General features: G+C 62.3%; 104 protein-coding genes and 1 other RNA gene (2 of these 105 only partly in view). 68 read left to right on the plus strand and 37 right to left on the minus strand.

Features of this window, described 5'->3' with window-relative positions; translation table 11 throughout:
- The 7 genes from AC1DY9_RS11740 to AC1DY9_RS11770 all read left to right on the plus strand — a co-directional run.
- On the plus strand, positions 1-958 hold the 3' portion of the coding sequence (locus AC1DY9_RS11740) for an ABC transporter ATP-binding protein (RefSeq protein ID WP_477666593.1). The gene continues 113 nt to the left of window position 1, outside the view; 958 of the gene's 1,071 nt are visible here — the last part of the coding sequence; the start codon falls outside the window, past its left edge; the stop codon is at positions 956-958.
- A gap of 23 nt (positions 959-981) precedes the next feature.
- On the plus strand, positions 982-1,845 hold the full coding sequence (locus AC1DY9_RS11745; protein WP_477666765.1) for an ABC transporter permease: 864 nt from the start codon (positions 982-984) through the stop codon (positions 1,843-1,845).
- A gap of 10 nt (positions 1,846-1,855) precedes the next feature.
- Entirely contained in the window at positions 1,856-2,650 is a 795-nt protein-coding gene (locus tag AC1DY9_RS11750; RefSeq protein WP_477666594.1) for an ABC transporter permease, read from the plus strand.
- Positions 2,647-2,979 (plus strand): (2Fe-2S)-binding protein, encoded by a 333-nt coding sequence (locus tag AC1DY9_RS11755; RefSeq protein ID WP_477666595.1) that lies wholly within the window; start codon positions 2,647-2,649, stop codon positions 2,977-2,979. Before AC1DY9_RS11750 ends, AC1DY9_RS11755 begins: the two co-directional genes overlap by 4 nt.
- Entirely contained in the window at positions 2,976-4,358 is a 1,383-nt protein-coding gene (locus AC1DY9_RS11760; protein ID WP_477666596.1) for an FAD/NAD(P)-dependent oxidoreductase, read from the plus strand. The genes AC1DY9_RS11755 and AC1DY9_RS11760 overlap by 4 nt, the downstream gene beginning before the upstream one ends.
- Entirely contained in the window at positions 4,358-5,512 is a 1,155-nt protein-coding gene (locus tag AC1DY9_RS11765) for an NAD(P)/FAD-dependent oxidoreductase (RefSeq protein WP_477666597.1), read from the plus strand. Before AC1DY9_RS11760 ends, AC1DY9_RS11765 begins: the two co-directional genes overlap by 1 nt.
- Before the next feature lie 66 nt (positions 5,513-5,578).
- Positions 5,579-6,646, plus strand: coding sequence for an ABC transporter substrate-binding protein (locus tag AC1DY9_RS11770; RefSeq protein WP_457281158.1), 1,068 nt, complete (start codon positions 5,579-5,581; stop codon positions 6,644-6,646).
- Positions 6,647-6,780: 134 nt separating this feature from the next.
- On the opposite strand, the gene AC1DY9_RS11775 is transcribed toward AC1DY9_RS11770, so the two are convergent.
- Positions 6,781-9,030, minus strand: coding sequence for a heavy metal translocating P-type ATPase (locus AC1DY9_RS11775; protein ID WP_477666598.1), 2,250 nt, complete (start codon positions 9,028-9,030; stop codon positions 6,781-6,783).
- A gap of 92 nt (positions 9,031-9,122) precedes the next feature.
- On the opposite strand from AC1DY9_RS11775, the gene cadR reads away from it, so the two are divergent.
- The 7 genes from cadR to AC1DY9_RS11810 all read left to right on the plus strand — a co-directional run bounded on the left by cadR (position 9,123) and on the right by AC1DY9_RS11810 (position 16,820).
- Positions 9,123-9,659 carry a Cd(II)/Pb(II)-responsive transcriptional regulator gene (gene cadR, locus AC1DY9_RS11780; RefSeq protein WP_477666599.1) on the plus strand — a complete coding sequence of 179 codons (537 nt, stop codon included), beginning with the start codon at positions 9,123-9,125 and terminating at the stop codon, positions 9,657-9,659.
- A 73-nt stretch (positions 9,660-9,732) separates the two neighbouring features.
- Positions 9,733-10,461, plus strand: a complete 729-nt coding sequence (locus tag AC1DY9_RS11785) for a TetR/AcrR family transcriptional regulator (RefSeq protein WP_477666600.1) — start codon at positions 9,733-9,735, stop codon at positions 10,459-10,461.
- Positions 10,458-11,342: an SDR family oxidoreductase gene (locus tag AC1DY9_RS11790; RefSeq protein WP_477666601.1), complete on the plus strand. Its 885-nt coding sequence runs from the start codon at positions 10,458-10,460 to the stop codon at positions 11,340-11,342. The genes AC1DY9_RS11785 and AC1DY9_RS11790 overlap by 4 nt, the downstream gene beginning before the upstream one ends.
- Complete coding sequence (locus AC1DY9_RS11795) at positions 11,339-12,997, plus strand: acyl-CoA carboxylase subunit beta (protein WP_477666602.1); 1,659 nt, start codon at positions 11,339-11,341, stop codon at positions 12,995-12,997. Before AC1DY9_RS11790 ends, AC1DY9_RS11795 begins: the two co-directional genes overlap by 4 nt.
- A 27-nt stretch (positions 12,998-13,024) precedes the next feature.
- Entirely contained in the window at positions 13,025-14,203 is a 1,179-nt protein-coding gene (locus tag AC1DY9_RS11800; RefSeq protein ID WP_477666603.1) for an acyl-CoA dehydrogenase family protein, read from the plus strand.
- Positions 14,204-14,251: 48 nt separating this feature from the next.
- Positions 14,252-16,282 carry an acetyl/propionyl/methylcrotonyl-CoA carboxylase subunit alpha gene (locus AC1DY9_RS11805; RefSeq protein ID WP_477666766.1) on the plus strand — a complete coding sequence of 677 codons (2,031 nt, stop codon included), beginning with the start codon at positions 14,252-14,254 and terminating at the stop codon, positions 16,280-16,282.
- A 46-nt stretch (positions 16,283-16,328) separates the two neighbouring features.
- On the plus strand, positions 16,329-16,820 hold the full coding sequence (locus tag AC1DY9_RS11810; protein ID WP_477666604.1) for a thioesterase family protein: 492 nt from the start codon (positions 16,329-16,331) through the stop codon (positions 16,818-16,820).
- 661 nt (positions 16,821-17,481) lie between these two features.
- Here AC1DY9_RS11810 and otsA read toward each other — a convergent pair.
- The 7 genes from otsA to AC1DY9_RS11845 all read right to left on the minus strand — a co-directional run bounded on the left by otsA (position 17,482) and on the right by AC1DY9_RS11845 (position 25,493).
- Positions 17,482-18,864 carry an alpha,alpha-trehalose-phosphate synthase (UDP-forming) gene (otsA, locus tag AC1DY9_RS11815; protein WP_457281149.1) on the minus strand — a complete coding sequence of 461 codons (1,383 nt, stop codon included), beginning with the start codon at positions 18,862-18,864 and terminating at the stop codon, positions 17,482-17,484.
- A 127-nt stretch (positions 18,865-18,991) separates the two neighbouring features.
- On the minus strand, positions 18,992-20,851 hold the full coding sequence (locus tag AC1DY9_RS11820) for a glycoside hydrolase family 15 protein (protein ID WP_457281148.1): 1,860 nt from the start codon (positions 20,849-20,851) through the stop codon (positions 18,992-18,994).
- A complete protein-coding gene (otsB, locus tag AC1DY9_RS11825; RefSeq protein ID WP_477666605.1) occupies positions 20,848-21,696 on the minus strand; it encodes a trehalose-phosphatase in 849 nt (282 codons plus the stop codon). Before otsB ends, AC1DY9_RS11820 begins: the two co-directional genes overlap by 4 nt.
- A gap of 55 nt (positions 21,697-21,751) precedes the next feature.
- Positions 21,752-23,041 carry a multifunctional CCA addition/repair protein gene (locus tag AC1DY9_RS11830; RefSeq protein ID WP_477666606.1) on the minus strand — a complete coding sequence of 430 codons (1,290 nt, stop codon included), beginning with the start codon at positions 23,039-23,041 and terminating at the stop codon, positions 21,752-21,754.
- A gap of 53 nt (positions 23,042-23,094) precedes the next feature.
- Positions 23,095-23,400 (minus strand): NIPSNAP family protein, encoded by a 306-nt coding sequence (locus tag AC1DY9_RS11835; protein WP_457281145.1) that lies wholly within the window; start codon positions 23,398-23,400, stop codon positions 23,095-23,097.
- Between the two features lie 12 nt (positions 23,401-23,412).
- Entirely contained in the window at positions 23,413-24,096 is a 684-nt protein-coding gene (locus AC1DY9_RS11840; protein ID WP_457281144.1) for a glutathione S-transferase family protein, read from the minus strand.
- A 440-nt stretch (positions 24,097-24,536) separates the two neighbouring features.
- Positions 24,537-25,493 (minus strand): complex I NDUFA9 subunit family protein, encoded by a 957-nt coding sequence (locus AC1DY9_RS11845; RefSeq protein ID WP_477666607.1) that lies wholly within the window; start codon positions 25,491-25,493, stop codon positions 24,537-24,539.
- Positions 25,494-25,673: 180 nt separating this feature from the next.
- Between AC1DY9_RS11845 and AC1DY9_RS11850 the strand changes: the two genes are divergently transcribed.
- Entirely contained in the window at positions 25,674-26,117 is a 444-nt protein-coding gene (locus AC1DY9_RS11850; RefSeq protein WP_477666608.1) for a hemerythrin domain-containing protein, read from the plus strand.
- 25 nt (positions 26,118-26,142) lie between these two features.
- On the opposite strand, the gene AC1DY9_RS11855 is transcribed toward AC1DY9_RS11850, so the two are convergent.
- The 8 genes from AC1DY9_RS11855 to AC1DY9_RS11890 all read right to left on the minus strand — a co-directional run bounded on the left by AC1DY9_RS11855 (position 26,143) and on the right by AC1DY9_RS11890 (position 34,365).
- Positions 26,143-26,691 (minus strand): MgtC/SapB family protein, encoded by a 549-nt coding sequence (locus tag AC1DY9_RS11855; protein WP_477648640.1) that lies wholly within the window; start codon positions 26,689-26,691, stop codon positions 26,143-26,145.
- Positions 26,692-26,805: 114 nt separating this feature from the next.
- A complete protein-coding gene (locus AC1DY9_RS11860; RefSeq protein ID WP_477666609.1) occupies positions 26,806-27,426 on the minus strand; it encodes a YdeI/OmpD-associated family protein in 621 nt (206 codons plus the stop codon).
- Positions 27,427-27,604: 178 nt separating this feature from the next.
- A complete protein-coding gene (locus tag AC1DY9_RS11865) occupies positions 27,605-28,780 on the minus strand; it encodes an ABC transporter substrate-binding protein (RefSeq protein WP_477666610.1) in 1,176 nt (391 codons plus the stop codon).
- Positions 28,781-28,842: 62 nt separating this feature from the next.
- Positions 28,843-30,696 (minus strand): AMP-dependent synthetase/ligase, encoded by a 1,854-nt coding sequence (locus AC1DY9_RS11870; protein ID WP_457281138.1) that lies wholly within the window; start codon positions 30,694-30,696, stop codon positions 28,843-28,845.
- A gap of 4 nt (positions 30,697-30,700) precedes the next feature.
- Complete coding sequence (locus tag AC1DY9_RS11875; RefSeq protein ID WP_457281137.1) at positions 30,701-31,498, minus strand: ABC transporter ATP-binding protein; 798 nt, start codon at positions 31,496-31,498, stop codon at positions 30,701-30,703.
- Positions 31,495-32,292: an ABC transporter ATP-binding protein gene (locus tag AC1DY9_RS11880; protein WP_477666611.1), complete on the minus strand. Its 798-nt coding sequence runs from the start codon at positions 32,290-32,292 to the stop codon at positions 31,495-31,497. The genes AC1DY9_RS11875 and AC1DY9_RS11880 overlap by 4 nt, the downstream gene beginning before the upstream one ends.
- Positions 32,289-33,365, minus strand: a complete 1,077-nt coding sequence (locus AC1DY9_RS11885; RefSeq protein WP_457281135.1) for a branched-chain amino acid ABC transporter permease — start codon at positions 33,363-33,365, stop codon at positions 32,289-32,291. Before AC1DY9_RS11885 ends, AC1DY9_RS11880 begins: the two co-directional genes overlap by 4 nt.
- A 124-nt stretch (positions 33,366-33,489) precedes the next feature.
- Positions 33,490-34,365, minus strand: coding sequence for a branched-chain amino acid ABC transporter permease (locus AC1DY9_RS11890; protein ID WP_477666612.1), 876 nt, complete (start codon positions 34,363-34,365; stop codon positions 33,490-33,492).
- A gap of 108 nt (positions 34,366-34,473) precedes the next feature.
- Here AC1DY9_RS11890 and AC1DY9_RS11895 point away from each other — a divergent pair, with 108 nt between their 5' ends.
- On the plus strand, positions 34,474-35,859 hold the full coding sequence (locus tag AC1DY9_RS11895; protein WP_477666613.1) for an acyclic terpene utilization AtuA family protein: 1,386 nt from the start codon (positions 34,474-34,476) through the stop codon (positions 35,857-35,859).
- On the plus strand, positions 35,856-36,224 hold the full coding sequence (locus AC1DY9_RS11900; protein ID WP_477666614.1) for an AtuA-related protein: 369 nt from the start codon (positions 35,856-35,858) through the stop codon (positions 36,222-36,224). Before AC1DY9_RS11895 ends, AC1DY9_RS11900 begins: the two co-directional genes overlap by 4 nt.
- Before the next feature lie 116 nt (positions 36,225-36,340).
- On the opposite strand, the gene AC1DY9_RS11905 is transcribed toward AC1DY9_RS11900, so the two are convergent.
- Positions 36,341-36,778 carry an acyl-CoA thioesterase gene (locus AC1DY9_RS11905; RefSeq protein WP_457281131.1) on the minus strand — a complete coding sequence of 146 codons (438 nt, stop codon included), beginning with the start codon at positions 36,776-36,778 and terminating at the stop codon, positions 36,341-36,343.
- 48 nt (positions 36,779-36,826) lie between these two features.
- Here AC1DY9_RS11905 and AC1DY9_RS11910 point away from each other — a divergent pair, with 48 nt between their 5' ends.
- From AC1DY9_RS11910 to lepB, 11 genes are all read left to right on the plus strand, one after another.
- Positions 36,827-38,677: an ABCB family ABC transporter ATP-binding protein/permease gene (locus tag AC1DY9_RS11910; protein ID WP_477666615.1), complete on the plus strand. Its 1,851-nt coding sequence runs from the start codon at positions 36,827-36,829 to the stop codon at positions 38,675-38,677.
- Positions 38,678-38,839: 162 nt separating this feature from the next.
- The gene (locus AC1DY9_RS11915; protein WP_457281129.1) at positions 38,840-39,802 is read left to right on the plus strand and encodes a LysR substrate-binding domain-containing protein; all 963 of its coding nucleotides are present in this window, start codon (positions 38,840-38,842) and stop codon (positions 39,800-39,802) included.
- 541 nt (positions 39,803-40,343) lie between these two features.
- Positions 40,344-41,234, plus strand: coding sequence for a transporter substrate-binding domain-containing protein (locus AC1DY9_RS11920; protein WP_457281128.1), 891 nt, complete (start codon positions 40,344-40,346; stop codon positions 41,232-41,234).
- Between the two features lie 106 nt (positions 41,235-41,340).
- A complete protein-coding gene (locus tag AC1DY9_RS11925; protein WP_457281127.1) occupies positions 41,341-42,063 on the plus strand; it encodes an amino acid ABC transporter permease in 723 nt (240 codons plus the stop codon).
- Position 42,064: 1 nt separating this feature from the next.
- Positions 42,065-42,754 carry an amino acid ABC transporter permease gene (locus AC1DY9_RS11930; protein ID WP_457281126.1) on the plus strand — a complete coding sequence of 230 codons (690 nt, stop codon included), beginning with the start codon at positions 42,065-42,067 and terminating at the stop codon, positions 42,752-42,754.
- Positions 42,755-42,809: 55 nt separating this feature from the next.
- Positions 42,810-43,547 carry an amino acid ABC transporter ATP-binding protein gene (locus AC1DY9_RS11935; protein ID WP_457281125.1) on the plus strand — a complete coding sequence of 246 codons (738 nt, stop codon included), beginning with the start codon at positions 42,810-42,812 and terminating at the stop codon, positions 43,545-43,547.
- Positions 43,548-43,644: 97 nt separating this feature from the next.
- Complete coding sequence (gene pyrC / locus AC1DY9_RS11940) at positions 43,645-44,712, plus strand: dihydroorotase (protein WP_477666616.1); 1,068 nt, start codon at positions 43,645-43,647, stop codon at positions 44,710-44,712.
- Positions 44,712-45,494, plus strand: a complete 783-nt coding sequence (locus tag AC1DY9_RS11945) for an NYN domain-containing protein (RefSeq protein ID WP_457281123.1) — start codon at positions 44,712-44,714, stop codon at positions 45,492-45,494. Before pyrC ends, AC1DY9_RS11945 begins: the two co-directional genes overlap by 1 nt.
- A 47-nt stretch (positions 45,495-45,541) precedes the next feature.
- Positions 45,542-46,282 (plus strand): DUF3025 domain-containing protein, encoded by a 741-nt coding sequence (locus AC1DY9_RS11950; RefSeq protein ID WP_477666767.1) that lies wholly within the window; start codon positions 45,542-45,544, stop codon positions 46,280-46,282.
- 97 nt (positions 46,283-46,379) lie between these two features.
- A complete protein-coding gene (gene htpX / locus AC1DY9_RS11955; protein WP_477656648.1) occupies positions 46,380-47,255 on the plus strand; it encodes a protease HtpX in 876 nt (291 codons plus the stop codon).
- Between the two features lie 68 nt (positions 47,256-47,323).
- Positions 47,324-47,992: a signal peptidase I gene (gene lepB / locus AC1DY9_RS11960; protein ID WP_457281121.1), complete on the plus strand. Its 669-nt coding sequence runs from the start codon at positions 47,324-47,326 to the stop codon at positions 47,990-47,992.
- Between the two features lie 40 nt (positions 47,993-48,032).
- On the opposite strand, the gene AC1DY9_RS11965 is transcribed toward lepB, so the two are convergent.
- The 3 genes from AC1DY9_RS11965 to AC1DY9_RS11975 are packed head-to-tail and all read right to left on the minus strand — an operon-like array spanning position 48,033 to position 51,047.
- Positions 48,033-48,713, minus strand: coding sequence for a ProQ/FINO family protein (locus AC1DY9_RS11965; RefSeq protein WP_457281120.1), 681 nt, complete (start codon positions 48,711-48,713; stop codon positions 48,033-48,035).
- 43 nt (positions 48,714-48,756) lie between these two features.
- Positions 48,757-49,377 (minus strand): flavin reductase family protein, encoded by a 621-nt coding sequence (locus tag AC1DY9_RS11970; protein ID WP_457281119.1) that lies wholly within the window; start codon positions 49,375-49,377, stop codon positions 48,757-48,759.
- Positions 49,377-51,047 carry an NAD(P)/FAD-dependent oxidoreductase gene (locus tag AC1DY9_RS11975; RefSeq protein ID WP_457281118.1) on the minus strand — a complete coding sequence of 557 codons (1,671 nt, stop codon included), beginning with the start codon at positions 51,045-51,047 and terminating at the stop codon, positions 49,377-49,379. The genes AC1DY9_RS11970 and AC1DY9_RS11975 overlap by 1 nt, the downstream gene beginning before the upstream one ends.
- A 63-nt stretch (positions 51,048-51,110) precedes the next feature.
- Here AC1DY9_RS11975 and rnpB point away from each other — a divergent pair.
- An RNA gene (gene rnpB, locus AC1DY9_RS11980) (RNase P RNA component class A) lies at positions 51,111-51,451 on the plus strand.
- Positions 51,452-51,522: 71 nt separating this feature from the next.
- Here rnpB and AC1DY9_RS11985 read toward each other — a convergent pair.
- The gene (locus AC1DY9_RS11985; RefSeq protein WP_477666617.1) at positions 51,523-52,401 is read right to left on the minus strand and encodes a basic amino acid ABC transporter substrate-binding protein; all 879 of its coding nucleotides are present in this window, start codon (positions 52,399-52,401) and stop codon (positions 51,523-51,525) included.
- Positions 52,402-52,669: 268 nt separating this feature from the next.
- Positions 52,670-54,316, minus strand: coding sequence for an MBL fold metallo-hydrolase (locus AC1DY9_RS11990; protein ID WP_477666618.1), 1,647 nt, complete (start codon positions 54,314-54,316; stop codon positions 52,670-52,672).
- 183 nt (positions 54,317-54,499) lie between these two features.
- On the opposite strand from AC1DY9_RS11990, the gene dapF reads away from it, so the two are divergent.
- The 3 genes from dapF (at position 54,500) to AC1DY9_RS12005 (ending at position 57,244) form a co-directional block, all read left to right on the plus strand.
- Positions 54,500-55,387 carry a diaminopimelate epimerase gene (gene dapF, locus AC1DY9_RS11995; RefSeq protein ID WP_477666619.1) on the plus strand — a complete coding sequence of 296 codons (888 nt, stop codon included), beginning with the start codon at positions 54,500-54,502 and terminating at the stop codon, positions 55,385-55,387.
- An 81-nt stretch (positions 55,388-55,468) separates the two neighbouring features.
- Positions 55,469-56,164 (plus strand): DUF484 family protein, encoded by a 696-nt coding sequence (locus AC1DY9_RS12000; protein ID WP_457281114.1) that lies wholly within the window; start codon positions 55,469-55,471, stop codon positions 56,162-56,164.
- 24 nt (positions 56,165-56,188) lie between these two features.
- Positions 56,189-57,244, plus strand: coding sequence for a tyrosine recombinase XerC (locus AC1DY9_RS12005; protein ID WP_477666620.1), 1,056 nt, complete (start codon positions 56,189-56,191; stop codon positions 57,242-57,244).
- 26 nt (positions 57,245-57,270) lie between these two features.
- Here AC1DY9_RS12005 and AC1DY9_RS12010 read toward each other — a convergent pair whose 3' ends face one another.
- Positions 57,271-59,046: a sensor domain-containing diguanylate cyclase gene (locus AC1DY9_RS12010; protein ID WP_477666621.1), complete on the minus strand. Its 1,776-nt coding sequence runs from the start codon at positions 59,044-59,046 to the stop codon at positions 57,271-57,273.
- 192 nt (positions 59,047-59,238) lie between these two features.
- Between AC1DY9_RS12010 and AC1DY9_RS12015 the strand changes: the two genes are divergently transcribed.
- The 23 genes from AC1DY9_RS12015 to AC1DY9_RS12125 all read left to right on the plus strand — a co-directional run bounded on the left by AC1DY9_RS12015 (position 59,239) and on the right by AC1DY9_RS12125 (position 86,007).
- Positions 59,239-60,429: a class I SAM-dependent rRNA methyltransferase gene (locus AC1DY9_RS12015; RefSeq protein ID WP_457281111.1), complete on the plus strand. Its 1,191-nt coding sequence runs from the start codon at positions 59,239-59,241 to the stop codon at positions 60,427-60,429.
- A gap of 267 nt (positions 60,430-60,696) precedes the next feature.
- Positions 60,697-61,773 (plus strand): CobW family GTP-binding protein, encoded by a 1,077-nt coding sequence (locus AC1DY9_RS12020; protein ID WP_457281110.1) that lies wholly within the window; start codon positions 60,697-60,699, stop codon positions 61,771-61,773.
- A gap of 341 nt (positions 61,774-62,114) precedes the next feature.
- Positions 62,115-63,164 (plus strand): RNA polymerase-binding protein DksA, encoded by a 1,050-nt coding sequence (gene dksA / locus AC1DY9_RS12025; RefSeq protein WP_457281109.1) that lies wholly within the window; start codon positions 62,115-62,117, stop codon positions 63,162-63,164.
- A 39-nt stretch (positions 63,165-63,203) separates the two neighbouring features.
- Complete coding sequence (locus tag AC1DY9_RS12030; protein ID WP_457281108.1) at positions 63,204-65,048, plus strand: STAS domain-containing protein; 1,845 nt, start codon at positions 63,204-63,206, stop codon at positions 65,046-65,048.
- 491 nt (positions 65,049-65,539) lie between these two features.
- Positions 65,540-65,968 carry a division/cell wall cluster transcriptional repressor MraZ gene (mraZ, locus tag AC1DY9_RS12035; RefSeq protein WP_457281642.1) on the plus strand — a complete coding sequence of 143 codons (429 nt, stop codon included), beginning with the start codon at positions 65,540-65,542 and terminating at the stop codon, positions 65,966-65,968.
- Between the two features lie 9 nt (positions 65,969-65,977).
- Positions 65,978-66,895 (plus strand): 16S rRNA (cytosine(1402)-N(4))-methyltransferase RsmH, encoded by a 918-nt coding sequence (gene rsmH / locus AC1DY9_RS12040; RefSeq protein WP_457281107.1) that lies wholly within the window; start codon positions 65,978-65,980, stop codon positions 66,893-66,895.
- Between the two features lie 160 nt (positions 66,896-67,055).
- Complete coding sequence (gene ftsL, locus AC1DY9_RS12045) at positions 67,056-67,364, plus strand: cell division protein FtsL (RefSeq protein ID WP_457281106.1); 309 nt, start codon at positions 67,056-67,058, stop codon at positions 67,362-67,364.
- Complete coding sequence (locus tag AC1DY9_RS12050; RefSeq protein WP_477666622.1) at positions 67,361-69,094, plus strand: peptidoglycan D,D-transpeptidase FtsI family protein; 1,734 nt, start codon at positions 67,361-67,363, stop codon at positions 69,092-69,094. The genes ftsL and AC1DY9_RS12050 overlap by 4 nt, the downstream gene beginning before the upstream one ends.
- Positions 69,095-69,096: 2 nt before the next feature.
- Positions 69,097-70,584, plus strand: coding sequence for a UDP-N-acetylmuramoyl-L-alanyl-D-glutamate--2,6-diaminopimelate ligase (locus AC1DY9_RS12055; protein WP_457281104.1), 1,488 nt, complete (start codon positions 69,097-69,099; stop codon positions 70,582-70,584).
- Complete coding sequence (locus AC1DY9_RS12060) at positions 70,581-71,990, plus strand: UDP-N-acetylmuramoyl-tripeptide--D-alanyl-D-alanine ligase (protein ID WP_457281103.1); 1,410 nt, start codon at positions 70,581-70,583, stop codon at positions 71,988-71,990. The genes AC1DY9_RS12055 and AC1DY9_RS12060 overlap by 4 nt, the downstream gene beginning before the upstream one ends.
- The gene (gene mraY, locus AC1DY9_RS12065; RefSeq protein WP_457281102.1) at positions 71,980-73,158 is read left to right on the plus strand and encodes a phospho-N-acetylmuramoyl-pentapeptide-transferase; all 1,179 of its coding nucleotides are present in this window, start codon (positions 71,980-71,982) and stop codon (positions 73,156-73,158) included. The genes AC1DY9_RS12060 and mraY overlap by 11 nt, the downstream gene beginning before the upstream one ends.
- Positions 73,159-73,163: 5 nt before the next feature.
- Positions 73,164-74,954, plus strand: coding sequence for a UDP-N-acetylmuramoyl-L-alanine--D-glutamate ligase (gene murD, locus AC1DY9_RS12070; protein WP_477666623.1), 1,791 nt, complete (start codon positions 73,164-73,166; stop codon positions 74,952-74,954).
- Positions 74,951-76,207 carry a putative lipid II flippase FtsW gene (gene ftsW, locus AC1DY9_RS12075; RefSeq protein WP_457281100.1) on the plus strand — a complete coding sequence of 419 codons (1,257 nt, stop codon included), beginning with the start codon at positions 74,951-74,953 and terminating at the stop codon, positions 76,205-76,207. The genes murD and ftsW overlap by 4 nt, the downstream gene beginning before the upstream one ends.
- Positions 76,204-77,286 carry an undecaprenyldiphospho-muramoylpentapeptide beta-N-acetylglucosaminyltransferase gene (gene murG, locus AC1DY9_RS12080; protein WP_477666624.1) on the plus strand — a complete coding sequence of 361 codons (1,083 nt, stop codon included), beginning with the start codon at positions 76,204-76,206 and terminating at the stop codon, positions 77,284-77,286. The genes ftsW and murG overlap by 4 nt, the downstream gene beginning before the upstream one ends.
- Complete coding sequence (murC, locus tag AC1DY9_RS12085) at positions 77,283-78,716, plus strand: UDP-N-acetylmuramate--L-alanine ligase (RefSeq protein WP_477666625.1); 1,434 nt, start codon at positions 77,283-77,285, stop codon at positions 78,714-78,716. The genes murG and murC overlap by 4 nt, the downstream gene beginning before the upstream one ends.
- Positions 78,713-79,690, plus strand: a complete 978-nt coding sequence (locus tag AC1DY9_RS12090; protein WP_457281097.1) for a D-alanine--D-alanine ligase — start codon at positions 78,713-78,715, stop codon at positions 79,688-79,690. Before murC ends, AC1DY9_RS12090 begins: the two co-directional genes overlap by 4 nt.
- Positions 79,687-80,490, plus strand: coding sequence for a cell division protein FtsQ/DivIB (locus tag AC1DY9_RS12095; protein ID WP_457281096.1), 804 nt, complete (start codon positions 79,687-79,689; stop codon positions 80,488-80,490). Before AC1DY9_RS12090 ends, AC1DY9_RS12095 begins: the two co-directional genes overlap by 4 nt.
- Positions 80,491-80,494: 4 nt before the next feature.
- Entirely contained in the window at positions 80,495-81,724 is a 1,230-nt protein-coding gene (gene ftsA / locus AC1DY9_RS12100; protein WP_431098281.1) for a cell division protein FtsA, read from the plus strand.
- A 146-nt stretch (positions 81,725-81,870) separates the two neighbouring features.
- The gene (gene ftsZ / locus AC1DY9_RS12105) at positions 81,871-83,100 is read left to right on the plus strand and encodes a cell division protein FtsZ (RefSeq protein WP_457281095.1); all 1,230 of its coding nucleotides are present in this window, start codon (positions 81,871-81,873) and stop codon (positions 83,098-83,100) included.
- Positions 83,101-83,199: 99 nt separating this feature from the next.
- The gene (locus AC1DY9_RS12110) at positions 83,200-84,177 is read left to right on the plus strand and encodes a dienelactone hydrolase family protein (protein ID WP_477666626.1); all 978 of its coding nucleotides are present in this window, start codon (positions 83,200-83,202) and stop codon (positions 84,175-84,177) included.
- A gap of 86 nt (positions 84,178-84,263) precedes the next feature.
- Positions 84,264-85,187, plus strand: a complete 924-nt coding sequence (lpxC, locus tag AC1DY9_RS12115) for a UDP-3-O-acyl-N-acetylglucosamine deacetylase (RefSeq protein WP_457281093.1) — start codon at positions 84,264-84,266, stop codon at positions 85,185-85,187.
- 17 nt (positions 85,188-85,204) lie between these two features.
- Positions 85,205-85,381: a hypothetical protein gene (locus AC1DY9_RS12120; RefSeq protein ID WP_457281092.1), complete on the plus strand. Its 177-nt coding sequence runs from the start codon at positions 85,205-85,207 to the stop codon at positions 85,379-85,381.
- 197 nt (positions 85,382-85,578) lie between these two features.
- Positions 85,579-86,007, plus strand: a complete 429-nt coding sequence (locus AC1DY9_RS12125; RefSeq protein ID WP_477666627.1) for a hypothetical protein — start codon at positions 85,579-85,581, stop codon at positions 86,005-86,007.
- A gap of 18 nt (positions 86,008-86,025) precedes the next feature.
- Here AC1DY9_RS12125 and ruvC read toward each other — a convergent pair whose 3' ends face one another.
- The 8 genes from ruvC to AC1DY9_RS12165 all read right to left on the minus strand — a co-directional run bounded on the left by ruvC (position 86,026) and on the right by AC1DY9_RS12165 (position 93,540).
- Entirely contained in the window at positions 86,026-86,574 is a 549-nt protein-coding gene (gene ruvC / locus AC1DY9_RS12130; RefSeq protein WP_477666628.1) for a crossover junction endodeoxyribonuclease RuvC, read from the minus strand.
- A 42-nt stretch (positions 86,575-86,616) separates the two neighbouring features.
- Positions 86,617-87,597, minus strand: a complete 981-nt coding sequence (locus AC1DY9_RS12135; protein WP_457281089.1) for a phosphatidate cytidylyltransferase — start codon at positions 87,595-87,597, stop codon at positions 86,617-86,619.
- A gap of 19 nt (positions 87,598-87,616) precedes the next feature.
- Positions 87,617-88,249: a lysophospholipid acyltransferase family protein gene (locus tag AC1DY9_RS12140; RefSeq protein WP_457281088.1), complete on the minus strand. Its 633-nt coding sequence runs from the start codon at positions 88,247-88,249 to the stop codon at positions 87,617-87,619.
- Positions 88,250-88,278: 29 nt separating this feature from the next.
- Positions 88,279-89,028: a transglycosylase domain-containing protein gene (locus AC1DY9_RS12145; RefSeq protein ID WP_457281087.1), complete on the minus strand. Its 750-nt coding sequence runs from the start codon at positions 89,026-89,028 to the stop codon at positions 88,279-88,281.
- A 13-nt stretch (positions 89,029-89,041) separates the two neighbouring features.
- Positions 89,042-89,881 (minus strand): shikimate dehydrogenase, encoded by an 840-nt coding sequence (aroE, locus tag AC1DY9_RS12150; RefSeq protein ID WP_477666629.1) that lies wholly within the window; start codon positions 89,879-89,881, stop codon positions 89,042-89,044.
- A gap of 48 nt (positions 89,882-89,929) precedes the next feature.
- Positions 89,930-90,778 (minus strand): energy transducer TonB, encoded by an 849-nt coding sequence (locus tag AC1DY9_RS12155; protein WP_457281085.1) that lies wholly within the window; start codon positions 90,776-90,778, stop codon positions 89,930-89,932.
- Positions 90,779-90,816: 38 nt separating this feature from the next.
- Positions 90,817-92,877, minus strand: a complete 2,061-nt coding sequence (locus AC1DY9_RS12160) for a ribonuclease catalytic domain-containing protein (RefSeq protein ID WP_457281084.1) — start codon at positions 92,875-92,877, stop codon at positions 90,817-90,819.
- A 66-nt stretch (positions 92,878-92,943) separates the two neighbouring features.
- Positions 92,944-93,540 carry a YqiA/YcfP family alpha/beta fold hydrolase gene (locus tag AC1DY9_RS12165; protein ID WP_477666630.1) on the minus strand — a complete coding sequence of 199 codons (597 nt, stop codon included), beginning with the start codon at positions 93,538-93,540 and terminating at the stop codon, positions 92,944-92,946.
- Between the two features lie 206 nt (positions 93,541-93,746).
- On the opposite strand from AC1DY9_RS12165, the gene rodA reads away from it, so the two are divergent.
- The 6 genes from rodA (at position 93,747) to AC1DY9_RS12195 (ending at position 100,428) form a co-directional block, all read left to right on the plus strand.
- Positions 93,747-94,901: a rod shape-determining protein RodA gene (gene rodA, locus AC1DY9_RS12170; protein ID WP_457281082.1), complete on the plus strand. Its 1,155-nt coding sequence runs from the start codon at positions 93,747-93,749 to the stop codon at positions 94,899-94,901.
- Between the two features lie 13 nt (positions 94,902-94,914).
- Positions 94,915-95,214, plus strand: a complete 300-nt coding sequence (locus tag AC1DY9_RS12175; RefSeq protein WP_457281081.1) for a hypothetical protein — start codon at positions 94,915-94,917, stop codon at positions 95,212-95,214.
- A gap of 21 nt (positions 95,215-95,235) precedes the next feature.
- The gene (locus AC1DY9_RS12180) at positions 95,236-96,993 is read left to right on the plus strand and encodes a tetratricopeptide repeat protein (protein ID WP_477666631.1); all 1,758 of its coding nucleotides are present in this window, start codon (positions 95,236-95,238) and stop codon (positions 96,991-96,993) included.
- 139 nt (positions 96,994-97,132) lie between these two features.
- The gene (gene tldD / locus AC1DY9_RS12185) at positions 97,133-98,656 is read left to right on the plus strand and encodes a metalloprotease TldD (RefSeq protein WP_477666632.1); all 1,524 of its coding nucleotides are present in this window, start codon (positions 97,133-97,135) and stop codon (positions 98,654-98,656) included.
- Between the two features lie 247 nt (positions 98,657-98,903).
- Positions 98,904-100,028, plus strand: coding sequence for a 3-deoxy-7-phosphoheptulonate synthase (locus AC1DY9_RS12190; RefSeq protein WP_457281078.1), 1,125 nt, complete (start codon positions 98,904-98,906; stop codon positions 100,026-100,028).
- Positions 100,029-100,116: 88 nt separating this feature from the next.
- Entirely contained in the window at positions 100,117-100,428 is a 312-nt protein-coding gene (locus AC1DY9_RS12195) for a hypothetical protein (RefSeq protein ID WP_477666633.1), read from the plus strand.
- A 113-nt stretch (positions 100,429-100,541) separates the two neighbouring features.
- Here the strand turns inward: AC1DY9_RS12195 and mpl are convergent, their stop codons facing one another.
- Positions 100,542-101,969 (minus strand): UDP-N-acetylmuramate:L-alanyl-gamma-D-glutamyl-meso-diaminopimelate ligase, encoded by a 1,428-nt coding sequence (gene mpl, locus AC1DY9_RS12200; protein WP_457281076.1) that lies wholly within the window; start codon positions 101,967-101,969, stop codon positions 100,542-100,544.
- A gap of 273 nt (positions 101,970-102,242) precedes the next feature.
- On the opposite strand from mpl, the gene AC1DY9_RS12205 reads away from it, so the two are divergent.
- The 7 genes from AC1DY9_RS12205 (at position 102,243) to AC1DY9_RS12235 (ending at position 108,745) form a co-directional block, all read left to right on the plus strand.
- Positions 102,243-102,854 carry a hypothetical protein gene (locus AC1DY9_RS12205; RefSeq protein ID WP_457281075.1) on the plus strand — a complete coding sequence of 204 codons (612 nt, stop codon included), beginning with the start codon at positions 102,243-102,245 and terminating at the stop codon, positions 102,852-102,854.
- Positions 102,851-103,408 carry a TlpA disulfide reductase family protein gene (locus AC1DY9_RS12210; protein WP_457281074.1) on the plus strand — a complete coding sequence of 186 codons (558 nt, stop codon included), beginning with the start codon at positions 102,851-102,853 and terminating at the stop codon, positions 103,406-103,408. The genes AC1DY9_RS12205 and AC1DY9_RS12210 overlap by 4 nt, the downstream gene beginning before the upstream one ends.
- A 345-nt stretch (positions 103,409-103,753) precedes the next feature.
- Entirely contained in the window at positions 103,754-104,209 is a 456-nt protein-coding gene (gene accB / locus AC1DY9_RS12215) for an acetyl-CoA carboxylase biotin carboxyl carrier protein (RefSeq protein ID WP_457281073.1), read from the plus strand.
- A gap of 41 nt (positions 104,210-104,250) precedes the next feature.
- Entirely contained in the window at positions 104,251-105,600 is a 1,350-nt protein-coding gene (gene accC, locus AC1DY9_RS12220) for an acetyl-CoA carboxylase biotin carboxylase subunit (RefSeq protein ID WP_457281072.1), read from the plus strand.
- 152 nt (positions 105,601-105,752) lie between these two features.
- Positions 105,753-106,643, plus strand: a complete 891-nt coding sequence (gene prmA / locus AC1DY9_RS12225) for a 50S ribosomal protein L11 methyltransferase (RefSeq protein WP_477666634.1) — start codon at positions 105,753-105,755, stop codon at positions 106,641-106,643.
- Between the two features lie 71 nt (positions 106,644-106,714).
- The gene (locus AC1DY9_RS12230) at positions 106,715-107,824 is read left to right on the plus strand and encodes a DUF3426 domain-containing protein (RefSeq protein WP_457281071.1); all 1,110 of its coding nucleotides are present in this window, start codon (positions 106,715-106,717) and stop codon (positions 107,822-107,824) included.
- An 18-nt stretch (positions 107,825-107,842) separates the two neighbouring features.
- Positions 107,843-108,745, plus strand: coding sequence for a carbohydrate kinase family protein (locus AC1DY9_RS12235; protein ID WP_457281070.1), 903 nt, complete (start codon positions 107,843-107,845; stop codon positions 108,743-108,745).
- A gap of 82 nt (positions 108,746-108,827) precedes the next feature.
- On the opposite strand, the gene AC1DY9_RS12240 is transcribed toward AC1DY9_RS12235, so the two are convergent.
- The 5 genes from AC1DY9_RS12240 to AC1DY9_RS12260 all read right to left on the minus strand — a co-directional run.
- Positions 108,828-109,181: a DUF167 domain-containing protein gene (locus tag AC1DY9_RS12240; protein WP_457281069.1), complete on the minus strand. Its 354-nt coding sequence runs from the start codon at positions 109,179-109,181 to the stop codon at positions 108,828-108,830.
- Between the two features lie 130 nt (positions 109,182-109,311).
- Positions 109,312-109,785 (minus strand): histone H1-like DNA-binding protein, encoded by a 474-nt coding sequence (locus AC1DY9_RS12245; RefSeq protein WP_431098248.1) that lies wholly within the window; start codon positions 109,783-109,785, stop codon positions 109,312-109,314.
- 14 nt (positions 109,786-109,799) lie between these two features.
- Entirely contained in the window at positions 109,800-109,934 is a 135-nt protein-coding gene (locus AC1DY9_RS12250; RefSeq protein ID WP_457281068.1) for a hypothetical protein, read from the minus strand.
- Between the two features lie 50 nt (positions 109,935-109,984).
- Complete coding sequence (locus tag AC1DY9_RS12255) at positions 109,985-111,208, minus strand: ribonucleotide-diphosphate reductase subunit beta (protein WP_457281067.1); 1,224 nt, start codon at positions 111,206-111,208, stop codon at positions 109,985-109,987.
- Positions 111,209-111,339: 131 nt separating this feature from the next.
- A protein-coding gene (locus AC1DY9_RS12260; protein ID WP_457281066.1) for a ribonucleoside-diphosphate reductase subunit alpha crosses the window boundary here: on the minus strand, positions 111,340-112,966 show its 3' portion. It continues 1,283 nt past the right edge of the window; the window shows 1,627 of its 2,910 coding nt (coding positions 1,284-2,910); its start codon lies beyond the right edge, outside the window; it ends in the stop codon at positions 111,340-111,342.

Raw genomic sequence — 112,966 nt, forward strand, 5'->3', positions numbered from 1 at the left:
GGGCTGCGGCAAGACCACCACCTTGCAGATGATTGCGGGCTTTTGTGAGGTGACGTCGGGTCAGGTCACGCTGGACGGCCGCGACATCACCCACGCCAAACCCAATTCGCGCGGCCTGGGCATCGTGTTCCAGAGCTATGCGCTCTTCCCCCACATGAGCGTGTATGACAACGTCAGTTTCGGCCTGGAGATGCGCCGTGTGCCCAAAGAAGAACGTGCCGAGCGCGTGAAAGCCGCGCTGGCTCTGGTGCATCTTGAGGCGCACGCCACACGCTACCCGCGTGAGCTGTCGGGCGGCCAGCGCCAGCGCGTGGCCCTGGCGCGTGCGTTGGTCATTTCGCCGCCGGTGCTGCTGCTGGATGAGCCGCTGTCCAATCTCGACGCCAAGTTGCGTGAAGAGATGCAGTTTGAGCTGCGGCAGATCCAGCGCAAGGTCGGCACCACCACCGTGATGGTCACGCACGACCAGACCGAGGCGATGTCTATCAGCGACCGCGTGGTGGTGATGGAAGCCGGCCGCGTGACGCAGATCGACGAGCCGTACCGCCTGTATGAACACCCGCAGACACGCTTTATCTCCAGTTTTGTCGGCAAGGCCAATTTGCTGGAAGGCCGTGTGATGGCCACCGGCCCTTGGGCCACCGTGCATGTGGGCAGCAACGTGCCGCTGGAGCTTCAGGCCCCTGGCGTGTCAGAGGGCGACGCCGTGGTGCTGAGTCTGCGTCCCGAAAAAATCCGCCTGGTGCCTGAAGCCCAGGGCCGTATAGGCGGCACGGTGCATGAACGTTTTTTCCTCGGCAGCCAATGGCTCTACCAGGTGTCGACCGCCGCTGGCAAGCTCGCAGTGGTCAGCCCCAATGACGGCACGGCGCCCGCCGAAGAAGGCGCCAACGTGGGCCTGGACTGGGCCGCCCAGCAGGTGCGCCTGCTGCCCGGCGCACAAGGGGTGCCGGCGTGAACAGTACGGCCGTGGCTGCACCGATGACATCGGCCCGGGCCAGTGCATCGCGCACGCCCTGGCTGCTGTCAGCGCCGGCCTTCACGCTGTTTGCCTGCCTGTTGCTGGTGCCGCTGGCGCTCACGGCAGTGCTGTCCTTCCAGGTGTTTGACCACGCCACCGGCGTGAAGAACAGTTTCACCCTGGCGCATTACGCCGCCGTGCTGACAGACGACTACTACCACGGCATCTTCTGGCGCACGCTGTGGATTTCGGCGCTCACCACGCTGATCTGCATCGTTGTCGGCGCGCCCGAAGCGTATGTGCTCAGCCGCATGCGCAGCCCCTGGCGCTCGATTTTGCTGCTGGTGGTGCTGGCGCCGCTGCTGGTGTCGGTGGTGGTGCGGGCGTTTGGGTGGAGCATGCTGCTCGGCCCCGAAGGCGTGGTCAACCAGGCCATGCGCGCCGCGGGCCTGCCGTCGATGCGCATTCTCTACACCGAAGCCGCCGTGGTCATCGCGCTGGTGCATGTGATGCTGCCTTTCATGGTGATCCCGGTATGGACATCGTTGCAGAAGCTGGACCCGGGTGTGGAAGACGCGGCGCTGTCGCTGCAGGCCTCGCACTTCACCACCTTGCGCCGCATCATCTTTCCGCAGGTGCTGCCGGGCATCCTGTCGGGCAGCCTGATCGTGTTCGGCCTGAGCGCCAGCGCCTTCGCCATCCCGGGCCTGCTAGGCGGGCGGCGTTTGAAGATGGTGGCGACGGTGGTGTATGACGAATACCTGCACGAGCTCAACTGGCCGCTGGGCGCGGCGATCGCGCTCACTCTGCTTCTGGCCAACCTGGCCATCATGCTGAGCTACAACCGCGTGCTCGAGCGTTCGTACAAGAAATCGCTGGGATAAGGAGCGCGCCATGTCCAGGAACGGTCCTCTCGCTCTGCTCTTCAACGCACTCGTCATCACCTTCATGCTGGCGCCTCTGGTCATCGTGTGCGTGGTGGCCTTCACGCCCGGCAACACGCTGGCCATTCCGACCACGGAGTTTTCATTGCGCTGGTTTCGTGCGGTGTTCGCGCATTCGGACTTTGTGCAGTCCTTCAAGAACAGCCTCTGGCTGGCGTCGATATCTGCGACGCTGGCTACGCTGCTGGCTGTACCGGCCGGGCTGGCGATTGCCCGCCATACCTTCCCAGGCCGTGATTTTCTCAATGGCCTGTTTCTTTCGCCGCTGATCATTCCACATCTGGTGTTGGGTGTGGCCTTGCTGCGCACCTTCTCGCTGATCGGCGCGACCGGCAGCTTTTTCTGGCTGGCGCTGGCGCACGTGGTCATCATCACGCCCTATGTGCTGCGGCTGGTGCTGGCTTCGGTTGAAGGCAGCGACCGCAGCGCTGAGCAGGCGGCCCTCTCGCTGGGTGCGAGCCAGGCGACGGTGTTTGTTCGCGTGACGCTGCCGATGATCCTGCCTAGCGTTACCGGCGGCTGGCTGCTCGCTTTTATCAACAGCTTTGATGAGGTGACCATGTCGATCTTTGTCACTGCGCCCTCCACCGTGACCTTGCCGGTGCGGATGTACATGTATGCGACCGAGTCGATAGACCCCTTGATGGCGGCCGTCTCGGCCCTCATGGTGGCGCTCACGGCTGTGGCCATGCTGGTGCTGGACCGCATCTACGGCCTCGACAAGATCCTGGTCGGACACAAATGAAATCAACCATTGAAATTGCCGGGGTGAGCCACAAGCCTGCAGCCCTGCTTCACCGCCTGGCCGAAGGCAACCGCAAACCGGTGAACTTTGTGCTCAATGGGCAAGCCCTGAAGGCCCTGGCCGGCGACACCGTGCTGACGGCGGTGCTGACGCACGGCGCGCAGTTGCGCTTCAGCGAATTCAGCGGTGAGCCGCGCGCCGGCTTTTGCCTGATGGGCGCCTGCCAGGACTGCTGGGTCGCGACCGAATCGGGCCGGCGCCTGCGTGCCTGCAGCACCTTCATCGAAGAAGGCATGCGGCTGGTGACTGGCGCGGAGGGAGCGGTATGAGTACGCAGGCGGTGATTGTGGGCGCCGGCCCGGCCGGCGTGCGCGCTGCCGAGGCGCTGGTGGCGCACGGCCTGCGTCCCGTGGTGGTGGACGAAGCGCCGCGCTGGGGCGGGCAGATCTACCGCCAGCCGCCCGCGGGTTTCTCGCGGCCCAAAGAGGCTCTTTATGGTTTTGAAGCCGGGCGCGCCGATGCGGTGCATGAGGCCATGGCCGGTATCCTGGACAAGGTTGATTACCGCCCCGACACCCTGGTCTGGAGCGCTGAAGGCGGCAAGCTCGACTTGCTTCATCACGGGCTGATGAGCACGCTGCCCTACAGCCATCTCATCGTTGCCACCGGTGCGGCGGACCGTGTCCTGCCTTTTCCCGGCTGGACTTTGCCCGGCGTCTACACGCTGGGCGCCGCGCAGGTGGCCCTGAAATTCCAGGGCTGCGCGATCGGTTCGCGCGTGGTGTTTGCCGGCACCGGGCCGCTGCTGTATTTAATTGCTTACCAGTACGCCAGGGCCGGCGCCAAAGTTGCGGCGGTGCTTGATACGGCCAGTTTTGCAGGCAAGGCCGCCGCCGTGCCCGCCATGCTGCGCCAGCCGGCGCTGTTGGCCAAGGGCCTTTATTACCTGGGCTGGTTGCGCATGCATGGCATCGCGGTGCACCAGGGCGTGGAACTGGTACGCGCCACAGGCGACGAACGCGTGCAGGCGATGCACTGGCGCAAGGCCGGCCGAACGCAAGAGATCGCCTGCGACGGCGTGGGTTTTGGCTACGCGCTGCGGCCCGAGACGCAACTGGCCGATTTGCTGGGTTGCCGTTTTCGCTATGACAGCCTGCAGCGTGGCGCATTGCCCGAGCGCGACGCCATGGGCCGCTCCAGCGTGGCAGGTGTCTACCTGGCTGGCGATGGTGCCGGCATCATGGGCGCTGATGCCGCGGAATGGGCTGGCGAGCGTGCCGCGCTGGCGCTGCTGGCGGACACCGGGCACAGGATCGATGTGGCACGCGCGGCCTCGCTGGAAAACCAGCTTTCGCGTACGGCGGCCTTCCGTGAAGGACTGGAGCGGGCCTTTCCGTTTCCCACTGGTTGGGCTGCAGCCGCCCCTGATGAACTGGTGGTCTGCCGCTGTGAAGAAATCACCGCAGGCGAGCTGCGCCAGTGCGTGGCCGACACCGGCGCACGCGAGATGAACCGCCTCAAGGCGCTGACGCGGGTGGGCATGGGACGCTGCCAGGGGCGTACCTGCGGCGTGGCCGCGGCGGAAATCCTCGCGCAGGCCTGCGCTGCGCAGCCTGATGCCGTGGGCCGGCTGCGCGGACAGGCGCCCATCAAGCCGCTGCCGTTTTCAGCCATGGCCGCCCAGGCGATGAAGCAGGAGGGCGTGTAATGGAACGCGTCACGGCCGACGTTGCCATTGTGGGCGGCGGCATCATGGGCTCGTCGGCGGCGCTGTTTCTGCGTCGCATGGGCATTTCGGTCGTGCTGCTGGAGCGCGACCTCTGCGGCTCCCGTTCCAGCGGCGTGAACTACGGCGGCGTGCGCCGCCAGGGTCGGCCGATCAGTCAGCTGCCGCTTTCGCAGCGCGCGCAGGGCTTGTGGGCGCAATTGCCGGAACTGATCGGCATCGACGGCGAATACCTCCCTTCGGGTCACCTCAAGATCGCGCGCAGCGAAGCCGACATGGTCTCGCTCGAAAGCTACCGCGAGCGCACGTTGGGCTTCGGCATGGATTTGCAGATGCTCTCCATGCGTGCCTTGCGCGAACGCTGCCCGTGGCTGGGAAGAGCTGCCATAGGTGCGTCGCTGTGCCCTGGTGACGGGCAGGCCAACCCGCGCCTCGTGTCGCCGGCTTTTGCAATGGCCGCGCGCAAGATCGGCGCCGACGTACGCGAACAGACCCGCGTGGACGAAGTGGCGCGCGACGGAGCGATGTTTGTACTGCGCTCGGGCGATGCGCTGGAGGTTCGCGCCAGACACCTGCTCAATTGCGCAGGCGCCTGGGCAGGCGCCCTCGCGGCGCAGTTCGGTGAGCCCGTGCCCATGGAGGCAGGCCATCCCGAGATGTCGGTGACCGAACCGCTGCCCGCATTCATGAACCTCAGCCTTGGCGTGGAGGGCGGCGGTGTCTATGCCCGCCAGGTGGCGCGCGGCAACTGCGTCATCGGCGGCGGCCGGGGCTACGCGCTGGACGACCAGCGTGCCCGCGCACAGCGCAGCGGCCTGGCCGGCCTGATGCAGCAAACCGTCGAGCTGCTGCCGGCGCTGAAACACGCGCACATCATTCGCACCTGGAGCGGCACCGAAGGCTACCTGCCCGACCGCCAGCCGGTAATAGGCCCAAGTGCGACCACACCAGGCCTGATTCATGCATTCGGATTCGCCGGCGGCGGCTTCCAGCTGGGCCCGGGCGTGGGTGCGGTGCTGGCCGACCTGGTGCAAAGCGGCGAGAGTGCCACGCCTATCGACGCTTTTTCGATTGAACGCTTTTCCGCAAACCCGCGTGCGACAACCGCCGGGCTTGTTTCTTCCACCGTTGTCTAGTCCTCTTCTCCATAGTCCTCCTCGATTTCACTGCTTTCACTTCACCAACGCCACCAGGAGCTTTCCATGAACATCTCCCTACGATTCCTGACCGCCCGCGCTACAGCGGTGTCGCTTGCCGTTGCAGCCGCCGGCCTGGCCGGCGGAAACGCCATGGCCCAGACCAAGACGCTGTACATCGGCATGAACGGCGGCACCATGGAAAAAACCTACACCGAGAACGTCTTCGGAGCATTCGAGAAGGCCAACAACGTCAAGGTCGTGGTCGTGCCCGGCACTTCCTCGGACATCCTGGCCAAGGCGCAGGCCAACAAGGACAACCCGCAGATGCACGTGATGTTCCTGGACGACGGCATCATGTACCGCGCCATCGGCATGGGCCTGTGCGAGAAGATGCAGGCCACCCCTGCGCTGAATGACCTGTTTCCCACGGCACGCTTCAAGGGCGATATGGCCGCCGGCGTCAACATCGGCATGACCGGCATTGCCTACAACAAGAAGATGTTCACCGAAAAAGGCTGGGCTCCGCCCACCTCGTGGATGGACATGGCCAACCCGAAGTACAAGGGCAAGGTGGTGTTCCAGTCGCTGTCGTCGTCGACCTTCGGCCTGCACGGCTTCCTGCTGTTCAACCGCATCCAGGGCGGCAACGACAAGAACGTGGAGCCCGGCTTCAAGGCCTGGCCCACGACCATAGGACCCAATGTGCTCGAGTACATCCCGAGCTCGGCCAAGCTGGCTGAAATGGTGCAGACCGGCGAGGCCGCGATGTTCCCCCTCACGCCCACCGCCGTCGGCGTGCTCAAGGAAAAAGGCCTGCCCGTGGAATATGTGCAGCCCAAGGAAGGCTCGGCCGTGCTGACGGTCGGTGAATGCGTGATCGCCAAAAACAGCGAACCTGCGCTGGCCCACAAACTGGCCCAGTACCTGCTGTCGCCTGAGGCGCAGGCCGCGGCGCTGGAGTTTGGCGACCAGATCCCGTCCAACCCCAAAACGAAGGCCAGCGGCAAGGCTGCCGCGCTTGTGACCCAGATGAACACCTACATGAAGACGGCGACTACGGTGGATTGGGATGCCATCAACGAGAACCGCCCGGCCTGGAATGCGCGCTGGAACAAGACAGTCGAGCGCTGATCATCTGTTGCCAGCGCCTTTCGCAGGCGCATGCAAAAACCCGAAGCAGGCTTCCTGAGTCACTTCGGGTTTTGTACTTTTAGGTCCTCGGGTCAATAGGGATGTGCGCGAGAAGCTACTAAATCTATAGCAATTTAATTGTGCCGGCCGCGCAGCAAACGCAAGCCGTTGCCCACCACCAGCAGGCTGGCGCCCATGTCGGCAAACACCGCCATCCACATCGTCGCCGTGCCGAAAACGGCCAGGAGCAGGAAGATGCCTTTGATGCCCAGTGCCAGGCTGATGTTCTGCCACAGGATGGCGTGCGTGCGTTTTGACAGCCGCACCGTTTCGGCCACCCGCTCCAGGTTGTCGTTCATGATCACCACGTCGGCCGCTTCCATGGCCGTGTCGGCGCCGGCGCCGCCCATGGCGAAGCCGATGTCGGCCTGCGCCAGCGCCGGTGCGTCGTTGATGCCGTCGCCCGTCATGCCGGTGGCGCCGTAGTGCCGCTGCATTTCGCGAATGGCGTCGAGCTTGGCCTCGGGCAGCAGGTCGCCGCGGGCGTCGTCGATGCCGGCCTGGCTTGCGATGGCGCGCGCCGTGGCGGCGTTGTCACCGGTCAGCATCACGGGTGTGACGCCCAGCGCCTTCAGGTCGGCAATCGCCTGCCGGGACGTTGGCTTGATGGTGTCGGCCACTGCGAACAGGGCCAGCACGCGCGTGCCGTCGGCCAGCAGTGTCACCGTGCGGCCTTGCTGTTCATGCCGGGCGAGTTCAGTTTCCAGCTCCACGCCGCACAAGCCCAACTCATGGATAAGGCGGTGATTGCCCAACACGAGGCGCTGGCCCTGGGCCGTTCCCTCAACGCCCCGGCCCGGCAGGGCCTTGAAGGCTTGCACGTCGGCGGCTTCGGTGTTCAGGCCCGCTGCAATCGCTTTGGACACCGGATGATCAGATCGTGAGGCCATGCCGGCGGCCAGCTGTGCGGCCACCGCTGCGTCTGCATTGCCCCAGGTACGCCAATCCACCAACTCGGGCTTGCCCTCCGTGATGGTGCCGGTCTTGTCGAGCGCAATGGCTTTGAGCAGGCGCGCCTGCTCGAGGTAGGTGCCGCCCTTGATCAGGATGCCCCGGCGCGCGGCGGCCGAGAGCCCGCTCACCACCGTGACGGGCGTGGAAATCACCAGGGCGCAGGGGCAGGCGATTACCAGCAGCACCAGCGCCTTGTAGATCGACTCCTGCCAGCTCAGGCCCGCCAGCAGCGGCATCAACACGGCGACCGCAACGGCGATGGCGAACACGGCCGGCGTGTAGACGGCGGCAAAGCGGTCGACAAAACGTTGCGTGGGCGCACGGCTGCCCTGGGCTTGCTCGACAGCGTGGATGATGCGTGCCAGCGTGGTGTTGCCGGCCGCCGCCGTGACGCGCACTTCGATCTCTCCGGTTTGATTGATGGTGCCGGCAAAGACGGCGGCACCGGGTTCCTTGTCGACCGGGATGCTTTCGCCCGTGATCGGCGCCTGGTTGACGGCGCTGTTGCCCAGGGTGACTACGCCATCCAGCGGCACGCGCTCACCCGGCTTGATGCGCACCACGGCCTCTAGCGGAACGGCGGCCACAGGCGTTGCTGTCCATGCGCCGTCCGCGCCCCGCATCAGCGCTTCTTCTGGCGCCATGTCCAGCAGGCCCTTGATGGCATTGCGCGCGCGGTCTACGGCTTTGGCTTCGATCAACTCGGCAATGGCATAGAGTGCCATCACCATCGCGGCTTCCGGCCACTGGCCGATCAGGAAAGCGCCGGTGACGGCGACCGACATCAGCGCGTTGATGTTGAGCTTGCCGCGCAGCAGGGCGGCCATGCCCTTTTTATAGGTGTCCAGGCCGGCCAGGCCAATGGCCAGCGCCGCCACCGCCATGCCGGCGACTTTCCAGGCCAGCAGCTCGGGCGCAAAAAAAGACACGGCCTCGGCGCCCACGGCCAGCACCAGCGCCGCGGCCAGGCGGGTGACACCGCTGCCAAAACCGTCATCATGGCCGTGGTTGTGCGCATGCCCCTCATGGTCATGGCCGTCTGCTTGCGCGTTGGCACCCGTCTGGGCAGGTTGCGGGTCAAACCCGGCCTTGCGGATCGCGTCCAGGGCAGTCGCACAGGCTTCTTCGCTGGCGTCTATTCGCAGCGTGCGTGCACCCAGCTGGAAGCCCAGCGACCGGATACCGGCGATCGGCTCCAGCGCGCGCCGGATGTCAGACTCTTCGGCGCTGCAATCCATGGTGGCGATGCGGAAAATCCGCCCCGCGGCACCGGCGGCATTGGATACAGGTGCGTGTGTGGCGTGGGCGCCGCCACAGCAGTCGCCGGTAGGGGCATCCGGGCCGGAAACAAGGGTTTTTTCAGATTTCATGGCCTAATTGGAAACCCTGTAGCGGCCTTAGAGTCAAGCTGGCTGCTGAAGTGACCCTACAGCGATGTGGGGACGATGTTCAAGGAGTCGCCATGAAAATCGGAGAACTGGCCAAAACCGCGCAGACCCAGACGGAAACCATCCGTTACTACGAACGTGAGGGTCTGTTGCCCGAAGCGGCGCGCACCGACGCCAATTACCGTATCTATGACGAAAGCCATGTGCAGCGCCTGGCCTTCATACGCCACTGCCGGTCGCTGGACATGACGCTGGCGGAAATTCGCGCATTGCTGAACTTCAAGGATGCGCCGGCCGGCAGCTGCGACGACGTCAACAGCCTGCTGGACGAGCACATCAGCCACGTCGCCACGCGCATCCGCGAACTCAAGGCGCTGGAAAAAGACCTCAAGGTCTTGCGTGAGCAGTGTGCCAGCGGCCAGGCCGCGGGCGACTGCGGCATCCTCAGCGGCCTGGAAAAAGCTGCACTGCGGCAAAGCCAGAACCGCGTCCCCGCCGGGCGCGGCCATGCAGCGCATATCCACGGCGCGCACCCGCAGGTCGGTGTGCCCGCCAAAGAAGAGGACCGCCAAAACCCCGCCACCGGCAAGGCGGCAGCCGTGCGCAAGTGACGAAACGCGGGCTGTTTATTTTTACAAAGCACTTGCTTGCTAAAAATATCGGGTTTTGCTAAGGTCCGTCCTTATGGACAAACCTGCCGCGCGTTCGCGACCTGCCGCACGCGCTCATACCCCTTCGAAAACCGCAACCGACAGCGCTGAAAAGCGCCCGCGCGGCCGGCCGCGCAAAACCCTGGACGAACGCGACGACGGCAACCGGCGGGTCGAACTCGTCAATGCGGCCGCCCGGTTGTTCCGGAAAAAAGGTTTTGACGCCACCAGCACCCGCGACATCGCGGCGGCCGTCGGCATGCACAGCGGTTCGCCCTTCTACCACTTCAAAAGCAAGGCGGCACTCCTCAATGCCGTGATGGAAGAGGGCATGCGTTCCGCCTTGCAGCGCCAGGCCGCGGCTTTGAAGGCGGCAGGGCTTTCCACCGCTGAGGCGCCAGCGCTGCTGCGCGTGCTGATCCGCAATCACTTTGACGTCTTGCTGGGCCCCGGCAGCGACTTCATCCCTGTGATGCTTTACGAGTCGCGTTCCATCACAGCCCGGCAGCGCAACCTGCTGGCAAAGCTGCAAGGCGACTACGAAGCCGTGTGGGAGCCGGTGCTGGAGGCGCTGGCCACCGCAGGGCAACTCAAGGGGCCGGTGAAGCTGTCGCGCCTTTTGATTTTTGGCGCGCTCAACTGGTCGGTGCAGTGGTTTGACGCCAAAAAAGATGCATCGCTGGATGATCTGGCGGATGCGGCCATGGCGCTGTTCATTGGAGAAAAAACTCCGAAATTCCCGGCAAGAAAGGTCCGCGCATGAGTTACCAATCCGTGTTCCGCCCCGGCCTTTTTTCCGGCCAGGTCATCGTTGTCACCGGTGGTGGCTCCGGCATTGGCCGCTGCATCGCGCATGAACTCGCTGCGCTGGGCGCGCATGTGGTGCTGATAGGCAGGAATATCGAGAAACTTCACAGCGTGGCCGGGGAAATCGTGGCGCAGGGCGGTCGCGTGAGTTTTCACCCCTGCGACATCCGCCAGGAAGAGGCCGTCAAGACCACCATCACCGCCATCGTGGTGGCGCAGGGCCGTATCGATGGGCTTGTCAACAACGCGGGCGGCCAGTACATCACGCCGCTGGAGTCCATCAGCGCCAAGGGCTGGGAGGCCGTCATCAACACCAACCTGACCGGCGGCTTCCTGATGGCGCGCGAATGCTATTTGCAAGCCATGCAGGGCAAAGGCGGCAGCATCGTCAACATCGTGGCCGACATGTGGGGTTCCATGCCCAGCATGGGCCACAGCGGCGCGGCGCGCGCCGGCATGGTGAGCTTCACCGAAACCGCGGCGGCCGAATGGGCCCATAGCGGCGTGCGGGTGAATGCGGTCGCGCCCGGCTACATCGCCTCCAGCGGCATGGACCACTACCCGCCTGAGGCCGGCCCCATGCTGCGCGAGATGCGCCACACCGTGCCGCTGGGCCGCTTCGGCACCGAAAGTGAAACCTCGGCGGCCGTCGTCTTCCTGCTCAGCAAAGCCGCCAACTTCATCAGCGGCACGACGCTGCGGGTGGATGGCGCCCGGCCCCAGGTGCGCATGGGCTGGCCCATGCGGCGGCCCGATGCCGAAGCGCTGCAGCGTGAGGCGATCAAGCCCTTCGACGGCTTTCACCTGGCAGAAACCCCCAAGGTCTTCCAGTCATGACGCTGTTCCAGTCTGCGTGGAATGCGCAATCGCCACAAGCCTCGCAGCGGCGTGAGGCGATGCTGTCGCGCATCGCCGCACTGCGTGCGCTGGAAGAACGCAGCGCTGCCGCCTCGGCGAAGTCGCGGCCCGCCTTCGACAAGCGCGGCCAGTTGCTGCCGCGTGAGCGTGTGGCCTTGCTGCTGGATGCGGGGGCGCCCTGGCTGGGCCTGTGTTCCCTCGCGGGTTATTTGCAGGACAGCAAGGAGGCCGGCCAGTCGGTGCCGGGTGGCGGCGTGGTGGCCGGCATCGGCTTTGTGAGTGGCGTGCGCTGCATGGTGGTGGCCAGCGACTCGGGTATAGAAGCCGGCGCCGTCCAGGCCATGGGGCTGGAAAAGATCCTGCGCGTGCAGGAGATCGCGCTGCAAAACAAGCTGCCCTTTATCCACCTGGTGGAAAGCGCGGGCGCCAACCTCATGCGCTACCGGGTCGAAGGCTTTGTGCACGGCGGCAGCCTCTTTCGCAACCTGGCGCGCCTGTCGGCGGCGGGCATTCCCGTGATCACCGTGCAGCACGGTTCGGGCACGGCGGGGGGCGCCTACATGCCGGGCCTGAGCGACGTCGTCATCATGGTGCGCAAGCGTTCCCGCGCTTTCCTTGCCGGCCCGCCGCTGCTGATGGCTGCCACCGGCGAAGTCGCCACCGAGGAAGAGTTGGGCGGCGCCGAAATGCACACCGGCGTGTCGGGCCTGGGTGAGCATCTGGCTGATGACGATCGCCATGCGCTGGGGCTGGCGCGCCAGGTAGTGGCCCGAACTTCATGGTCAAATCGGGCGGCAGGCAAAGCAGGACGGGCGCAAGCAGCTACTAATTTAATAGCAGGTAAGGATTCCCCCAGCGAACCTGTTTACCCGCCTGACGAGCTGCTGGGCCTGGTCCCCAGCGACCTGCGCCAGCCGCTGGACATGCACGAGGTCATCGCGCGGCTGGTGGATGGCTCCGATTTTCTGCCTTTCAAAGCGCTCTACGGTGAGGCCACGGTGTGCGTGCAGGCATCGATTGATGGCTATGCGGTCGGCATCATCAGCAACAACGGCCCGATTGATGTGGCCGGCGCCAACAAGGCCACGCACTTCATCCAGCTGATGTGCCAGTTGGGCCACCCCATCGTCTATTTGCAGAACACCACCGGCTACATGGTGGGCAAGGAGAGCGAGCAGGCCGGCATGATCAAGCACGGCTCCAAGATGATCCAGGCCGTCACCAACGCCTCCGTCCCGCAAATCACCATCCAGTGCGGTGCGTCCTTCGGCGCGGGCAACTACGGCATGTGCGGCCGCGGCTACGCGCCGCGCTTTCTCTTCAGTTGGCCCAGCGCCAAAACGGCGGTGATGGGCGGCGAACAGGCCGCGCGCACCATGCAGATCGTGGGCGAGGCGGCCCTGGCGCGCAAAGGCATCACGCCGGATCCGGCCCAGGCGAAAGCCCAGTACGACAAGATCGTCGCCATGTTCGAGGCGCAGGCCGATGTGTTCTACACCTCGGGCCTGATGCTGGACGACGGCGTCATCGACCCGCGCGACACGCGCGCGGTGCTGACACAGTGCCTGGCGATGTGCGCCGAGGCCGATGCGCGGCAGCTCAGGCCCATGCAGTTTGGCGTGGCGCGTATGTAGACCGCCTGAAAAAAAACGGAGACAAAAATGCAGTACACCCACGAACACCTTGAAATCCAGAAAACCCTGAAACGGTTCATTGACGCCGAGATCAATCCGCACGTCGATGAATGGGAAGCCGCTGAAATCTTTCCCGCGCATGAAGTGTTCAAGAAACTCGGCAACCTGGGCATGCTGGGCCTGACCAAGTCTGAGGAATACGGCGGCGCTGGCCTGGACTACTCCTACGCCATGGCCATGGCCGAGGCGCTGGGTCATATTGACTGTGGCGGCGTGCCCATGGCCATCGGCGTGCAGACCGACATGTGCACACCGGCCCTGGCGCGCTTCGGCAGCGACGAACTCAAGCGCGAGTTTTTGGTGCCCGCAATTTCCGGCGATGCCGTGGGCTGTGTCGGTGTGAGCGAGCCAGGCGCCGGCAGCGACGTCGCCTCCATCAAAAGCCACGCCCGCAAGGACGGCGGCGACTACATCATCAGCGGCCAGAAGATGTGGATCACCAACAGCCTGCAGGCCGACTGGATGTGCATGCTGGTCAACACCGGCGAGGGCCCCGTGCACAAGAACAAGAGCCTGGTCATGGTGCCTATGCGCGACAAGGGCAAGCTGCGAAAAGGCATTGAAGCGGCGAAGAAGATCAAGAAAATCGGCATGAACTCATCCGACACCGGCCTGATCTACTTTGACGAAGTGCGTGTGCCGCAGCGCTACCTCATCGGCAGCGAAGGCTCGGGCTTTGTCTACCAGATGATGCAATTTCAGGAAGAGCGCCTGTGGTGCGCGGCCAGTTGCATCCAGTCACTCTCCAACTGTATTGAATGGACAGTCGGGTGGGCGCACGAGCGCAAGCTTTTCGGCGCCACCCTGGCCGACCAGCAATGGGTGCAGTTCAAGCTCGCCGAGATGAAGACCGAAGTCGAGAGCCTGCGCGCCATGACTTACCGCGCCTGCGAGCTCTATGTGCAGGGCCAGGATGTGACCGAGCTCGCCTCCATGGCCAAGCTCAAGGCCGGGCGGCTCAACCGCCTGGTGCCCGACACCTGCCTGCAGTTCTGGGGCGGCATGGGCTACACCTGGGAAAACAAAGTGGCGCGCATGTTCCGCGACGGCCGGCTCGGCTCCATAGGCGGCGGGGCCGACGAAGTCATGATGGGGATCATTGCCAAAATGATGGGTGTGGCCAAGTCCGGCAAGAAGGGTGGCTGAGTTCATGACCGTGCCTGGCATATGGAGCGGGGCGTCTGCATGAAAAATATCCGCTGCCTGCTGGTGGCCAACCGCGGGGAGATTGCCCGCCGCATCATGCGCACCGCACGAACCATGGGCATGCAGACGGTGGCGGTGTATTCAGACGCCGATACCGGTGCGCTGCATGTGCAGGAGGCGGACATCGCCTGTGCGCTGGGAGGTGTCAGCTCGGTCGATTCCTATCTGCGCATCGACAAACTGGTTGCTGCGGCCAAGACCAGCGGCGCCGATGCGGTGCATCCGGGCTACGGCTTCCTCAGCGAGAACGCCGCCTTTGCCGACGCGGTGATTGCTGCGGGGCTGACCTGGGTGGGGCCACCGCCGGCTGCGATCCGGCAGCTTGGCAGCAAGTCGGCTGCCAAGCAACTCGCCGCGGCGCAAGGCGTACCCTGCCTGCCGGGCTACCAGGGTCATGACCAGTCCGACGCGCGCTTTGAAGCCGAAGCCGCGCGCATCGGTTACCCGCTGATGGTCAAGGCCGTGGCGGGCGGCGGCGGGCGCGGCATGCGGCTGGTGCGGGATGCCGCACACCTTTCGGCCGCGCTGCAAAGCGCCCGCTCTGAAGCGCTCTCGGCCTTTGGCAGCGGGGAGCTGCTGATGGAGCGGGCTTTGTTGAATCCGCGCCATGTCGAGGTGCAGGTGTTTGCCGACGCCCACGGCCATTGCATTCATCTGGGCGAGCGCGACTGCTCGGTGCAACGCCGTCACCAGAAGATCATTGAAGAAACGCCCAGCCCCGCGTTGGATGCGGCGCTGCGTGCGCGGATGTGTGGCGCGGCCGTCAAGCTGGCGCAAGCGGCGGGTTATGTAGGTGCGGGGACGGTGGAGTTTCTGGTTGATGGGCCTGACTTGAGCGCCGCCGGGCCACGGCCTGCAAGGCCTCGTGCAGCACACGAAGTGGCAAGCGTGGGGGCTAGTTTCTTTCTGATGGAAATGAATACGCGCCTGCAAGTGGAGCACCCAGTCACCGAAGCCGTCACAGGCCTTGATCTCGTCGAATGGCAGCTGCGCGTAGCGCAAGGCGAGCCGCTGCCTCTTGCACAGGATCAGGTGGTGTTTAGCGGTCATGCGATTGAGGTGCGCCTGTGTACCGAAGACGAGAATTTCACGCCGCACACAGGCACGGTCCGGCGCTTTCGCGAACCCGGCGAAGCTCGCTTTGACCACGCGCTGTTTGAAGGCCAGGTGGTGTCACCGCACTACGACTCCATGCTGGGCAAGCTGGTGGTGCATGCCGCGACACGTGAGCAAGCCATAGACCGGCTGGTGGCGGTGCTGGGCCGTACAGAAGTGCTGGGCCTGCCCACCAACCGGCAGTTTTTGTCGGCTTGTCTTGCTCATCCGGTGTTCCGCGCCGGGCATGCGCTGATTCCTTTTCTGGCGGAGCAGGGCGATGCGATACGCGGAGCGCTACAAAAAGAGGAGCTGCTTGCGCTTGTGCCGTATGGTCTGGCGGCCATTTTCTATCAAAGTATTGATTCAAACAGTGCCGCAAACAGCCTGCCGTGCCCGTTTCCCAGGCCGGTCCGGCTGCGCCACCGTGGGCAGCTGCTGGATCTGCGCATACGTGAGCTGGGCGGGGGCGCGCTGGAAATTGAAACGGGCGGCGAGGTGTTGCAGGCGGTGATCACACAGGGACCCGATGGCGCTCTGACGGTAGGCACAGGCCAGACCGGGCAGCGCATATCGGCGGTTCGCCTGAAGGAGTCTGCCGGGCAACCCGGCGCACGCTGGCATGTGCAGACGGGCTCTGTGGACCTGTTTCTGGAAGATGCCACGTTGGAACCGGCGGCATCCGGCGGTGTTGCAGCCGCGCGGGAGTTGCGGGCGCCCTTCAACGGCAAGGTGATTGCTGTCCATGCGGCGCCCGGCCAAGCCGTGAAGCGCGGTGACACGCTGCTGGTGATTGAGTCCATGAAGCTGGAGCACGCGGTCAATGCCCCGCACGATGCCGTGCTGGCGGCTGTGATGGCAGAGGTGGGTCAGCAAACAAGTACCGGGCAGGTGTTGCTGAGATTCGATGAGGCCAAGGCATGAGAACCCGGAAAATCAGGAAAGATTTCGCTGCACGACAATTGACGCCATGACCAAAACACAGCCCACCCCCACCGGCGCGATTGAGTTCGAGCCGGAATTTGTCGCCAGCCTCAAAGAGCTGTTCGAGGAAAAAATCGTTTTCAACAAACTGCTGGGGCTGAAGATCACCTCGGTGACGGCGGAGCGGGTCACCGCCCGCATCGACATGCGCAACGAGCTGATCGGCCACTACGCCCACAACCGCATCCACGGCGGCGTGATCAGCGCCGGTCTGGACGCCATGGGCGGACTCGCCGTGATGGCGGCCATAGGCGCGCGCCACATGGACGAATCGCCGATGCAGCGGCTGCACCGCTTTGCCAAGCTGGGCACCATCGATCTGCGGGTGGATTATTTGCGGCCTGGCATCAGTGAGTTTTTTGAGTTGCGGGCTGAGGTGATGCGGCTGGGGTCTCGGGTGGCGAGTACGCGGATGGAGTTTCTGGGGGTTGACGGGAAGTTGTTTTCTACTGGGGCTGGGGCTTATATCGTTTCTTAAGTTTTCTTGGCCGGCTCTTGCTCCGGCCTTAGCGCTCTTTGCTGAGGGTTGCTGGCCGGGGGTTGCCCGGCATGCAACTCACTTTTCTTTGCTTCGCCAAAGAAAAGTAAGCAAAAGAAAGGTGACCCTGGTTCCTGCGTCCCTCCGCTTCGCTACGGGCAACCTGCGGTGCTCGATCCAGCCGGGGTCAAAAACAACTCGCCTTCGGCTCAAACAAGTTTTTGCCCTGATCCGTCTGGCCCTGCGCTCCTCGGCGCATCCACAAGGGGTGGGGGAAGGAATACCAACAGCCAAAAACAAGAACCCGAATACGGAAGAAACAAGGACACGCCATGGCGTGTCCTTGTTGGTATTGGAGTTGGTATTTGTCTTTGGCATTTTGTCCCCGTTCCCGATTTGCCCTTCTGGATGCGCCGAGGAGCGCAGGTTCAGGCGGATCAGGGATCGCGATTGTTTGAGCCGAAGGCGAGTTCGAGCGAGACCCCGGCTGGACCGAGCACCGCAGGTTGCCCGCAGCGAAGCGTAGGGACGCAGGAACCAGGGTCGCCTTTTCTTTGGTGACTTTCTTTTGGCGAAGCAAAAGAAAGTTACTTGCATGCCGGGCAACCCCCGGCCAGCAACCCTCAGCAAAGAGCGCTAAGGCCAGAGCAAGAACCGGCAACTAAGCCGGTCCCTCGTAGCCGAGGGCGTTAAGAAACTCCCTGCGCCACCAATGCACATCGCGTTCCCGGATGGTCTTGAGCAGCTTCTGATGCCGCGCCTGCCGCTCCTCCAGCGGCATTTGAAGCGCACGCTGTACGGTGTCCGCAGTACCGTCGATGTCGTAGGGATTGACCAGCAACGCGTCTTCCAGTTGCTCCGCAGCCCCCGCAAAGCGGGACAGCACCAGCACCCCGGGGTCGGCCGGGTCCTGCGCGGCGATGAATTCCTTGGCCACCAGGTTCATGCCGTCGCGCAGCGGTGTGACCAGCGCCACCCGCGCCACGCGGTACAAACCCGGCAGGCGCTTGCGCGCCACGTTGCGGTGGATGTAGCGAACGGGCATCCAGTCGAGCTCACCGAAATTGCCGTTGATGGCGCCGCACAGGCTTTCCAGTTCCTGCAGCAGATCGGTGTAGGTTCCCATGTCCTCACGGCTGGGCGAGGCGATCTGGATCAGCGTGGCGCTGCGGAGATTTTCCGGGTACTTTTTCAGCAAGATTTCAAACGTCCGCAGCCGCTGCGGCAAGCCCTTGGAATAGTCGAGCCGCTCCACACCCAGCAGCAGCTTGCGGCGTGAATACTCTTCCTTCATGCGTTCGTACATGTCGCGCGCATCCTGCGCGTGCGTGAGCGCCGCGAACTCGTCCACGTCTATGCCGATGGGAAAAGCGCCCGCGCGCACAGTGCGGTGAAAGGCCCTGAAGCGGTTGTCGCCCAGCGCCACCGCGCCGGCTTCGGCCTGTACGTAGCGCGAGAAGTGCAGCAAATCGTTTTCACTCTGGAAACCGACCAGGTCGTAGGCGAACAGCGCACGCATCAGCCATTCGTGCTGGGGAATGGCGGCCAGCACCTGCTGCGGCGGCAACGGAATGTGCAGGAAAAAACCGATGCGGTTGTTGCAGCCCATGGCGCGCAATTCGGCCGCCATGGGGATCAGGTGGTAGTCGTGGATCCAGATGATGTCGTCGGGCTGCAGCAGACCCATGAGCTTGTGCGCAAACAGCCGGTTCACGCGGCGGTAGGCCTCGATAAAGCCCGTGTCAAAACGCGCCAGGTCCAGCCGGTAATGAAATACCGGCCAGAGCACGCCATTGCTGTAGCCCAGGTAGTAGCCGGCATGGTCTTCGGCCGACAGGTCCACCGTGGCCAGCTTGATGTTGCCCGCCTGCTGCACATGCAGCTCGCCTTCACCGGCGGCACCGCCCTCAACGACCGTGCCGCTCCAGCCGAACCATAGCCCACCGGTAGCGTTCAGCGCGTCCCCGAGTGCCACAGCAAGCCCACCGGCGGCCGCCTTGCGCGGATCCGCCACGCGATTCGAAACAACAACCAGGCGACTCATAGGCTGCGACCTTCCAGCCCAGCAGGGGCCGCGGAACCGGCTTCGCCGGGCCGCGGGCGCCGTCCCCTGGAAGGGGGGAAGGGGCTACACGCAGTGAGCCACCGACGGGGGTGAGCCACATTCATAGTCATACTTGAGATTCCCAAGACGCAGACAAGCGCACTGCCGCATTGATGATCCCCACCATCGAATACGTCTGCGGAAAATTCCCCCACATCTCGCCGGTCACGGGATGCGTGTCTTCCGAGAGCAGGCCCACATGGTTGCGCGCGGCCAGCATGGTGTTGAAAATTTCGCGGGCCTGCTCCTTGCGGCCTATGCGTGCCAGCGCGTCAATGCGCCAGAAGGTGCAGATGTTGAAGGCCGTTTCGGGCTTGCCGAAATCGTCCGGTGCCTCATAGCGGCGCATGTAGGGGCCGTCGCACAAATGGGTTTCCAGCGCGTCTACCGTGGCGACAAAGCGCGGGTCTTTGGGGTCGATAAAACCCACTTCAATCATCAAGAGCACACTGGCGTCGAGGTCGCGCCCGCCAAAGCTTTCGGCAAAGGCCTGGCGTTCTTCGCTCCAGGATTCGCGCAGGATACGTTCCTGCATCACTGCCGCATGGCGGCGCCAGTAGTCGGCCCTATCCTGCAGCTTGAGCACCAGCGCGATCTTGGCCAGCCGGTCGCAGGCGGCCCAGCACATCAGGGCCGATGAGGTGTGGATACGCGCGCGCGTGCGCAGCTCCCACATGCCGGCGTCTGGCTTGTCATAGCTGTGCACGGCCTGCTCGCCAACTTCCTCGAGCCGCTTGAATTCGGCAATGCCGGCGCGGTGCAGCAGGCGATGGTCGTGAAAGGCCTGGGCCGCGCCCAGCACCACATTGCCGTAGACGTCGTGCTGGAAATGCTCCTGCGCCTGGTTTCCCACGCGCACCGGTCCCATGCCGCGGTATCCGCCCAGGTGCAGCATGGTGGATTCGGGCAGCTCGCGCTCCAGGCCTATGCCGTAGAGCGGCTGGATGTGCCCGCCCTTGGACTGCACCACCACGTTGCTGAGCCAGCGCAGGTAGTCTTCCATGGTGCCGACTTCCGAGAGGCTGTTGAGTGCGCGCACCACAAAAAAGGCGTCGCGCAGCCAGCAATAACGGTAGTCCCAGTTGCGCTGGCTGCCGGGGGCCTCGGGAATGCTGGTGGTCATGGCGGCGACGATGGCGCCGGTGTCTTCAAAGAGCGAAAGCTTGAGCGTGATGGCTGCGCGTATCACGGCCTCCTGCCATTCCAGCGGAATGTGCAGGCGCTGGCTCCATTTTTTCCAGTAGGAAATGGTTTCCTGCTCAAACAGGCGCGCCGTGTCGGCAATGCCGTCGGGCAGCGACTCGTCGGCGCCGAGCAGAAAATTGTGCTCACGTGTCAGCACAAAAGGCTGCTTTGACAGCAGGTGTGAAATCGACACGTCGGTGTTCAGCCGCAGCGTCAGCTCGTCGCCCACATAGCGCAGGTGGTTGCTGCCCTGGGTGATCAGCGGCTTGCGCCGGCCCCAGTCGAAGCGGATGTCCAGCGATACGCGGATGCGCGGCGCGCCGTGGATGGGTTTGACGCGGCGCACGATCGTCATGGGCCTGAAAAAGCGCGAGCGGCTGAAAAAACGCGGCGCGAAATCAGTGATCTCGATGCCCTGGCCATGCTTGTCGAACAGCTGGGTGCGCAGCACGGCGGTATTGGGTTCATACCATTGCTTTGCTTCGGCGAAGTCCTCGATCTCGATGGCGAAGGCGCTGGACTGGGAGTCAGGCGTGCCGGGGAACGTCGCGTCGTCTTGCGCGGGCTGAGGCTCCAGCAAGGCATTGAACACCGGGTCACCGTCATACCGCGGCAGGCAGCACCAGACGATGCGGCCGCGTGCGTCGATCAGCGCACTGAAGGCGCAGTTGCCGATCACGCCCATGGCCAGAGATGGCTGGGCGGGCGGCGCAAAGTGAAGGGAGTCGGCGGCGACGCTCATGAGTGGGCTCCCTGGGTGGCTGCGTTTGCGAGTGATGCGTGCGCGTCGGATTTAAGGGCATCACCGAGCCACAGCCGCAGTGCGGCCGGCGAGGCGCAACGCCAGCGCGCCAGTGTGGCGCCTTCGCCCACCTTGATGCCCTCGCCGCCCATGAACTGGACCGCCGAGAAGCCGGCCTCGTCGGTGGTGTCGTCGCCGACAAAAAGAGGGATGCGCCCGGCAAACGGCGGCTCGGCCATGAAGGCCTCAATGGCCGTGCCTTTGCTGACGCCAGCAGGCTTCACCTCGAATACGAATTTGCCGCGCAGCAGTTCCACGCCTGGCGTGCTGGAAGCGGCCTCCTGCATGACCTGCAGGCAAAGCGCCTCGAGCTCGGGTGCATGGCGGTAGTGCAAGGCGACCGCGGCGGATTTAACCTCTACGCGCAGACCTGGATGGTGCACCATCAGTTCCGCGGCGCGGCGCGCCACCTCTTGCAGGTCAGGCGCGGCCAGGCTGATGGCAACGCCGCCCGCAACGCGGCGCTGCGCACCATGTTCAGCCGCCGATGGAAGCCGTAGCGGCGCCAGAAAGCCGTCCAGGTCGGCCAGTGTGCGACCCGACACGATCGCCAGCGCACCGTCCAGCAGTGTTGAAAGCCGCGCCAGCGCCGGCACCAGGCCGGCCACCAGTTGCACGGCTTCGGGTTGGGGCGCCAGGTCGACCAGGGTGCCGTCAAAGTCCAGGAAGAGGGCGGTTTGCGCTCCGATGGCCGGCAAATCCAGAAGCGGCGAGGAGGCCGGTGTGTTTGCTGAAGCGGCTGCGGGCGAGGGCGGTGCCAAGGGTTGTGATGAGGATAAATGCATCACTTCTCACCTTAGCAGGGCCTCCGTCAAATGGCTGTAGGCCGGTTTCGCTTTTTCACGGCCCAGCCGGCGGCGGCTGCCCTGTATCGGTGCTCCAGGCCTGCACCGCGTTGACGCGCGCCCTGTGAATGGCCTCGCCGATCTGCTGGCCGCCCCGTCCCGCAGCCTGGGCTTGAAGCGCCAGCTGATGGGTGTCTACCGCTTGTGCCGTGGATAAAGCCTCCAGCAGGCGTGCCCGCTGGGGATAAGGCGAATTCTGCAGGCCCAACCGTCCGCGAGCATCGCATTCGCAGGCCAGCAGAACATCGGAAAAACGCTGCGGCTTGCGAAAGGCGTCGCAGCGCTCCATCAACCGCACCAGGGACGCGGCGTTCAGGCTTTCACTGCGGTGGATGTTGCCGTGCTCACGCGCCACCACGTCGGCCATTTCGCGGCATTCCACCGGCACACGCAGGCGTTCGCACACGTCTCTTAGCAGCTGGGCACTGCGATCTTCGTGGCCGATATGCCGCGGCAGCACATCGGCCGGTGTCGTGCCCTTGCCCAGGTCGTGGCACAGGCAGGCAAAGCGCACGGCCAGCGAGCCCTCAAGCTGCGCCGACATGTCCAGCACCATCATCAGGTGAACGCCGGTGTCGACCTCGGGGTGGTGAGCGGCAGGCTGGGGCACGCCCCACAGGCGCGCTACTTCGGGCAGCAGTTTTTGCAGCGCGCCGCTTTCGCGCAGCACTTCGAACATGCGGGACGGTGTTTTTTCCATCAGCCCGCGTGCGATCTCCTGCCACACGCGTTCGGGCACCAGCGCGTCGGCTTCGCCTTCGGTCACCATCGCCTGCATCAGCGCCATGGTTTCGGGCGCCACGGAAAAATCCGGAAAGCGCGCGGCGAAGCGGGCCAGGCGCAGGATGCGGACAGGGTCTTCGCGAAAGGCATCCGTCACGTGGCGCAACACCTTGTCCCGGATGTCCCGCTGCCCGTCAAACGGGTCGATTAATGCCGAAAAGTCGGGGTCAAAACTGGTGGAGGCTGTTTCTGGACGAGCGGGAGCCGCTATCGAATTGATAGTAAGGTCGCGCCGTGCCAGGTCCTGCTCCAGCGTGACGTCGGGCTCGGCGTGCACCAAAAAACCGCGATAGCCGCGTGCCGTCTTGCGCTCGGTGCGGGCCAGTGCGTACTCTTCCCGGGTATCGGGATGCAGGAAGACGGGGAAGTCCTTGCCCACGGGCAGGTAGCCCCGGGCGACCAGCACCTCGGGTGTGGCGCCCACGACCACCCAGTCGTGATCCTGCACGGGCAAGCCCAGCAAGGCATCGCGCACCGCGCCACCGACCATGTAAATCTGCATCCAGCCAGTTTAGCGGCTTGGGCTTTGCCTGGGGATAGGCCCCAGGCCTGGACTCAGGAGAACACCGGCCGGAAGAAGCTTCGTTCGTAGCTGATGATGCAGCCTGTGGTCTCCGCGTATTTGAAAGCCGCCAGGCATTCCTGGTCCGCAAAAGAGCTCTGGCGGTAAATCTCGTAGGCCGCCAGGCTCTCAAAGGTGAACAAGGCCAATGCAATGTTGTTGGCGCCTTCGCTGGGCATGAAGTAGCCGTGGTGCGTGCCGCCGAATTTCTCGACCAGCGGAATCCACAGCTTGCCGTAGTGCTCGAACTCCTTGAGTTTGGCGGTGTTGAGCACGTAGCGCAGATAGATGGTGACCATGATGTCTCCCGTTCAGCGCTTGACGCGGTAGGGCTCTTCGAATTCGCGGAAATCGTTCTCGGCCAGCGCGTCGTCGATCCAGGCTTTCACGCCCGGCAAGGCGCTCACGCGCTGGATGTAAGCGCCGATCCCGGCAGGCACCGGCAAGCCGTAGCGGCTCAGGCGCATGCAGACGGGTGCAAAAAAAGCGTCTGCAATGCTGAATTCGCCGAACAGCATGGGGCCTTTGTGCTGCTCCAGCAGCTCGCTCCACATCTCGACGATGCGCTGCACGTCGGCACGCACGGCCGATTTGTCGCGCCAAATCAGCTGGCCCATGTCCGACAGGTCTGCTTCGATGTTCATGGGGCAGGCCGAACGCAGCGCGCCAAAGCCGCTGTGCATTTCAGCGCATACGCTGCGCGCCCGGGCGCGCGCTTTCACATCCTGCGGCCAGAGCTTTTTCTCGGGAAAGCGTTCCGCGAGGTATTCAGCAATCGCCAGCGTGTCCCAGACGACAAAACCGTCATCGTCCAGCGCCGGCACCCGGCCGGTCGGGTTCACGCCGCCGATTTTTTCCTTGAAACTCGAGTTGGCATCGAACGAGTCAAAGCGCAGCTTGATTTCTTCAAAGGGAATGCCGGCCTGCTTGAGCAGCACCCAGGGGCGCATGGACCAGGAGGAGTAGTTTTTATTGCCGATGTAGAGCTTGAGCATGGTGTCCCTGTTCTGCTGACGATGAAGGAAAGAAGTCAAAGTGAAACGACTTGCGATGCTACCGCCGCACCAACGCGCTATTGATGCAAAAAATCCCCTGAATTAATGCCAACCCCCGTCCAGGCTCACTGCGTGTAGCCCGTTCCCCCCTCAAGGGGGCGGCGCCTGCGGTCTGGCGAAGCCAGTCCCACGGCCGCCGCTGGCGAAATAGCCTAGCACTCATCACGCCCATTGCACTCTTCAAGCCAGCGTGAGCCGTGGAACCGGCTTTGCCGGGCCACAGGCACAGTCCCCTGCAAGGGGAAAAGGGCTACACACAGTGAGCCCGATAGGGGTGTGCCTGTTTTCGGCTTTGCCAGGCCGCAGGCGGGCGGCCCCCTCGGGGGGCAGGGAGCTACACGAAGTGAGCGACCGTGGGGGCCCTATTCCACCGTGGGGGCCTAAAAACGGCCGGCGGTTTTACGCTTGGCCGTCAGCCCGCTGCGCAAGCCCTGCGCTCCCAGATAAGAAGGCCCCACCGCATCCAGCGCGGCAGGGTGAACACCCAGTGCCTGCAGGCCGGGCAGCTTGCCGGTGGCCACGTTGTCGGTGGCCATGGCGTCGAGGTTGTCGCGGCTCAGCAGCGGCTCTCCGGGCGCGAACTCCATGAGGCGCGCCTGCAGGCGCCCCAGGGAATCCGGCAAGCTGATCACCGGACGGCCCTTGCCACCGTTGATACCGGCGTAGCGGCCGGCCAGCCCGACCAGCTGGCGCAGCGTGAACACGTCGGGCCCGCAAACTTCATAGATCTGGCCGGCGGTGTCGGGGTCTTGCAGGCAGTGCACGATGGCGTCGGCGACATCTTCCACCCAGACGGGCTGAAAGCGCGCATCGGCGGCTGCGAGCGGAACCACCGGAAAGATCTGCTGGAGCCGGGCAAAGGTGTTGAGGAATTTATCTTCGGCACCAAAGATCACGCTGGGCCGCAGTACAGTCACATCCAGCCCGGTGCTGAGCAGCACGGCTTCGCCGCGCGCCTTGCTGCGCTGGTACATCGATGCCGAACCGGGCGAAGCGCCCAGGGCGCTGATGTGAACGATGCGCCTGAGGCCGCTGGCTTCGCAGGCCCGGGCCAGCTCCAGCGGCAGTTGCACATGCGCCTTGTCGAACGCGGCCTCTGTGCCGTGAAGGATGGCAATCAGGTTGACCACGGCGTCGTGTCCGGCCAGCAGCGGTGCCAGCGAGGAAGCATCGTGGGCGTCGGCCTCAATCACGTCGACCAGCGGCAGCATTTGCAGGTGGCGGGCGCTGGCCTGCCGGCGTGTGACCACGGTGACGCGGCATTGCAGCCGCGCCAGTTTTTCACAGACGTGCGCGCCGACGAAGCCGGTTCCGCCAAGAAGAAGGATTTTGTTCATAACCCCTAATTTAGCGCTTTTACCGTGCCCTGCGCCCTGTTGGCCCATTTTTTGACCATTCAGGCCTACAGGCCATGCTGGGTGAGCGCAAGCAGCTATCAAATTAATAGCGATTTTTGGCCCTGCAGGATCCGCCCTTGACCTACACGCCAGGGCGTGCACCGTCCCCATAATGGTTGAATGAACATTTTTGAAGCACTGCGAACAAGCCATGTCACCCAGCGCGCCCTGGCGGACAACCTCATCCAAACGCAGGGCGACAGCAAGGAAAGAGCCACGCTGTTCAAGGAACTCAAGCTCGAACTCGCGGCGCATGCCGCGGCGGAGGAGCGCTTTTTTTATGTGCCGCTGATCGCGCACGACATGACGCAGGAACCCTCACGCCACGGCATTGCCGAGCACCACCAGATGGACAAGCTGGTGGAAACGCTGGAAGAAACCGATTTCAGCTCGCCCGCCTGGCTGGCCACTGCCAAAGAGCTGCACCACAAGATTTATCACCACCTTGAAGACGAGGAGCAGGGTGTGTTCCAGCTGGCAGGAAAAGTGCTGAGTGAAGCCGAAAAGCTTTCGCTGGCCAAGGGTTATGAAGGCGAGTTCGTCTCGCAGCGCACGAAAAATTAAACCACCACGGCGCCCCTGGACGAGCTTATGAACCGTCCCCGCGCTTGTCGCCGTCAGGCTTGAGCAGCGGTTCGGGTTTTTCCAGAAAACGCACCAGGCGCGGCACCAGCGCCAGGATGCCGAGCGCCAGCAGGGTGCTGAGGACCGCAGTGCTTTCACGGCCCATGCCGGCCGCCACGCCAATGGCCGCCGTCAGCCAGATGCCGGCGGCGGTGGTCAGGCCCTTGACCTGCTCTTCGTCGGGGTTGCCCTTGATGTGGCCCTTGAGGATGGTGCCCGCGCCCAGAAAGCCGATGCCGGCAATCACGCCCTGAATCACCCGGCTCAAGTCGGCGGTGATCATGCCGGACTGCTGCGACACCAGCACGAACATCGCAGAACCCATGGCCACCAGCATGTGCGTGCGCACGCCGGCGGCCTTGCCCTTTTGCTCGCGCTCTATGCCCAGCAGGCCGCCCAGCAACGCCGCCAGCGTGAGGCGCACCATGACGCGCGTGGCCTGCTCGGCATCGGGCAAATCTGAAAACTCCGAGGCGATGGTTTCACCGACTTGCTGCCACCAGGTGGACGCCATGCGGACTCCTTTAGATCGTAAACAGGTTCTTACGTGTTCGGTTGAGGGATGGGCTCGCCCGATTGACTGTAGCGCGTCTGCCGTACGGCGTCACCGAAAAGGCCCTGTCCACTGTCAGGGATGGATTTTTTCACCCCGCTTGAGCATGTCGGCGAACTTCACCAGCCGGCGCTCGCGTGTCTCGGCTTTCTTGGCGGTTTGCAGCCTGAACAAAATGGCGAAGCGATTGCGTGAGTCCAGTGTTTCGAAGAAGGCCTTGGCTTTGGCGCTCTTCGCGAGCAACGCCGCCAGGTCGCCAGGCACCGCCATCTTGCTCTGCGCGTCGTAGGCCGCATCCCAGCGGCCGTCGGCTTTGGCGCGTTCAACCTCGGCCAGTCCCGCCGGCTGCATGTCGCCGGATTCAATCAGTGCCAGGGCCTTGGCGCAGTTGACTTTGGACCAGGTGCTGCGGGCACGCCGCGGGGTGAACTTCTGCAAAAAATACTGCGCGTCCATGGAATTCCTCTGGCCGTCTATCCAGCCGTGGCAGAGCGCCGCTTCCAGCGCTTCGGCGTGGGTGATGGAGGCGATTCCCGAATCCTTCTTGGCGATTTGCAGCCAGACGCCGGTGCTGTCGGTGTGGTGTTTGGCCAGCCACTTCGTGAAGGCCTGGGTGTCTTTGCAGCGCACGGTGGCAAGCGGGGCGGCGGGAGTCCTGGCAGGCGTTTTGGAAGCGGGTTTGGCGGGGGCGGGCATGCCGCATTCTGCGTGATACACGGGGCTCACGGCAAGCCACGAGGCGATCAGTGGAGGGCGAGTGCTATTAATTCAGGAGCTGATCGCGCAGATATTTAAAGGGTCCAGCCACTTTTTTGCATAAAAAAACCACCCGGAGGTGGTTTTTCGGAGTCGCGGCTGGCAGTCGCTGCTGACTTCACTGCGTGATGTAGTCAGACACTACTTTCCAGCGCGCGTCCTGCAACATCGACAGGCGCGACTGGTTGTTGCCCAGGCGTTTTTGCGGGCCAAACTTGCCTTCAGAGCTGCCGAAGATGTCGGCCGGGATCACCATGGTGTCCATGGCCTTGATGAAGCTCTCGGTTGTCAGGCTGGCGCCGGCTTTCTGCGATGCACGGATAAAGCTGTCGACCACCGTATAGCCGTAGACCGAGAACACCGTCGGGTCTTCATTGAAGGCGGTCTTGTACTTGTTGGCCCAGAAGCGGATGGGCTGCGAGGCTTCGTCCAGGTAGGGGTTTTGCACCGTCATGGTGGCGTAGAGGCCGTCCATGGCCTTGCCGCCCAGCTTGTGGATCAGGTCGGTGTAGGCGGCGCTGGAGCCCAGGAAGACGGGGTTGTAGCCCAGCTTGCGCGCGGTGCCGATGCCGCCAATGGTTTCGCGGATGATGGTACCCAACACCACCAGGTCGCATTCAGAAGCCTTGAGCTTGGCGATCTGCGACGAGAAATCAGTGGCGCCGCGCTTGAAGGAAGTTTTCTCGACCATGGTCATGCCGAGGGTCTTCAGGCCATCATCGGCGCCGCGCTGCACTTCGAGGCCGAACTCATCGTCCTGGTACATCGAGCAGACCTTTTTGGCGTTCTTTTCCTTCACCAGCTTGGGCACGGCCGACTTCATCTGGTCGTAGTAAGTGGCAGCGAAGGAGTACTTGAGCTTGTGGAAGGGCTCGTACATTTCGCGTGCGGCCGTCACCGGGAAGAAGTTGATGACGTTTTTTTCGAACTGCACCGGCATGGCGGCCAGGTTTTGCGCCGTGCCCAGGTGGCCGACCATGGCGAAAATCTTGTCCTGGTTCACCAGCTTTTGCGCCGCCAGCACCGCCTTCTTCGGGTCGTAGCCCGAATCCTCGACGATCAGCTTGACCTTGCGGCCGTTGATGCCGCCTTGTTCGTTAAGTTCGTCCACCCGCAGCGTCATGCCGTTGCGGATCTGTTTGCCGAAGCCCGCGAGCGGTCCCGACAGGTCCTGGATGGAGCCGAGCGTGATCTCGGTTTTGCTGACGCCCTGGCTTTGCGCCTGTGCTGTGGCTGCCGACAAGGCGGCTGCACAGGCCAGCGCGGAAAGAACGGCGGTTGACTTCAGTTTCATGGTTTTGTCTCCTTAATGGTTCTTGTTTCTGGTTCACTCGATACACGGTGCTGGCGAAGGGCTCAGTACATGGCCTCAATTTGCGGGGCGTATTTTTTTTCTACGAGTTTGCGCTTGAGCTTCATGGTCGGCGTGAGCTCTTCGTCTTCCGCCGTGAGCTGCGTGTCGAGCAGGAAGAATTTCTTGATCTGCTCGACCCGCGCAAACTTCTTGTTGACCCGGTCGATCTCCGACTGGATCAATTCTTGCACTTCAGTGGCCCGCGTCAAGCTGGCGTAATTACTGAAGGGTATGTCCGCATCCTGGGCGAATTTCTCGACGTTTTCCTGGTCGATCATGATGATGACGGTGAGGTAGGCGCGCTTGTCACCGATGACCACCGCGTCGGTGATGTAGGGCGAGAACTTGAGTTCGTTTTCCAGCTCGCTGGGCGTCACGTTCTTGCCGCCGGCGGTGATGATGATGTCCTTCATCCGGTCGGTGATCCGGAAAAACCCTTGCGCGTCCATCACGCCAACGTCGCCGGTGTGCAGCCAGCCCTCGGCATCCAGCGTCTCGGCGGTTTTTTCAGGCTGGTTCAGGTAACCCAAAAAAACATTGGTGCCGCGCACCAGGATCTCGCCAGTGGCCGGGTCCAGCCGCATCTCGTTGTAGCCGGCGGCCGGGCCTATGGAGCCGGGCTTCATGCAACTGGCCGGCACGCCGCTGGCGGCGCCGCAGGTTTCCGTCATGCCCCAGACCTCCAGCATGGGAACCCCCAACGCCATGTACCACTTCACCAGGTCGGGCGAAATGGGCGCCGCACCCGTGACGCAAAACCGCGCCTTGTGAATGCCGATCAGCTTTCGCGTGTTGTTGAGTGCCAGCCAGCGCGCCAGCGTGAAGCGGGCCTTGAGCGATGTGCTGACCGGTTGGCCGGCCAGCACGGTGTCGGCGATGCGCATGCCCACGCCAATGCTCCAGGTATAGGCGGCCTGCTGCAGCCAGCTGGCTTCCTTCAGTGCGATCATCACGCCGGAATAAAACTTCTCCCACACACGCGGCACGGCGGTGAACACCGTGGGTGCGATCTCACGCACGTTTTCAGGAATGGTCTCGGGATTCTCGACAAAGTTGAGTTTGGCGCCCGCGTACATCGCAAAGTATTCACCGCCCATGCGCTCGGCGATATGGCACAGCGGCAAAAAGCACATGCGCTCGTCGTCTTCGTTTTGCGCGACGAGTGTGTTGTAGCCACGTGCGGTAAACACCAGTCCGCGCTGGCTGTGCATCGCGCCCTTGGGTTTGCCGGTGGTGCCAGAGGTGTAGACCAGGATGGCCAGGTCTTCAGGTTTGCAGGCAGCGGCGCTGTCTTTCACCGTGTTGGGATGGTCGGCCAGGTAGCTGCGGCCCAGCGCGCGCAGCTCGTCCAGTCCCATCACGCCGGGGTCATTCAGGTCGCGCAGGCCCTCGGTGTCGAACACGATGATCTTGCGGAGCAGGGGCAATTGCGGCCGCACTTCCAGCGCCTTGTCGAGCTGCTCGTCGTCTTCGACAAATAGCGTGGTGGTGCGCGAATCTTCACAGAGGTAGTGCACCTGCGAGGCGGCGTCGGTGGGGTAGATGCCGCTGCAAACCCCGCCGCAGCTGAGCACCGCCAGATCGGCCAGCACCCATTCGATGACGGTGTTGGAAAGGATGGAGGCGCATTCGCCGCGCGGAAAGCCCAGGGCGAGCAGCCCGGCGGCGATTTCGCGCACCGCATCGCCGGTTTGCGTCCAGGTCCAGCTGCGCCAGATGCCGAGCTTTTTCTGCCGCATCCAGGTTTTGTGGCTGCGCTGCTCCACCGCGTTCCAGAACACCGCAGGGATGGTTTCGCCTGGCATGACGATGGCATGCTCGGGCTGGATGTGTGAAAGATCCCAAAGATTGCTCATTCAGTCACCGCCACGTCTTCTTTTTCTTCCAACGCCGCTCGCCGCGCACGCCGTCTTCTTTCATGCCGAGGTAGAACTCCTTGATGTCCTCTTTCTCGCGCAGGCGGGCGCAGGTGTCTTCCATCACGATGCGGCCGTTTTCCAGCACATAGCCGTAGTCCGACGCGTTGAGCGCCATGTTGGCGTTCTGCTCGACCAGCAGGATAGTGGTGCCGCGCTCGCGGTTGATGCGCACCACGATCTCGAAAATTTCCTTGGTGAGCTTGGGTGACAAGCCCAGGCTGGGTTCGTCGAGAAGGATCAGGTCGGGCGAAGCCATGAGCGCGCGCGAGATTGCCAGCATCTGCTGCTGCCCGCCCGACAGCAGCCCGGCGTCTTGCAGGGCGCGCTCTTTCAGGATCGGGAAGTAGCCGTACACCGCTTCCATGTCGAGCGCCACGCCGTCGCGGTCCTTGCGGGTGTAGGCACCCATCAGCAGATTGTCGCGTACGCTGAGCAAAGGGAATACCTCGCGTCCCTCAGGCACATGCGACAAGCCCTGCTGCACGATATGAGCCGGGTCCTGCGCCGTGATGTCCTCGCCCTTGAAGTCGATGGAGCCCTTGCGCGGATCGAGGATGCCCGAGATGGTCTTGAGGATGGTGGATTTGCCCGCGCCGTTGGAGCCCAGCACCGTGGCAATTTCGCTGCGGCGCACCTGCAGGCTGATGCCGCGTATGGCCTTTATGGGGCCGTAGGAGCTCTCGACGTTGAGGAGTTTCAGGACGGGTTGGTCGCTGACGGGTGGAGGGACCGCACTCATGCTGTCCTCCGTAGTGATGTGACCTCATCCACCGAGCCCAGATAGGCTTCGATGACGCCAGGATCGTTCTGTACCTCGCGCGGCGTGCCCATGGCCAGCACCTCGCCCTGGTTCATGGCCAGCACGCGGTCTGACACGCGGGAGACCAGTGACATATCGTGCTCGACCATCAGCACCGTGATGCCCAGCTCATGCTGGATGTCCTGGATCCAGAAGGCCATGTCGCCGGTTTCTTCCACATTGAGGCCGGAAGAGGGCTCGTCGAGCAGCAGCAACTGCGGCTCGGTGCACAGCGCCCGCGCCAGCTCGACCACCTTGCGCACGCCGTAGGGAAGACCTGCGACCATCGAATCGCGGTGATGTTGCAGGTCGAGGAAGTCAATGACCTGCTCGGCTTTTTCGCGTGCCAGCAGTTCGGCATCTCGCGCCCTGGCGGTAAAAAACAGGTCGTGCAGCAAACCTGTCTGCCGGTGCGTGTGCCGGCCAATCAGCAGGTTGTGCAGCACGGTGGCGTGCTCAAACAGCTCGATGTTCTGGAAGGTGCGCGCAATACCCAGCGAAGCAATCTTGTGGGGCGGCTGGTAGGTGAGCTTTTCGCCGCGGTATTCAATCTCGCCGGTGGTGGGTGTGTAGATGCGGCTGATCAGGTTGAACACCGTGGTCTTGCCCGCGCCGTTGGGGCCGATGAGCGTGAAGACTTCGCCCTGCTTGACGTCAAAGCTCACGTTGTTGACCGCCAGCACGCCGCCGAAGCGAACGCTGAGGTTTTTGGCGGAAAGGAGGGTCGTGCTCATTTCAGGCGATCTGACTTCTGGAATGATTTCTGCCGTTTAAAGAGTCCTTTTCTGTAGAAAGGAAAGAGCTGCAAATAGGTGCGAATCTTCAGCCAGCGGCCATACAGCCCCATCGGCTCAAACAGCACAAAGGCGATCAGCACAATGCCGTAGACCGCCGCCTGCAGGCCGGGGGCCTGGCCTATGGTGGCGGGCAAATAGTCTTTGGTGAGGCCAATCACCTGCGGCATGGAGATCAGGAAGATGGCGCCCAGAAAAGCACCGTGTACCGAGCCCACGCCGCCGATCACGATCATCAAGAGCAGGTCGATGGACTGCAGGATGTTGAACTGGTCGGGCGAGATGAACTGCAGCTTGTGCGCATAGAGTGCGCCGGCCACGCCGGCCAGCGCCGCAGACAGCGCAAAAGACAGCGTCTTGTAGCGCGCCAGGTGGATACCCATGCTCTGCGCCGAAATCTCGGAATCGCGGATCGCGACAAAGGCCCGGCCCGTGGGCGAGCGCAGCAGGTTGAGGATGGCCAGCGTGGCCGCCACGGTGATGAGGAGGCAGAGGAAATAGAAGGACTCGCCGCTGGCCAGCTTCCAGCCGAACATGTCGGGTGCCTTGATGTGGATGCCCGCATTGCCGCCGGTAACACTTTCCCAGCGTGCAAACACTTCTTCAACAATGAAGCCAAAAGACAGCGTCGCCATGCCGAGGTAAATGCCCTTCACGCGCAGGGCGGGCAGGCCCACGACCAGGCCCACGGCGGCTGATAGCCCGGCGGCGCACAACAAGGCGATGGGAAAGGGCAGGCCGGCGTTGGTCATCACCGCCTGCGTGTAAGCGCCGACGCCCAGAAAGGCCGCGTGCCCCAAAGAGAAGAGGCCGGTGAAACCCGCCAGCAACATCAGGCCCAGCCCGGCGATGGCGTAGATCATCACGAAGGTGAGTTGTGCGAGCCAGTATTCGGGGAACAACCACGGTGCCGCTAGCAACAGCAACATCAGTGCGCCGTACCAGAACACATGGCCTGCGTGCTTGGCCAGTTTGATGTCCTGGCCGTAATCGGTTTTAAAGATGAACCTCATGAGAAGGCTCCCCCCCGAAGCGCCTTCGGCGCCTCCCCCTCGGGGGGCGCCACTAGCGGCCCGGCAAAGCCGGTTCCACGGTGGCCTGGCTTTAAGGGATGGCACGCGTTGACCTGCTTGTTCTTCATACTTTTTTTCGGAGCTTCTCGCCGAACAGGCCGCTGGGCTTGACCATCAGCATGATGAGCACTACCACATAGGCGGCGATGTCCTTGAAGCCGTCGGGCAAATAAAAGCCCGAGAACGATTCAACCAGGCCGATCACCAGCCCGCCCACAATCGCGCCGGGCAGACTGCCGAAACCGCCTACCACCGCGGCCGGGAAAGCCTTGAGCCCGATAAAACCCATGTTGGCATGCACAAAGGTGATGGGCGCGAGCAGGAGCCCGGCAATCGCCGCGACGGCCGAGGCCAGTGCCCACACCAGGCCGTTAAGCCGCTTGACGGGAATGCCCATGTAGTACGCAGCCAGCTGGTTTTGCGACGACGCCTGCATGGCGATGCCCAGCTTGCTGTACTTGAACATCGCAAACAGGATGAGGCACAGCGCTGCGGTGGTGACGATGATGGCAACCTGCTCGACATTGATGACCAGCGCGCCCAGGCTCCAGATCTGGTCTTTGTAGGGCACGGGCAGCACATAGGTTTCGGTGCCTATGCCGGGGATCATGGTGATAAGGCCGCGCGCCGTGTAGCCGACGCCGATGGTGAGCATGACGATGGAAAACGCGGGCTGGCCGAGGATGGGGCGTATTACGAGGCGCTCCAGCACCATGCCGAACAACGCCATACCTGCAATCGCGCTGATCACCGCCAGCCAGAAGGGAAACCCCAGCAAGGTCATGCAGGCCAGGCCGCCGAACGCGCCCAGCATCATCAGTTCGCCCTGCGCGAAGCTGACCGTCTCGGTGGCCTTGTAGATGAGCACAAAGCCCAGCGCGATCAGCCCGTAGATGCAGCCTTGGGCAATACCGCTGATGAGCAGTTGCAAGAATTGCACGTCGCGGTCTCCCCTGTAATGAGCTTTGGTTATAGCTGTCGCCTAAAGGTCTGTCGCTAGGGGTTGTTCCGAATACGTGTCGCCTTGGTGATCAAGCGTAATCCCTAGATGGAACGAAATGTTCGAATCGGCGCCGGCCTGGGTTTCTACGGCGACGCATGGGAGCCTGTGGCCGCGAGCATTGAGCGTGGTGGTGTTCACTACATCGCAAGCGACCATCTGGCCGAGCTGACGCTGGCCATCCTGCAAAAGGACCGGCAGCGCGACCCTGCACTGGGCTATGCACGCGATGTGGTCCCCATGCTGATGAAGCTGTGGCCGTTGATGCAGGCGCGCGGCGTCAAGTTCATCTGCAACGCGGGCGGGCTCAATCCTGCGGGCGCCGGCGCTGCCTTGCGCGCGGCGTTTGCGGCCAAGGGATGGAAGGCGCGCATCGCGGTGGTCACCGGTGACGAAGTGTTGCCGCAGCTCGCAGAGCTCGCGCCGCCGCATATGTTCAACGGCCAGGCGTTTGAGTCCGTGCGCGAGCGCATGGTGTTTGCCAATGCCTATGTGGGCGCGCGGCCTATTGTGTCGGCGCTGCAGCAGGGCGCCGATATTGTGGTGACAGGGCGCGTCGCCGATGCGGCGCTGTTCCTGGCGCCGCTGGTGCATGAATTCAACTGGAAGCTGGAGGACGCAAAAACGCCGGCCGAGCTGGATCGGCTGGCGCAAGGGCTGGCGGTGGGGCACTTGCTCGAATGTTCGGGCCAGGGCAGCGGCGGCAACTTTGGCAGCCAGCAGGCGTGGAAGGCCATTCCCGATCTCGCCCACATCGGCTATCCCATCGCCGAGGTCAGCGTAGACGGCACGGCGCTGATCACCAAGGCACCGGGCACGGGTGGCCGCATCAATTTCGATACGGTGCGCCAGCAACTGCTGTATGAAGTGCACGACCCGGGGCACTATGCCTCGCCCGATGTGGTGATGGATTTATCGGCGGTGCGGCTCGAAGACCTGGGCGACGATGCCGTGCGCATGACGGGCGTGCGCGGCCACGCGCGGCCCGCGCAACTCAAGGTGGTGGGCGGGTTTCGCGACGGCTACAAGGCCGAGGTCACCTGGGGCTTTAGCTGGCCTGATGCGCATGACAAGGCACTGGCAGCTGTGGAGATGGTGAAAGCCCGGCTGAGGGAAAAGCGCCAGGCGCACGACGAACTCTTTGTCGAATTCCCGGGGCTCAACTCGGCACATGGCCCACTGGCGCCACTGCCTGCACCTGCAGTGCTGGCGGAGCTCAACGAAGTCTGGGTCCGTATGGCGATCAGGACGCAGGACAAAGCGGTGGCCGAAGGTTTTGGCCGGCTCTTTCCGTGGATGGCCTTGAGCGGGCCGGCCTATACCTGCGGCTTTCACGGCCTGAACAACAGCAGTGAGTTGCTGGGCATCTGGCCTGCGCTGATTGACCGGCAAGCGGTTGAGGCGGCGGTGCGTGTGGAGGTGTTGCAGTCATGAGGGTGCAATTGGTGAAGCTCGCGCATGCGCGCAGCGGCGACAAGGCCGACTGGGTGGACTTTGGCCTCTTTGCCTGGAACGAGGCGGGCTACCGGATCATGGAGCGCGAGGTGACGGCCGAACGCGTGCAGGCGCACTTTGCGCCCTGGCTGCCGGGCGCGGTGCAATGCTGGCGCTTGCCCAATATCCTGGCCCTCAAGCTGGTATTGCAGGGCGCGCTGCAAGGCGGTGGTGCGCGCAACCTGCGCATGGACAACCTGGGCAAGGCCATGGCAGCAGCGCTGCTGCGCATGGAGATCGAAGTCAGCGAGGCAGAGCTGGAAGAAGCTCAGGCTGCCCCTCGTGCGGGCTGGTGGGGTGCCTGACGGGGATTGCGTAAAAATTTAAGCAAAAAAAGCCTGTACGCCTTTTGTATTGGGCGCAAGCAGCTATCAAATAAATAGCATCCAGGTGGCCGGCGAAGGTACCTGGCACCCGGGCGTCAGGCCTTGGGAATCTTGCGGGGCTTGCCGAAATCGTCAATGGCCACGTAAGTCAGGCTGGCTTCCGTGACCTTGATGTAGCGGCCCTGGGCGCGAAAGCGCTCGGCGTAGACCTCAACCTGGACCGTGATGGACGTGGTGCCGATACGCGTGACGCAGGAGAAAAACGACAGGATGTCGCCGACCCGCACCGGCTGCTTGAAGATGAACTGGTTGACGGCCACGGTTGCCATGCGCCCGTCCACGTGGCGGGCCGGTACCACCGAGCCGGCCAGGTCGACCTGCGCCATGACCCAGCCGCCGAAGATGTCGCCGTTGGCATTGCAGTCGGCCGGCATGGGAATGACCTTGAGCACCAGTTCCTTGTCGGTGGGCAACTGGACGTTCAGGGCGTCCTCGGCGTGAATGTCCGTATGGGTGCTTGATTCGGTAGACATAGGCACAATCTGAAAAAGTTATTACAACAACCTACACGATTGTCCCTCATGCGCTCCCGAGCTTCCGCTGTTGATTCTTCCCTGGCTGTGCCTGCCGCCGCGTCAGCGCCGGGCGCCGGCAAGGCGATCGCGTTCCAGCGCTCGGACCTTGGCACCCTCAAACGCCTTTTCCCCTACCTGTGGGATTACAAATGGCGCGTGCTGGCGGCCCTGAGCTTCATGGTGGGCGCCAAGATGGCCAACGTTGGTGTGCCGCTCTTGCTGAAGAACCTGGTCGACGCCATGAACTTCAAACCGGGCGACGCACAGGCGGTGCTGGTGGTGCCGGTGGCGCTGCTGCTGGCCTACGGCCTGCTGCGCCTGTCGACCACGCTTTTTACCGAACTGCGCGAACTGGTGTTTGCCAAAGCCACCGAAGGCGCGGCGCGGCGGATTTCGCTGGAAGTGTTCCGGCACCTGCATGCGCTCAGCCTGCGCTTTCACCTGGAGCGGCAAACCGGCGGCATGACGCGCGACATCGAGCGCGGCACGCGCGGCGTGCATTCGCTGATTTCGTACTCGCTCTACAGCATCATCCCCACGCTGATTGAAGTGACGTTGGTGCTGACGCTGCTGGCCGTCAAGTTCGACGTCTGGTTTGCCGGCATCACGGGCATCGCGCTCGTGTTCTACATTTTCTTCACCGTCACGGTGACCGAATGGCGCACACAGTTCCGCAAGGCCATGAATGAGCTCGATTCGTCGGCCCACAGCCGCGCCATCGACTCGCTGCTGAACTACGAAACCGTCAAGTATTTCAACAACGAAGAGTTTGAAGCCGCACGCTACGACGAAAACCTGCAGCGTTACCGGCGCGCCGCCATCAAGAGCCAGAACACGCTGAGCCTGCTCAATACCGGGCAGCAGCTCATCATCGCCATCGGGCTGGTGGCCATGCTCTGGCGCGCAACCCAGGGCGTGGTGGACGGTCGCATGACGCTGGGCGACCTGGTGATGGTCAATGCCTTCATGATCCAGCTCTACATTCCGCTCGGTTTCCTGGGTGTGATCTACCGCGAGATCAAGCAAAGCCTGACCGACCTGGACAAGATGTTTGTGTTGATGGAGCGGGAGCGTGAAATCGCCGACGTGCCGGGTGCCCAGCCTATCGTCATCGAAGGTACGCCGGCGGTACGTTTTGAGAATGTAAATTTTGCCTACGACCCGGCACGGCCCATCCTGCACAACGTGAGCTTTGAAATTCCGCCGGGCAAGACCGTCGCGGTGGTGGGCTCTTCGGGCGCCGGCAAGTCCACGCTGGCGCGCCTGCTCTACCGCTTTTACGATGTCCAGCAGGGCTGCATCACCATTGCCGGCCAGGACATCAAGCAGGTCACACAGTCCAGCGTGCGCCAGTCCATCGGCATCGTGCCGCAGGACACGGTGCTGTTCAACGACACGGTGGAATACAACATCGCCTACGGCAAGCCGGGCGCCAGCCATGCCGAGGTCGAGGAAGCGGCGCGTGCGGCCCGCATCCACGGGTTTATTGCCTCTACGCCGCTGGGTTACCAGACCATGGTGGGCGAGCGGGGCCTGAAGCTGTCGGGCGGCGAAAAGCAGCGGGTGGCCATTGCCCGCACCTTGCTGAAAAACCCGCCGGTAGTGATTTTTGACGAAGCCACTTCGGCGCTGGATTCGGCCAATGAGCGCGCCATCCAGGCCGAGCTGCGCACTGCCGCGCAAAACAAGACCACGCTGGTGATTGCGCACCGGTTGTCTACCGTGGTGGACGCGCATGAGATCCTGGTGATGGACGCCGGGCGCATTGTGGAGCGCGGCACGCACGCACAGTTGCTGGCCATGGAGGGCGCTTATGCACGCATGTGGGCGCTGCAGCAGAGTTCGGCAGAGGCTTGAGATTTAAGTGAAATCCAGGTTTTAACCATAACTGACGGGCGCAAGCAGCTATAAAATTAATAGCAAGCTGATGCCGGCACGGTTGGCCGGAATTTGCGGTTTCCAGGTAGCCATGGGATTCCCCGTAGGTAGAAAGACTGCCTGAGCTCGCATAATTGGTTCATGGAAACCAAATGGCTGGAAGATTTTGTGAGCCTGGCTGAAACCCGCAGTTTCAGCCGCTCCGCCCAATTGCGTCATGTCACCCAGCCCGCGTTTTCACGGCGTATCCAGGCGCTGGAAGCCTGGGCCGGTACCGACCTGGTGGACCGCAGCTCATATCCCACGCGGCTCACCCCTGCCGGAGAAACCCTGTACAGCCAGTCGCTGGAGATGCTGCAGGGCCTGCAGTCGACCCGCGCCATGCTGCGCGGCCACACCTCGGCCGGGCAGGACGTCATCGAGTTCGCGGTGCCGCACACCCTGGCATTTACCTTCTTTCCGGCCTGGGTCAGCAGCTTGCGCGAGAAGTTCGGCCCCATCAAGAGCCGCTTGATCGCGCTGAACGTGCACGATGCCGTATTGCGACTGGTTGAAGGCAGCTGCGACCTGTTGATCGCCTACCACCACGATTCCCAGCCTTTCCAGCTGGACCCGGACCGCTATGAAATGGTGTCGTTGGGCCAGGAAGTGCTGGCACCTTTTGTCAGGGCCAATTCCGCGGGTGAGCCCGAGTTCAGCCTGCCGGGCCGCGCCGGCCAGCCCTTGCCTTATCTGGGCTATGCGCCGGGCGCCTACCTGGGCCGCATGGTCGACATGATCCTCAAGCAGTCGAGCACGGCCATCCACCTGGACCGGGTGTACGAAACCGATATGGCCGAAGGCCTGAAGGCGATGGCGCTGGAAGGCCACGGCATCGCATTTTTGCCGCTCAGCGCCGTCAAGAAGGAATTGAGGGCCAAAAAACTGGTCAGCGCCGGCGGTAATCTGGAAATGACCATGGACGTGCGCGTGTACCGTGAGCGGCCCACCTCCAAGGAGTCTGCCAAAACCCATGCCCAGGCCTTGTGGACTTACCTGCAGGCACAAACCGGCGGCAAGGAAAAGGCTGGCGGCCGCGGCGCGGGGGCACCGGCATCGCGCTAGCCGACCGCTAGTTGCCTAAGCGGGCTGGCCTTGCGGTCAAATGCTGGCATCAGACTGACGACTAGTAGTAACCCTAAGTGGTTATAAGAAAAATGCATGGAAGATCGTCGAAACAGCATTGGTGTTTTGACATCTCCAAATTTACAGTTCGTGACGTTCAAATTTTGGTGCTTGCCCGTGCTTGTTGATTCATTTGCTGTCTGCGTTGCCTTCCTTACGGCCCTTTGTGCGGCATCGGTCTGCGCAAGGCACGGCGCCATTCGGGTGATCGCCCAGCCTGTGCGGCCACGAGTGCAGGCGGCCTGACGGTCCGCTGGCACAAAGACTGCTTACATCTGCCGTATAGTTCCGGACTTTTAATGCGTGCACCATTTTGGAAAACCCCAGAAATTGCTGTCAATGCTGCGGGTTTGCAAAACCATCAACCCTTTCACGCCGTCCGCTTTCCCCCATTTTTAGAGGCCGGGTAAACCTAGGCGTAGCCCGGGAACCAACTCTCTAGAATAGTTCGCTAATCGTTTCATTCATTACAGGAGATTCCATGAAACTCAAGCTAGTCGCTCTGTCTGTTGCATTGCTCGCCACCGGCGGTGCGTTTGCCGACACCCTTTCCAAAGTCAAGGCTTCAGGCGTTGTGACCATGGGCGTGCGTGACTCCTCCGGTGCACTGTCCTATACCCTCGGTGACGGCAAATACACCGGCTACCACGTCGAAATCTGCCAGCGCATCCTGGCCGGCCTCGAAAAAGCCGCCGAGCGCAAGCTGGAAGTCAAATACCAGCCCGTGACCTCGCAAAACCGCATTCCCCTCGTGCAAAACGGCACAGTCGACATCGAGTGCGGCTCCACCACCAACAACGCGACCCGTCAAAAAGACGTGGCCTTCGTCGTGACCACCTTCGTCGAAGAAGTCCGCATCGCGGTGAAAGCCACCTCCGGCATCACCTCCGTTGCCCAGCTCAGCGGCAAGACCGTGGCCACCACCACGGGTACCACTTCCGTGCAGACGCTGCGCAAGAACAAGCGCGCCACCGGCGTCGAGTTCAAGGAAATCTTCGGCAAGGACCACTCCGACAGCTTCCTGCTGCTCGAATCGGGCCGCGCCGATGCGTTCGTCATGGACGGTTCCATCCTGGCCGGCAACATCGCCACCGCCAAGAAGCCTTCGGACTTCAAGATCGTTGGTGAAGTGTTGAGCGTCGAGCCCATCGCCATCATGATCCGCAAGGATGACCCGCTGCTCAAGCGCCTGGCCGACGACACGGTCAAGGGCATGATCAAGTCGGGCGAGATGAACAAGCTGTGGACCAAATGGTTCCTGTCGCCGATTCCTCCGAAGAACACCAAGGTGGGCCTGGCACTGAGCGCCAGCACCAAGGCTGCCTGGGACAATCCGAACGACAAGCCCATGGAAGAGTACGCCCAGAAGTAATTCGGGTCAGGTAAATTGAGAACCCCGCCGGACATCATGCTCTGGCGGGGTTTCTCGTTTACCGTGGCATGGAAAAACAACACAACAACCCTTTGCTGGAGCCGTGATGACTTGGGATTGGCAGGTATTTCTAAATGACGACGGTAGTGGCCGAACCTACTTGCAATGGATGTTTGACGCATGGGGCTGGACGCTGTCCGTCGCCGGTGCATCCTGGGTGATCGCCATGCTGTTTGGCGCGCTGGTCGGCACACTGCGCACCTTGCCCAACAGCCCGTGGCTTGTCCGCTTTGCCAATGCCTGGGTCGAGCTGTTTCGCAACGTTCCCTTGCTGGTCCAGATTTTCATCTGGTACTTTGTGGTTCCCAAAATTTTCCCCGCCATGAAGGAGCTGCCCAGCTTCATCCTGGTGGTGTTCGCTCTCGGATTTTTCACCTCGGCGCGTATTGCCGAGCAGGTCAGGGCCGGCGTGCAGGCCTTGCCGCGCGGCCAGCGCTATGCCGGCATGGCCATGGGCTTTACCACCGTGCAGACGTACCGCTACGTGATCCTGCCCATGGCTTTTCGCATCATCATTCCGCCGCTCACCAGCGAGTCGATGAACCTCTTGAAAAATTCCTCCGTGGCTTTCGCGGTGTCGATCGCCGAGCTCACCATGTTCGCCATGCAGGCGCAGGAAGAAACTTCGCGCGGCATTGAGATCTACCTGGCGGTGACGGCCCTTTATGCAATCTCTGCCTTCGCGGTCAACCGGGTCATGGCCTTTGTTGAAAAGAAGGTCCAGATTCCCGGCTTCGTCGTAGCCGGCTCAACGGGCGGAGGGCACTGACATGCTTGGACTCGACATGAGCTTCCTGAACTGGGAGATGATTTCCCAGTTCGTCGTCAAGGGTTTTATTTTCAGCATCGAGCTGACCGTCATCGCCACCATAGGCGGCATTATTTTCGGCACCGTGCTTGCGCTGATGCGTCTGTCGGGCAAAAAATTCCTGACGGTTCCCGCGACCATCTACGTCAACGGCATGCGTTCCGTTCCGCTGGTCATGGTGATCCTGTGGTTCTTCCTGCTGGTACCTGCGTCGTTCTACACGACCTTCGGCGCCTGGGGGGCCAACTACCGCGCCGAGATTTCGGCCATCATCACCTTCGTGGCCTTTGAGGCTGCGTACTTCAGCGAAATCATGCGTGCGGGCATCCAGTCCATCTCGCGTGGGCAGGTCAATGCGGGCCGTGCCCTGGGCATGACCTATTCGCAGAACATGAAGCTGATCATCCTGCCGCAGGCTTTCCGCAACATGGTGCCCATCCTGCTGACCCAGACCATCATCCTGTTCCAGGATACTTCGCTGGTTTACGCCATCGGCGCCTACGACCTGCTCAAGGGCTTCAGCACCGCCGGCAAGATCTTCGGCCGTCCTGAAGAGGCCTACCTGCTGGCCGCCGTGGTTTATTTCGTGATCTGCTTCGGGCTGTCCTTCATGGTCAAACGCCTGAACAGCAGAATCGCCATCATTCGCTGAGATCGCTGTTTCTTAAAACACCCCCTATCTCTCAAAGAGCACACTGGAGAAGAAGATGATTGAGTTGAAAGAAGTTTCCAAATGGTACGGTGAAGTGCAGGTTCTCAATAACTGCACCACCAGCATCAAGAAGGGTGAAGTTGTTGTGGTCTGCGGCCCATCGGGCTCGGGCAAATCCACCCTCATCAAGACCATCAACGCGCTGGAGCCTTTCCAGAAGGGCCAGATCTTTGTCGACGGCAAGGCTGTGCATGACCCCAAGACCGACCTGCCCAAGCTGCGCAGCCGCGTCGGCATGGTGTTCCAGAATTTCGAGCTGTTCCCGCACCTGAGCGTGACCGAGAACCTGACGCTGGCGCAGGTCAAGGTACTGGGCCGCAAGCCCGACGAGGCCAAAAAGCACGGCCTCAAATACCTGGATCGCGTGGGCCTGATGGCGCACAAGGATAAATTCCCCGGCCAGCTCTCCGGCGGCCAGCAGCAGCGTGTGGCGATTGCCCGCGCGCTCAGCATGGACCCGATCGCCATGCTGTTTGACGAACCCACCTCCGCGCTGGACCCGGAAATGGTGGGCGAGGTGCTGGACTGCATGATGGGCCTGGCTGTCGAAGGCATGACCATGATGGTGGTGACCCACGAAATGGGCTTTGCCAAAAAAGTGGGCAGTCGCGTGATTTTCATGGATGTCGGCGGCAAGATTCTGGAAGACTGCTCGAAGGACGAGTTTTTCAGTCACCCGGAAAACCGCCAGGCGCGCACCAAGGATTTCCTCAACAAGATCCTGGCGCACTGAAAGCCATGCGCCCCGGAAAAAAAGCCCCGAACCCCGGGGCTTTTTTCATGGCGGCTCATGATGGTCGGGTGGTGTGACCAGTGCGACAATTCAGGCCATGACTTCAGCCACCCGCACACCCGCCTCCACCCTGACCATCACCCGGCCCGACGATTGGCACCTGCATGTGCGCGACGGCGAGGCCCTGCACACCGTGGTGCCGCACACGGCCGCACAGTTTGGCCGCGCCATCATCATGCCCAACCTGCGCCCGCCGGTGACCACGGCCGCCCAGGCGGCGGCGTATCGGGAGCGCATCCAGGCCGCTGTGCCGGCCGGCGTGCAGTTCGAGCCATTGATGACGCTCTACCTCACCGACAACCTGCCACCCGATGAGATCAAGCGCGCGAAAGACACCGGTGTTGTGGCGCTCAAGCTATACCCGGCTGGCGCCACCACCAACAGCGACGCCGGCGTGACCGACCTGCGCAAGACTTACAAGACACTCGAGGCCATGCAAAAGGAAGGGTTGCTGCTGCTGGTGCATGGCGAGGTGACGTCCTCCGACATCGACCTGTTCGACCGGGAGGCGGTGTTTATCGATACCCAGTTGATCCCGCTGCGCCGCGATTTCCCTGAGCTCAAGATCGTGTTTGAGCACATCACCACCCGCGAAGCCGCCCATTACGTGCGCGATGCCGGCAAGTTCACGGGCGCGACCGTCACCGCGCACCACCTGCTCTACAACCGCAATGCCATTTTCACGGGCGGCATTCGCCCGCACTACTACTGCCTGCCGGTGCTCAAGCGCGAAACGCATCGTCTGGCATTGGTAGAAGCTGCCACCAGCGGCAACAACCGCTTTTTCCTGGGTACTGACAGCGCACCGCACCCCGCGCACCTCAAAGAGCACGCAACGGGCTGCGCAGGCTGCTACACCGCCCACGCCGCCATGGAGCTTTACGCCGAAGCCTTTGATGCAGCCGGCGCATTGGACAAGCTTGAGGCCTTTGCCAGCTTCAACGGTGCGGATTTTTACGGCTTGCCGCGCAATACCGGCCGGATCACGCTCAAGAAGGAAAGCTGGCACCCGCCCGAGAGCTTTGCTTTCGGCGAGGCCGAGCTCAAGCCTTTGCGCTCGGGTGAAAACCTGCCCTGGAAACTGCACACTTCAGAAAGCACCTGATGGACCACAAGCCGCGTGTTGCCCTGCTCATTGATGCCGACAACTCGCCGGCGTCCAAGATCGACCTGATCCTCAACGAGCTGTCGACCTTCGGCGAAACGAACATCCGCCGCGCCTACGGCAACTGGAAGAAGAATGAACTCAAGGGCTGGGAAGAGGTGTTGCACGAGCATGCCATCCGACCCATGCAGCAGTTCGACTACACCAAAGGCAAGAACGCCAGCGACATGGCCATGGTGATCGACGCGCTGGAGCTGCTCTATACCGACCGGCCCGACGCCTTTGGCATCGTCTCGTCGGACGCCGACTTCACGCCGCTGGTCATGCACCTGCGCGCCAAGGGCGCAGCGGTCTACGGCTTTGGCGCGCAGAAAACGCCGGAGCCTTTTGTCAATGCGTGTTCGAGATTCCTGTTCCTCGACAAGCTGCGCCCCATCGCCGTCAGTGATGCGGCGGGCGGTGCCCACGGAGACAGCCGTGACGATGGCGAGGCGGTTGCCGCCGCGCCCCTCAGGGCCACACCCGCCCAGCTCAAGCAGGACGCCAAGCTGGTCATGCTGCTGCGCAATGCCGTCCAGGCCGCAGCCGACGACGAGGGTTGGGCGCGCGTGGGTGCTGTGGGCACGCAAATCGCCAACCAGGCCTCGTTTGACCATCGCAACTACGGCTATGCCACGCTGACCAAGCTGCTGGTGGCCACCCAGCTGTTTGACATCGCCGACGAAGGCAAGTCGACCGTCGCAGTGCGCGACAAGCGACTGAACAAGTCGGCCCGGGCCTAGGGGGCCTGCAGGTGCGAGTCGCTGCAGCCCTGCAGCCAGCGCCGGCCATGCCGATGCCGGCATGGAACCAGCCCTGGCTGCAACCCTGGCAGGAGCCTGGCGAACGCGTCGCCCAGGCCATTGCGGCGGGCACTGCGCTGCACCAGGCCCTGAATGCCGAGCAGCGTGCCCCGGTGCGCTTTGTTCCCCAAAGTGCATTGCCCGCCGGTGAGGCTTACGAGAGCTTTATTTTCAGGACAGGTGAATGCCCCACGCGCGAAGGTGCCCATGATTTTTTCAATGGCCTGTGCTGGATGCAGTTCCCCGAAACCAAAAAGAAGCTCAACCAATTGCAGGCTGCAGAGATTGCGCAGGCCGGTGTGCAAAAGGTGCGCGGCCCGGTCCGTGACGCGCTGACGCTTTTTGACGAGAACGCTGCTTTCCTGTCGGCGCCGCAACCCTTGTGGGACGCGTTGGCGGCCCGGGACTGGCAGCAACTCTTTGTAGGTTTGCGCCCACTCTGGCCGCAGGCCCGGCTGGTGCTGTTTGGCCATGCGCTGCTGGAAAAACTGATTTATCCACGAAAACCGATCACAGCCCATGTGTACCGGGCGCAAGCAGCTATCAATTCAATAGCAGATCTGGACCGCTGGATTGCTGCCGACCTGAGCGCGGACAAGCTGGCCGGCAAGCCGTTTCTTCCTTTGCCGGTGCTGGGCGTGCCCGGCTGGTGGCCCGGGAACGAGAACTTTTCCTTTTATGATGACTCCCTTGTATTCCGACCGCCACGGCTGCAAAACAACAGATAGAGATCAGCCGTCAATTTGCCCCACAGCTTGAACTGGGCTGGCAAGCCCTCATATCCTGCGCAAGGCGGGCTTTTTTCACCGACCCCACGGAGAACCCATGAAACGTATTTTTCTGTTTGTCCTGACCAACCTTGCTGTCGTGGTGGTGCTGGGCATTGTCGCCAGCCTGCTTGGCGTCAACCGCTTTCTCACGGCCAACGGGCTGAATCTGACTGCGCTGCTCGGCTTTGCACTGATCATGGGCTTCGGCGGCGCCTTTATCTCGCTGCTGATCAGCAAGCCCGTCGCCAAATGGAGCGCCGGGGTGCGGGTCATTGAGTCGCCCCAAAATGCCGACGAGGCCTGGATCGTCGAAACTGTGCGCAAGCTGGCCGACAAGGCCCAGATCGGCATGCCCGAAGTCGGCATCTTTGAAGGCGCGCCCAATGCCTTTGCCACCGGCGCGTTCAAGAATTCGTCGCTGGTGGCCGTGTCCACCGGCCTGCTGCAAGGCATGACCAAGGAAGAAATCGAAGCCGTGCTGGGCCATGAGATCGCCCACGTGGCCAACGGCGACATGGTCACCATGACGCTGATCCAGGGCGTGATGAACACCTTTGTGGTTTTCCTCTCGCGTGTGATCGGCTACGCCGTCGACAGCTTCTTGCGCCGCGGCAGCGACAACAATTCCGGCCCCGGTATCGGCTACTACGTCAGCACCATCGTGCTGGACATCGTGCTCGGTTTTGCCGCCGCCATCGTCGTGGCCTGGTTCTCGCGCCAGCGTGAGTTCCGCGCCGACGCCGGCGCCGCGCAGCTGATGGGCCGTCGCCAGCCCATGATGAACGCGCTGGCCCGCCTGGGCGGCATGCAGCCGGGCGAATTGCCCAAAGCGGTGGAAGCCATGGGTATCACCGGCAGCATCGGCAAGCTGTTTGCCACGCACCCGCCGATTGAAGAGCGCATCGCAGCATTGCAGAACAGCCAGGCTTGAACCATCAAAGGGCGCCCCCGCACAGGGCGCCCTTTTTTTCTTCCCGTTTTCTTCACAGGAGTGCAGGCATGAAAAGCTGGATCAGGCAGAACCGCAGTTTTCTGGTGTTGCTGTTGTTGTTCGGGCTGTTCCGTACCGCAATCGCGGACTGGAACCCCATTCCCTCAGGCTCCATGCGGCCCAACCTGCTCGAAGGTGACGTGGTCTTCGTCAACCGGCTGGCCTACAACGTCAAGATTCCGCTGACCGATACCGTGCTGGCGCGCACCACCGATCCGCAGCGCGGCGACGTCGTCACTTTTTCCTCGCCGGTGGACGGCGTCCGCCTGATCAAGCGGCTGGTGGCTGTGCCGGGCGACGTCGTGGAAATGCGCGACAAGGTGCTCATCATCAACGGGCAGTCAGCCCGCTATGAGGCGCTGGACACGGTGCTGGAGCCGGCCGGGCCGGTTGGCGTGCTGGTGGCCACGCACGTGAAAGAAGCCACAGCCCAGGAGCAACATGAAATCCAGTGGCTGGCCGGTGTGAAGGCCAAGGACAGCTGGGGGCCGATCACGATTCCCGCTGACCAGTACCTGATGCTGGGTGACAACCGCGACAACAGCGCAGATTCGCGCTACATAGGCCTGGTGCCGCGCAACCTGCTGATTGGGCGTGCGGAACGGATCCTGGTGTCGGCGGACATCCTGGAGAAGTGGCAACCCCGCCTTGAGCGTTTTGGCCGCTCGCTCTATTGATCAGCCGATCTGCTGATTGACTGAGGCTACAGTGGAAGCCTCAGGCCTGGCGGCTTCTCTGTACCAGCTCTATGGCGTGTGTCACTTGCGCGGGGTCCAGTCCATACATCTCGGCAAATTCCGTAGCCGTTTTCCCGCTGGCCTCAAAGGCACGCATCAGTGCTTCGCGTTTGGCAGTTTGCACTGCCATCTCCGCAAAAGCCTCGTCCAGCAAGGTGTTCGACACCTCATCCTGCGTGCGGGTGCGTTCTGCGTACTCTTCGCGGCTCAAGCCGGACGCTTCAATGGCCTCGATGAGGCGCATACGCACTTTGGGGCGCAGGTCTTCCTTTGAACGTGCCTGGCGCCGGCGGAACACTTCCATGATCGCGTGATGCACATGCTCGGGCGCTACCGGCTCGACGGGCTCGCCCTGCAGGTTGTGGCGCGGGTGGCCAGCCGCCACGCATTCGAGGTAACGCGTGGAACGGGCATGCAGGCCCAGCGCCACTTTCAGTTCGTCGCGCTTGAATGCTTCGGGGTTTTCCGCCAGCAGGTCCTGGAAAGCGCCCAGCTTGAGCGGCAGGAACTGTGCGCCGAACATTTTCGGATAGAGCTCAAACAGCTTTTCCAGCACGGGGTGGACTTCGCGAGTGCGCTGCTGCTGCGGATTGGCCGGCCGGGGGCGCTGCGGGGGGCGGGGGCGTTTGGCACGCGGGGAAGGTGTGGTGGTTTCGGTCATGTGTGTGGGTGAAAAAGATGGTGTGGCGGGGTGTTCAGAAAGCTCAGCGGGGCCTGAACATGCGAAAGAGGTTGTCGGGGGTGACGGCGAAATAATCAGCCGGGCCGCCGCCGCGAAGAATGGGCTCGGCAGCCGCCGTGTCGTAAATGCCGTCTTTGAGCAGATGCCTTGCAATGTACACGCCGACGACCTCGCCCAGGACCAGCCAGGTGGGCACCGGCACGCCGTCGGCGCCCTGCAGCTGCAGGATTTGCGTCAGCCGGCATTCAAACGATACCGGGCTTTCCTGCACGCGCGGCACGGCAATGCGTTGCGAGGCCACGGGCGTGAGGCCCGCGAGTTCGAACTCGTTGACCTCGGGCGGCACCATCGCGCAGGAACGGTTCATGGCCTCGGCCAGCGGCCGCGTCGCCAGGTTCCAGCCGAACTCGCCGGTTTCGCGGATGTTGTGCAGGCTGTCCTTGGCGCCAATGCTGGCGAAGCCGATGATGGGAGGCGTGTAGTTGAAGGCGTTGAAAAAGCTGTAGGGTGCCAGGTTGAGCTGCCCCCTGGCGTCCTGCGACGAAATCCAGCCAATGGGGCGTGGCCCCACCATGGCGTTGAAGGGATCGTGCGGCAGGCCGTGGCCTTTCGAGGGCTCGTAGTAGTGAAAGTCCTGGCCCATCACGCGGCCATCCGCTGTTGTTCGGCGTCCTGCAGCACGCTGCGCGCCAGGGCTTCCGCAACCTTGATGCCATCCACGCCGGCCGACAAGATGCCGCCGGCGTAGCTGGCGCCTTCGCCGGCCGGGTAGAGGCCGCGCACGTTGACGCTTTGCAGGTCTTCTCCGCGGCTGATGCGGATCGGCGAGGAAGTGCGCGTTTCCACCCCGGTCAGCACCGCGTCATGGGTGTCAAAGCCCTTGATCTTTTTGCCGAACACGGGAAAGGCCTCGCGCATGGCCTCGATCGCGTACGCAGGCAGGGCAGACGACAGGTCGCCGATGGTCACGCCCGGCTTGTAGGATGGGGTGATGCTGCCCAGCGCGGTCGAGGGGCGGCCCGCCACGAAGTCACCCACCAGCTGCGCCGGCGCCTGGTAATTGCTGCCGCCCAATACAAACGCGTGCGATTCGAGCTGGCGCTGCAGCGCGATGCCGGCCAGCGCGTCGCCCGCCTCGAAGCCGGGGTAGTCGCGCGGGTCTATGCCCACCACGATGCCGGCATTGGCATTGCGCTCATTGCGCGAATACTGGCTCATGCCGTTGGTCACCACGCGGCCGGGCTCGGAGGTGGCGGCCACCACCGTGCCGCCCGGGCACATGCAAAAACTGTAGACCGAGCGGCCGTTGCTGGCGTGGTGCACCAGCTTGTATTCGGCCGCGCCCAGCGACGGATGGCCGGCATGGCGGCCCCAGCGCGCGCGGTCGATGATGCCCTGCGGGTGCTCGACCCGAAAGCCGATGGAAAAGGGTTTTGCCTCGATGTACACACCGCGCGCATACAGCATGGCGAAGGTGTCGCGCGAGCTGTGGCCCAGCGCCATCACCACCTGGTCGGCACGCATCTCGTGGCTTTGGCCCGTGGCCTGGTCCAGTACCGTGAGGCCGCGCAGCTGTTTGCCTTGCGGGCCGTCCTCGATCAGCACGTCGGTCACGCGCTGCTCGAAGCGGATCTCGCCGCCCAGGGCGACGATCTGCGCGCGCATGTTTTCGACCACCTTCACCAGCTTGAAGGTGCCGATGTGCGGGTGCGCCTCGAACAGGATGTCGGCGGGCGCGCCGGCCTTCACGAACTCGTTCATCACCTTGCGGCCCAGGTGACGCGGGTCCTTGATCTGGCTGTAGAGCTTGCCGTCGGAAAAGGTGCCGGCGCCGCCTTCGCCGAACTGCACGTTCGATTCCGGGTTGAGCACGTTCTTGCGCCACAGGCCCCAGGTGTCCCGGGTGCGCTGGCGCACCGTCTTGCCGCGTTCCAGCACGATGGGCTTGAAGCCCATCTGCGCCAGCAGCAGGGCTGCGAACATACCGCAGGGGCCGAAGCCGACGACGACCGGTCGCAACGGCAAGCCGGCGGGCGCCTGGCCCACCGTGCGGTAGGCCATGTCCGGTGTGGGAAAGATGTGCGGGTTGCCGGAAAATTTCGCCAGCAGTGCGCCTTCCTGGGCCGCATCGGCGAGCGTGACGTCGACGATGTAGACCTTGAGCAGGTCTGCCTTGCGGGCATCAAAGCTGCGTTTGTGGATGTGGACGTTCTGCAGGGCGGCTGCGGCGACGCCCAGTGTCTGGGCCACCAGGGAGGGCAGGGCATCCTCCGCGTGGTCCAGCGGAAGTTTGAGTTCGGTCAGGCGAATCATGAGAGGGGCTCGTGTTGATCAAGCAACCTGCATTTTAAAGGACTGGCGGATAATGGGCCCCGTGAAGCACGCCAGACCGCCGCTGGTGCAATCTGGGAAACCAGGCACTGGAGGAACGTCCGGACTGCACAGGACAGCGTAGGAGGTAATACCTCTCCACCGTGAGGTGAGGATCAGAGCAACAGAGACGAGTCGGCCTTGGGGCAACCCCGGGCCGGGTGAAACGGGCAATCTCTACGCGCAGCAATACCAAGTAGGCCAACGTTGATGTGGTTCCGCAGAGTTGGCGGGTAGGTAGCATTGAGCCGTGGGGGCGACCCCCGGCCCAGATTAATGGCGGTCACGCCGGACTTTCTCCAAGGGGGTCCGGTGCACAGAATCCGGCTTATCGGCGGGCTTCACACTAATAAAAAAGCCCCGTTCAGCAATGAACGGGGCTTTGTCTTTGGGCCTTGCCGGCCCTGCCTGCAGCGTCTTATTTGGCGGGAGAGGCGGCGGCAGCTGGTGCCGGTGCGGTGGCGGCTGGCGCTTTACCGAAGTACTGCGCGAAAATCTTGTCGTAGGTGCCGTCGGCCTTGATGTCGGCCAGGCCCTTGTTCAGTTTTGCGAGCAGCTCGGCGTTGCCCTTTTTCACGGCCAGGCCGTATTGCTCGGGTGCAAAGCTGGCGTCGGCGATGGTCTTGAACTTCGAGCCGGTGTTGTTGTTGACGTAGTGCTCCACCACGCCGTTGTCGGCGACCACGGCGTCCACGCCGCCGGCTTCCAGCTCTTTCAGTGCCAGTGGCGTCGCTTCAAAGCGCTTGATGTTGGCGCTGTCCTTGCCCTGCAGCTTGGTGATGACTTCGTCACCCGTGGTGCCGTTCTGCACGCCGACCTTGAGTTTCTTGAGGTCGTTGAACTTGGCGATCTTCGAATCCTTCTTCACGGCGATCAGTTGCTGCGCGTCAAAGTAAGGCGACGAAAAATCCATGGTCTGCTTGCGCTCGGCCGTGATCGTGATGGCCGAGACCAGCAGGTCGCGGTCGCCCTGGTTCAGGGAGTTAAAGATGCCTTCCCATGGCGTATTCAGGAACTTGACTTCGATGCCGGCCTTCTGTGCCACGGCCTTGACGACTTCGATGTCGAAACCGACGATCTCGCCTTTGTCGTTCTGGGACTCAAAAGGTACATACGCGGCATCCGTGCCGACGACGTACACCTTGGCCGCAGGTGCGGGTGCCGAGGCGGCGGGAGCGGGTGTGCTGGCTGCGGGTGCCGGCGGCTCGGTCTTGCTGCAAGCGGCCAGAACGATACCGGCGACCAGGGTGCCGGCGGTTTGCAGGAAACGTCGCGTTGAGATGGAGTAGGAAGACATGAAGTCCCTCAAAAAAGGTTGAAATGATGGTGATGCCCGTCAAGCCATGCGGTCAGGCACGGCTTCCGGCATACGAACAAAAAGTATAAACCGCAGCCCTGGGGTCAAACAGCCCCTTTCAGTAGCCCTGGTGACTGTTCAAGGCCTTAACGCCGGTATATACCCTTACGTCCGGTCCAAGGTTTAGCAACTTTCACGCCACAGTAGTGCGGGTACTCGGTGGTGGCTTGCAAATCAATAGCGATGCCTGGCGCGTGTGCAGAAATCGTTAATGGACAAGGCCCAGCTCACGCACGCGGTCCACGTGCGCCAGCAGCGAGCGTTTGGCCACCGGCCAGATACGCGGGTCCACGTCGTCGTAGGCGCCCGCGACCCAGTCGTCGATCGTGCCTTCCGGGTGGGCCTGCATCACGCGCATGATCTTGGCTTCGCGCTGCAGGCGATGCGCCTTGAGCCGGGCGATCGCATTCTTTGCGTCCGCCAGCACGTAGCCATGCGCCGGGGCGATGAAGCCGATCTGGTGTTCGTCGCAGGCCGCGCTCAGCGCGTCCAGGGAATCCAGGTAGGCACTCATGTCGCCATCGGGCGGGTCAATGACCGTGGTGCTGCCGTTGAGGATGTGGTCGCCGCTGAACAGCAGGCCGTCTTCCACCAGCACCAGGCACACATGGTTGGCGGCATGGCCGGGTGTGTGCAGCACCTTCAGGGTATGGGTAATTTCGCCTTCCGGCCCTTTGCTGGTGAGCGCAAGCAGCTCCTGATTTGATAGCGATCGATCCGGCGAGAAGGCGCTGGCGGCGCGCGCCGTGGGTGCCGAAGGCAGGCCCAGAATCGGCGGCGCAACGCTGCACATGGCCTGCAGCGGTTTGGCGCCGGGTGAATGGTCGGGATGCGAGTGGGTGCACACAATCATGCGGATGTCGCCGCCGGCCGCCCGCCAGAGGCGCTGCAGGTGGTCGTGATCGGCCGGGCCGGGGTCGATGGCGATGTAGCCGCTGCCCGGGTCGCCGACCAGGTAGCTGTTGGTGCCCGGCCCGGTCATCACGCCGGGGTTGGGCGCCGTCAGGCGCATCACGTTGTTGAGCAGCGCCACGGGCTGTGATGTCTGCCAGTCGAGCGCGTGCACGATCTGCCCGTCCGGGCAGGTCAGCGCCAGCTCGCCGTAGGGCGCTTCGTGTTCCATATAGCGCGCTTCCTTGCCGGCCAGCAGCCCGGCGCGCGGGCAGGAGGTCCAGAGCGGGACTTCGGACGCGCAGGCCGCCAGCACCGAGGCCACGTCGGGGTAGTGCTGCAGTCTTTCCAGTGTGCGTATCGTGGGGAAGATGATGAAGAAACCCCCTGCCGCGTGCCGCGCCAGCGCCTCGGCCGGCCGCACCCAGACCGGCTCAAACTGCTCGGCCTCGTCGGCCACCGGGTTTTGCCCTTCGGGCATGCGGGCAACAAGAAAAGGCACGTCAAAGCGGCGCGGCAGGTCGCGGTCGGTGATCCAGTGCGCCAGCACAAACACCTGGTCACCGGCCAGCGTCAAGCCGCGCTCCCGGCATTGCACGGCGAAGGACGCCTTGCGGTCCAGTGCTGCGATGTCGGCGGTCGTGGCATAACTGCCGTCGACGTGGCGCGCCAGCAGCACGCCGAGTTCCTCAAAACTTTCGCGGATAGCCGCGATGGCCTGTGTCAGGTGCAGGTCGCTTTGCGTGGCCCGCCGCGTAGACTGTGCATGCGCCGCGGCATCCGCCGCGTCGATGCCGCCGCCGGGAAAGACATAAGCCCCCGGGGCGAAGCTGGCGCTCGTGGAGCGCCGTGTCATCAGGACTTCGACGCCGTGCGGGGTGTCGCGCAGCAACAGCACGGTGGCCGCCGGGCGTACAGGCGCGGGTTCGCGCGAAGGATGGAGCAATTGGGAAGGACGTGGCATCCGCAAATTATGGCTTCGGGGCTGCGCGGGCGTTGCCGGCGGGTTTGGGCGTATTTTTCTGCCCTGCAAAACCGTGGCAAACCATGCGTATCGCCCTGAATTCCTTCAAAACCACGGCCGGTGGGTGCGAAATGGCCGATTCACCTCTTTAAGTGCCGCCTTCGCACCGCAGATAATTCCCCCATGCGAATCCGATTCACCAAAATGCAGGGCGCGGGCAATGACTTTGTCATGCTCGACGAAACCCGCGCCCCGCTGGGCCTCTCCACCGCGCAATACCGCTTCCTGGCCGATCGCCACTTCGGCGTGGGCGCCGACCAGATTCTCTCGGTGCGGCCGCCGCCTGCGGATGCGGGGGAGGGCATCGACTTCGAGTACGTGATCCACAACGCCGACGGCGGCGAGGTTGAGCAGTGCGGCAACGGCGCGCGCTGCTTTGTGCGCTTTGTACGCGAGCAGGGGCTGACGACAAAGGACGTTGTGAGGGTCAAGACCCTCGGCGGGATCATCGAGCCGCGCCTGCAGGCTGACGGGCGTGTCACGGTCGACATGGGCGCCCCGGTGTTTGACCCGGTACGGATTCCTTTTGATGCTTCGGGCCTTACGCCTGTGACCCAAGGCTCATGGCAAAAATGGCCGCTAGCCCTTGATGGGTCAGCGCAAGCAGCTCCTCTTTTGATAGCGGCCTTGTCGATGGGCAACCCGCACGCGGTGCAACTGGTGGATGACGTCGACGCTGCGCCGGTGCTGCAAACCGGCCCGCTGATTGAAAACCACGTGCGTTTTCCGCGCCGTGTGAACGCCGGCTTCATGCAGGTGGTTTCGCGCAGCCAGATTCGCCTGCGGGTCTACGAACGCGGCGCGGGCGAGACGCTGGCCTGCGGCACAGGCGCCTGCGCGGCGGTGGTGGCGGGCATACGCTGGGGCCTGCTGGATGCGCGGGTGGACGTGATGACGCGGGGCGGCCAGCTCACCATTGAGTGGCCCGGCGGACTCGACGCGCCTGTCATGATGACCGGGCCGGCTACTACGGTGTTTGAGTCCGAGATCAATATCCCCGATGGGATCTGAAAACTGCCTTTCGACGAAAGCGGATGTAACGCGGGCGCAGTATGCCTTTGCGCCTGCTGCAAAACTGAGGACAATGCCCGGATGAATCCAACTGAACACCCCATCACCGAAGACGACATCGCCAACTTCCTGGCCAACACGCCCGACTTCTTCGAGCGCCACGCCGAACTGCTGGCTTCGGTGCAACTGTCCAGCGGACACGGCAACCGTGCCGTCAGCCTGCAGGAACGCCAGGCCTTGATGCTGCGCGAAAAGATCAAGGGCCTGGAAACGCGGATGGTCGACATGATCCGTCACGGGCAGGACAACGTGGCGATTGCCGACAAGATGCAGCGCTGGACACGCAAGCTGCTGCAGGCGACGCAGGCGCGCGACTTGCCGGGCGCCATTGTCGAAGGCATCACCGGCGAATTCCTGATCCCGCAGGCTGCCATCAAGGTCTGGGACGTGAACGGGATTTTTTCGGATGAAAGCTTTGCGACCGATGTGAGCGAGGACGCCAAAACCTTTGCATCGTCATTGAGCGCACCCTACTGCGGCGTCAATTCGGGCTTCGAAGCGGTCAACTGGCTGCCCGAGCCCGCGGTGGCATTGTCGATCGCGTTGATACCGCTGCGCGCTGCGGCGGGGGCGGAAGTCTCGGGCCTGCTCGTGCTGGCCTCACCCGACCCGGAACGTTTTCACAGCGGCATGGGCACGGATTTCCTGGAGCGCCTGGGCGAACTGGCCGGCGCGGCGCTGACGCGGCTGCGGCCCCAGCCGGTCACTGCCGAATAGGCACCGGGGCCATGCACCACGGCCATGACACAAACGCTGCTCCCCGTTTCTGAATCCAGCGGTGGGCAGCCGGCGCTGCCGCCTTCCGATCCGCTGGTCGAGCGTTACCTGGAGCATGTGCGGGTGGAAAAGCGCCTGGCCCAGCGCACCGTGGAGCTCTACGCGCTCGACCTGCAAAAGCTCGAAGTCAATGCACACCAGGCCAGGGTGGCGCTGGTGGCAGTGCAAAACGTTCACATGCGGCGCTGGGTGGCGCAAATGCATGGCGCGGGGCGCAGCGGCCGCGGCATTGCACTGATCCTCTCAGGCTGGCGCGGCTTTTACACCTGGCTGGGCCGCGAAGGCCTGATCAGCGGCAACCCCGTGCAGGACGTGCGGGCGCCCAAAGCCCCCAAGCCCTTGCCCAAAGCCCTCAGTGTGGACGAAGCCGTGCAGCTGGCGGGCTACCAGGCCGATGCCGCCGATGGCGACCCGCAGCTGGAGCTGCGCGACCAATGCATCACCGAACTGCTGTACGGCTGCGGGCTGCGTATCGGCGAACTGGTGGGCCTGGATGTGAAGGCCAGTGCGCAGGCGCGCGGCTGGATCGACACGGATGCGGCCGAAGCTTATGTGCTGGGCAAGGGTTCCAAAAGGCGCAGCGTGCCGGTCGGCCGGGCTGCGCTGCAATCATTGCAGCAGTGGCTTGCCGCGCGGGCCAACTGGGCGCGTGAAGACCCTGCGCTTTTTATCAACCAGCGCGGCACCCGCCTGACGCCGCAGCACATCCGGGTGCGGCTGAAGCAGCGCTCGCTGAAGGCGGGGCTGGCCACGCCGGTGCACCCGCACATGCTGCGCCACTCCTTTGCCAGCCATGTGCTGCAGTCGAGCGGTGATTTGCGTGCGGTTCAGGAGCTGCTGGGCCATGCCAACATCACGACCACGCAGGTCTATACCCGGCTGGATTTCCAGCACCTGGCCAAGGTGTATGACGCGGCGCACCCGCGGGCCCTGTCGAAAGCCGGAAAGGCCGGCGCGGGCGCGCCGGCATCACCAGGAAGCCTGGCGAAGCCCGACAAAGACGCTAAAGACAAAGCCTGAGCCTGGCACCAGCACTGGTGCCAGGCTCAGGCTGGACTGGGGCGGTCGCGCCTTGCCGGCCGTGCCGGTGGCATTTCCCCGAGCATGAACACCGCCCGCTTGCTGTCAGCCGGGGCGGCGGCCAGGCGCTCTTCAAGTTGGGCCAGCAGGCCCTGGGCGTTGGAGCCCTGGTAAGGCACCAGGGCGTACGCGACATGAACCTGTGCGACGCAGTCCACGTGCAGGCCTTTGTAGGGCATGAGGCAGCGCGCCACGATGCGCGGCCCGAGCGTGCCGGCGTCCTCGGCATTGAAGGGGCCTTCGACCAGCATGCCGAAGCGCCGCTCCGACAGCCGCGCAGCGCTGTCGATCTCGCGTGCGGTGGACAAAAGGCGTTCGGCCACATGCAGCGGCAATTCTTCGGCGGCCTTGCGCCCGAAATCGCGCTGGATCTGCTCGGAATTGACCAGGTCGATGATCATCACCGCGCTTTGGTGGCGTAGCCGTTCGGAACGCGCAATCATGCGGATCAGGCGCTCGGCAAACACGTGGCCGTTGATGAGACCCGTGGCCGGGTCCACCCGGTCCAGGCCCTGGATGCGGCGGATGTTTTCGCGCCGGTGCTGGCTGCGCAGCATCAATACCAGCATGGCGATGGGCAAATGCAGCGCCACACCCAGCTGCATGCCGTGCTGCGTCAGGAAACCGATGGGCACCAGCTCGGCATTGCGGGCCATGGTCCATCCAGCGGCGGCCAGCACCGGCACATACGCCAGCATCAGCCAGGGCGCAAACCGGTCGCCGCGGCGCCAGGCCCAGCCCATGACCAGCACGCTGCTGAATTCCAGCAGCAGCACGATGGGGATGAACAGGCCCATGCGCGATGCAGATGGAACCAGCGCCAGCACCACAGCCGCCAGCACGCCCAGCGCGGCCTGGCCCGCCATCAGCCAATGCAGGCGCAATGAGCGTTCGGGCAGGGCCACCACCGCGGAAATGAACAACAGGGTGGCCGACACCGCCAGCATGGGCAGCACGGATGTCGAAATGTCGTTCCACCCCGGCCACGCCGGCCACAGGTGCAGCCCCGCGATGCCGGTGACGGTCGCCTGCGTCAGGCCCATCAGGGTCACGCAGAGGGCGTAGTAACCGTACGCGGTGTCGCGCAGTGAAATGGCGCCCAGCGCCGAGATCAGCGCCGCCAGCCCCGTCAGCCCGAAAAAGATGCCCAGGATCAGGGAAACACGCTGTTCTGAGTGGCTCAGGCGCCCCTCGCTGATGAACTGCAGTGGCGCGCTGAATGCGTGGCCGTTCTCCAGGCGCAAAAGGTAATGGGTGGGTACCTCGGCCGACAGCGCGATGGGCAGCAGGGGATGGCGGTGCGGCACTGGCCACTTGTCTACCGCCACCAGGTCGCCGGCGCGCTGCTCGTTCCACCGGCCGACACCGTCCGGGGTATACAGCGAAGCCCGGTCGATGGACGGGTAGGGAACCTCAAGGTACCAGCGCTCTGCGTCGGGCGCCGGCGGCACGTTAAAGCGCACCCACATGGCCTGGCCGCTGGTCACCGGGTAGATCGCATTGCCGTGTGTCGGCTTCCAGGGGATGTCGGGGGCGGCGGCAACCTGCTCGGGAGTGAACTGGCCGGTTGTGTCTATCCAGTAATCGCCCCAGTCCTGCAGTGCGACAGGTTCTGTCTGGGTGTCCAGGTCCAGTATGGTGCGCGACCGTGCATCCAGGCTGGTCAGCGCCAGCAGCGAGCCCATGAACAGGCTGATAACCAGCCCCAGCAACAGGGTGCGGACGGGGGCGGGCGTGCGCATGGCCGGGCTTGCCAGCGGCCCGTGTTTCTTCCATCGCCGCGAAAATGAGGTCAAAAACATTAACCTGCGATTGTCGCAAAACTTTCACGAAAATTACACCGAGCTGTCAAATCGCTGTCGGTCGGCTCATTTGCCCGGGTGGACGTCCGGTGCTCAGGAGGGGGCGATACCATCAGCCGCGACAATAGCGCCATGAAAATAATTCGACTGCGGGACGGCAAGGAGCGCTCATTGCTGCGGCGCCATCCCTGGATTTTTGACGGCGCCATCGCCAAAGGGGGCGGTGATGCGGGCGAGACTGTGCGGGTGGAAAGCCACGCCGGCGAATTTTTGGGCTGGGCAGCGTTCAGCCCGGCCTCCAGGATCCGGGCCCGGGTCTGGAGCTTTGACGAAGCCCAACGCATCGACGCTGCCTTCTTTTCAGCGCGCATCGCCCAGGCCCTGAAGGCACGGGAGCTGTTTGACATCCAGAGCGACGGGCGGCGGCTCATTCACGGCGAATCCGACGGCCTGCCAGGCCTGGTGGTGGATCGCTATGCGGACACGCTGGTGGCGCAGTTTTCCAGCTGCGGCGCAGAAAAATGGAAAAGTGTGATTGTCGAAGCCCTGCTTGCCCAAACCGGCCTGACGCGCCTGTATGAACGCTCCGATGCGAGCTCCCGTGCCCTGGAAGGCCTGCCCGAAGTGACCGGCTGGCTGGCCGGCTCGGGCGAAACCGGCATCACCATTACCGAACACGACTGGAAGCTCAGCCTGGACGTGGCCGAAGGCCATAAAACCGGCTTTTACCTGGACCAGCGCGACAGCCGGCAGAAGTTTGCCGCCTACACGCGCCGCCTGCGGTTCGGCCAGGTGCTCAACTGTTATTGCTATACCGGCGGCTTCACTGTGGCTGCGCTGGCCGGCGGCGCCGGGCACGTCACGTCGATCGATTCGTCCGGCCCGGCGATCGAACGGGCCCGGGCCAATGTGGCACTGAACGGCTTTGACGCCAGCCGCACCACCCTGCTGGATGCCGATGTCAACGCCTCGCTGCGCCAGTACCAGAAGGAAGGCCGGATGTTCGACGCCATCGTGCTGGACCCGCCCAAATTCGCGCCCACGGTGACGCATGCCGAGCGTGCCGCCCGTGCCTACAAGGACATCAACCGGTTGGCGTTGTCGATTCTGGCGCCCGGCGGCGTGCTGTTTACCTACTCGTGTTCGGGCGGGGTCAGCGCCGACCTGTTCCACAAGATCGTGGCTTCGGCCGGCATCGATGCGGGGGTGGACGCTTTCATCTCCGAGCGCATGGGTGGCGCACCCGACCATCCCATGACGGTCGCCTTCCCGGAAGGCGAGTACCTGAAGGGGCTCGTACTGGTGAAACGGGTGGGCGGCTGATTTTTATATAAATAGTGGCTGCAGGCTAATAAAGACGGGCGCAAGCAGCTATTAAAAATATAGCGGATACAGGACGGAAATTACCGGCCTGCGCTGTTTTTGGGGCCCCTGCGCTTGACACGACCTGTAAAGTAACTGCTGGCCAAGGTGGTATTCACGGGGGCTGCGTGGCGGGCTTGAACCCGCCGCTAAACTCCCCCACCTGTGTGGCTGCGACCTGCTTCGCCCTTCGCGCTACCCCTGCAATTCCTGTTTTTAGGTAACACCATGAGCTTGATCCCCGTCACCATCCTCACCGGCTTCCTGGGCTCCGGCAAAACCACGCTGCTCAAGCGCGTGCTGACCGAGGCGCACGGCCAGAAAATCGCTGTTATCGAGAACGAGTTCGGTGAAGAAAACATCGACAACGAAATCCTGGTAAATGACACCGAAGAAAACATCATCCAGATGAACAACGGCTGCATCTGCTGCTCGATCCGCGAAGACCTGCGCGAAACACTGCAGTTGCTTGCCGCCAAAAAGCGCAAGGGCCTGCTCGACTTTGAGCGCGTGGTCATTGAAACCACCGGGCTGGCCGACCCGGGGCCGGTGGCGCAGACGTTTTTCATGGACGAAGAAATTGCCGAGCAGTACCTGCTTGACTCGATCCTGACCCTGGTCGACGCCAAACACGCCGCGACCCAGCTCAACGACCGCCAGGAGGCGCGCCGCCAGGTCGGGTTTGCCGACCAGATATTCATCAGCAAAACGGACCTGGTGGCCAAGGACGAAGTTGACGCGCTGATGCACCGCCTGAAGCACATGAACCCGCGCGCGCCCCAGAAAGCGGTGCATTTCGGGGAAGTCGCCATCAAGGACGTGTTTGACCTGCGCGGCTTCAACCTCAATGCCAAGCTGGACATCGACCCCGACTTCCTCAAGGAAGACGACCATGCCGGGCATGACCACGATCATGACCATGAGCACGGGGAGCACTGTGATCACCCTTCACATGCGCACGACGCCAAGGACGGGCATGAGGGCCATGGCCACCATCACCACCACGACGATGACGTCAAGAGCTTTGTGTTCCGGTCGGACAAGGCTTTCAGCCCAGCCAAGCTGGAGGACTTCCTGGGTGCGGTCGTCAACATTTACGGCCCGCGCATGTTGCGCTACAAGGGCGTGCTGAATATGGAAGGCACCGACCGCAAGGTGATTTTCCAGGGGGTGCACCAGCTCATGGGCAGCGACCTGGGGCCCGCCTGGGCCGAGGGCGAGAAGAAAAACAGCAAGATGGTCTTCATCGGCATCGATTTGCCCAAAGATATTTTTCTGCAGGGCCTGGAGCAATGCCTGGTTTGAGGTAGGCTGTCCGCCTGTGGCCTGTAAAAGGCGGAGGGCTTCATGTTTGTCTCGATTCTCCAACGATTTGTTCCAAGGGTGCTACGGCAGGCTGCGCAGCCGCTACAATCGCGCGCCGACCAAAATACCCGGAAAATCAATTCGGGAGGCAAGCCAGGCACAAAATCGGCTACAAAGCGGATTGAAAGCCACCCAGGTGTGGTTTTCGAGGCTGGCAGGCGGCAGACAAACCAGGAAATCTGGCAACAGGTAGGGTTGAACTGCGCTGCAGCGGTTTGGCCAGGAAGCTGCCGCGGAGGGCCATGGGCCATTCCGGGGCTGCTTCCCAGAGGAGACACATTGTGAAAGCCCAAGCAAAAAAGACCAAGACACCTGCCAAACCGGCCGCCAAGCCTGCATCGAAAGCCAAGCCGGCGCCAAAGCCCGCCGCCAAAGCTGTGAAGAAAGCGGCCAAACCTGTTGCCAAAGCCAAGCCGGCACCCAAACCCGTTGCCAAAAAAGCCGCCAAGCCGGCTGTCAAGGCTGCTTCCACGAAAAAGCCTGCCACCGCAGCTGTCAAGAAAACCGCTGCCAAGCCCTTGCCCAAAGCAAAGGCCGTCGCCAAACCCGTCAAGCCCGTGCTCAAATCTCCCCCAAAACCTGCGGCAAAGCCTGTTGCAAAATCAGCTGCCAAGCCCGTTGCAAAACCGGCCGTAAAACCTGCAAGCAGCGCCAAGCCGGCCCCCGCCGCCGTGGTGGTACCCGCCCCGGCACCGGTCAGGGCCGGGCTGATGGCCCCGCCTCCACTGAAACCCGGCAGGCGCAGCTCCGCCCGCGTAGCCACCCAGTCACCCCCTCCCGCACCCATGGTGCCAACCCATGCGCCTGACGCAGCCAAAGCCAGTTACTCCACAATGACCGAACGCGTGATCGCGCCGCCACCCCAGGCGGCGGCCAAAAAAGACCCCAAGCTCGCCAACAACTGGAAGACCAAATCCGCCGAGCAGCTGACCGACGACGAAGTCAAGGCGATGCCGGACTCCGAGTACATGAACGAAAAGCAGCTGGCTTTCTTTCGCCACAAGCTGTCGGTGCTCAAGCAGGACATCCACAACAGCGCCGGTGAAACCACCGAGCATCTGCGGGAAGACACCGTTGTGGTGCCCGACCCGGCGGACCGCGCTACGATTGAAGAAGAACATGCCCTTGAATTGCGCACCCGTGACCGGGAACGCAAGCTGCTCAAGAAGATCGAACAGTCGATTGCCCGCATCGACTCCGGCGACTACGGTTATTGCGATGAAACCGGCGAACCCATCGGCGTAGGCCGGCTGATCGCCCGTCCCACGGCCAATTTGTCCCTGGAAGCACAGCAACGCCGGGAACTTAAACAGAAGATGTTTGGCGATTGATCCCAGATTACCGGTTGAAGTTTATTTAATCGTCCTGCCATGTCCAAAGAAGATACCGCTTCAGGCTTGCTCTCCAAGATGGTGAAGTTCGTCCGGAATCCGGCCACGAACTGGTCGGATCTGGACGGCGCGCAAACAGACCGCGACGAAGCCATGAGCAAGCAATTGCTCAAGGAAATGATTGAGCGCAAGCGGCAAAACGACTTCGTGCGCAAGCGCGAATTCGACATGCTGCGCAAGATGCGCAAGCGTGAAGCCATGGTGGGTGTGGGCCAGGATCCAGGCGGCCGGCCTTCGTTCTTCCAGAGCAGCATGCCCTCCAAGCCCGACGACAGGGCCACCACGCTCAAGAAGATCGACGAGATCGAAGCGCAGATGTCCATGCAGTGGTGGAAAACCAAGAATGGCGGCATGCCGGACAACTCGGTGCACGCGCCCTTGCATAGCCCATCGACGCAGGCGCCCCCCATGCTGGACAATGCATTGCCCACCGCATACAGGGCCACGGCGCCGGCAGGTTTGCAGCAGCTGAACGCAGCCAGGTTGGCCGCCGAGCAGCAGGCGGCCCGGGAAGCCGCTCACGAGCCCTCCCAGACCCAGCCCGATTCCCTGTCTGTTGCGCTGGCCGCAGCCCGATCTACGCCTCCCGCCCAACCTCCTGCCAAACCTCCTGCAATCGGCGGCCTGGCGGGTATCGGCGGCAGTTACGACAGCGGCGGCGGTTCCAGCTTTTCTCCTTCCAAGCTCACTGCGGTGGATGTGGAGGAAGTGGTTGCCCATGATGCAGAGCTGGAGGAGGCCGCTATCCGGTTTGCCAATGGCGACGATGCGGGTGCCGAAGCCGGCCTGCTGGAAATTCTTGCCCCCGGTGCCGTACGCGCGGGCCACCCGGATACCTGGCTGACCTTGTTTGACCTGTACCGGGCCACGGCCCAGCAGGATAAGTTTGAAACGGCAGCCATCCAGTTTGTCGAGCGGTTTGACCGTTCGGCACCGCAGTGGTTCTCCATGCCTGACATGGTGAAAATGCTCAGCGTTCCGGCGGCGGGCAAGGCTGCCGCCAATCCGAATGGTCCTGCTGTTGATTGGGTCTGTCCCTCTGTGCTGGGTATACAGACCGTGGCAGCCCTCAAGGCGGCCACCGCCAAGGCTCCCATGCCGTGGCGCCTGAACTGGAACAACCTCAAATCCATCGAACCTGATGCTGTCGAGCCTTTGTACAAGGTCTTCAGCGGGTGGGCGACCCAGCCTGTTCAGCTGCGTTTCATGGGTGATGCGCAGTTGCAGAAGGTACTGCAGAACGCCACCCCTTCAGGCAGCCGCGATACCGCCCAGCAATGGTGGCTTTTGCGCATGGAGGCGCTGCGTGTAACGCATCGCCCCGACGACTTTGAATTGGCCGCACTCGACTTCTGCGTTACCTACGAGGTCTCCCCGCCAGCCTGGGACAGTGCACGTTGCGAATACAAACCGATCGATGCGCAGGGCGGCGTCACGGATGGGTCGGCCATCATTGGCGACGTGTACCGTGATTCCGTGTCCTCCAGTCTGAGCGCCATTGATGGAGACACCCAGATGGATGCACCGAGTTCACAGATGAGCAATGTGCTGTCGGTCGAACTGTCAGGCCAGATCCAGGGTGATGCGATAGCGGTGCTGGACAAACTGGAAGTCAAGCTGATGGGTGCAGACATGATGCTGATCTCCTGTGCCAAGCTCATTCGCGTGGATTTTTCGGCTGCGGGAACGCTGCTGAACTGGGTGTCAGCCCGCGAAGAGGAAAACCGGTCAGTGCAATTCACGGAAGTCAATCGCCTCGTTGCAGCGTTCTTCAATGTGATCGGCATCACTGAGCACGCAAGGGTCACAGTCCGCATCGACTGACCTTGCGGCCTTTCTGCTGGCCGAATTGGGTAGTGTTGTCATGCCATTCGGCGTCTAGTCGGATTGGTCCGACAGGGTCTTCCGGCGCCCTGTGCTTTCTGCACCGTATCCCTTCAAAAAACACGCTATCCCTGCGGTCACGCCCATTCTTGTTATGTGGCGGCCGTTACCTGCTATATTTTTCATAGCTATGCCATGCTTGCACTGTGTAAAAACAGGTTGCTGAGCGTTTGAATGGATGGAAATAGTTCCTCTTTTTTCCATTTTGGCGGGTGCTCAGTTGCTGGCGCTTAAAGTAATACTTTCAGTGCACCGTCTAAGTGCTTAATTTAGAACACTTTTTAATATAGGCCCTGGATCCGAAGATACTCCTAAGTCCTTGATTTCATTGAAAAAATTTGTTTCAAATCCCTTGTTTGCAAATGGTTTCCTGCTAAAGTGGGGAAAAGTGCAATTTAGTGGTGAAAAGTGTTTTTCAAGGGTTTGTAGCAGTGTTTCAAGGCGCTTCATCGTTAGTTCTCGATACCAAGGGTAGGCTCTCCGTGCCTACCAGGCATCGTGACGTGCTGAGCGCCACAGCTTCCGGCCAACTCACCATCACCAAGCACCCGCACGGTTGCCTCATGATTTTTCCCCGCAACGAGTGGGAGAAATTCCGCGACCGCATCGCTTCGTTGCCGATGCAGGCGCAGTGGTGGAAGCGCATCTTCCTCGGCAACGCAATGGACGTCGACATGGACGCCACCGGCCGTGTGTTGGTGTCGCCCGAATTGCGGGCGGCTGCCGGCATCAGCAAAGACACGGTGCTACTGGGCATGGGTGGTTATTTTGAGCTTTGGGACGCCGCCACCTACGCAGCCCAGGAGGCCGAGCAGATGAAGGGCGAGATGCCCGATGTCTTCAGAGACTTCTCGTTCTGAAAGAAGACGGTGAACGGCACATGGACACACCGCACCGTCTTGTTGAACGAAGCCATAGCGGCGCTTCTTGTCAACCCGGACGGCCACTACGTCGACGCGACCTTCGGGCGCGGCGGCCATTCGCGGTTGTTGCTGTCGCAGCTCTCACCCCAAGGGCGGCTTACCGCCTTCGACAAGGATCTCGACGCCATTGCCGAGGCGCACACCATCACCGACCCGCGGTTTTCCATCCGTCACGAGGGTTTCATGCATTTGGGTCTGTTGCCCGTCGCCAGTGCGGCCGGTGTCCTGATGGATCTGGGTGTGAGCTCACCGCAGATCGACAACCCGGTGCGCGGTTTTTCTTTTCGGCAAGAGGGGCCTTTGGACATGCGCATGGACACCACGCGTGGCCAGAGCGTGGCCGAGTGGCTGGTGGATGCATCCATAGAAACCATGGCGGAGGTGATTCGTGAATATGGCGAAGAACGGTTTGCTCAACAGATTGCAAAGGCGATTGATCGTCGCCGACAGGAACGGGGCCCTCTTCGAACCACCGCTGAGCTGGCCGAAGTCGTGGCTGGCGCGGTCAAAACCCGCGAGCCGGGCAAGGACCCTGCAACGCGCACATTTCAGGCTCTTCGGATTTTCATCAACGCCGAGCTTGAAGAGCTGCAACAGGCGCTAGCTGCGTCGCTGAAAGTTCTCCAACCGGGAGGCCGTCTGGTGGTGATCAGTTTTCATTCGCTCGAAGACCGCATCGTCAAGCAGTTCATCGCCGCACATTCGCGCGAGGTGTTCGACCGTCGCGCGCCTTTCGCCGAACCCAAGGCCATGCAGCTCAAGGCGCTTGGCCGCACCAAGCCCAGCGCAGAAGAGGTCGAAGGCAATCCGCGCTCGCGCAGCGCCGTGATGCGCGTCGCCGAACGCACGGGGGTGGCGGCATGAACCCCGTAGTACGCGAAGCGACAAACGTGGGGGACCTACAAAGGGCGACAGGCATTTCATGCCAGCCGGGGCCGCGGAACCGGCTTTGCCGGGCCGCAGGCGCGGCGGCCCCCTCGGGGGGCAGCGCAGTACGCGAAGCGACAAGCGTGGGGGTCATATCATGGCCAGGCTGAACCTCGTGTTGCTTCTCGCCGTGTTGGCCAGCGCGCTTTACCTCGTGCGCACTCAGTACGAGTCGCGACGCCTCTATGTCGAGCTGGAAAAAGCGACGGCCGAAGCCCGCAAAATCGAAATGGACAACGAGCGTTTGCAGGTGGAAAAGCGCGCCCAGGCTACGCCGCTGAAGGTCGAGAAGCTTGCGAAGGACAAGCTGCAGATGCGCACGGTGACACCTGCCATCACGCAATATGTGAGCTACAAGGACGCTCCGGTAACGGCGGCTTCGGCGCCGGAAGGGCCCAGGCCATGAGCCGCAGCGTGCTTTATTCGTCCAGCCCCCTGCTGGCCAGCAAGACTCCCGTCTGGCGCAGCAAATTCATCGTGGCCGGTATCGCGTTGGCTTTTGCCGGGCTAGCGGGTCGTGCGGCCTATATCCAGATTTTTGGCAATGAATTTTTCCAGCGCCAGGGTGAGGTGCGCTTTGCCCGCACACTGGAGCTGCCCGCCAACCGCGGCCGCATCCTGGACCGCAATGGGCTGATCCTCGCATCCAGCGTACCGGCATCCAGCATCTGGGCCATTCCCGAAGACGTCGAAGCCAGCAAGTCGCAACTGGCCGAGCTGGCCGTGCTGCTGGAAATGCCGCTGGTCGAGCTCAACAGAAAACTGGGCGAAGAGGACAAGACCTTTGTCTGGCTCAAGCGTCAGGTCGACGAGCCGGTGGCAAAAAAAATCCATGCCATGGGCATCAAGGGCATCTACCAGCGCAAGGAGTACAAGCGTCAATATCCCGAGGGCGAAACCGTGGCCCACGTGGTGGGCTTCACCAACGTTGAGGATCGCGGCCAGGAGGGCATTGAGCTGGCCTTCAACAAGGACCTGGCCGGTAAGGCCGGTTCGCGCCGCGTGATCAAGGACCGCCTGGGTCGTGTCGTCGAGGATGTCGGCGAACAGATGCCGCCTGTCGAAGGCAAGGACATTCAGCTGAGCATAGACAGCAAGGTGCAGTTCTTCGCCTACCAGAAGCTGCGCGACGCGGTCATTGCGCGCAAAGCCCGGGCCGGCAGCGTCGTGGTGCTGGACTCCACCACCGGCGAGGTATTGGCATTGGCGAACTATCCCAGCTACGTGCCCGACAGGCGGAAAAATCTGACCGGCGAGCAGTTGCGCAATCGGGCCCTCACCGATACCTTCGAGCCGGGTTCCACGATGAAGCCGATCACGGTGGCCATGGCGCTGGAGGCCGGTCGCATCAAGCCGCAAACCGTCATCGAAACCGGACCCGGCCGTTACAGCATCGGCGGCTTCACCATCAGTGACACCCACAACTACGGCACGCTGACAGTGGAAGGCGTCATCCAGAAATCCAGCAACGTCGGCGCGCTGAAGATCGCACAAAAGATGAGTCCGCAGGAAATGTGGGAGACCTACATGGCACTGGGTTATGGGCAAAAGCCGCAGATCCAGTTCCCAGGCGCGGTCACCGGACGTGTGCGACCCTGGAAGACCTGGCGCCCTGTCGAGCAGGCGACTATGGCCTATGGTTATGGGTTGTCGGCCTCGCTGTTCCAGATGGCGCACTCCTACACTGCTTTCGCGCATGACGGTCAGATCATTCCCGCCACCATGCTCAAAAGCAGCGAGCCCGCCGTGGGTGTACAGGTCTTTTCTGCAGAGAACGCGCATGCCGTTCGCCGGATGCTGCAAATGGCCGCCGCACCCGGTGGTACTGGCCCGTTGGCGCAAACGGTGGGTTATTCGGTAGGCGGAAAATCGGGAACGGCGCACAAGCAGGTCGGCAAAGGTTATGCCACCAACAAATACCGCGCATGGTTCACAGGCATGGCGCCTATCGAGGCCCCGCGCATCATCGTTGGCGTGATGATCGATGAGCCCAGTGACGGCAATTACTTTGGTGGCGTGGCCGCTGCACCTGTCTTCAGCGAGGTGGTGCAGCAAACGCTTCGCATGATGGGCGTGCAGCCTGACATGAGCGTCAAGCCCCAAATCACCACCCAGGCCGTGGAGGAGTCGTTTTGAGCATGCAACTCCACACCCCTGAACAAGCCGCCGGCTGGTTGCGCGAACGCGTGAGCGGCAGCCTGTGCACGGACAGCCGCAGGCTGACCCCGGGCGACGGCTTTGTCGCCTGGCCCGGCACCGTGACCGACGGGCGCAAGTTCGTGGGCAGTGCGTTGACTGCGGGTGCCACTGCCTGTCTGGTCGAACAGGAAGGCGCGGCCGCCTTCGGTTTCCAGGACGAAAAGATCGCCGAATACGCCGGTCTCAAGGCCGCCACCGGGCCTATCGCCGCCGTCTACTTCAACCAGCCGAGCCGGCAATTGCGGATTTCCGCTGTGACCGGCACCAACGGCAAGACCTCCACCGCCTGGTGGCTGGCGCAGGCTCTGGGCCGGCTGGGTCACAAATGCGGCGTCATTGGCACGCTGGGCATAGGTGAGCCTGGTGCCATGGTTTCCAACGGCCTGACGACGCCGGACCCGGTGCTGCTGCAACAGGAACTTCGGCGCTTCGCCGACCAGGGCTTTGTCGCCTGTACGCTGGAGGCCTCCTCCATCGGCGTGGTCGAACACCGCCTGGACGCGACCGCCATTGAGGTCGCGATATTTACCAACTTCACGCAGGACCACCTCGACTACCACGCTTCCATGCAAGCCTACTGGGAGGCCAAGGCCGCGCTGTTCGCTTGGCCGGGTCTGAAGGCGGCGGTCATCAATATCGACGATGCCAAGGGTGCAGAACTGAAGGAGTCGCTCGCGGGGAGCGGCCTGGACCTCTGGACGGTATCCTGCGCGGAACCGGCACGCCTGCAGGCGCGCAAGATCGAGCACGGCACCGAAGCATTGAGTTTTGAGGTGACCGAGGGTGCCGAAAGCCATACGCTGGCTGCCCGGCTGGTGGGCCAGTACAACGTGTCCAACCTGCTCGGTGTGCTCGCAGCCCTGCGCGCCATGGGTGTGTCGCTGGCCGATGCGGTCAAGGCCTGTGCCGGCCTGCTGCCCGTGCCTGGGCGCACCGAGACGCTGGCCGTCCCGGGCCGGCCGCTGGTGGTGATTGATTACGCCCACACGCCCGACGCTCTTGAAAAGGTGTTGCTCGCGCTGCGGCCGGCTGCGGCACACCGCAATGGCCAGCTCTGGTGCGTGTTCGGCTGTGGTGGTGACCGCGACACCACCAAGCGTCCGTTGATGGCGGCTGTAGCTGAAAAAAATGCCGACCAGGTGGTAGTGACCAGCGACAACCCGCGTAGCGAAAACCCGCTGGCCATCATTTGCCAGGTCTTGCTTGGCCTGAGCCGCCGCGATGCTGTGCACGTTCAGGCCGACCGGTCAGCCGCCATCACGCACGCCTTGAGCCTGGCTTGCCCCGAAGACATCGTGTTGCTGGCCGGCAAGGGCCACGAAAGTTATCAGGAAGTGGGCGGTGTGAAGCTTCCCTTCTCCGACCGCGAGCATGCGCAGGCGGCGCTCGATGCCCTGGCTTCGCCCAAACAAGGAGGCCGGCCATGATGCGCCTGCAGCAAGCCCTGGGCTGGTTGTCCGCTGCTCGCCTTGTGGGTGACGGCGGCGTGCAGGCCTTGCGGGTCAACACCGACACGCGCAGCCTGCAGGCGGGCGACCTTTTTGTGGCGCTCAAGGGCGAGCGCTTCGATGCTCATGATTTCCTCGCGCAAGCCAAGGCACAGGGCGCAGTCGCGGCGATTGCCCATCATGGTCTGGTGCAAGCTGGCCTGCCGGGGCTGGAAGTGCCCGACACGCGCCTGGCGCTGGGTCAACTGGCCGCCGGTTGGCGCTCGCAGTTCCGTCTGCCGCTGGTGGCTGTGACGGGCAGCAACGGGAAAACCACCGTCACGCAAATGATCGCGGCCATCTTGCGCGCCTGGAAGGCCAACAAGGCCTTCGCCACTGAAGGCAACCTCAACAACGACATCGGTGTGCCGCTCACGCTGCTGCGCCTGTCGGCCGAGCACGAAGTAGGGGTGGTCGAGCTGGGCATGAACCACCCGGGCGAGATCGCCTATCTGGCTGAAATTACCAGGCCCACCGTCGCGCTGGTCAACAATGCGCAGCGCGAACATCTGGAATTCATGGCCACGGTGGAAGCGGTGGCGCGCGAAAACGGCTCGGTATTTGCGTCGCTGGATGCGGGCGGCACGGCGGTCTTTCCGGCCGACGACGACTACACCCCCCTGTGGCGTGAACTGGTCGGCACGCGCAAGGTACTGACCTTCGCGCTCGCGGGCGCCGCCGACATCACAGCTACCGCGCAATGGGATGACGGCTGCTGGAAGGTGGTGGCTACGACCCCGGCGGGCAACACTGATTTCTCTTTGCACATCGCCGGCCGGCACAACGTCAAGAACGCCTTGGCCGCCGCGGCCTGCGCGCTGGCTGCGGGCGTTCCCCTGGCATCCATCTCCGTGGGCCTCTCGGCTTTTGTGCCGGTCAAGGGCCGTTCCCGTGCCATCGCCGTGGCCCTGCCGGGCCGGGTGTTGACGTTGGTCGACGACAGCTACAACGCCAATCCCGACTCCATGCGCGCCGCCCTGGAGGTCCTCGCCGAACTGCCCGGCCCGCGTCTGATGGTGATGGGTGACATGGGCGAGGTCGGCAACCAGGGGCCGCAGTTCCACGATGAAGCCGGCCGCCATGCACGCGCGCTGGGTATTGAAAAATTGTTCACATTGGGCGAGCAGTCAAAGCAGGCAGCGGCCGGATTTGGCGGTGCGCAGATTTTTGGCGGCATGGACGAACTCGCCGCCGCCGTGCTGGCCGAGCTGCCCCACACCGGCAGCGTGCTGGTCAAGGGTTCTCGCTTCATGAGGATGGAGCGTGTGGTCCAGGCCATCACGGCCAATGCGCAAGATCAAACACAACATCAACAACATCAGAAGGAAGAGCCCCATGCTGCTTAGTCTGGCCCAGTGGCTCCAGTCAATCTCCCCCGAATTCGGGTCCTTCAGGGTGTTCCAGTACCTGACGTTCCGTGCAGTCATGGCCGCGCTCACAGCCCTGCTGATCGGTCTGCTGGCGGGCCCCTTTGTGATCCGGCGGCTGATCTCGCTGAAGATCGGGCAGCCAATTCGGGAATACGCAATGCAGACCCATTTGAGCAAGAGCGGCACACCCACCATGGGCGGTGTGCTGATTCTGCTGTCCATCGGAATTTCCACATTGCTATGGTTCGATTTGTCCAACCGTTTCGTCTGGATCGTCCTCATCGTCACGTTGGGCTTTGGCGCCATAGGCTGGGCAGACGACTGGCGCAAGGTCGTGCTCAAAGACCCGGAAGGCATGCGGTCACGTGAGAAATATCTGTGGCAATCCATCATCGGCCTCATCGCGGCGCTGTACCTGGTGTTTAGCATCTCCGAGAGCTCCAACATGCGCGTGCTCGAACTGTTCTTCAGCTGGGTGCAGTCGGGCTTTGACGTGAACCTGCCGCCCAAAGCTGGCCTGCTGGTGCCTTTCGTCAAGGAAATCAGCTACCCGCTGGGCGTGTTCGGCTTCGTGATCCTGACTTACCTCGTGATCGTGGGCTCCAGCAATGCCGTCAACCTGACTGACGGCCTGGACGGCCTGGCCATCATGCCGGTCGTCATGGTGGGCTCGGCGCTCGGTGTGTTTGCCTACGTCACCGGCAGCTCGGTCTACTCCAAATACCTGTTCTTCCCGCACATCCCCGGCTCGGGTGAGCTGCTGATTTTTTGCTCGGCCATGGCAGGCGCCGGCCTGGCCTTTCTGTGGTTCAACACGCACCCGGCCCAGGTCTTCATGGGCGACGTGGGCGCGCTGGCGCTGGGCGCCGCGCTGGGCACCATCGCGGTCATCGTGCGCCAGGAAATCGTGCTGGCCATCATGGGCGGCATCTTCGTCGTCGAGGCGCTCTCCGTGATGATGCAGGTGACCTGGTTCAAGTACACCAAGAAGCGCTACGGCGAAGGCCGCCGCATCCTCAAGATGGCGCCGCTGCACCATCACTTCGAGAAAAGCGGCTGGAAAGAAACGCAGGTGGTCGTGCGTTTCTGGATCATCACCATGCTGCTGTGCCTCATCGGCCTTTCCACCTTGAAGCTCAGGTAACAGGCATGCGGCATTTACAAGACCAAACCGTGTTGATTCTGGGCCTGGGCGCGTCCGGCCTGGCCATGGCGCGCTGGTGTTCGCGCCATGGGGCGCACGTGACGGTCGCCGACACGCGCGAAGCGCCACCCTTGCTCGCCACCTTGCGCGAAGAGCTTCCGGGTGTGAAATTTGTGGGCGGTGTCTTCACGCCCGAACTGGTGCAGGGCACGTCCGTACGCGCCGTCTATCGCTCGCCCGGTCTGACGCCCGAGACCATCGCGTCCGTGGCTGATGCCGCGCGCGCCATGGGATTGCCTGTGGGTGGAGAACTGGATTTGTTCGCGCGGGCTTTGGCGGATCTGCGCGAGCCACCGACCATTGAGGTAGTCGAAGAATCCGACCAAGCTGTTGTAGCTCCCGAGCCAATGGCTGACGTGCCCTTGCCCGATGCGCCCGAAGCTGTTGACGAAGCCGCTGTAGCCGATGCCGCTGATTCACCCGAAGACCAGGCCGCTGTGGCGGCCGACACTTCAGGCGATCTGCAAGAGACGGTCATTGCCGCACCGGATGCCGCGGACGACGCGCCGGTTCCAGATGAAGCCGGTGAAGATGCCACACTGCCCGCGGCCCTGCTGGCCCTGGTGCAAGTCGAACCTGTGCCGGGCTACCGCCCCGCAGTGCTGGCCATCACTGGCACCAATGGAAAAACCACGGTGACCTCGCTGCTGGGCCAACTGGTGCAGCGCGCCGGAAAAACCGTGGCCGTGGCCGGCAACATAGGCCCGACGCTGCTCGACACGCTGTCGGCCCATATGGACGCCGAAACCCTGCCCCAAGTCTGGGTGCTGGAGCTGTCCAGCTTCCAGCTGGCCGATGTGCAAGGTTTTGAGCCGACGGCTGCCGTGGTGCTCAACATCACGCAGGACCATCTGGACTGGCACGGCGACATGGACGCCTACGTCGCGGCCAAGGCCAAGGTCTTCGGTGTCAGCACCTTTATGTTGCTCAACCGTGACGATGCCCGCGTGATGGCCATGCTGCCACCGCCTGTCAAGGTGCGCCTGAAGCCACCTCAAGTGCGCGCCCATGCGACCTTCGGTGCCGGCGAGCCGCAGCGTCCCGGCGACTACGGCATTGAAACCGTCAACGGCATGACCTGGTTGGTGCGCGCGGCCGAGGCCGACGAAACCATCAAGCGCCGCAAAGACGAAGAGGTAGAGCTGCACGTGCAGCGCCTGATGCCTATCGAAGCCCTGCGCATACGCGGGCGGCACAACGCCACCAACGCCCTGGCGGCGCTGGGCCTGGCTGTGGCTGCGGGCTGCAACCTCGCCCCCATGCTGCACGGCCTGCGCGAATACCGCGGTGAGCCCCATCGCGTGGAGTCGGTGGCTGTCGTCAATGACGTTGAATACTTCGACGACAGCAAGGGCACCAACGTGGGCGCCACCGTGGCGGCTCTGACAGGGTTGGGACTGGAGCGCAAGCTGGTGCTCATTCTGGGCGGCGAAGGCAAGGGGCAGGACTTCTCACCGCTGGCCGACCCGGTGCAACGCCACGTCCGGGCCGTGGTGCTGATAGGGCGCGATGCGCCTCTCATCAAGGAGGTCTTGCCCCGCAATATTCCAGTGTTCGACGCCGTATCCATGGAGGAAGCGGTCACCCTGGCCGCGCAGCAGGCACAGACCGGTGACGCCGTCCTGATGTCGCCGGCCTGTGCAAGCTTCGACATGTTCGACAACTACGAGCACCGGGCCAAGGTCTTTTGTGAAGCCGTGCAGGCGCTGGCGCAAGAACAGGGGCAAATGCTGTGACGGCTGCCGCACGCTTTTTCGGCTGGTTCTCCGGTTTCGGCAAGGCCGCGTCGGAAGTCCTTCCCGTGCGGCTTGGCGGACACAGCCGGCCACAGACGCTGGCCGCACCTCCTGTTCGCATGGCCGGTTTTGACCAGGCGCTGCTGTGGGTCACCGTGGCCTTGTTGATGTGGGGCCTTGTGATGGTGTATTCAGCTTCCGTGGCCATGCCCGACAACCCCAAATTCGCGCGCTATGCGCATACCCATTTCCTGCTGCGCCATGTGTTGTCGCTGGTGGTCGCTCTCATCGTTGCCGTCCTGGCATTCCAGGTGCCGCTGGCCACATGGGAAAAACTGGCGCCCTGGCTGTTTGTCCTCTCCCTGTTGCTGCTGATACTGGTCCTGGTGCCCTTTATCGGAAAAGGCGTGAACGGCGCCCGCCGCTGGATTTCGCTGGGCATCATGAACTTTCAGCCTTCAGAGCTCGCGAAATTCGCGGTGCTTCTCTATGCGGCCGATTACATGGTTCGCAAGATGGAAGTGAAAGAGCGCTTCTTCCGCGCGGTGATGCCCATGGCTGTGGCCATAGCAATTGTCGGATTGTTATTGCTGGCCGAACCCGACATGGGCGCGTTCATGGTGATCTCGGTCATTGCGATGGGTATTCTCTTCCTGGGCGGTGTCAATGCCCGCATGTTCTTTGTCATCGCGGCTGTGGTGGTGGTTGCCTTCAGCTTGATGGTGATGCTCAGCGAATGGCGGCGTGAGCGCATCTTTGCCTACCTCGACCCGTGGAGCGATAAATACTCCATGGGCAAGGGCTACCAGCTCTCCCACTCCCTGATTGCCTTCGGCCGCGGCGAGATTTTCGGTGTGGGTCTGGGCGGCAGCATTGAGAAGCTGCATTGGCTGCCCGAAGCGCACACCGACTTCCTGATGGCCGTGATTGGCGAAGAGTTTGGCCTGTTGGGTGTGCTGGCTGTGATCGGCATGTTCATGTGGATGACCCGCCGCATCATGCACATCGGTCGCCAGTCGATTGCCCTGGACCGCCTGTTTGCCGGTCTGGTGGCGCAAGGCGTTGGCATCTGGATAGGTTTCCAGACCTTCATCAACATTGGCGTGAACCTCGGTGCGCTGCCTACCAAGGGTCTCACACTGCCGCTGATGAGTTATGGCGGTTCGGCGATTTTGATGAACCTGATTTCTTTGGCCGTGGTGTTGAGGATTGACTATGAGAATCGCCTGCTCATGAGAGGAGGCCGCGCATGAGCAAGCAACACTGTGCTTTGGTGATGGCCGGAGGAACGGGCGGGCACATTTTTCCGGGCCTGGCAGTGGCTGAGGCCCTGCGGGAGCGCGGCTGGCGGGTGCACTGGCTGGGCGGGCGTGGCAGCGCAGTCCGCCCCAGCATGGAAAGCCAGCTGGTGCCGCCCCGCGGCTTCCCTTTCGAATCGATTGATTTTTCCGGTGTGCGAGGCAAAGGGCCGGTCACGCTGGCATTCTTGCCCCTGCGCCTGCTCAAGGCGTTTTGGCAAAGCATCCAGGTGGTACGCCGCGTCAAGCCCGATGTGGTGGTTGGCCTGGGTGGCTACATCAGTTTTCCGGCCGGGATGATGAGCGTGCTGTTGGGTAAGCCCCTGGTTTTGCACGAGCAGAACTCGGTGGCGGGTATGGTCAACAAGGTGCTGGCGAGTGTGGCTGACCGCGTCTTCACCGCATTTCCGGGCGTGTTGCCCAAAGCCGAATGGGTAGGCAACCCCCTGCGGCCAGCATTTACCCGGCAGCCCGGCCCGCAAGAGCGTTTTGCCGGACGCAGCGGTCCCCTGAAACTGCTGGTGGTCGGCGGGAGCCTGGGCGCCCGGGGGTTGAACGAGCTGGTACCCAAAGCCCTCGCACTGATCCCTGAAGCAGAACGACCACAGGTCCTCCACCAAAGCGGCGCGCTGCAGATTGAAGAATTGCGCGCCAACTATGCGGCGGCTGGCGTATCGGCCGAGCTCACGCCTTTCATTGAAGACACCGCGAAGGCCTTCGCCGATGCCGACCTGATCATTTGCCGCGCTGGCGCCAGTACGGTCACGGAAATCGCCGCGGTGGGCGCTGCGGCAGTGTTCGTGCCTTTTCCCGCTGCGGTCGACGACCACCAGACAGTCAACGCGAAGTTCCTGGTCGACCAGGGAGGCGGATGGCTGATCCAGCAGCGCGACCTCAGCGCCGGAATGCTGGCAGAAATGCTACAAAAAACAGAGCGGCTTGCGCTTGTCCAGAAAGCCTTACAGGCCAAAACGATGCAAAAAACTGAAGCCACGGCCCGTGTGGTGGCCGCTTGTGAGGAGCTGGCGACATGAAACACGCCATCAAAAACATTCACTTCATCGGTCTGGGCGGCGCCGGCATGTCTGGCATCGCAGAGGTGCTGCACAACCTGGGATACGTCATTTCGGGGTCTGACCTGTCAGACAGCCCAACGCTGCGACGCCTGGGCAAGCTCGGCATCAAGACCTTCGTCGGCCACACCGCCGGCAACCTTGAGATGGTCGACGCCGTGGTGACATCCACCGCCGTACAGGCCGACAACCCCGAGGTTCTGGCGGCGCGTGAAAAACGCATTCCCGTGGTGCCGCGCGCGCTGATGCTGGCCGAACTGATGCGCCTGAAGCAGGGCATCGCGATCGCGGGGACCCACGGGAAAACCACCACCACCAGTCTCGTCGCCAGCGTGCTGGCCGAAGGCGGCCTGGACCCGACCTTTGTCATCGGCGGGCGCCTCAACAGCGCCGGCGCCAACGCCAAACTTGGTTCCGGCGACTACATCGTGGTCGAGGCTGACGAATCGGACGCTTCATTCCTGAACCTGCTGCCCGTGATGGCCGTCGTCACCAACATTGACGCCGACCACATGGAAACCTATGGCCACGATTTCGGCAACCTCAAGAAGGCTTTTGTCGACTTCCTGCACCGCATGCCTTTTTACGGTACGGCGATCTTGTGCACCGACGACCCGGCCGTGCGCGACATCCTGTCGCAGGTTTCCTGCCCCATTACCAGCTATGGTTTCGGCGAAGATGCGCAGGTGCGCGCCGTCAATGTGCGGCCGGTGGGCGCACAAATGCATTTCACGGCACAGCGCCGCAATGGCGTGACCTTGCCCGACATGGACGTGGTGCTCAACCTGGCCGGCGAGCACAACGTGCTCAATGCCCTGTCGGCCATTGCCATTGCCGTTGAGCTCAACGTGCCCGACGCGGCAGTACAGAAAGCGCTGGCTGAATTCCGGGGCGTCGGACGGCGCTTCCAGAGTTACGGGGACATGCCGGCCAAGGGCGGCGGGCATTTCACCGTGATAGAAGACTATGGCCATCACCCGGTGGAAATGGCCGCGACGCTGGCTGCCGCGCGCGGCGCCTTCCCCGGCCGGCGACTGGTGCTGGCTTTCCAGCCGCACCGCTACACCCGCACGCGTGACTGTTTTGAAGATTTCGTCAAGGTCATCGGCAACGCCGATGCGGTTCTGCTGTCCGAGGTATATGCCGCCGGTGAAGCACCCATCGTGGCCGCAGACGGACGCTCGCTGGCGCGGGCTTTGCGCGTGGCCGGCAAGGTAGAACCTGTCTTTGTGGACGAGATCGATGCCATGCCGCAGGCCATCCTCGACAACACGCTGGATGGCGACATCGTGATGTGCATGGGTGCCGGATCCATCGGCATGGTGCCCGCAAGGGTTGCAGAAATGCTGGAGCCGGCAGGGCATGGCGGCACCAGGGAGGTCCGGACATGAAAGCAGACATGTTGAATTTTGGAAAAGTCGCCGTCCTGATGGGCGGGCTATCGGCCGAACGCGAAGTTTCGCTGATGTCTGGTAACGGGGTACTGAAAGCGCTTCGCTCGCGTGGCGTGGATGCCCACGCCTTCGATCCTGCCGAGCGCGACCTGAGCGAGCTGAAGGAGGATGGGTTCGAGCGTTGCTTCATCGCATTGCATGGACGCTTCGGCGAGGATGGCACGGTGCAAGGCGCGCTCGAATTGCTGGGCATTCCCTACACCGGCTCCGGCGTCATGGCTTCCAGCATGGCCATCGACAAGGTCATGACCAAGCGCGTGATGATCTCCGAAGGATTGCCGACACCTCAATACCGCCTGTTGCGCCGCGGCACTTATGGCGCTGCCGACATTGCCGCGTTGCCGGATGCGCTCGGCCTGCCGTTGATCGTCAAACCGGCACGCGAAGGTTCATCGATCGGGCTGACCAAGGTGACGGAACGCTCCGCCATGGCCGGCGCAGTGGCACAGGCCGAAAAACTCGATGCCGATGTCCTGTGCGAGCAATTCATCAGCGGTGACGAAGTGACCTGCCCGGTGCTGGGTACCGGTGCCGGCGCGCGCGCGCTGCCGGTCATCCGCATAGTAGCGCCCGACGGTAACTACGACTACCAGAACAAATACTTCACCGACAGCACCCAGTACCTGGTTCCCTGCGGGCTGCCCGAGGGCGAAGAGGCGGTCATCCAGCAGCTTGTGCTGGACACCTTTCGCATTCTCAATTGCCGCGGCTGGGCCCGCGCCGACGTGATGATAGACAAGGCCACGCGCAAGCCCTACCTGCTGGAGATCAACACGTCGCCGGGAATGACCGGGCATTCGCTGGTGCCCATGTCCGCCCGTGCGGCCGGAATCTCGTATGAAGACCTTTGCATCGAAGTGCTGAAGACTGCTTCGCTCGATCACCAGAAACACGGAGGAGCCGCCACTTGAGCAGAGCCCTGCCACTGCCGCCTTCCTTGCCGCTGGACGTCAAGCTCATGAACACCTTCTCGGTGGTTCTGGGCCTGGCGTTTGCCGCCATGGTTGCGTCACTGGCTGTGGCGTGGCTCATGCGCCAGTCCCTGTTCAGCCTGAGCGCGATCCGTGTGGAGGGCGACCTGGCGCACAACAACGCGGTGACGCTGCGGGCCAATGTGGCGCCCAGGTTGTCCGGCAATTTTTTCACGGTGAACCTGGGCGCCACGCGCGCGGTGTTCGAGTCTGTTCCCTGGGTGCGCAGGGCGCTGGTGCAGCGCGAATTTCCCAACCGGCTGAAGGTGGTGCTGCAGGAACACAAGCCGGTGGCGTTCTGGGGGGCTGAGGGCGATGCCCGGCTCGTCAACAGCTTTGGTGAAGTGTTTGAGGCCAACCAGGGCGACGTCGAGGCAGAAGACCTGCCGGTGCTCAATGGGCCGCCGGGTCAGGCGGCGCAGGTACTGCAGGCCTACCAGGCGCTTGCGCCGATGTTCGATGAAACAGATGCCACGCTGGAGCAATTGCAGATGACCGGCCAGGGTGGCTGGCGTGCCCAGCTGGACAGCGGCGCCGTGATCGAGCTCGGGCACGGGTCACTGGACGAAATACAGGCACGCACCCGCCGCTTTATTGCCACGGTGACGCAGGTGTCATCCCGGTACGGGCGGGACCTGGAGTCCGCCGACCTGCGTTACGGCAATGGTTATGCGATCAGGCTCAGGGGTGTCACCACGGGAAGCCCCGCTGACAAAGACGACGGAAAGAAAAAAAGGTAAACATATGGCCAAGGAATACAAAGATCTGGTGGTCGGGCTGGACATCGGAACCAGCAAGGTCATGGCGGTGGTGGCCGAGGTCATGCCGGGCGGGGAGCTCAAGCTTGCCGGCCTGGGCATCGCGGCGAGCAACGGGCTCAAACGCGGGGTGGTTGTCAATATTGACGCCACGGTGCAAAGCATCCAGCAGGCCCTGAAAGAGGCCGAACTGATGGCCGATTGCAAGATCGCCCGCGTCTACACCGGCATTACCGGTAGCCACATCCGCGGCATCAACTCCAGCGGCATGGTGGCGGTCAAGGACAAGGAAGTCACGCAGGCCGACGTGGCGCGCGTGATCGAGACGGCCAAGGCCATCAACATCTCGACCGACCAGCGCCTGCTGCTGGTGGAGCCGCAGGAGTTCGTGATCGACGGCCAGGACGTGCGCGAACCCATCGGCATGAGCGGCATACGCCTGGAAGCCAAGGTGCACATCGTGACGGGCGCCCAGAGTGCTGCTGAAAACATCATCAAATGTGTGCGGCGCTGCGGGCTTGAAGTCGATCAACTCATGCTCAATCCGCTGGCTTCGAGCCTGGCGGTATTGACACAGGACGAGCAGGAGCTCGGTGTGGCCATGGTCGATATCGGTGCCGGCACCACCGACGTGGCCATCTTCACCGGTGGCGCCATCCGGCACACCGCGGTGATCCCGATCGCCGGTGACCTGATCACCAGCGACATCGCGATGGCGCTGCGTACGCCCACCAAGGACGCAGAAGACATCAAGGTGGAAAGCGGTTACGCCAAGCAGCTGCTGGCCGACCCCGACACGCAGGTGGAAGTGCCGGGTCTGGGAGACCGGGGGCCGCGCATGCTGAGCAAGCAGGCACTGGCGGGCGTGATCGAGCCGCGCATCGAGGAAATTTTTTCGCTGGTCCAGCAGGTGATCCGCGAGTCGGGCTACGAAGAGGTGTTGTCTTCGGGCATCGTCATTACCGGTGGCAGTGCCGTCATGCCCGGCATGGTGGAGCTCGGCGAGGACATCTTCCTCAAGCCCGTGCGACGCGGCATACCGCGCTACAACAGTGCGCTGTCAGACATGGTGGCCCAGGCCCGGGCAGCCACGGTCATGGGCTTGCTCGAAGAAGCCCGGCTTGCGCGCATGCGGGGCTACAAGGTGTCGCAAAAGGCAGGCAGTGTGCACAACGCATTCGGCCGTGTCAAAGACTGGTTTGTGGGGAACTTCTGATGAAAACCTACTTCACTTTTATCGGCAGACCATCCCGTTGTATGCATTCCGGCGGGGCGGATCCCCCTGCATGAAGAAGCCATGTCAACCATAAATACAAATTTCCGATTATTGGCAACTGCAGTTTATTGATTAGGAGGCTCCCAATGAGCATCGAAATGATTGAAATCGAAGAATTTAACCAGGGCACACAGATCAAGGTGATCGGTGTGGGCGGCGGTGGCGGCAATGCCGTTGGGCACATGATCGAATGCGGCGTACAAGGCGTCGAATTCATCTGCGCCAATACCGACGCGCAGGCGCTCAGCCGCGGCAGCGCGCACAAGACCATCCAGCTGGGTGCCAGCGGCCTGGGCGCGGGCAGCAAGCCCGACAAAGGGCGCGATGCAGCCGAGCTGGCGGTGGACGATATCCGCAGCGCCATTGCTGGCGCGCACATGTTGTTCATCACCGCGGGCATGGGCGGCGGCACCGGTACCGGTGCGGCTCCTGTGATCGCGCGCGTGGCCAAGGAGATGGGCATCCTGACCGTCGGCGTGGTGACCAAGCCGTTTGATTTTGAAGGCGGGCGCCGCATGACCAATGCCGACCTCGGCCTGGCCGAACTCGAAGCCAACGTTGACTCACTGATCGTGGTGCTCAATGAAAAGCTGCTCGAAGTGCTGGGCGACGACGTCACGCAGGATGAGGCTTTTGCCCATGCCAACGACGTGCTGAAAAACGCCGTCGGCGGCATCGCCGAAATCATCAACGTGCCCGGCCACGTCAACGTCGACTTTGAAGACGTGCGCACCGTGATGGGTGAACCCGGCAAGGCCATGATGGGAACGGCCAAGGCCAACGGTCCTGATCGTGCGCGCATCGCCGCCGAACAGGCTGTAGCTTGCCCGCTTCTGGAAGGCATTGACCTGTCGGGCGCCAAAGGCGTTCTGGTGCTGATCACCGCGGCCAAGGGCTCGCTCAAGCTGAGCGAATCCAAGCTGGCGATGAACACCATCCGCGCATACGCTTCCCCCGATGCGCATGTGATCTACGGCACGGCCTACGACGATGAGCTGGGCGACGACATCCGTGTGACCGTGGTCGCAACGGGCTTGTCCCGCCAGGGCGTGCGCCGCCATGCGCCGCCGCTGCAGGTGCTGCGCACGGGTACTGACAACGTGCCGTTCAACGTCCCGACGCTGAACACAACGGCCAATGGCGCCGGCACGGCGCAGACGGCCATGGGATCGGCACAGCCTGACTACGGCAACATGTCGGTGCCCAGCGTGTGGCGCACCAACCGGACCCAGGCGGCGGCAAAAGTCGATGCCCTGGCTTCTGGCGGGATGGACGACTTCGAGATTCCTGCCTTTCTGCGCAAGCAGGCCGATTAAGGTTCTCGCAAGTGGATCATTAAAAGGGTGGACTGGTTGCAGTCCGCCCTTTTTTCTGGCCTTTCCAATTCGGAGCATCTCAGGAAGAAAGAGGTCGCCATGGACATGCGAGGGCTTTGCGCCGCGCTGGTCGTTCTTTTCGCACAACCTGCGGTTGCCCAGACCGCCAGGCCCGAGGCGGCCGAAAAAGTGAGTTGGCCCAGCATGGTGTGTGCGGGTACTCCCTTTGTCTGCAACAAGCTCCATGCGCAGGGCTACCTGTTCAGCCAGCCCGGGCAGACGAAGATTGTGCTGATCTCGCACGGATCGCAGGGTATCGACAGCCGCATGTTCGACTATGTGGACAGCCTTCAGAAGGAGGGTTTCGCAGCGCTGGTGATCGATCACTGGAAGCCTCGAGGCATCGACGTGACGCACAACGACTATCCGGCGGCGTCGCGCAAAGGCGGTAACGAATTCAATATGGCCATTGACAGCCTCGCAGCTGCCGGCTGGTTGCGCGGCCGCGGTTTCGAGAAGGTCGGCAGCATCGGTGAGTCGCAGGGTGGCGGTGCCGCAGTCATGATGCAGCAGAAATTCGCCCACGCACTGATTGAGCGCAACATGCGGCGCTTGTACGCCGACGACTTCAACCTCAAACCCGTCGATGCGGTGGTGGGTTTGTATGGCTACTGCGGTTACCGCAATGCCCGGCGTGACGCCTACGTGAATTCCCCATTTCTTTTCATCACGGGTGAAGTGGACGACGAAACCCCGAGCCGGTACTGTGAACGCCACGTGGGCTGGATGAACGGGCGCGGCGGCAACGCGAAAATCGTGGTACTGGAAGGCGAGGGCCACAGTTTCGACGCGCCTTACAAACGGCAACGCAATGTCTTTGGGCCGCACTATGCCAAATGCGATGTTTTGGTCGACGAATCGGGCGTGACCGAACTTAACAGCGGCATCACCATGCCCGGCGACGACGTCAACGCCGTGATGGCCCGATGTGTCAGCAAGGTTTTCCACACGGGCTACTGGAAGAATCGCTTCGTCGCGGTGCCGCACTGGACGGCATTCTTCAGGCAGCACCTGTAGCAGGGCAAGACTTGTAGCACTTTGGCTATGGTGGCCATCAAAGACTCCAACTGCGGCAATCGGCTGCAACACTTAAAATCACCCATATGCTTCAGCAACGTACCCTTAAATCCCTGACCAAAGCCGTGGGCGTGGGCCTGCACAGTGGCCAGCGGGTGGAACTTACCTTGCGCCCCGCCGCGCCGGACACGGGCATCGTGTTTCGCCGTGTGGATTTGCCGCAGCCGGTGGACATCGCCATCTCCGCGCAGGCCGTGACGGACACACGGCTGGCTTCCACCATTTCCAGCGGCAACGCCAAGGTGCACACGGTAGAGCATTTGATGTCGGCTTGCGCGGGCCTGGGGATTGACAACCTGTATGTGGACATCACGGCGGAAGAGGTTCCCATTCTGGATGGTTCGGCTTCCTCTTTTGTATTTTTGCTGCAATCTGCCGGCATTGCGCTGCAGGCCGCGCCCAAGCGCTTTATCCGCGTGATCAAGCCTGTGGAAGTGCGCGAAGGCGAGGGCGCCACGGCCAAGTGGGCGCGTTTGAGTCCCTACGAAGGCTACAAACTCAGTTTTGAAATTGATTTCGACCACCCTGCGGTGGACTCCACCGGTCAGCGCGTGGAGTTCGACATGGGTTCGGGCGCCTACACACGCGACATCGCGCGGGCCCGTACCTTCGGTTTCACCAAGGATGTGGAAATGATGCGCGCCAATGGTCTGGCGCTGGGTGGCGGACTGGACAATGCCATCGTCATGGACGACTACAAGGTGCTCAACAGCGACGGGCTGCGTTACAACGACGAATTCGTGAAGCACAAGATCCTCGATGCCATGGGCGACCTCTATTTGCTGGGCAAACCGCTGCTGGCCGCCTACAGCGCATTTCGCTCCGGCCACGCAATGAACAACAAGCTGCTGCGCGAGCTGCTGTCGCACCAGGACGCCTACGAAGTCGTCACCTTCGAGGACGAGAAAAAAGCACCGCAGGGCTTCGCCACGCTGGCGCGTGCCTGGTAGGGCCGGCGGAACACGCCATGCTGCTGTTTCGCTGGCTCATCCTGCTGTTTTTGCTGGCCGCGGTGGTGTCGTTCATGTTTTACGCCGGTACTGGGCAGCCACGGTTCAAGCAGTTCGGGCTCACCATTCTCAAGTGGACGCTGATCGCCGCGTTTGGCTTTTTCGGCGTATTGGTACTTGAGCGTCTGGCATAGCGTCAGCCATCGTGACTGCGATGGCGGCCCAGCCGCTGCCTGTTGGCGATTGTCGGCTGGTCCGTTTTATGGTCCTTACCGCTATAGTTCGCTCATAACGATTTGCCCCTGCACCGGGCGGTAACGCTGAGGCGCCGTGTGCATGCGCCTGTGGTGTTCGATGACCTGCCCCCCGGCATAACTCCCGGAGATGACCCATGAGCTTCATCAAAGTCCTTATCGTGCTCGGCCTTGCTGGTTTTGGGTATCAATACTGGACCAAACACCGTGAGGGCCAGCCGGTGGTGGCCTCAACTGGCTCTGCGGGAAGCTCAGGTTCAAATGGATTTGTGGCGTTGCCCGGAACGAGCAGTACCGCTTCCAATGCGGTACAGGTTATTGCCGCCGAGGATTGCCCGGAAGAGGCGGCCCAGCGCGCAAATAGCCTGGCCGAGCAACTTTCGGGCAAGGGGATTCCGGTTACCCGCACCCACAGTATCAGCTTCACCGTGACAAGTGGCGATGCCGCCGACGCCCAGCGCATCTCGTCCATCATGAGTGGCGAACTGCCCATAGTGCTGGTGCGCGGAAAAGCCAAGTCGAACCCCTCATTGGATGAGGTGGTCGCTGAATACCGCGGCCGCTAAGGCGCAGATCACCGCGATCTAACGGCTTCGTCCGTCCCGGTAGCTTCCCGCAGGTTTTGCGCCGGTTCCCGCCGCCGCAGCCAGCCTCTGCATCGCGGTGCCGACATGGGCGTGGGTAATCGCCAGCCCCAGCGCATCGGCCGCGTCTTTGCCGGGCAGGGAGGGCAGCTTCAGCAGGCGCATCACCATCTCCTGCACCTCGGCCTTGCCCGCCTTGCCATAGCCCGCAACCGCCTTTTTGAGCTGTAGCGCCGTGTATTCGGCCACTGTCAGCTGGCGCGAGACCAGGGCCGTGATGCAGGCCCCGCGCGCCTGGCCCAGCAGCAGCGTCGCCTGCGGGTTGACGTTCACAAAGACGATTTCGACAGAGGCCGCATCGGGCTGGTAGCGCTCCACCACTTCGCACACGCCCTCGAACAGCACCTTCAGCCGGCCCGGCAAATCGCTGCGTTCCATATGCGTGGTCTTGATGGTGCCGCTGGCCACATAACGCAGATGCTGGCCGTCCATGTCGATCACGCCAAAACCTGCGACCTGCAGGCCGGGGTCGATGCCGAGGATTCTCATATGCTATACATTTGATAGCTGCTCGCGCATGGTTTCATTGGGTTACAGGCCAAAATACCATCTAACTGAATGAAAAAATATGGGTGCGCCAAAGCACAGCGCATCCACGCGGTCCAGCAGGCCGCTGGCACCGGTGACGCCCACGCCGCGGTTCCCCCAGTTGGGAATACCGCGATCACGCTTGAGGGCTTTCATCACCAGGTGCCCGAGCGAGCCTGATACGCAGGCAATGAAGGCCATGGCCACCGCCTGCGCCGGCTTGAAGGGCGTGAGGCCCGCGAGCAGGCCGCCCAGCAGGCTGGCCCCAACGACGGCGATCAACCAGCTGGTCCAGTTAAAGCTCTTGCTGACATTGGGCGCGCTGCCCGGCCGTTGCAGTTTGCGGCCCACCAGGTGCTGGACGATCATGCAGCTTTGCACTACAAACACCAGGAAGAACACCAGAAAGGCGTTTTTGCCCTGGTAGTTGGGAAACTTCAGCAGCAGCAGGGCAGGCACATGGCTGATGCCGTAGACGCAGACCATGATGCCCCATTGCAGCTTGGCGTTGCGTTCGAGGAAACGGTGCGGGTCGTCGGCCAGCGCGCTGACCACCGGGATCGCCAGGAACACGTAGACCGGAATGAACACGGTCACCAGGTCAAAGTGCCGCGTGATGACCAGTGCAAACTGCACCGGCAGCACGACAAAAAAAGCCAGCACCAGACTGCGGTGGTCACCCTGCCGGGTGGGTGAAAGCGTGATGAACTCGCGCAGCGCAAAAAAGGCGACCATGCCGAACAGCACGGTCGCCACGGTTTCTCCCAGCGTCCAGCCGATCCAGAACACCGTGGACATGAACCACGAGGTGCGCAGCAGGCCGTTGAATTCTTTCAGCTTCTGGGTGTGCAGGTCGTCTTCATGGGTGTCCTTCAGCGACATCACGAAGGCGGCCACACTGATGAGTGTCAGGATGCCGAACACCAGCACGAACAGCAGGCCGACCTGGTGTGAGGGAGAAAGGTTGCGCAAAAAGGTGTTCATCAGGATTCCAGGCCTTGTGTCAGGTTTCCCTGAGATCCATGACGGCCTGGCGCGCACGCGTCAGGAATTCGCCCCGGTCTTCCCCGGCACCCAGCGCAATCGGCGCGCCGAAGGTGACCGAACAGAGAATGGGCACCGGCACGACTTCCCCCTTGGGCATGACGCGCTGCACATTGTTGATCCAGGCCGGCACCAGCACCACCTGCGGGAATTTGAGTGCCAGGTTGTACAGGCCCGCCTTGAATTTTTGCGGCTCTTCGTGGTTGCCGCGTGTGCCTTCCGGAAAGAGGATGATCGAGTCACCGCTGGTCAGGGCCTCGATCAGCGGCTCCAGCGGGTCCTGGTCGCCGGTCTTGGCACGGTCCACGTAAATCGCATTGAAGACCGCCGTGGTGATCCATTTCTTGAAAGGCGTTTTGGTCCAGTAGTCTTTCGCGGCGATCGGCCGCGTGATGCTGCGAAGCTCTTCCGGCAGCGCCGCCCACATCAGCACCAGGTCGGCATGGCTCTGGTGGTTGGCAAAATAAATACGCTGTTCCGCCTTGGGCGGGCAGCCTTGCCAGCGGGCCTGTGCACCGGTCAGCGTGCGGATCAGCCCCAGCAGGAAAAGCCCCATCAGCTTGGCCAGGATGGGAGAAAATTTGTCGTTCATGGGGTTCGGCCCTTTTTGCTGTTCAGCATTCAGGGCAGTTCCACACCGCCCATGCGGGCCGTGATGGTGCTGGCGCGCGAAGCCAGGTAGCCCGAGCCGGGCCGCGTTTCAAAATATTTGGGGCGCGGCAGCATGACGGCCAGCCGCGCGGATTCATAGGCGCTCAGTTTTGACGCAGGCTTGCGATAGTAATGCTGCGCTGCGGCCTCGGCGCCAAAAATGCCTTCGCCCCACTCCACGCTGTTGAGGTAAATCTCCAGAATGCGCTCCTTGCCGAGCAGGGCTTCGAGCAGCAGCGTCAGCACCAGCTCCTGGCCTTTGCGGAGCAGCGTGCGCTCACCCGACAGGAAAAGATTTTTGGCGAGCTGCTGGGTAATGGTAGAGCCGCCAATGATTTTCACCGGTCTGGCGGGTGTCGCCGTTGCCTTGGCGGGAGCCAGGCGGCTGGCGGACTGTGCGGCGCGCAGCTCGGCCTTGGCGTTTTTGTCCCAGGCTTTCTCAAGTGCCTCCATGTCCACGCCGTCATGCTCGGCGAAGCTGGCGTCTTCCGATGCGATTACCGCACGCTTGAGGTTGTCCGGCAGGTCGTCGTAAGGCACCCATTGCTGCCGCCATTTGAGGGATCCGGTGTTGCGAACTACCAGGTAGGCTTCCGAGCGCTGAAAAGCGGTGGATTCCGGGTCCACCACGGCCATCATGGCAATGCGCGCCACAAAAAACAGTTGCAGCGCCAGACCTGCCAGCAGCCCGAGGCCGATGAGTCTGAAGAGCGCTTTCATGGCGTGCGTGCCTTCATGCCAGCTGCGCCCGCATTTCCCGCAATACCTGGGCAGAGGGCGGACGAACCCCGCGCCACAGCGCGAAGGCCTCGGCGGCTTGCTCCACCAGCATGCCCAGCCCGTCGCGCGGCGTCGCGCCGTTTTCCCGGGCCCAGGCCATGAAGCCCGCAGCTGGGGGGCCGTACATCATGTCGCAGGCCAGCGCGCCGGGCTTGAGTACGCTCGCCGGAACCGGCACACCCGCGCCCGCCAGGCTGCTTGCGCTGGCATTGACAATTACATCGAAATAGCCCTGCAACCCTTGTAAGTCGTGCGCGAGCAGCTCCGTTTTTTGTAGCAAACCTTGCATGGACGAGTGTGTCCGGTGCCGTGCCACCAGCACGTCGGCTTTCGCCCGCGTGCGGTTGACCAGCACCAGACGGCGTGGCCCGGCCCCCAGCAGGGCGGCCAGCGCGCCGGCACCGGCACCCCCCGCTCCGATCAGCAGCACGTCGCGCCCGGCCAGCGAAACACCGGCGTTGTTCTGGATGTCGTTCACCAGGCCTACGCCGTCGGTGTTGTCGGCGTGGATGGCGCCGCCTTGCAGCACCAACGTGTTGGCGGCCTGGGCCAATTGCGCCCTGTCGGTCCGTGTGCTTGCGGCTTCAAAAGCTTGCAGCTTGAAAGGCACGGTGACGTTGCAGCCTTTTACGCCGCCCCGTACCAGTTCAGCCAGTGTGGCGCCGAACGCCTCCAGCGGCACCAGCAGGCGTTCGTACTGCAGGGATTGCCCCGTGAGCTCGGCAAATCGTGCGTGAATCAACGGAGACTTGCTGTGCGCGATCGGGTTGCCCAGGACGTAGTATTTATCCATGGCGGGGCCGGGTGTTCATGTGCGTGGGGCTGAAAGCAGCAGTCGGGGCTAGCGGCTGGTGAGTTTGGTTTCAAGCGTGTCATCGCGCGTGAACTTGAAGCGCGACACCACCACGATCTGGTCCGCCTTGCTGCGCATCGCATCGCTGAACTTGCCGAAAGGCCCGGTGCCGCGCACGATGCTTTGCGCACGCCGGTCCAGCGTCAGGTTGCCCGAGGTCTGCACGACTTCCGTGTCGATCACGCTGCCGTCAAAATTCACCGTCACAATCATCGTGAGTTCACCGTACAGTTTTTTGCCGGCCAGCTCGGGGAAGTTCACCGTCCCCTTGTCTTCAATCTTGCGGCGCAGTTCGTCGTAATAAACGGCGTAGACCTCTTCACGTGTGGCCGGGCTGATGTAGCGCTTTTTCGGCCGTGCGTTTTCTTCGTTGATGCGCCGCTCGATTTCCGCCAGGATCTTGACGAGCTGCTTGCGTTTTTCCTCGCGCTCGGCCTGCGCCGGGTTGTTGGCGGGCTGTGTTGGGTCGGGCGGTGGCATGGAGGCCAGCTGCTTTTTGATTTGCGCGAGCAACTGGGTTTGCTGCTCCTGCAGAGAATCGACCTTGCGCTGGGCGTCTTCGGTGGCGTCGCCCAGCTCCATCAGGGCCGAAGGCGGCAAGGGGGAGGTGGCGCGGCCTTTTTCCATCTCGCCACCACCGGCCAGCGAGGCCTGCGCGATGGCTTTGGCAAAGTCAGGCTTTTCGTTGGACTTGGCGTTGACCAGGATTACTTCCAGCGGCGTGTCCTGAAAGACGCGGTTGAAGCGGTCCGGATCAACAAAACGCGCCGTCAGCAACACCGCATGAAAGGCGATGGAGGCGCCCAGGGCGATTTGCAGTGTGCTTGGTGACTTCACAGGAAGAGATTATCGGTGTTTATGAGCGTATTGCGGTGTTAACCGGCGACCGGAGCCGCCACAGCGGCATCGGTTTGTGGCTCATTGACATCGACTGCAATCGAGATCGGGCCGGCGGCCATCTCGGACTCGCCATCCTCCTCGCCCAGCGGATCAGGAGACTCATCCATCTCCACGTCCAGCCGCTCGACCACTGTGCCGGAAATATCCAGTGTGATCTCGTCGATCTCGCCCAGCTTTATACGCACTTTCGCGCCACGCGGCAGGCCCTGCGCACCGGCGGCCGGCAGCACCAGCGGCAACTCGTCGGCGCGCACCAGGTTGTCCTTGAAGGCGGTGGCGGTCAGCTCGGTGAGGCTGTTCTGCTGCAGGTATTTGAGTGTCCAGTAGCGCTCGATGCCGGCCTGGAAACCGTTGTAGGCGCTGTAGGCGGCATCAAAGCCCGAGATGATGGAAAACAGCTCGGCGTCCTTGGGCTTGAACGGCGCAGCCAGTGCCGCCGTGCGGCCATGGCGTGCGCAGGCAATGATTTGCCACTGGTTGACCAGGTCGGTGTAGCGGCGCAGTGGCGAAGTGCTCCAGGCATAGCTTTTGACGCCGATGCCCGCATGCGGCAGGGCCTTGGTGCCCATGCGCACTTTCACGCCGGGCAAGAGGCTGGCCTGGCTGCGGTAAATGCCAGGCACGCCGTGCGCGGCCAGCCACTCGCCCCAGGTGCTGTTCGCCAGGATCATGGCCTCGGCCACGATCAAATCCAGCGGTGCGCCGCGCTGGCGCGTACTGATGCTGACCGTCTCGTTGCCCTGGGGCTCGGCGCCTGTGGGGTTGTCCAGCCTGAAGTTGTAGTCTGGCCGGTTGAAGTTTTCTGGCTTGCCGCGCACGATTTCGCGCTGCGCCTTCAGATGTTTGGCCAACCGGTGCAGAAAGGTCAGCTCCACACCCCATTGCACGCCGGTAGGCGGATTGCTTTGCGCGGTTTCAAAAAAAGCCTCGGTGAAGGTGCTGTCCAGCACGTCGTGGCGCAGGTTGCTGACGATGGGCACCAGCTCCAGTCGGGTGGCGCTTTCCTTGATTTCGAGTGTGGCCTCATCCAGCGTGAGGTACAGCGACAGCGCAGGGCAGTTGCGGCCTTCCTGCAGCGTGTAGCTTTTGACGATTTCATCCGGCAGCATGGTCAGCTTGTAGCCGGGCATGTACACGGTGGAAAGCCGCGCGCGGCCCACGGTGTCGATCGGGCTGCCGGGCAATACGGCCAGGCCTGGCGCGGCGATGTGGATGCCAAGCGTGACAGTGCCGCTGCCCAGGCCCTGCACGGACAGCGCATCGTCGATCTCGGTAGTGGCTGAGTCGTCGATGGAGAAAGCCTTCACATCGGCCAGCGGCAGCTCGTCCTTGACTTCAGGCGCTTGCAGCGCCGGAAAGCCCGTGCCCTTGGGGAAGTTCTCAAACAAAAAGCGCTTCCAGTGAAACTGGTAAGGCGAAGCGATGGCACCGGCCTTTTGCAGCAAATCGAGCGGCGCGGTGTGCGTGGCGCGCGAGGCTTCGACGACTGCCTTGTATTCGGCGCTGTTCTTGTCGGGCTTGAAGAGGATTTTGTAAAGCTGATCGCGCACCGGCGCCGGGCATTCGCCGCGGCCCAGTTCTTCGGCCCAGGCGGTGATTTGCGCTGCGACCTGCTTTTTCTTTTCGATGGCGGCCAACGCCTGCTGCAGGATTTCCGCCGGTGCCTTCTTGAAGCGGCCCTTGCCGGCACGGCGAAAGTAGTGCGGCGCGTCATACAGGCGAAAGAGCGCGGCGGCCTGTTGCTCCAGCGAGGCGGCTTTGCCGTCGGCGCTGAAGTAATCGCGCGCCAGGTCGGCAAAGCCGAATTCGTCTTCGCTGGCGAATTCCCAGGCCAGATCCAGCTCAATATCGTGGCTCAGCTTTTGGCCGGCGGCCACCATCTCGGCAGGGGATGGCTTTTCAAACTTCAGCAGGGCATTAACGCCCTTGACCTTCACACGCTTGCCCGAGTCGAGCTCAACCTGCAGCGACGCATCGCTCTCGGACAAAATGCGGCCGGCCAGGAACTTGCCGGCTTCTTCAAACAATACAAACAAAACGGGATCCCTTTGGTGTCTTTGATGACTTGGGACTAGTGTAATCAGGGCTGCTTCAGAGAGATTTCAGGCCAATGCCAGGAAGTCGAGGATGGTCGGCAGATGCCGGTCAAAGTCGCTCAGTGCATGGTCACCGCCTTCCAGCAGCCGGATGTGAGCGCCCGCATAACGGGCCGTCATTTCACGCCAGTCCAGCACTTCATCCCCTTTGGCAATGATGGCGAGGTAGTTTTGCGGCGCTTTCAGCGGCCCGGCGTGCTGCGCTTTCAGCTCATCCACAAAGCGGGGCTCGAAGAAAAAGTGCTCTTGCGGGTTGTGCCAGGCCGTTTGCTCGCCGATGTAGCGGGCGAGGTCGCGCGCCGGCTCCACGGCCGGGTTGAGCAGCACGGCCTTGCACCCAGCCTGTTCGGCCACCGCAGTGGCGTAAAAGCCGCCCAGCGAAGAGCCGATCACGCCCATGCTTTGGTAGCCCGACTTGCCGGGCCAACCGGCAATTTCGTCCTTCACCACCTGCAGCGCGGCGTGCGGCGAAGGCGGCAGCTGCGGGCACCACCAGTGAACGGCGGGATGGCGCTGCTGCACGGCAGCGGCCATTTTCCGGGCCTTCACGGATTGCGGGGACGAGCGAAATCCGTGGAGATAGAGCAGGTGGGTGGTGCGCATGCCGCATGTTAGACGGGCCGGCCACCCCCAGGTTTTGCCGGAGCCGATTTCCCGGGTTTCGCGGTGTTTGATGCCGGTTTTAAGTGAAACAGGGTTTTTGGTCAATCAGGCCGGGCGCAAGCAGCTATGTAATTGATAGCAATGCCCGCTTTCGCGGGATGCCCGGCCACGCGTTTTCGGCTTCAAGGCTGACGGATAATCCGCGCATGGCCGCCGTTTTCGACAAACCCTCCCTTTATCAGCGAACCTTGCCTTTGCTCCAGGGCTTTGACGGCCTGCTGGCGTTTGCGGTGTTTTTGCTGGCCTGTGCAGGCCTCCTGATCATGTATTCGTCAGGGTATGACCACGGCACCCGGTTTGTTGACCATGGCCGCAACATGCTGATTGCCGGCGCCATCATGTTTGTGGTGGCCCAGGTTCCACCCCAGCGCCTGATGGCGTTTGCCGTGCCGCTGTACATCGCCGGCGTGGCCTTGCTGGTGGCGGTGGCGATTTTCGGCGTCACCAAAAAGGGCGCGCGGCGCTGGCTCAATGTGGGCGTGGTGATCCAGCCCAGCGAAATCCTGAAAATTGCCATGCCGCTGATGCTGGCCTGGTGGTTCCAGAAGCGCGAAGGCCAGTTGCGCCCGCTGGACTTCCTGGCCGCCGGGCTGTTGCTGGTCGTTCCGGTCGGGCTCATCATGAAGCAGCCTGATCTGGGAACCTCCCTGCTGGTGCTGGCCGCGGGGCTCGCGGTGATCTTTTTTGCCGGGCTGAGCTGGAAGCTGATCCTGCCGCCGGTGCTGCTGGGCCTCATTGGCGTGTTCCTCGTGGTGTGGTTCGAGCCGCAAATCTGCGCCGACGGCGTGCGCTGGCCCATCCTGCACGACTACCAGCAGCAGCGCATCTGCACGCTGCTCGACCCGTCGCGCGATCCGCTGGGCAAGGGCTTTCACATCATCCAGGGCATGATCGCCATCGGCTCGGGCGGCATCACCGGCAAGGGCTTTATGGCCGGAACGCAGACACACCTGGAGTTCATTCCCGAGCGCACCACCGACTTCATCTTCGCGGCGTACTCCGAAGAGTTCGGTCTGTTGGGCAATCTGTTGTTGATTGCTGCATTCATCTTCCTGATTTTGCGCGGACTGGCCATTGCGCTGGAGGCATCGACCCTGTTTTCGCGCCTGCTGGCCGGTGCGCTGACCATGATCTTTTTCACCTATGCTTTCGTCAATATGGGCATGGTCAGCGGCATCCTGCCCGTGGTGGGCGTGCCGCTGCCTTTCATCAGCTATGGCGGCACGGCCATGGTGACGCTGGGACTGGCCATCGGCATGCTGATGTCGATCGCCAAGGCCAAGCGCTTGGTGCAGAGCTAACAAGGAGGTTCATATGGGGTTTTTTGACTGGTTTGATACACGGGCCGCAAGTCAGTGCGGCATTTCGCTGGCGGAACTCGTGATCCGCGAGCTGCCGGCCAAAGAGTCGGTGAAAGAAAAGAAATTTGCGGAAAAAGCAGAAAAAACGCTGATAAAGATGTCGCATGAACTCGCTGCCTTTAAACGGGCCAACAAACTCAATACCTACCAAAAAGCCAAGCTGGGTAATGCCTTTTTGTGGACATTGAAAGACCGCGGCGTTAATGATGCCTATGCCGACGATTTGACGCGGTGGCTTTCCTTGCAGCTGTAGTTTTTCGGTTTTTGGGGCAGTATGTTCGGACTTTTGAAAAAAATCCTGCCGACCTCGTCGAGCGCGGTAGCCAGCGTTGGTGCGCCTGACAAGGATCGTTGCGCTGAACTCAAAAAGAATGGCAATGCCTTGTTGGCAGAAGGCAAGCTTTATGAGGCGGCTTTGTGCTACGGCGAGGCAACGAAGGCCGATCCGGAAGATGTCTTCGCATTGATCAATCTCGGATATGTATTAAGTGAGCAGGGTCACCTTCTGGAAGCCAAGGCGGCACTTGAACAGGCCGTAAGTCTGGATCCCACACAGCATGACGCGCATTTCATGTTGGGAACGCTCGCACAGCGGGAGGCAAACGTATCTCAGGCCATTCACCGATTCAAGAAGGTTGTGCTGCTTGCGCCAGAGTTTGAACCGGCCTATCGTGAATTGGGCTATGAACTCTTTCAACATGAGCAGATGACAGAGGCGGAAGAGATCATGCAGGAAGGCATTCGCCGATTTCCCGAATCAGTCGGGCTTCTCTGCAATCTGGGAAACCTGTACAGCGCCCAGAATTTGCCGCTCAAGGCGATAGCGCCCTACGAAAAAGCCCTTGCGCTGGAGCCGGAGAACGCCCAATTCATGAGCAACCTGGGGGCCGCGTACGAGGCCGCGGGAGATTTCGCACGGGCGATTCCGTTGATGCGGCGGGCACTGGATCTCAATCCAGGGGACGCAAATACGCTGGTTCACCTCGGTATTTCTTTGGGTGAACAGGGCTTCCATGATGACTCCATCAAATGCTACCGGACAGCCCTTGAGCTGGACTCCGGGCATTTTGCTGCCCATTTCAATCTCGGTTTTGGCGCCCTGCTGCATGGCGACTATGCAACGGGCTGGACGGAATACGAGTGGCGGCTCAGGAGCGCGAAAGAAAAAGATGTGAAAGAGCGCAAGGTCTTTGCCAAGCCTCTTTGGCTCGGTGGAGAGGTCATCGCCGGTCAAACGATCCTGCTCTCGTGTGAACAGGGGTTTGGGGACACCATCCAGTTTTGCAGATACGCCACGGAAGTGGCCGCGCTGGGCGCGCACGTGGTGCTTCAGGTGCAGGCGGGACTTAAAGAGCTGATGGGTACTCTTCCAGGGGTGACCCGCGTTCTGGAGGAGCATGAGCCCTTGCCGCCGTTTGATTGCTATTGCCCCTTGATGAGCCTTCCATTGGCCCTGGGGCATCATCGGACCGGGTTTGTGCCGGCGAGCTTGTCTTATTTGAAAGCCGATCCCGATAAAAAGGCGGCCTGGCAACAGCGGCTTGCTGCCATGGCTGGATCGGCTACCCCTCGGGTGGGCATTGTCTGGTCCGGCAACGCCAAACAGAAGCGCGACCGGCTACGCTCTCTGCGACTTGCGGAATTTCTGCAAGCCCTGCCCGACGGAATGCCGGCGATATGCCTTCAACCCGTGCTTCGTGAAGTGGACATTCCTGTCATGAAGACGCAACCTCACATCCTCCGTCCGGGCGAGGCGCTGAAGACTTTCGCCGATACGGCGGCGGTGATCGACTCACTTGATCTGGTCGTCACGTCGGATACCAGCGTGGCACACCTTGCGGGTGCTATGGGTAAACCGGTATGGATTCTGGTTCCCTACATCCCCGACTGGCGTTGGCTGCTGGAGAGAAGCGATAGCCCCTGGTATCCGAGTGCAAGGTTATTTCGCCAGGCCACGGCTGGGGACTGGCGTCAACCCCTGGAGCAGGTGCGCGAAGCGCTGTCAATGCGTTACCAGCCGCTAATTGCCTGAGTTCACTGAGGGCCCGCGCAAGGCATCATGACCGCGACTTGCCTTGCGACGGCCGGAACTCGGCGGGCAAAGCCCTGGGCCTCGTACCGGCCTGTGCACGGGCCCTGACGGGGCAGGGCAGACTGCCTACAATGGCCGCATGACCTTCCTTCGCTCCACGCCCGCTTCCACCGCCAACAAATCCACTGTCTCGTCCGCTGCGCGGCCGACCACGGAGTCCACATCCGGACGGCTGGAGATTGCCGAAAAGCTGCTGCTGGCGCCTTTCGGCCTCACGCAGGCGCATCTGAGCCGCGCGCTGGGCGAGATCACCTCCCACGGTGCCGATGATGCCGATCTCTACTTTCAGTACACCCGCAGCGAAGGCTGGAGCCTGGAAGAAGGCATCGTGAAAACCGGTTCCTTCAGCATTGACCAGGGCGTGGGCGTGCGCGCTGTCAGTGGCGAAAAGACCGCTTTTGCCTACTCCGATGACATTTCCGAGGCGTCGCTGCTGGATGCGGCACGCACGGTGCGCAGCATTTCTGCCGGCGGCAAGGCTGCCCGCGTCAAGACGGCCGTCCGCAAGGTGGCCGGCAGCCGCTCGCTCTACCAGGGCCTGGACCCGATCGCCACGCTGGACAGCACTGCCAAGGTTCAGTTGCTGGAGAAAGTCGAAAAGCTCGCCAAAGCCAAGGATCCGCGCATCGTGCAGGTGATGGCCGGGCTGGCCAGCGAATACGACGTGGTGATGGTGGCGCGCGCCGACGGCACGCTGGCCGCCGATGTGCGCCCGCTGGTGCGTCTGAGTGTGACGGTGATCGCCGAGCAAAAAGGCCGGCGCGAAGTCGGCTCGGGTGGCGGCGGCGGGCGTTTTGGCCTGGCCTACTTTGACGACGCCCAGATTACCGAATATGTGAACGACGCTGTGAAAGCGGCACTGACCAACCTGGATGCTCGCCCCGCGCCAGCCGGCGAAATGACGGTGGTGCTGGGTTCCGGCTGGCCCGGCATCCTGCTGCACGAAGCCATCGGCCACGGTCTGGAAGGCGATTTCAACCGCAAGGGCTCCAGCGCGTTTTCTGGCAAGATCGGCCAGCGCGTGGCAGCCAAGGGCGTGACGGTGCTGGATGACGGCACAATTGCGGATCGCCGCGGCTCGCTGAACGTGGACGACGAAGGCAACGCCAGCCAGCGCAACGTGCTGATTGAAGACGGCATCCTGAAGGGCTACATCCAGGATTCGCTCAATGCGCGCCTGATGAAGGTCAAGCCCACGGGCAACGGCCGCCGCGAAAGCTACGCCCATGTGCCCATGCCCCGCATGACCAACACCTACATGCTGGGCGGCGACAAGCAGCCCGAAGAAATCGTGGCCAGCATCAAAAAAGGCCTCTACGCCACCAACTTCGGCGGCGGCCAGGTCGACATCACCTCCGGCAAGTTCGTGTTTTCGGCCAGCGAAGCCTTCTGGGTCGAAAACGGCAAGATCCTGTATCCCGTCAAGGGCGCGACGATTGTCGGCAACGGCCCGGACGCGTTGACCCGCGTCACCATGATGGGCAATGACATGGCGCTGGACAGCGGCGTCGGCACCTGCGGCAAGGAAGGCCAGAGCGTTCCGGTGGGCGTGGGGCAGCCAACGCTGCGTATCGACGGCCTGACAGTGGGCGGGACGGCCTGATCCAGCCCGGATTGCCTCTTTTTTGACCTGTGCTACATTTCAGCTTATGAATTCGGCCAAGTTTTACTTCGGTTACTTTTGGTTCTCAAGCGCTTCCGGCGGTAGAGAGATCAACGCGTGACCCGATAAAACGCACCGATTCTCCAAAAACCGCCGGCCTCCGGCGGTTTTTTTTTGCCCGTTCAATTTTTAAATGCCCTGACTTGTGACGACCTGATTGATATCCCGAAAGAAAAGGAAAACAGCGATGAATGCCAAGCCCATCTCCACCAGCGACAACTGGTATGCGAACGTCGAAAAAACCAGCCAGACCGACGACGAACGCATCAAGGACATCACCGTGTTACCCCCTCCCGAGCATCTCATCCGCTTTTTCCCGATCCGCGGCACCGCCGTCGAGACGCTGATCAGCAAAACCCGCAAAAGCATCCACAACATCATCCAGGGCAAGGATGACCGCCTGCTTGTCGTCGTCGGGCCGTGCTCCATCCACGACCCGATGGCTGCGCTGGACTATGCCCGCAAACTCGTCGAGCAGCGCAAGAAGTACGAAGGCACGCTGGAAATCGTGATGCGCGTCTACTTCGAAAAGCCGCGCACCACCGTCGGGTGGAAGGGGTTGATCAACGACCCCTACCTCGACGAAACCTTCCGCATCGACGAAGGCCTGCGCATCGCGCGCCAGCTGCTGATCGATATCAACCGTATCGGCCTGCCTGCCGGCAGCGAATTCCTCGACGTGATCTCGCCGCAATACATCGGTGACCTGATTTCCTGGGGCGCCATCGGCGCGCGCACTACTGAAAGCCAGGTGCACCGTGAACTGGCTTCGGGCCTCTCGGCGCCCATCGGCTTCAAGAACGGCACCGACGGCAACATCCGCATCGCGACCGACGCCATCCAGGCGGCGGCGCGGGGCCACCATTTCCTGTCGGTGCACAAGAACGGCCAGGTCGCGATTGTGCAGACCAACGGCAACAAGGACTGCCATGTGATTTTGCGCGGCGGCAAGGCGCCCAACTACGACGCGGCTAGCGTCGCGGCGGCTTGCAAGGAGCTCGAAGCCTCCAAGCTGCCGGCCACGCTGATGGTGGATTGCAGCCACGCCAACAGCTCCAAGCAGCATGAAAAGCAGGTCGAAGTGGCACGCGACATCGCAGGCCAGGTGGCCGGCGGCTCGCGCCATGTGTTCGGCCTGATGGTGGAAAGCCACCTCAACCCCGGCGCGCAAAAGTTCACGCCGGGCAAGGACGACTCGAAAGCGCTGGAATACGGTAAAAGCATCACCGACGCCTGCCTGGGCTGGAGCGACTCGCTGGACGTGTTGGAAGTGCTGTCGGCCGCCGTCCTCAAGCGCCGCGCCGGCAAGTAACCCGGCAAGTAAGCCACCGTGCGGGTTTGTGCGAATAGCCGCCAGGCCCGCAAGTCGCCGACCATGAACCCCTGATCAGGAGCCCATCATGCGCAGCGAAGTCAGTGTGACCTTCAAGGACGTGGCGCCCATCCGCCTGGACCTCAACGAAGTGCAGCCCATGCCGCACGATGTGGCAAGGGGGTGGCTGGACGACCAGTTCACGCAAATGGGCTGTGAGCCGCTTCGGCCCACGGGCAAGCTGCTGACCGCCGACAAGGTGGTGGTGGTGGCCCAGGCGGCTGGGCCGGCGAAGTTTGCCGAAGCCAAGTGGGCTCAGGAATTTGCCCGGGCGTCGAGCGCGGCGCTGGGCAAGCCGGTTGTGCATGTAGATGTCACAACATTAAGCATCAGCTTCTAGGTCCCCACGCCTCGCTTTTCTTAAGCAATTTAGGCCTCTAGCCAGTGCCAATCATGCGCTGATCGCTACTAAATTAATAGCAAGATAAGTTTCAGTTCACGGCATTCTCGCCGTCACGCTTTCAGCGCCTGCAGCAGTTTTACGTGAATCCCGCCAAACCCGCCGTTGCTCATGCACAGCAAATGGTCGCCCGGCCGCGCTGCGGCCAGCACCTGCTCGAGCAGTTGGTCAATGGTGCCGGCCACTTGGGCGCGTTCGCCCATGGGGGCCAGCGCGGCGCGCGCATCCCAGTCCAGTCCGCCGGCGTGGCAGAAAGCCAGGTCGGCTTGCTCGAGGCTCCAGGGCAGCTGGGCCGTCATGGCGCCCAGTTTCATGGTGTTGCTGCGCGGCTCGAAGATGGCGAGGATGCGTTCGCTGCCCCGGCCGGCGCTTTGCAGCTGGCGGCGCAGGCCGTCTACCGTGGTGTGGATGGCGGTGGGGTGGTGGGCGAAGTCGTCGTACACGGTGATGTCGCCACCTTTGCGCGGGATCACGCCGCGCACTTCCATGCGGCGTTTGACGTTCTGGAACTCCGCCAGTGCCTGGGCCGCGGCCTCGGGCGCCACGCCCACATGCTCGGCCGCCGCGATGGCGGCCAGCGCATTGAGCTGGTTGTGCACGCCGCTGATGCCCCATTTCACATGGGCCACGGCCTCGCCAGCCTTGAGCACGTGAAAATCGTGCGGCTCGCCGTGGGCCATGAAGCCGCTCTTGTTCAGCAGGCCGTTGCCGAAGAGCAGTTGCTCACTCCAGCAGCCTTGGGCCAGCACGCGCTGCAGGCTGGCTTCGGCGGCATTGACGACCACGCGGCCTTGCGAAGGCACGGTACGCACCAGATGGTGGAACTGCCGTTCGATGGCCGCCAGGTCGTCAAAAATGTCGGCGTGGTCGAACTCAAGGTTGTTCAGGATGGCCGTGCGTGGGCGGTAATGCACGAACTTGCTGCGTTTGTCGAAAAAGGCCGTGTCGTATTCGTCGGCTTCAATGACAAAGGTATTGCCTTCGCCCAGCCGGGCGGATACACCGAAGTTCAGCGGCACGCCGCCGACCAGGAAACCCGGTTTCAGCCCGGCAGCTTCGAGAATCCAGGCCAGCATGGCCGTGGTGGTGGTCTTCCCGTGCGTGCCGGCCACTGCCAGCACATGGCGTGGCCCGGTCGGGTGGTGGGTCGGGTGGTGCAGCACGTGGCCCGAGAGCCATTGCGGGCCGCTGGTGTAGGGTTTGCCGCTGTTCAGAATGGCTTCCATGAGCGGATATTTCGCGCTGCCATCGGCAAGCCGGGCACGGGACACCACGTTGCCGACCACGAACACGTCGGGCTCGAAGGCCATCTGGTCGGCGCCGTAGCCCTCGATCAGCTCAATCCCCAAACCGCGCAGCTGGTCGCTCATGGGCGGATAGACGCCGGTGTCGCAGCCTGTCACTTTGTGCCCGGCTTCCCGCGCCAGGGCGGCCAGGCCCCCCATGAAGGTGCCGCAGATTCCCAGAATATGTATGTGCATGGCCTGTATTCTAGGCAGGGCTATCCGCGGGCCCCACAGACCTGGATCCGGTGGCTGCGCGGAAATTCAAGGAAAAAGCGCCTCCTGGTCAATGTGGACGGGCGCAACCAGCTATTGATTTCATAGCAACAGGGTGTGCCGTGGGCCGGGGTGAACTTTAGCGTCTGGCGGGAACCCAACCCGGGGCACAATCGCTTCGCCCGCACCCGTATCATTTATCCGCATCACCCATTGACCTTCGATTTGGCCTTGCCTGGTCGAAGCCAGCCGATCTTGACACCTCATACCCTTAAATCCGAAATCGCCGCCACGGCCGCCGCGCTGGTGGTGGAAGAAGGGCTGGAATATGGTCCGGCCAAACGCCGCGCCGTCAAACAGATGGCATTGCCCGCCCGTACCGAACTGCCGGGCAATGACGAGCTGGAAGACGCTGTCCGCGAATACATCGCGCTTTTCTGTGCCGACACCCAGCCCGCCGAGCTGGCAGCGCTGCGTGAACTGGCGCTGGTCTGGATGGAACGGCTAGTGCAATTTCGGCCCTACCTGGGCGGCGCCGTCTGGCACGGTACGGCCACGCGGCTGTCCGACATCTATATCCAGCTGTTTTGCGATGACCCCAAATCAGCCGAGATTGCCCTGATTGAGCACAATGTGGACTACGAGCCGCGTACCGTGACCGGCTTCACCGGTGACAGCGTGGAAGCGCTCAGTCTGCGAAGTGTGTGCAAACCTTTGAACGAGACGGTGGGCGTGCATCTGATGGTCTATGACCACGACGACCTGCGGGGCGCCCTCAGGCCCGACGCCAAGGGACGGACCCCGCGGGGGGACCTGGCTGCCGTGCAAAAATTGCTTTCCCCCCAACCCGGAACTTCAGACACGTGAACCGCAGAAACATGCTTTATGGCAGTGCCGCCGCCTTGGCCGGCCTGGCCGGTGCAGGCGTCGCCTGGTGGAAATTCCAGCCTCACGCGGTGGATGAAAAAGTGGTGGCGCCCACTCCCGGCAGTACATCTGGCAGCGCGACCGACGCATTCTGGAGCCTGAACTTCGACACGCCCGACGGCAAGAACCTGTCCATGAGCAGCTTTCGCGGCAAGCTGCTGTTGGTAAATTTCTGGGCCACCTGGTGCCCGCCCTGTGTGGAGGAGTTGCCATTATTGGATTACTTCTACCAGGAAAATCGCGATAAAAACCTGCAAGTGCTGGGTTTGGCTGTCGACCAGCCCAGCGCGGTGCGAACCTGGCTGCAAACCAAGCCGCTGCATTTTCCGGTCGGCATGGCCGGTCTGGGCGGAACCGATCTCAGCAAATCGCTGGGAAATCTCGCAGGCAGCCTGCCTTTTACCGCGGTGTTCAGCGCTTCCGGCGAACTGCTTCATCGCAAGATCGGCAAAGTCCTGCCGGAAGACCTGGCGCTCTGGGCCAAGCTCAATTAGCGGCAGAACATTGCTGATGGGCCGTGCTGCATCGAAACCTTCGGTAACAGCCGGGAACAGCTTCTAACGGCATCTTCCGCGGGGTTTTTGAGGCAGAGCGGCCAGCCGCCAGACGGTGGGGAATGGCCTCCGGCTTGATGTACACTCTGCGCTTTCCCGGGGTAAGCCGCCTGGCTCGTCCCCGCAGTAATTAACTGATAAGCGCTTTAAAGCGTAAAAGCAGAAAGTAAGTGAAAAAAGAAGGAAGATCGGTGGCCGCGTCAAGTGCCTTCCGTTTCCAGCCTTTCAGTCAAAAAAGCTGCGCCGAGATCCCGCGCCAGCATCTACCGTCGTTGGAGAGAACCTATGGATTTAAGAAAACTCAAGACCCTGATTGACCTCGTCTCAGAGTCCAACGTCTCCGAGCTGGAGATCACTGAAGCCGAAGGCAAGGTGCGTATTGTCAAATCCAGCGGCGCTCCCCTGGTGATGCAGCAGCCGGTTGCCATGGTAGCAGCTCCCGCAGCGGCGCCCGCGGCCGGCGCGCCTGCCGCACCGGTTGCCGAAGCAGCGCCCGCAGCCCCCGCCGGCCATGCCGTCAAGTCGCCCATGGTGGGCACTTTTTATCGCTCTGCCAGCCCCGGCGCCAAGCCTTTTGTCGAACTCGGCAGCGTCATCAAGGAAGGCGAAACCATCTGCATCATCGAGGCCATGAAGATCCTCAACGAGATCGAAGCCGACAAATCGGGCACCGTCACCAAGATCCTTTCGGAAAACGGCCAGGCTGTCGAATACGGCCAACCCCTCTTCATCATTGAGTAAGCGGGCGCCTTGCCTCCTTTCCAAACCAGGCTTACCGACGCATGTTCAAGAAAATACTGATCGCCAACAGGGGTGAGATTGCCCTGCGCATCCAGCGCGCCTGCCGCGAACTCGGCGTGAAGGCCGTGATGGTCTATTCCGAAGCCGACCGCGAGGCCAAATACATCAAGCTGGCCGACGAGTCGGTCTGCATCGGCCCGGCGCCTTCCAAAGACAGCTACCTCAACATGCCCGCCATCATCTCGGCCGCCGAGGTGACGGATGCTGAAGCCATCCACCCCGGATACGGTTTCCTGAGTGAAAACGCCGACTTCGCCGAGCGCGTGGAAAAAAGCGGCTTCAAGTTCATCGGCCCCACGCCGGAGTCGATCCGCATCATGGGCGACAAGGTCTCGGCCAAGCAGACCATGATCAAGGCCGGTGTGCCCTGTGTACCTGGCTCCGAAGGCGCCTTGCCCGATGACCCGGTCGTCATCAAGCGCACTGCCAAGCAGGTCGGCTACCCGGTCATTATCAAAGCGGCCGGCGGCGGCGGCGGGCGCGGCATGCGCGTGGTGCACACCGAAGCGGCTTTGCTGCACGCGGTGCAGACCACCAAGGCCGAAGCCGGCGCGGCCTTCGGCAATCCCGAGGTCTACATGGAGAAATTCCTGCAGAACCCGCGGCACATCGAAATCCAGATCCTGGCCGACCAGCACAAAAACGCGGTCTGGTTGGGTGAGCGCGATTGCTCCATGCAGCGCCGCCACCAGAAAGTCATTGAAGAAGCGCCGGCACCGGGCATCCCCCGCAAGCTGATTGAGCGCATCGGCGAGCGCTGCGTCGCGGCCGTCAAGAAAATCGGCTACCGCGGTGCGGGCACCTTTGAGTTCCTCTACGAAAACGGCGAGTTCTACTTCATCGAGATGAACACACGTGTCCAGGTCGAGCATCCGGTCACCGAATGGATCACCGGCGTGGACATCGTGCGCACCCAGATCATGGTGGCGGCCGGTGAAAAGCTGCCTTTTGCCCAGCGCGATATCCAGCTCAAAGGCCATTCAATCGAATGCCGCATCAACGCGGAAGATCCCTACAAGTTTGTCCCTTCGCCGGGCCGTATCACGACCTGGCACACACCGGGTGGGCCGGGTGTGCGGGTGGACTCGCACATTTACGCCAACTATTTTGTACCGCCCAACTATGACTCGATGATCGGCAAGATCATCGTGCACGGCGATACGCGCGAGCAGGCGCTGGCCCGCATGAGCACGGCGCTGGCTGAAACCGTGGTGGAAGGCATCAACACCAATATCCCGCTGCACCGCGAGCTGATGGTGGATGCCAAGTTCATGGACGGCGGCACCAACATTCACTACCTTGAAGAGTGGTTGTCAAAGCGAGAGCGTTAGCCCCCACGGTGGATGTGGCCCCCACGGTCGCTCACTTCGTGTAGCTTCCTGCCCCCCGAGGGGGCCGCTGCGCCTGCGGCCCGGCAAAGCCGGTTCCGCGGCCCCTGCTTGCAAGGGTTGCCATTGTCGAAACCAACCAGTGCGCCTAAACCATGTTTGAACTGATCCTGCTGGCCCCTGTCGATGAAGTCGAAACCCTCAGCGAGGCGCTTGACGCGCTGGATGCGCTCAGCGTGTCGGTGGAAGACGCCGACGCGCAGACGCCGGCTGAGCAGGCGCTGTTTGGTGAGCCTGACATGCCGCCGCCCAAGCCGGGTTGGGAGCGTTCGCGCATCGTTTCAATGTTTGCCACCGAAGCCTTGGCACGAGACGCGGCCGGTGTGCTGGCGGCGCAAGATTTCTTTGCCGGCTGCAGCGTGGTGGCTGTTCAGCCTGTGCCGGAACAAGACTGGGTGCGCCTGACGCAGTCGCAGTTCACCCCGGTGGACATCACGCCCGAATTCTGGATCGTGCCGACCTGGCATGAGCCGCCTGCCGAGGCCAAACAAGTCATTCGCCTGGACCCGGGGCTGGCCTTCGGCACCGGAACCCATCCCACTACGCGCATGTGCCTGCGATGGATTGCAAGCCAGGGCTCAGACGGAAAAGATCTAGGTCGTGTCCTCGACTACGGCTGCGGCTCGGGCATCCTGGCCATTGGTGCGGCCAAGTTCGGCGGGCTGGACATCGACGCTGTCGATATCGACCCGGCTGCCGTAGAGTCGACGCGCGCCAATGCCGAAGCCAACCATGTGGCGCTCAACGCTGGCTTGCCCGACAAGGCGTCCGGTCAATACCGGACCGTGCTGGCCAACATCCTGGCCACACCGCTGAAAGTGCTGGCACCGCTGCTGTGCGCACATGTCGAAAAGGGCGGCCATCTCGTGTTGGCCGGCATTCTGGAGCGCCAGGCTGAAGAACTGAAAGAGGCCTACGCACCCTATTGCCAGCTCACCGTGCACGATGCGCAAGAAGGCTGGATCTTGATGACCGCCGGCTTCTGAGCCGGCTCAACCCGGTGCCTGGCGGTTTTCAGGCCGTCAGCGGGGGTGAGCCCCCTACAATACAGCGCTAAATGAGCCTGATTACGCGCTGCCCCGCATGTGGCACGATGTTCAAAGTCGTGACCGACCAACTCAAAGTCTCACAGGGCTGGGTGCGATGCGGGCATTGCGCTGAAGTCTTTGATGCGTCCGCGCATCTGCTGCCGCGTGACATGGCATCGCCCGTGCCCGCCGTACCGTTTGCGGTCGCGGACACCGAACCCATGCCGCTGCCGGAATTTGTCCCTTCTGCGCCGGCGCCGCCAGTCGTGGCTGTTGCCGCTGCTGCGGACCCACAGAAATGGGCGCCGGCCAGGTCATTTGCCGACCGGGTGCCGCTAAGGCCTTCCGGCACTGGCCCTGCCGATGCGCAGGACAGTGCGGCTGATTTTGACCCTGTACGCTGGAAGCGGGCTCAACAGGAACGTCAGCAGGATCCGATGGAACTGCCCGATAGCGTGTTGCCGGATGAGCCGCCAGCCCGCCGGCCGGTGATGGTGCGTCCGGCGGTCGATGATGATTCCAGTTTTGCCTTTTCGGACGTGGACTCCGGCATGCCGGATTCGCGCGTGGAGCACGATGTGTCTTTTGTGCGGGAGGCCAAGCGCAAGGCGTTCTGGAAACGGCCGCTGACCCGGTGGACTATGGCCTTGTTATCCCTGCTGCTGCTGGCCGTGCTGGTCTTGCAGTGGGCTGTCCAGCAAAGGGACACGCTGGCCGCCCTGGAGCCCCGGCTCGTGCCGGCGCTTCAGGGTATTTGCGGCCAGTTGCACTGTGACATTCGTGCGCCGCGGCATATCGAGTCGCTGGTCATAGACAGCTCCACCTTCAACCGCATCGGCCCTGATGCCTATCGCCTCAGTTTTACGCTCAAAAACACGGGTGTGACGCTGCTGGAAATGCCTTCCCTGGAAGTGACCCTGACCGATTCGCAGGACCAGGCCGTGGTGCGCCGCATCCTGACGCCGGCACAGTTTGGCGCCAAATCGCCGACCCTGGCCCCCCGCTCCGAAATGCCCGGCCTGGTCATCATGAAAATATCCGGTGATCCGGACACTGCAGCTGCAGCGTCGCCGCCGTCTTCTGCGCCGGCGGCTCCCTTGCGAGTGGCTGGCTATCGTGTCCTGGTTTTTTACCCCTGATTGAAACGAGAGAACTGAATGTCTGCTGTTATTTGTGGCTCCCTGGCGTTTGACACCATCATGACCTTTGAGGGGCGCTTTTCGGAGCAGATACTGCCCGATCAACTGCATATTCTGAATGTGTCGTTTCTGGTGCCGGCGCTGCGCCGTGAATTTGGCGGCTGCGCCGGCAACATCGCCTACAGCCTGCAGCAGCTTGGCGGCAAGCCGCTACCCATGGCCACGGTCGGCAGCGACGGCGCTGAGTACGTGGAGCGCATGAAGACGCTGGGCATCAGCACGGAATTTGTGCGGCAGGTGGGCGACACCTACACCGCCCAGGCGATGATCATGACCGACCGGGACAACAACCAGATCACGGCTTTTCATCCGGGTGCCATGATGCAGGCCCATGTCACCCGCATTGACGCACGCGATGACATCAAGCTGGGCATTATCTCGCCTGACGGGCGCGATGCCATGCTGCAGCATGCCGAGCAGTTCAAGCTGGCTGGTATCCCCTTCGTTTTTGATCCAGGCCAGGGCCTTCCCATGTTTGACGGCAAGGAGCTTTCCCACTTTGTGGAACTTTCCACCTGGGTGACCGTCAACGATTACGAGGCCAAAATGCTGTGTGACCGCACGGGCCTGTCATGCGCCGAATTGTCCCGCCGGGTGCAGGGCCTGGTGGTGACGTTGGGCGCGGAAGGTTGCGAGGTCTGGATTGGCGGCGAGAAAACCCTCGTGCCGCCGGTGAAAGCCGAAACTGTGGTCGACCCGACGGGATGCGGCGATGCCTTTCGCGGCGCTTTGCTGTTTGGCCTGGAAAAAGGCTGGGCGCTGGACCGCTGCGCCGCGCTGGGCAACCGGGTAGGTGCACACAAGATCGCGACGCGCGGCGGCCAGAACTACACGCTGAATTCAGAGAAAATCGGCGATTGAGCGTGACTGGACGGGCGCAAGAAGCTATCGAATTAATAGCTACGCCCCCTTTGGCCTACTTCTCGCGGCGCTTTACGCGGGGCTATGGCTCGCGGTGGTCCAGTGCTTTCAGCCATTCATTCCACGCAGCCTGGCTTGCCGCTGCAGCGCTGACGCGCAACTGCTTGCGCCTTGAAGCCTCTCCGCGGGCCAGCGTGACCGCCTGCTGCGGAACGCCGAGGCAACCGGCCAGCCACTTCACCAGCGCCTGATTGGCTTTGCCGTCCACGGGCGGTGCCTGCAGCCGCAGGCGCAGCGCCTGCTGGCCGGCCTCTCCATGCAGGCCCATCATCTCGGTTTTGGCGGCGTTGGGCACCACATGGATGTCGATCAGAACGTCCCCATTCTTTTCCCGTCGCAGAAAAGGAAGTTCGGGCAGCGCGGGGAACGGTTTCATGGCTGGAGTGGTCCGGCGGCGGTAAACAGGGGTCAGGGGTGTCAATTGTGGATGGCCTCAGGAACGGCCCAGCCATGAAAAAAGCCCGACATCTTTCGATATCGGGCTCTAAGCAGAATTACCTTACTGCTTACGGCTTGCTGGCTGTCGGAAACGGCCAGGCAGCTTGCGGGTTCAGAGTAGTCTGAGCCGCAGGGGCAGCCGCTGCAGCGGGTGCTTTCGCAGCTTTGGCAGCAGGTTTTTTCGCGGCTTTCTTCGCAGCGGGCTTTTTCGCTGCTTTCTTGGCGGCAGGCTTTTTCGCAGCGGCTTTCTTCGCCGCTGGTTTCTTCGCTACCTTTTTCGCGGCCTTCTTGGCTGCTGGCTTTTTCGCTGCAGCTTTCTTCGCTGCTGGCTTCTTGGCCGCTACCTTCTTGGCTGCTGGCTTTTTCGCTGGCGATTTTTTCGCAGCTGGCTTTTTGGCCGCTACTTTTTTCGCTGGAGCTTTTTTAGCCGGAGCTTTTTTCGCTGCTGCTTTTTTCGCAGGAGCCTTCTTAGCCGCTACTTTTTTCGCAGGGGCTTTCTTTGGAGCAGCTTTTTTAGCCGCAGTTTTTTTCGCAGTTGCCATAGTTTTCTCCTTGATCACGTTGCAAAGAGCACTTCACGGTTGGAGTACGTAAAGCGATTCACGGCGTTGGGCCCCGGATAAACCGGTCCCAGCGCCGCGAACACAGGAGCAAAGCCCAACGCGCACTCTTCGGTGCTGTCACTGGTCATTGCAATTCTTGAAATCATTGTTCGCTTGTCTCGCGTATTTTTCTGGTCAATCAATCCCAGGAAAGGGCACCACCGGACTGGTACTCGATCACACGGGTTTCAAAGAAGTTACGCTCTTTTTTCAGGTCGATCATTTCGCTCATCCATGGGAACGGATTCTCCTCGTTGGGGAAGAGAGTTTCAAGTCCGATCTGCGTGGCACGGCGATTGGCAATGTAGCGGAGGTAGCCTTTGAACATGGACGCATTGAGGCCGAGCACGCCGCGCGGCATGGTGTCTTCGGCGTAGCGGTACTCCAGTTCGACGGCTTTCATGAACAATGCCTTGATTTCGGCCTTGAAGTCCGCCGTCCAGAGATGGGGGTTTTCCAGCTTGAGCTGATTGATCAGGTCGATGCCGAAGTTGCAGTGCATGGACTCGTCGCGCAGGATGTACTGGTACTGTTCGGCGGCGCCGGTCATCTTGTTCTGGCGACCCAGGGCAAGAATCTGCGTGAAGCCCACATAGAAGAACAGGCCTTCCATCAGACAAGCAAACACGATCAGCGACTTGAGCAGGGTCTGGTCAGCTTCGGTAGTGCCAGTTTTGAAGTGAGGGTCGGAAATCACTTCAATGAAAGGAATCAGGAACTGGTCCTTGTCCTTGATCGATTGCACTTCGTTATAGGCGTTGAAGATTTCGGCTTCGTCCAGGCCCAGTGATTCAGTGATGTACTGGTAGGCGTGGGTGTGAATGGCTTCTTCAAAAGCCTGGCGCAGCAGGAACTGGCGGCATTCGGGTGCGGTGATGTGGCGGTAGGTGCCCAGCACGATGTTGTTGGCTGCCAGCGAGTCGGCGGTCACGAAGAAACCCAGGTTGCGCTTGACCAGACGGCGTTCGTCTTCGGTCAGGCCGTTCGGGTCTTTCCAGAGCGCGATGTCGCGCGTCATATTTACTTCCTGCGGCATCCAGTGGTTGGCGCAGGTGGCGAGGTATTTTTCCCAAGCCCACTTGTATTTGAACGGCACCAGCTGGTTGACGTCGGTCTGGCCATTAATGATGCGTTTGTCGGAGGCCTTGACGCGTTGTGCCTTGGCGGGTGCGGCGGCAGACGTAGAAGGTGCTGCAGCTTGCACAGGTGCGAACGCGCCGTCGTTGAGCATGCGCACTTGCGCCTGGGGCTGCTCGGCAGTGTTCAAAGAAAGAGGCGGAAGTTCCATCGAGCGGCCTTCAGGCAAGCCGCTGTTGTGAGATGTTTGCAAAGATGGTTTGACTTCTTCGTCCCAGGTCAACATAGAGGTTTCCAATACTTTGGGATTATGAAAGCAGCGATACAAAATGAAAAGTGTTCATTCACATCGCTACAAAATTGTGTTGCTCAATTACATCGAATCGTGCAATGAAGCTCAGCGCACGATTCGGTGTTTTATTGGCAGGCCTCGCAACCTGGGTCATCGATTGCACAGAATTTGATGTCGGTCGCGGGCGATGCACTCATCTGCGCCTGCGCTGCGGCGGCTGCCGCTTCGAGCGCGCTCATGCCGCCGCCTGCCGTCGCGGTACCCGATGACACCGAGTTCATCTTGCCCGCGGTCACGGTCGACTTCTCGGCGTGCGTCGCGCTTTGCGTGCGCAGGTAGTAAGTCGTCTTGAGGCCGCGCAGCCAAGCCAGCTTGTAGGTGTCGTCGAGCTTTTTGCCCGAAGCGCCTGCCATGTAGATGTTGAGCGACTGTGCCTGATCAATCCACTTCTGGCGGCGCGCTGCCGCCTCGACAATCCAGGAAGTTTCAATCTCAAACGCCGTGGCGTAGAGCGCTTTGACGTCCTGCGGTACGCGATCGATCGGGCGCAGGGAGCCGTCAAAGTGCTTCAGATCCACCACCATCACGTCGTCCCATAGGCCCAAGCGCTTCAGGTCGCGGACCAGGTAATGGTTGATGACGGTAAATTCACCCGACAGGTTGGACTTGACCGACAGGTTGCCAAAGCAGGGTTCGATACAAGCATCCACCCCAATGATGTTGGAGATGGTGGCTGTGGGCGCAATGGCCACGCAGTTGGAATTGCGCATGCCGTCTTTGGCAATCTTCTTGCGCAAAGCGTCCCAGTCAAGGCTGGCGGAGCGGTCGACTTCCACATAGCCGCCGCGCTGCTCGGCCAGCATGTCCAGCGTATCCAGCGGCAGGATGCCCTTGTCCCAGAGCGAGCCTTTGTACGTGGCATATTTACCGCGCTCTTTGGCCAGTTCGGTCGATGCCCAGTAAGCGTGGTAGCAGACAGCCTCCATGGATTTGTCGGCGAACTCGACAGCTTCCTGGGAAGCGTAAGGCACGCGCAGCTCGTACAGGCAGTCCTGGAAACCCATGATGCCCAGGCCCACAGGGCGGTGGCGCATGTTGGAATCGCGGGCCTTCTTGACGGCGTAATAGTTGATGTCGATCACGTTGTCCAGCATGCGCATGGCCGTGGTAATGGTCTTTTTAAGCTTCTCGTGGTCGACTGCGCCGTCCTTCAGATGCTGGACGAGGTTGACCGAGCCGAGGTTGCAGACAGCAGTTTCGGTGTCGCTGGTGTTGAGTGTGATTTCGGTGCACAGGTTGGACGAGTGCACGACGCCGGTGTGTTGCTGCGGCGAGCGCACATTGCAGGCGTCCTTGAACGTGATCCAGGGATGGCCGGTTTCAAACAGCATCGACAGCATCTTGCGCCACATGTCGGTGGCCTGCAGCTTGCGGGATGGCTTGATTTCGCCGCGCTCGGCCTTGGCTTCGTAGGCGGTGTAGATTTTCTCGAAGTCCTTGCCGAACTTGTCGTGCAGGTCGGGTGTGTCCGACGGTGAGAACAGCGTCCAGCTGCCCTTTTCCATCACGCGGCGCATGAAGAGGTCGGGAATCCAGTTGGCGGTGTTCATGTCGTGCGTACGGCGGCGATCGTCACCGGTGTTCTTGCGCAGTTCCAGGAACTCTTCAATATCCAGGTGCCAGGTTTCCAGGTAGGCGCAGACGGCGCCCTTGCGCTTGCCGCCCTGGTTGACCGCCACGGCGGTGTCGTTG

Source organism: Polaromonas sp. P1_F6, from assembly GCF_056405695.1.

Excerpts from the sequence above, each read along its gene's own strand:
- AC1DY9_RS11745 (WP_477666765.1), top strand. The coding sequence starts at position 982 with ATGACATCGGCCCGGGCCAGTGCATCGCGCACGCCCTGGCTGCTGTCA.
- AC1DY9_RS11750 (WP_477666594.1), top strand. The coding sequence starts at position 1,856 with ATGTCCAGGAACGGTCCTCTCGCTCTGCTCTTCAACGCACTCGTCATC.
- AC1DY9_RS11755 (WP_477666595.1), top strand. The coding sequence starts at position 2,647 with ATGAAATCAACCATTGAAATTGCCGGGGTGAGCCACAAGCCTGCAGCC.
- AC1DY9_RS11760 (WP_477666596.1), top strand. The coding sequence starts at position 2,976 with ATGAGTACGCAGGCGGTGATTGTGGGCGCCGGCCCGGCCGGCGTGCGC.
- AC1DY9_RS11765 (WP_477666597.1), top strand. The coding sequence starts at position 4,358 with ATGGAACGCGTCACGGCCGACGTTGCCATTGTGGGCGGCGGCATCATG.
- AC1DY9_RS11770 (WP_457281158.1), top strand. The coding sequence starts at position 5,579 with ATGAACATCTCCCTACGATTCCTGACCGCCCGCGCTACAGCGGTGTCG.
- AC1DY9_RS11775 (WP_477666598.1), bottom strand. The coding sequence starts at position 9,030 with ATGAAATCTGAAAAAACCCTTGTTTCCGGCCCGGATGCCCCTACCGGC.
- cadR (WP_477666599.1), top strand. The coding sequence starts at position 9,123 with ATGAAAATCGGAGAACTGGCCAAAACCGCGCAGACCCAGACGGAAACC.
- AC1DY9_RS11785 (WP_477666600.1), top strand. The coding sequence starts at position 9,733 with ATGGACAAACCTGCCGCGCGTTCGCGACCTGCCGCACGCGCTCATACC.
- AC1DY9_RS11790 (WP_477666601.1), top strand. The coding sequence starts at position 10,458 with ATGAGTTACCAATCCGTGTTCCGCCCCGGCCTTTTTTCCGGCCAGGTC.
- AC1DY9_RS11795 (WP_477666602.1), top strand. The coding sequence starts at position 11,339 with ATGACGCTGTTCCAGTCTGCGTGGAATGCGCAATCGCCACAAGCCTCG.
- AC1DY9_RS11800 (WP_477666603.1), top strand. The coding sequence starts at position 13,025 with ATGCAGTACACCCACGAACACCTTGAAATCCAGAAAACCCTGAAACGG.
- AC1DY9_RS11810 (WP_477666604.1), top strand. The coding sequence starts at position 16,329 with ATGACCAAAACACAGCCCACCCCCACCGGCGCGATTGAGTTCGAGCCG.
- otsA (WP_457281149.1), bottom strand. The coding sequence starts at position 18,864 with ATGAGTCGCCTGGTTGTTGTTTCGAATCGCGTGGCGGATCCGCGCAAG.
- AC1DY9_RS11820 (WP_457281148.1), bottom strand. The coding sequence starts at position 20,851 with ATGAGCGTCGCCGCCGACTCCCTTCACTTTGCGCCGCCCGCCCAGCCA.
- otsB (WP_477666605.1), bottom strand. The coding sequence starts at position 21,696 with ATGCATTTATCCTCATCACAACCCTTGGCACCGCCCTCGCCCGCAGCC.
- AC1DY9_RS11830 (WP_477666606.1), bottom strand. The coding sequence starts at position 23,041 with ATGCAGATTTACATGGTCGGTGGCGCGGTGCGCGATGCCTTGCTGGGC.
- AC1DY9_RS11835 (WP_457281145.1), bottom strand. The coding sequence starts at position 23,400 with ATGGTCACCATCTATCTGCGCTACGTGCTCAACACCGCCAAACTCAAG.
- AC1DY9_RS11840 (WP_457281144.1), bottom strand. The coding sequence starts at position 24,096 with ATGCTCAAGCTCTACATCGGCAATAAAAACTACTCCTCCTGGTCCATG.
- AC1DY9_RS11845 (WP_477666607.1), bottom strand. The coding sequence starts at position 25,493 with ATGAACAAAATCCTTCTTCTTGGCGGAACCGGCTTCGTCGGCGCGCAC.
- AC1DY9_RS11850 (WP_477666608.1), top strand. The coding sequence starts at position 25,674 with ATGAACATTTTTGAAGCACTGCGAACAAGCCATGTCACCCAGCGCGCC.
- AC1DY9_RS11855 (WP_477648640.1), bottom strand. The coding sequence starts at position 26,691 with ATGGCGTCCACCTGGTGGCAGCAAGTCGGTGAAACCATCGCCTCGGAG.
- AC1DY9_RS11860 (WP_477666609.1), bottom strand. The coding sequence starts at position 27,426 with ATGCCCGCCCCCGCCAAACCCGCTTCCAAAACGCCTGCCAGGACTCCC.
- AC1DY9_RS11865 (WP_477666610.1), bottom strand. The coding sequence starts at position 28,780 with ATGAAACTGAAGTCAACCGCCGTTCTTTCCGCGCTGGCCTGTGCAGCC.
- AC1DY9_RS11870 (WP_457281138.1), bottom strand. The coding sequence starts at position 30,696 with ATGAGCAATCTTTGGGATCTTTCACACATCCAGCCCGAGCATGCCATC.
- AC1DY9_RS11875 (WP_457281137.1), bottom strand. The coding sequence starts at position 31,498 with ATGAGTGCGGTCCCTCCACCCGTCAGCGACCAACCCGTCCTGAAACTC.
- AC1DY9_RS11880 (WP_477666611.1), bottom strand. The coding sequence starts at position 32,292 with ATGAGCACGACCCTCCTTTCCGCCAAAAACCTCAGCGTTCGCTTCGGC.
- AC1DY9_RS11885 (WP_457281135.1), bottom strand. The coding sequence starts at position 33,365 with ATGAGGTTCATCTTTAAAACCGATTACGGCCAGGACATCAAACTGGCC.
- AC1DY9_RS11895 (WP_477666613.1), top strand. The coding sequence starts at position 34,474 with ATGGAACGAAATGTTCGAATCGGCGCCGGCCTGGGTTTCTACGGCGAC.
- AC1DY9_RS11900 (WP_477666614.1), top strand. The coding sequence starts at position 35,856 with ATGAGGGTGCAATTGGTGAAGCTCGCGCATGCGCGCAGCGGCGACAAG.
- AC1DY9_RS11905 (WP_457281131.1), bottom strand. The coding sequence starts at position 36,778 with ATGTCTACCGAATCAAGCACCCATACGGACATTCACGCCGAGGACGCC.
- AC1DY9_RS11910 (WP_477666615.1), top strand. The coding sequence starts at position 36,827 with ATGCGCTCCCGAGCTTCCGCTGTTGATTCTTCCCTGGCTGTGCCTGCC.
- AC1DY9_RS11915 (WP_457281129.1), top strand. The coding sequence starts at position 38,840 with ATGGAAACCAAATGGCTGGAAGATTTTGTGAGCCTGGCTGAAACCCGC.
- AC1DY9_RS11920 (WP_457281128.1), top strand. The coding sequence starts at position 40,344 with ATGAAACTCAAGCTAGTCGCTCTGTCTGTTGCATTGCTCGCCACCGGC.
- AC1DY9_RS11925 (WP_457281127.1), top strand. The coding sequence starts at position 41,341 with ATGACTTGGGATTGGCAGGTATTTCTAAATGACGACGGTAGTGGCCGA.
- AC1DY9_RS11930 (WP_457281126.1), top strand. The coding sequence starts at position 42,065 with ATGCTTGGACTCGACATGAGCTTCCTGAACTGGGAGATGATTTCCCAG.
- AC1DY9_RS11935 (WP_457281125.1), top strand. The coding sequence starts at position 42,810 with ATGATTGAGTTGAAAGAAGTTTCCAAATGGTACGGTGAAGTGCAGGTT.
- pyrC (WP_477666616.1), top strand. The coding sequence starts at position 43,645 with ATGACTTCAGCCACCCGCACACCCGCCTCCACCCTGACCATCACCCGG.
- AC1DY9_RS11945 (WP_457281123.1), top strand. The coding sequence starts at position 44,712 with ATGGACCACAAGCCGCGTGTTGCCCTGCTCATTGATGCCGACAACTCG.
- AC1DY9_RS11950 (WP_477666767.1), top strand. The coding sequence starts at position 45,542 with ATGCCGATGCCGGCATGGAACCAGCCCTGGCTGCAACCCTGGCAGGAG.
- htpX (WP_477656648.1), top strand. The coding sequence starts at position 46,380 with ATGAAACGTATTTTTCTGTTTGTCCTGACCAACCTTGCTGTCGTGGTG.
- lepB (WP_457281121.1), top strand. The coding sequence starts at position 47,324 with ATGAAAAGCTGGATCAGGCAGAACCGCAGTTTTCTGGTGTTGCTGTTG.
- AC1DY9_RS11965 (WP_457281120.1), bottom strand. The coding sequence starts at position 48,713 with ATGACCGAAACCACCACACCTTCCCCGCGTGCCAAACGCCCCCGCCCC.
- AC1DY9_RS11970 (WP_457281119.1), bottom strand. The coding sequence starts at position 49,377 with ATGGGCCAGGACTTTCACTACTACGAGCCCTCGAAAGGCCACGGCCTG.
- AC1DY9_RS11975 (WP_457281118.1), bottom strand. The coding sequence starts at position 51,047 with ATGATTCGCCTGACCGAACTCAAACTTCCGCTGGACCACGCGGAGGAT.
- AC1DY9_RS11985 (WP_477666617.1), bottom strand. The coding sequence starts at position 52,401 with ATGTCTTCCTACTCCATCTCAACGCGACGTTTCCTGCAAACCGCCGGC.
- AC1DY9_RS11990 (WP_477666618.1), bottom strand. The coding sequence starts at position 54,316 with ATGCCACGTCCTTCCCAATTGCTCCATCCTTCGCGCGAACCCGCGCCT.
- dapF (WP_477666619.1), top strand. The coding sequence starts at position 54,500 with ATGCGAATCCGATTCACCAAAATGCAGGGCGCGGGCAATGACTTTGTC.
- AC1DY9_RS12000 (WP_457281114.1), top strand. The coding sequence starts at position 55,469 with ATGAATCCAACTGAACACCCCATCACCGAAGACGACATCGCCAACTTC.
- AC1DY9_RS12005 (WP_477666620.1), top strand. The coding sequence starts at position 56,189 with ATGACACAAACGCTGCTCCCCGTTTCTGAATCCAGCGGTGGGCAGCCG.
- AC1DY9_RS12010 (WP_477666621.1), bottom strand. The coding sequence starts at position 59,046 with ATGCGCACGCCCGCCCCCGTCCGCACCCTGTTGCTGGGGCTGGTTATC.
- AC1DY9_RS12015 (WP_457281111.1), top strand. The coding sequence starts at position 59,239 with ATGAAAATAATTCGACTGCGGGACGGCAAGGAGCGCTCATTGCTGCGG.
- AC1DY9_RS12020 (WP_457281110.1), top strand. The coding sequence starts at position 60,697 with ATGAGCTTGATCCCCGTCACCATCCTCACCGGCTTCCTGGGCTCCGGC.
- AC1DY9_RS12030 (WP_457281108.1), top strand. The coding sequence starts at position 63,204 with ATGTCCAAAGAAGATACCGCTTCAGGCTTGCTCTCCAAGATGGTGAAG.
- ftsL (WP_457281106.1), top strand. The coding sequence starts at position 67,056 with ATGGCCAGGCTGAACCTCGTGTTGCTTCTCGCCGTGTTGGCCAGCGCG.
- AC1DY9_RS12050 (WP_477666622.1), top strand. The coding sequence starts at position 67,361 with ATGAGCCGCAGCGTGCTTTATTCGTCCAGCCCCCTGCTGGCCAGCAAG.
- AC1DY9_RS12055 (WP_457281104.1), top strand. The coding sequence starts at position 69,097 with ATGCAACTCCACACCCCTGAACAAGCCGCCGGCTGGTTGCGCGAACGC.
- AC1DY9_RS12060 (WP_457281103.1), top strand. The coding sequence starts at position 70,581 with ATGATGCGCCTGCAGCAAGCCCTGGGCTGGTTGTCCGCTGCTCGCCTT.
- mraY (WP_457281102.1), top strand. The coding sequence starts at position 71,980 with ATGCTGCTTAGTCTGGCCCAGTGGCTCCAGTCAATCTCCCCCGAATTC.
- murD (WP_477666623.1), top strand. The coding sequence starts at position 73,164 with ATGCGGCATTTACAAGACCAAACCGTGTTGATTCTGGGCCTGGGCGCG.
- murG (WP_477666624.1), top strand. The coding sequence starts at position 76,204 with ATGAGCAAGCAACACTGTGCTTTGGTGATGGCCGGAGGAACGGGCGGG.
- murC (WP_477666625.1), top strand. The coding sequence starts at position 77,283 with ATGAAACACGCCATCAAAAACATTCACTTCATCGGTCTGGGCGGCGCC.
- AC1DY9_RS12090 (WP_457281097.1), top strand. The coding sequence starts at position 78,713 with ATGAAAGCAGACATGTTGAATTTTGGAAAAGTCGCCGTCCTGATGGGC.
- ftsA (WP_431098281.1), top strand. The coding sequence starts at position 80,495 with ATGGCCAAGGAATACAAAGATCTGGTGGTCGGGCTGGACATCGGAACC.
- ftsZ (WP_457281095.1), top strand. The coding sequence starts at position 81,871 with ATGAGCATCGAAATGATTGAAATCGAAGAATTTAACCAGGGCACACAG.
- AC1DY9_RS12110 (WP_477666626.1), top strand. The coding sequence starts at position 83,200 with ATGGACATGCGAGGGCTTTGCGCCGCGCTGGTCGTTCTTTTCGCACAA.
- lpxC (WP_457281093.1), top strand. The coding sequence starts at position 84,264 with ATGCTTCAGCAACGTACCCTTAAATCCCTGACCAAAGCCGTGGGCGTG.
- AC1DY9_RS12120 (WP_457281092.1), top strand. The coding sequence starts at position 85,205 with ATGCTGCTGTTTCGCTGGCTCATCCTGCTGTTTTTGCTGGCCGCGGTG.
- AC1DY9_RS12125 (WP_477666627.1), top strand. The coding sequence starts at position 85,579 with ATGAGCTTCATCAAAGTCCTTATCGTGCTCGGCCTTGCTGGTTTTGGG.
- ruvC (WP_477666628.1), bottom strand. The coding sequence starts at position 86,574 with ATGAGAATCCTCGGCATCGACCCCGGCCTGCAGGTCGCAGGTTTTGGC.
- AC1DY9_RS12135 (WP_457281089.1), bottom strand. The coding sequence starts at position 87,597 with ATGAACACCTTTTTGCGCAACCTTTCTCCCTCACACCAGGTCGGCCTG.
- AC1DY9_RS12140 (WP_457281088.1), bottom strand. The coding sequence starts at position 88,249 with ATGAACGACAAATTTTCTCCCATCCTGGCCAAGCTGATGGGGCTTTTC.
- AC1DY9_RS12145 (WP_457281087.1), bottom strand. The coding sequence starts at position 89,028 with ATGAAAGCGCTCTTCAGACTCATCGGCCTCGGGCTGCTGGCAGGTCTG.
- aroE (WP_477666629.1), bottom strand. The coding sequence starts at position 89,881 with ATGGATAAATACTACGTCCTGGGCAACCCGATCGCGCACAGCAAGTCT.
- AC1DY9_RS12165 (WP_477666630.1), bottom strand. The coding sequence starts at position 93,540 with ATGCGCACCACCCACCTGCTCTATCTCCACGGATTTCGCTCGTCCCCG.
- rodA (WP_457281082.1), top strand. The coding sequence starts at position 93,747 with ATGGCCGCCGTTTTCGACAAACCCTCCCTTTATCAGCGAACCTTGCCT.
- AC1DY9_RS12175 (WP_457281081.1), top strand. The coding sequence starts at position 94,915 with ATGGGGTTTTTTGACTGGTTTGATACACGGGCCGCAAGTCAGTGCGGC.
- AC1DY9_RS12180 (WP_477666631.1), top strand. The coding sequence starts at position 95,236 with ATGTTCGGACTTTTGAAAAAAATCCTGCCGACCTCGTCGAGCGCGGTA.
- tldD (WP_477666632.1), top strand. The coding sequence starts at position 97,133 with ATGACCTTCCTTCGCTCCACGCCCGCTTCCACCGCCAACAAATCCACT.
- AC1DY9_RS12190 (WP_457281078.1), top strand. The coding sequence starts at position 98,904 with ATGAATGCCAAGCCCATCTCCACCAGCGACAACTGGTATGCGAACGTC.
- AC1DY9_RS12195 (WP_477666633.1), top strand. The coding sequence starts at position 100,117 with ATGCGCAGCGAAGTCAGTGTGACCTTCAAGGACGTGGCGCCCATCCGC.
- mpl (WP_457281076.1), bottom strand. The coding sequence starts at position 101,969 with ATGCACATACATATTCTGGGAATCTGCGGCACCTTCATGGGGGGCCTG.
- accB (WP_457281073.1), top strand. The coding sequence starts at position 103,754 with ATGGATTTAAGAAAACTCAAGACCCTGATTGACCTCGTCTCAGAGTCC.
- accC (WP_457281072.1), top strand. The coding sequence starts at position 104,251 with ATGTTCAAGAAAATACTGATCGCCAACAGGGGTGAGATTGCCCTGCGC.
- prmA (WP_477666634.1), top strand. The coding sequence starts at position 105,753 with ATGTTTGAACTGATCCTGCTGGCCCCTGTCGATGAAGTCGAAACCCTC.
- AC1DY9_RS12230 (WP_457281071.1), top strand. The coding sequence starts at position 106,715 with ATGAGCCTGATTACGCGCTGCCCCGCATGTGGCACGATGTTCAAAGTC.
- AC1DY9_RS12235 (WP_457281070.1), top strand. The coding sequence starts at position 107,843 with ATGTCTGCTGTTATTTGTGGCTCCCTGGCGTTTGACACCATCATGACC.
- AC1DY9_RS12240 (WP_457281069.1), bottom strand. The coding sequence starts at position 109,181 with ATGAAACCGTTCCCCGCGCTGCCCGAACTTCCTTTTCTGCGACGGGAA.
- AC1DY9_RS12245 (WP_431098248.1), bottom strand. The coding sequence starts at position 109,785 with ATGGCAACTGCGAAAAAAACTGCGGCTAAAAAAGCTGCTCCAAAGAAA.
- AC1DY9_RS12250 (WP_457281068.1), bottom strand. The coding sequence starts at position 109,934 with ATGACCAGTGACAGCACCGAAGAGTGCGCGTTGGGCTTTGCTCCTGTG.
- AC1DY9_RS12255 (WP_457281067.1), bottom strand. The coding sequence starts at position 111,208 with ATGTTGACCTGGGACGAAGAAGTCAAACCATCTTTGCAAACATCTCAC.